This window comes from Pantoea sp. X-Soil-ISGK-355 (genome assembly GCF_059730805.1).
In genome coordinates, this window is the sequence record NZ_AP035971.1 from 345267 (window position 1) to 460095 (window position 114829).

Here is a 114829-nt window from a genome sequence, read left to right on the forward strand (position 1 = left end):
TCATTGCTGAAAAAATCGGTAATGAGTACCTGATCCCGCTGGTACACGAAACCACTGACCCGACCACGCTGAACAGCCTGCCTTGCTGGAGGGGAACGGTGATCAAGCCGAACCACGCCTCCAACATGGTAGAAATACTGCTGGAAGAGCCGGACGCGTTGCGCAAGCAGCAGATCATTCATGACTGCTATCGCTGGCTGAAGACCGATTTCGCCAATGAAGCGCGCGAGATTCACTACCGCTACATCAAGCCACGCATCCTGGTTGAGAAGTACATTGGTGATGGCAAAAGCGCGCCGATCGATTACAAATTCCATATGTTCAACAAGCGTGATGGCCGGTTCGAATATGTGCTGCAGGTAATCTACAACCGCTGCCAGCCGCTGCTGTCGATGAACTTCTACGTGAATAACCTCAATGAGGCCTATCACAAGATTCGCGATACCGGGCTGGATGTGTCACCGATTATGCCGTCACTGGAACATGCGCTCGAACTGAGCAAGAAGCTGGCCAGCGATTTCGACTACGTGCGTGTGGATTGGTATATCCATGACGAGCATATTTACTTTGGCGAACTGACCTTCACCCCAGGTGCAGGGCTGGTTACCGGATTAGATCGTGGTTTAAACCAGATGATGGGAGATATGTGGATTCAGGACCGCCGCGGAACGCAGAGCCCGGGCGTTACAGTGCAGGATGTTAATATTCCTGCCATGTTGAAGAAAATTTAAGTTCACACAGCAATATAAAAAACCCCGCTAAGCGGGGTTTTTTATGCGTAAAAATCAGGGCATCGGCCAGTCAGCAGGCGCCTGGCTCATCGCATCGATAAAGGCGTGCTTTGAGATTTCCACGAAGTTATGTACGTTTTCCATGCTCAGGGTAATGCCCATCAGACCGGTAACAAACCAGCAGGTCATGCCTAAACCAATCCCGCCACACATAAAGGCCATCACGTGACGGCTATCCTGACGAAGTTTGGTTTTCAGGGTGCTGGCAAAAAACATCATGATTGCGCTCAGCAGTTCCCAACGCATAACAAGAAAACTGGCGGTTAACGTAGCCATCGGCCGGACCTCACTATCAGTAAGTATTCCTGACAATCTGCGGACATCACCGGCGACAAAAAAGTGTGTCAGGTAGGACTTTTTTGCCGTCAACCCAGGTTCAAAGTGTGACTTGGGTCACATTATATCACCCGATTTTAAATTTTGAACAAAATTTGACTCTTGTATGGTAGTGGTGTGCAGAAAAAATGAGCAGTAGAAGAAGAACGGCGGGGAAATCAGACAGATGCGCCCGGAGCGGGCGCAGCGAAGAATTAACGGACCGGGCAGCACTCGCCGGTCGTGCGCTGGGTAAAGCTGTTGATCGGATCGTTACAACCGAAACTCAGCAGGCGAGGGCGCTGAATCGCCTGGCGTCGCATGGTGTGGCGGTAAGCGGTCGGGGTCTGTGAAAACTGACGACGAAACACCCGTGAAAAAGTTTGCTGCGAGTCATAGCCATACTGCATCGCGATATCAAACACCGGACGCTGTGTCTGCGATAGCGCTTCTGCGGCCAGCGTCAGGCGGCGCTCACGAATATAGCCACCCAGCGTCTGTTTCGTCACGGAACGGAACATACGCTGCAGGTGCCATTTCGAATAGCCTGATTTTGCCGCAACCTCATCAATCGACAGGCTCTTATCGAGGTTCTGGTCAATCCAGTCCGTCAGGGAATGAATGATCTCTTCTTGCATCATGGCCTCATCCTTCTGGTGCTTAATAAGGGGTAATGGGAGTTTAGGGGTTTCAACGGAGAAGAAGTATAATTCCTCAAGTTAACTTTAGGTAAAGGGTCTGATGAAAAAAGAACGTAACTATCCAAAACCGGTCTTAACACCCGGGGAAGTGGCGCGCCGCAGCGGTGTGGCGGTCTCGGCGCTGCACTTTTATGAAACCAAAGGCCTCATTTTCAGCACCCGCAACAGCGGCAATCAGCGCCGATACAGCCGCGATGTGCTGCGACGCGTGGCGATCATCAAGATTGCTCAGCGCATTGGCATCCCGCTGGCGACGGTCAGTGACAGTCTCGACCACATTCCGCCAGATAAGCGCATGTCGACGACGGAATGGGATGCGCTGACTCAGCACTGGCGCGAAGAGCTGGATAAACGCATTGAAACTCTTACCCGCCTGCGCAATGACCTGGATGGCTGTATCGGTTGCGGCTGCCTGTCGATGCGCGACTGTCCGCTGCGTAATCCCGGCGACCGGCTGGGTCAGCAGGGCTCAGGTGCGGTGCTGCTTGACCCGGAGCAGGATGATAAACATCCGGCTGTGGAGTGACGTCTATACTTGGTGAAGGTCAACACACAGGGAATCATGATGATCACCGTTCACCATCTTGAGAAATCGCGCTCGCATCGGGTGCTGTGGCTGCTGGAAGAGCTGGAAGTGCCGTACCAGATTAAACGCTATCAACGCGAACCGACCATGCTGGCCCCGGAGGCGCTAAAAAAAGTGCATCCACTGGGAAAATCGCCGGTCATTACTGACGGGAACCAGGTGGTAGCAGAATCGGGGGCCATTCTCGAATACCTTGAAGAGAAATATGATCACGAATTCAGGCTGAAAGTGAGTGATGAGGCGTCACGGTTACAGTGCCGCTACTGGCTGCACTACGCCGAAGGCTCGCTGATGCCGCTGCTGGTGATGAAACTGATCTTCGGTCAGATGGGCAAAGCGCCGGTGCCCTGGCTGCTGCGTCCGGTCGGCGCGGCATTTGGCAAAGGGGTGCAGAAGGCATTCCTGGATAAACAGCTAAAGCCGCACAGGCAGATGATCGAACAGCATCTGGCAGCCAATACGTGGTTTGCCGGTGAGCGTTTTACCATTGCGGATATCCAGATGAGCTTTCCGCTGCTGGCACTGGCGCGGCGTGGCGGACTGGATCGGATGCCTGCCACAGAGAAATGGTTGCAGACGGTGCAGCAGCGCGCCGCCTGGCAACGCGCGATTGCGCAGGGCGGCGAGCTTTCGTTGCCAGGTTAATCCTCTCTCCGCCGGCGCATCCTGTCTCATCCCGACTGCGCCGGTGCGAATCCTGCCTTTATATGACATTAACTTTATGGCCTCAGCGTTTCAGGCTGGCTTCCGTCGGGCGTCTGCCAGCCTCCTGCGCCCAATCTTTCTTTATGCCAAAGAATCTCCCTCTTAGAGTTGAAAACGTGGCGCTAAACGCCGGATAATCGCATGCCTTTTTATCTGGCTGCTTTTGACGGCTAATTATCTGCGGCAAGGTAAACGTTTGCCTGATGGGTTAATCCCGACAGTGACGCCGTCTACCCGCTTATTCCAGGGACAGCGATGGTCGCAGAGCGATCCACACAACAAAAATTTTTGAGGCTCAACTATGTCAACTGAATCACGCCCGGCCAGTGGAAAACTGGACGCATGGTTCTCGATCTCGGCGCGCGGCAGCAGCGTGCGCCAGGAAATTCTGGCCGGACTCACTACCTTCCTGGCGATGGTCTACTCCGTCATCGTGGTACCGGGAATGCTGGGCAAAGCCGGTTTTTCCCCCTCCGCCGTGTTTGTCGCCACCTGTCTGGTCGCCAGCTTTGGTTCCATCCTTATGGGGCTGTGGGCCAATCTGCCGATGGCCATTGGCTGCGCCATCTCCCTGACCGCCTTTACCGCTTTCAGCCTGGTGCTGGGTCAGCACATCAGCGTGCCGGTCGCGCTGGGCGCAGTGTTCCTGATGGGCCTGCTGTTTACCCTGATCTCCGTGACCGGCATTCGTGCCTGGATTTTGCGTAACCTGCCGATGGGCGTGGCGCACGGCACCGGCGTCGGGATTGGCCTGTTTCTGCTGCTCATCGCCGCTGACGGCGTGGGTCTGGTGGTAAAAAATCCGGCTCCGGGCCTGCCGGTGGCGCTGGGTCACTTCACCACTTTCCCGGTGATGATGACACTGCTGGGACTGGCCGCGATTATCGGACTGGAGAAGCGCAGGGTACCGGGCGGCATCCTGCTGACGATTATCGCTATTTCGCTGCTCGGCCTGATCTTTGACCCGTCGGTGACATATCAGGGACTGTTTGCCCTGCCGAGCCTGCGTGACGCCAGCGGTCAGTCGTTGCTGTTCAGCCTCGACATTATGGGGGCGCTACAGCCTGTAGTACTGCCCAGCGTGCTGGCACTGGTGATGACGGCGGTTTTTGACGCCACCGGTACCATTCGTGCGGTCGCAGGGCAGGCCAATCTGCTGGATAAACAGGGCCAGATTATCAATGGCGGTCGTGCGCTGACCAGTGACTCCGTCAGCAGCCTGTTCGCGGGTCTGGTGGGCGCGTCACCGGCTGCGGTCTATATTGAATCGGCGGCAGGGACAGCGGCGGGGGGCAAAACCGGCCTGACCGCAATTGTGGTGGGCCTGCTGTTTCTCGCTATCCTGTTTATGTCGCCGCTGGCTTATCTGGTTCCGGCTTACGCTACCGCACCTGCACTGATGTATGTGGGTCTGCTGATGCTCAGTAATGTGGCAAAAGTGGACTTCAGTGATTTTGTCGATGCGATGTCTGGGCTGCTCACGGCGGTGATTATCGTGCTCACCTGCAACATCGTCACCGGCATCATGATCGGTTTCGCCAGCCTCGTGGTGGGGCGTCTGTTCGCCGGTGAATGGCGTAAGCTCAACGTCGGTACCGTGATCATTGCCGTCGCGCTGGTGGCATTTTACGCCGGTGGCTGGGCAATCTGACTGTACAACCGGGCGTGCGGCTGCGCGTCCGGAATTTTTCACTTTTTTCCCGCCCGGCGCACGCGTAGCTGACAACCTTCAATGCAGTTTGTTTTACACTTTAGCGCTTAACCAATGATTGAAAGAAACGACGCCTAAGGAAAGCATGGAAATCTTTTTTACTATTCTCATCATGACGCTGGTCGTGTCGCTCTCTGGCGTCGCGGCCCGCATTCTCCCTTTTCAGATCCCGTTGCCGCTGGTGCAGATCGCCGTAGGTGCGATGCTGGCCTGGCCAACATTTGGTCTGCATGTCGACTTTGATCCGGAACTGTTTCTGGTGCTGTTCATCCCGCCGCTGCTGTTCGCAGATGGCTGGAAAACGCCGATCAGTGAGTTCCTGCATCATGGTCGAGAAATCATCGGCTTAGCGCTGGCGCTGGTGCTGATTACCGTGATCGGCATCGGCTATCTGATCTACTGGCTGGTGCCGGGGATCCCGCTAATCCCCGCCTTTGCGCTGGCGGCGGTGCTGTCGCCGACCGATGCCGTGGCACTCTCCGGCATTGTCGGTGAAGGTCGCATTCCCAAGAAGATTATGTCGATTGTGCAGGGTGAAGCCCTGATGAATGATGCTTCGGGCCTGGTATCACTGAAGTTTGCCGTCGCCGTCGCCATGGGCACCATGGTGTTTACCTGGGGCGGTGCCAGCGTTGAGTTCCTGAAAGTCGCGGTAGGCGGCCTGATTGCCGGTGTGGCGATCTGCTGGCTGTACGGTAAATCGCTGCGCCTGCTCAGCCGCTGGAGCGGGGATGACCCGGCGACGCAGACCGTGCTGCTGCTGCTGCTGCCATTCGCCTCTTATCTGATTGCCGAACATCTGGGCGTCTCAGGCATCCTGGCAGCGGTCGCGGCCGGTATGACCATCACCCGTTCCGGCATTATTCGTCAGGCTCCGCTGGCGATGCGGCTGCGTGCCAACAGTGTCTGGCAGATGCTGGAGTTCGTGTTCAACGGCATGGTCTTCCTGATGCTGGGCCTGCAGCTGCCGGACATTCTGCAGACCTCGATCGACCAGGCGCAGGCCGACCCGAATGTGGAACTCTGGATGCTGTTCGCCGATATCGGGCTGGTCTATGCCGCGCTGATGATCGTGCGCTTTGGCTGGCTGTGGATTATGCAGCGCTTCAGCAAACGCCTGCTGAAGAAGAAGCCGCTGGAGTTCTCAAACTACTCGCTGCGTGAACTGCTGATCGCCTCGTTTGCCGGGGTACGCGGTGCAATCACCCTGGCCGGTGTGCTCTCTATCCCGCTGTTCCTGACCAACGGCGAGCCTTTCCCGGCGCGTTATGAGCTGGTGTTTATCGCCACAGGCGTGATTCTGTTCTCGCTGCTGGTAGGGGTAGTGATCCTGCCAATTCTGCTGCGCGGCATTGATAGTATCGACAAAGGTGCACATCGCCGTGAGCTGCAGAATGCCCGTGCGGTGATGGCAGGTGCAGCGATTGAGAGCCTGCACAAGATGGAAGAGCGGCTGGAGAATGAGTCAGAAGAGAACATCGATCCGGAACTGCTGAAAGAGGTCAGTCTGCGCGTGATTGGCAACTTACGTCGCCGCGCCGAAGGCAAGAATGATCTTGAACATGCATTGTTTGCTGAGAACCTTGAGCGTCGTTTCCGCCTGACCGGGCTGCGTGCCGAACGTGCAGAGGTCTATCATCTGCGCGCCACCCAGCAGATCTCCAATGAGACGATGCAGAAGTTGCTGCACGACCTGGATCTTCTGGAAACACTGCTGATCGAAAAAGAAGAGTAAGCCCTGGCTGGCACGCCTGTGGATTCATGCGGGCGTGCCAGCTTTTCACACCGACAGGCGCGGCGGTTCATCCGGCCAGTGTTCGCGACAACAGTTGATCCACGCCTGCGCACTGCGTGACAGATAACTCCCTTCCCGCCAGATCAATCCCAGACTCCATTTCAGCTCCGACGCCAGCGGCAGCCACAATAGCGACTGCTTATCCAGCCGCTGACAGATCGGCTCCGGCAGAATCGCCAGCCCCATCTCCGCCTGCACCATTGCCGCCAGAAAATCCCACTGACCGCTGCGCACTGCCACCGTTGGCGTCAGGCTGAGCCGCTGAAACGCCTGCATCAGCTGACGATTCAGTGAAAACTCCTCATTGAAAATCAGCAACGGGTGCTCTGCCAGCTCTGCCAGTCCTATCTGCTGGCGGCTGAGCCACGCCGGGCGGCGCGGCAGCAGCACGCAGAGCGGATGATGCATCAGGGGCAGGGTATTCAGCGGCAGCTCGGCATCGACCGGCAGCGCGGTCAGAGCGATATCCAGACTGCCCGCCAGCACCGCCTGCTGTACGGTCAGACCGCCGAATTCAGAGATTTTCAGCTTCACACCGGGATAGCGGCGGCGAAACGCGGAAATCGATCCGGCGATCTGCATACCGACCATCGGCGGAATACCCAGTCGCAGCTCACCGGTTTTGAGCTGGTTGATGTCACCAATCTCCGCCTCAAGCTGATGAAACTCCTGCAGGATTGCCAGGCCGCGCTGATAAACCGCCTGCCCGCTGTCGGTGAGGTGCAGGCGACGGCCATCCCGCAGGATCAGCGTACAGCCCAGTTCCTCCTCCAGCTGACGCAGCATTTTGCTGATGGTCGGCTGCGTCACAAACAGCTTTTGCGCCGCACGGGTAAAGCTCTGCTGGCGGACCACTTCAGTAAAGTAACGCAGGGCGCGGACATCCATAACTATTCCTTTCAGGCATGATTGCGATAATTTTAATTCATTTTTTTCACCTTCTGTTGACGATTTATACTGTGACATCACTTTAATCGGGGAGACAAGGTGATGGCGTTAGCGCTCACTCCACGCAGTATCCGTGCAGTGCAATGGCTCAGCCTGCCGCTTCAGCTGGGTTTCTATATCGGCCTGTTTATCGCCTGCGACCGGCTGGTGAGCTGGCTGAAGCTGCCGCTGCCCGCCAATATCGTCGGGATGCTGCTGCTGCTGGCCTTAATCGTGACGCGGGTTGTGCCGCTGAACTGGGTAAAAGCCGGATCGCGCTGGCTGCTGGCCGAGATGCTGCTGTTCTTTATCCCGGCGGTGGTGGCGGTAGTAAATTATGGCGATCTGCTGCGCGTCGATGGCTGGCGTATCTGCGTAGTGATTGGCGTCAGTACGCTGCTGGTGCTGGCTTCCACCGCCTGGGTGGTGGACCGGCTCTATCAGTATGAAGTCGCGCGCGCCGCGCGTAAGCAGGATCCTCATGCGTGATTTTCTGCTCAGCCTGCTGTGTGTAGCGGTTACGCTGCTGGTGTATGCGCTGAATAAACGGCTTTACCGCCGCTGGCGTACGCTGCTGTTAATGCCGCTGGTGATGACGCCGCTGGTACTGGTGGCGCTGCTGCTGCTGACCCACATCAGCTGGCAGGATTACATTGCAGAAAACCACTGGCTGCTCTGGCTGCTGGGACCAGCGACGCTGGCGTTTGCGGTGCCGGTCTATGAGAACGTAGCGATTATAAAGCGCCACTGGCTCTCTCTGAGCGCGGGCGTTCTGACCGCCACGCTGGTCGCCGTCTGCAGTTCGGTCTGGCTGGCGCGGCTGCTAACCCTGCCGGAGTCAATCCAGCGCAGTCTGGCCGTGCGTTCCATTACTACGCCTTTTGCGCTGGCCGCAGCCGGGCCGATTGGCGGTCAGCCCGATCTGGTGGCGCTGTTTGTGGTCATCACTGGCGTGTTTGGCATGGCAGTGGGTGACGTGCTGTTTCTGCGCATCGCGATTAAGCAGGGGGTGGCGAAAGGAGCAGGCTTTGGTGCCGCGTCACACGGTGCCGGCACCGCTCGCGCTTATCAGCTTGGGCAGCAGGAGGGCGTCGTCGCCAGCCTGGTCATGATGCTCTCGGGGGTGGTGACCGTGATACTGGCCCCGGTGATTGGACACCTGATGTGGACAATATAGTCTACACTGCGTTGCGCAGAGACAGCTGCAATTCTGAACGCGACACGTATTTTTACGTAAAGTTTCCCGGATTTTGTTGTCTCCCCGTTTCAGGCTGTTAACCTTGCGGCCGAATTAATTGTCCTTCACGGAGTGGAATCATGTTTAAGCATCTTGTTACCGGGAGCGCCCTCGGGCTGGTTTTACTGAGCGGTGCCGCTCAGGCGATTGAAGGTAGTGTTGATGTCAGCGAACACAATACCAACCTGAATCTGGGTCTGGGCACCACTACACCCGGTCTGTTTCTGAAAGGTAACTGGCTGCGTAGCGACCATGATGGCAGCACCTACGGTGCCGGTCTGGGCTACAACGTTGACTTCGGGCCGCTGCGTCTGGCACCGACCGCAAAAGCGATCTTTACCCATCCGGAAGATGGAAAAGATGGATTTGCGGTGGCGGTGGGCGGTGCAGCACACTACAGCCTGAACAGCATGTGGGGCCTGTATGGTGAATATTATTATGCGCCAGAGTCGTTCACCGATCAGCTCGACAGCTATCAGGAAGCCGCTGGCGGCCTGAGCTTCACGCCGGTTTCACTGCTTAACCTGCGTGTGGGTTATCAGTACATCGAACTGAACAACAAAGATGGACGTAAAGATAACGTGCTGGTCGATGGCCCTTACGTGGGTGCATCACTGCGCTTCTGATTCTGTTGCGTGAAAGAAAAGGGCGACTCCCCAGGTAGTCGCCCTTTTTTATTGCCTGATCGTTATGAACGAAAAGCCACAATCAGTGCGCCTTGCCCTGTTCAATACCGGTGCCGGTCTGCGAGCGAATAAATTGCGCGCGGAAGCGGGAACGCTCTTCTGCGCCCTGCTGCGAATGGTCGGTAATGGAGAAAAGCCAGATGCCGACAAAAGCCACCACCATCGAGAACAGCGCCGGATACTCATACGGGAAAATCGCCGTGGCGTTGCCCAGCACCTGTACCCACACGGTCGGGCCGAGGATCATCAGGATAACGGCGGTCAGCAGACCGAGCCAGCCGCCTACCATCGCGCCGCGCGTGGTGAGTTTTGACCAGTACATCGACAGCAGGATGATCGGGAAGTTACAGCTGGCCGCAATCGAGAAGGCCAGCCCGACCATAAAGGCGATGTTCTGCTTCTCAAACAGAATACCCAGCGCAATCGCCACCACACCCAACGCCAGCACGGTGATTTTGGACACCCGCAGCTCATCTTTCTCGCTCGCCTGGCCTTTACGATAGACGCTGGCGTAGAGGTCATGCGACACCGCCGACGCGCCCGCCAGGGTTAAGCCCGCGACCACCGCCAGAATCGTGGCGAAGGCAACCGCAGAGATAAAGCCCAGGAAGGTGCTGCCGCCAACTGCGTTAGCCAGATGTACTGCCGCCATATTGGTGCCGCCAATCAGCGCGCCGCTGGCATCTTTAAAGGCCGGGTTCGCACCCACCAGCAGAATCGCACCGAAGCCGATAATAAAGGTCAGGAAGTAAAAGTAGCCCATAAAGCCGGTGGCCCAGAAGACGCTTTTACGCGCCTCTTTGGCATCCGCGACGGTGAAGAAGCGCATCAGAATATGCGGTAAACCTGCCGTACCAAACATCAACCCCAGCCCCAGCGACAGCGCCGAAATAGGATCTTTGACCAGCCCGCCAGGCTGCATAATCGCGATGCCTTTGGGATGAACCGCCATCGCCTCAGTGAACAGCGTGTTAAAGCTGAAGTTGGCCGCCTTCATCACCATTACTGCCATAAAGGAGGCACCAAATAGCAGCAGCACCGCTTTGATGATCTGCACCCAGGTGGTCGCCAGCATGCCGCCAAACAGCACATACATCACCATCAGAATGCCGACCAGAATCACCGCAACATGGTAGTTCAGGCCGAACAGCAGCTGGATAAGTTTACCGGCACCCACCATCTGCGCGATCAGGTAGAGCGCCACTACCACCAGCGAACCGCAGGCTGACAGGGTACGAATCGGCATCTGCTTCAAACGATAGGAGGCGACATCGGCAAAGGTGTAGCGGCCCAGGTTGCGCAGCCGCTCGGCGATTAAAAACAGAATCATCGGCCAGCCGACCAGGAAGCCGAGCGAGTAGATCAGTCCGTCATAGCCTGAGGTGTAAACCAGCGCTGAAATGCCCAGGAACGAAGCCGCTGACATGAAGTCACCCGCCATCGCCAGGCCATTCTGGAAGCCGGTGATATTGCCGCCAGCGGTGTAGTAGTCGTTACGCGATCGGGTTCGCTTTGACGCCCAGTAAGTAATTCCCAGCGTAGCGCCGACGAAAATCGTAAACATGATAATCGCCTGATAGTTGGTTGCCTGGCGCTGCACCGCACCGGTGATCGCATCAGCGGCCAGCGCTGAAAACGGCAACATTAAGGCCAGCAGCCATAAAGTGAGACGAGTCATGATTTCACCTCACTGAGGATCGCTTTGGTTAAACGGTCAAACTCACCGTTGGCGCGCCAGACATAGACGCCGGTCAGCACAAACGACATCACAATCAGCCCGACACCAATCGGGATACCGCGGGTGACGTTAGTGCCGGCATGCAGCGGCGTGCCGAGCCAGCCGGGAGCAAAGGCAATCAGCAGGATAAAGCCAACATAGAGCACCAGCATGATCAGCGACAGCAGCGTCGCGAACGTCTGGCGTTTACGGACTAACTCATGAAAACGGGGATTACGTTCAATCTGCTGATTGATTGCATCCTGATTCGAAAGGGCGTCATTCATCACATTTTCTCCAGAGGGCTTGCACGCGAGAATCTCACGACAGGGCGCGGATTCAGCTGGTTATAATAGTTGTGACTACCGAAACAGACTGCGTAGGGCGGGTGTGGCGGGAAGCGATCTTCCCGCCGGACAGCATGCGTTTAAGGCATTTTGATCGACTGTTTCTCCTCAAGCAGTTTTTCGACGACGCCAGGATCGGCAAGGGTCGAGGTATCACCCAGGTTACTGGTATCGCCGGTGGCAATTTTGCGCAGAATACGGCGCATGATTTTGCCGGACCGCGTTTTCGGCAGTGAGTCAGTCCAGTGCAGCACATCCGGTGTGGCTATCGGGCCAATCTCTTTACGGACCCACTGGCGCACTTCGGTGTACAACTCCGGCGACGGCTCTTCGCCATGATTCAGCGTGATATAGGCGTAAATCGCCTGGCCTTTAATGCTGTGCGGAATCCCGACCACGGCCGCTTCGGCAATTTTAGGATGCGACACCAGCGCCGATTCAATTTCGGCAGTGCCAAGACGGTGACCGGAGACGTTGAGCACGTCGTCGACACGTCCGGTGATCCAGTAGTAGCCATCTTCATCGCGACGGGCACCGTCACCACTGAAGTAGACGTTTTTAAAGGTAGAGAAGTAGGTCTGCTCGAAACGGTCATGGTCGCCAAAGAGGGTGCGCGCCTGTCCCGGCCACGACTCGGTGATCACCAGATTGCCTTCACAGGCACCTTCCTGTGGCTGACCTTCGTTATCTACCAGCGCGGGCTGCACGCCAAAGAACGGTCGGGTGGCGGAACCCGCTTTCAGCTCGGTCGCACCCGGCAACGGCGTGATCATGAAGCCGCCGGTTTCGGTCTGCCACCAGGTATCCACTATCGGGCAACGGCTGTTGCCGATTTTCTTGTAGTACCACTCCCAGGCTTCCGGGTTAATGGGCTCACCGACCGATCCCATAATGCGCAGGCTGCTGCGATCGGTACCTTCAATGGCCTTATCCCCTTCCGCCATCAGCGCACGGATGGCGGTGGGTGCGGTATAGAGCAGGGTGACTTTATGTTTATCGACCACTTCCGCCATGCGGCTCGGCGCTGGCCAGTTCGGCACCCCTTCAAACATCAGCGTGGTGGCACCACACGCCAGCGGGCCATAAACCAGATAGCTGTGTCCTGTTACCCAGCCGACATCGGCGGTGCACCAGTAGATGTCATCCTGATGGTAATCAAAGACGAACTTAAAGGTGGTGGCGGCATAGACCAGATAACCGCCTGTGGTATGCAGCACGCCTTTGGGTTTGCCGGTGGAGCCGGAGGTATAAAGGATAAACAGCGGATCTTCCGCGCCGACTTCGGCTGCAGAGTGATTGGTGCTGGCGTCCCGCATCAGGTCATGCCACCACCGATCGCGGCCTTCAACCCAGCCCACATCTTTACCGGTGCGCTGGAACACCACCACGTTTTTCACGCTGGTGACATTCGGGTTTTTTAACGCGTCATCGACATTTTTCTTCAGCGGAATGCTGCGACCGGCGCGGATCCCTTCATCGGCGGTAATGACCAGCGAGGCGCTGGAGTCGACGATGCGGCCAGCGACCGCTTCCGGTGAGAAGCCGCCAAAGATCACGGAGTGAACGGCACCGATACGGGCACAGGCCAGCATCGCCACCGCCGCTTCCGGCACCATCGGCATGTAGATTGCCACCACGTCGCCTTTTTTTACTTCCAGCAACTCAAGCACATTGGCGAAGCGACAGACTTCAGTATGCAGCTGGCGGAAGGTCAGAGTTTTGCTTTCGCTGGCGTCGTCGCCTTCCCAGATAATCGCCGGGTGATCGCCGCGCGTTGCTAAATGGCGGTCAAGGCAGTTTGCCGCCAGGTTGAGCGTGCCATCTTCGTACCAGCGAATGTTAATGTTACCTGGCGTAAACGAGCAATTTTTCACCTTGCTGTAAGGCTTAATCCAGTCAAGGATTTTGCCCTGTTCGCCCCAGAAACTGTCTGGATCGTCGACAGAATGCTGATACATCGCCTGGTACTGTTCAGCCGTAATCAGGGTGTTTGCTGCAATGTTCTCTGGAACGGGATGAATGTGATTTTGGCTCATAGCGGATCTCCTAGAAGATGTTAATGATATGTCAATCAATGGTTAATTGAAGCCTGTGCCATAGCTTTGTTTCTTTTTTGCGCCACAGATCACGAGATAAACCTCTTCGGGAGAAGCGTGAAGCCGTTCTGATATTTCCGGTTAACTCTCTGGCGGCGATGGGGAATTAAGAAGGGGTATCACTCGGGATTGGGCTGGATAAAAAGCAAGCAAACGCGCCTGACGCGTTTTTAACCCACTTTGCATAGCTATGCGGAAATTCATCTAAGTATTACTTTTCATAACAGCAGGTTAGGGATTTTTAACGCTGGCAGCACTTTATGCTACTTAGCTGGCTAACTTTTAATCGGATCTGCCAGGGGTTGCATTTACCACAGTGAAAATGGTACTTATCTCGCCCCTGTTCTGCAGGTATCAACTCAGACCGCGTCTGAAAATGGGTATGGGAATCATCAGATTTTCATACGAGGCGCTGTTTCTAAACACCCTCTAATTTACCGGGCTTTTTGCTCACTCCCTGTGTGTATTGTCTTCTGCACCTTCGCAGTAGAGAGAAACGGGTTTTGACTGAGGAAATTACGCGTTATGAAAGGTTTTAAAATCAGCCTGGCCTGGCAGATTCTGACAGCCCTGGTGCTCGGCATCGTTGTGGGTGCTGTGTTGCATAATCAGCCAGACAATCGTGAATGGTTAGTCACCAACATTCTCAGTCCTGCAGGCGATATCTTTATTCATCTTATCAAGATGATTGTGGTACCGATTGTGATTTCATCCCTGATTGTCGGCATCGCTGGCGTGGGTGATGCAAAGAAGCTGGGACGCATCGGCGTCAAAACAATTCTCTACTTTGAAGTGATCACCACCATTGCCATTGTAGTCGGTATTACGCTGGCCAACGTATTTCAACCCGGCACCGGCATTGATATGTCAACGCTGGCAACGGTGGACATCTCTAAATATGAAGCGACAACGGCAGAGGTACAGGGCGGTCCGCATAGCCTGGTGACCACCATTCTGTCGCTGATCCCGCAGAATATTTTCGCCTCTATGGCAAAAGGCGACATGCTGCCGATTATCTTTTTCTCGGTGCTGTTTGGCTTAGGCCTGTCGTCACTGCCGTCAGAACAGCGCGATCCGCTGGTGAACCTGTTCCGTGGTATCTCTGAAGCGATGTTTAAAGTAACGCACATGATCATGCGTTATGCGCCGGTCGGTGTGTTTGCGCTGATCGCGGTGACAATTGCTAACTTCGGTTTTGCCTCGCTGTGGCCACTGGCTAAGCTGGTGCTGCTGGTTTACGCCGCGATTCTGTTCTTCGCCTTTGTGGTGCTGGGCGGGGTAGCGCGCTTCTGTAAGCTGCGCATCACTACGTTGATGCGTATTCTGAAAGATGAGCTGATTCTCTCTTACTCCACGTCCAGCTCGGAAACCGTGTTGCCGCGCATCATGGAGAAGATGGAAGCCTACGGCGCGCCGAAAGCGATCACCAGTTTCGTGGTGCCGACCGGTTATTCATTTAACCTGGATGGTTCAACGCTGTATCAGAGTATCGCGGCGATCTTTATTGCGCAGCTGTACGGCATCGATCTGTCGCTGACCGATGAAATTGTGCTGGTCCTGACGCTGATGGTGACCTCGAAAGGTATCGCTGGCGTGCCAGGCGTTTCGTTTGTGGTGCTGCTGGCTACGCTGGGCAGCGTCGGCATTCCGCTGGAAGGTCTGGCGTTTATCGCCGGTGTTGACCGCATCATGGACATGGCGCGTACCGCGCTGAACGTGATCGGCAACGCGCTGGCGGTGCTGGTGATTGCCCGCTGGGAAAACCAGTTCGACGCCGAACAGGCGAAAGAGTACGAGCTGCAACTGCGGACGCAGACCGCAAGTTGAGAACAGCATTAGCGTAAAGAAGGGCTCAACGAAAGTTGGGCCCTTTTTGTTTGTGTGGCTTAGTTCTAAAGGGTCGATAATGCAGAAATCAAAGACCAGCATTTGTGCCGTTCAGTCGGACACAATGGCGGGCTGCGTAAACTCCTCCCTGGGCCCCCGGCCGCCGGTTTACTCGCCTCATAGATGACGAATGCGTCTTTACGATCAGGTGAACCTTTTCTGACCGGCTCCGATTTCCCGGCAACGCTACTCACAGACCCTGCGGCCAAACCGGAATGCGCAGCATTTAAACCCCGTATACCAGTTACCCTGCTTAAACTCAACGCTGTCACGCCCACTCCCCGCAACATGATTTACTCCACATCCATTGAAAAAAGATCTCACCCAATGAATTAATAATTCGTTATGATGTTTGGTAATTTGAATAATTTATTCCTTTGCGGAGCCCACTATGAAACTCGACCTCAGCCAGATGATCACCGAAGGCCGCAATCCGGCCAGCCAGAACATTGATGAACTCTCCACCGAAGCGATGCTGCGCGTCATTAATGATGAAGATAAAAAGGTGGCACTGGCGGTTGAGGCCATCGTGCCGCAGATCGCCACCGCCGTTGACGCCATCTGCACGGCATTTAAAGCTGGAGGACGGCTGATCTATTGCGGCGCAGGCACCTCCGGGCGACTCGGCATCCTGGATGCCAGCGAATGCCCACCCACCTTTGGTACACCCCGCGAGCAGGTTATTGGCCTGATTGCCGGCGGTCATACCGCTATATTGCAGGCGGTTGAAAATGCCGAAGATAACCGGGAGCAGGGTGCGCAGGATCTGAAGGATATCCACTTCAGCCGCCACGATGTGCTGGTCGGTATCGCCGCCAGCGGTCGCACACCTTATGTGCTGGGCGCGCTGGCTTACGCTAACGAGCTTGGCGCAACTACCGTGTCGCTCACCTGTAATCCGGGCAGCGCCATGTCGCAGGTTGCCGCGATTGCGCTCACGCCAGTGGTTGGCCCGGAAGTGGTCACTGGCTCCTCACGGATGAAAGCGGGTACGGCGCAAAAACTGGTGCTCAACATGCTCACCACCGGGTCAATGATCCGTAGCGGAAAAGTGTACGGCAACCTGATGGTTGATGTGGAAGCGACCAATCAGAAACTGGTGCAGCGCCAGGTCAACATCGTCATGCAGGCCACGGATTGTGATGATGCAACGGCCAGCGCCGCGCTCATCGCCTGCGGTGGACACTGCAAAACCGCAATCCTGATGGTGCTGGCTGACCTGGCCGCCGATGAGGCGAAAGCGCTGCTCAGTCAGCATCAGGGCTTTATCCGTCAGGCGCTGCAGGCAGCGGGAGCACGCTAATGGCGAAAATCACCGAGGCACTGTTGCGTGACATCCTGCAGGCGGTCGGTGGCGCGCAAAATATCGTGGCCTGTGCTCACTGCATGACGCGGCTTCGGCTGACGCTCAATCAGCCGGAACAGGTCGACCTGACTCAGCTAAAAAGTCTGCCGGGCGTATTAGGCGTTATCGATAGCGAGGCGCAGTTTCAGATTGTCCTGGGGCCGGGCAAAGCGCAAACCGCGGCCAAGGGAATGCAGAGCCTGCTGACAGAGGGCGATACCGCGCCGGAACCGCAGGGCGGAACGGCAGAACTTAGCCAGCTGGCAGCGCAACAGAAGCAGCAGCTCAAAGCGAAGCAGACCAGCGGCGTGCATCAGTTCCTGTCGCGCTTCGCCACCATCTTCACCCCGCTGATTCCGGGCTTCATCGGCGCGGGGCTGCTGCTGGGATTTGCCACGCTGATTGGGCAAAGCCTCCACCTTAATGTGCCCGGCGACCACGCGCCCTGGCTGCTGCACACCGTGGCGTACATGAAGGTCTTCGGCAAAGGGCTGTTTACCTTTCTCAGCATCCTGATTGGCTACAACGCGCAAAAAGCCTTTGGCGGCAGCGGCGTCAATGGTGCCATCATCGCTTCGCTGTTTGTGCTTGGCTATGTGCCCACGGCCACCACCGGCTACTACAGCGGCATGGAGAGTTTCTTTGGCCTGACGATCGACCCGCGCGGCAACATTATCGGCGTGCTGATGGCGGCAATTATCGGGGCGGGGATTGAGAAACAGCTGCGCAAAATCATTCCCGACAACCTCGATATGATCCTGACTTCACTGTTTACGCTGGTGATTACCGGGGCCATCACCTATCTGTTTATCATGCCGCTGGGTGGTGAACTGTTTAAGGGGATGTCGTGGCTGTTTATCCACCTCAATAACAATCCCTTTGGCTGTGCGCTGCTGGCCGGGCTGTTCCTGATCGCGGTGATGTTCGGCATTCATCAGGGCTTTATTCCGGTCTACTTTGCGCTGATGGAAACGCAGGGTTTTAACTCGCTGTTCCCGATTCTGGCGATGGCGGGCGCAGGTCAGGTCGGCGCATCAGTGGCGCTGTGGTGCAAAGCCGGAAAAGGGGCGCTGCTGCGGGCGCAGATCAAAGGTGCCATTGTGCCCGGCCTGCTGGGTGTCGGAGAACCACTGATCTACGGCGTCACGCTGCCGCGCCTCAAGCCCTTTATCACCGCCTGCGGTGGCGGCGCGCTGGGCGGTTTCTTTATCGGGCTGGTAGCGTGGCTGGGTTTGCCGGTTGGAATGAATACGGTATTCGGACCTTCCGGCCTGGTCACGCTGCCGCTGATGACCTCCAGCCAAGGGATTTTCGCCGGTATGGCGGTTTACCTGGCCGGACTGATCGTGGCCTGGGTCGGCGGATTCCTGCTGACCTGGTGGTTCGGCACCCGAAATGTTGACCTCAGCTGACTGGCTGCCGGAATTCTGAAATCCGGCTAACGGATGAATAATCACCTAAAAATGTGAAAGCCGCTGCAAAGCGGCTTTTTTATTGCCAGTAATTTAACTTAATCGCTAAAGAGTAGGCGGACGCATGCCGAAAACATAAAAAAAGGTAATCGTTATCTCTCAGCCCCTCGTTTTCACGCTGACACGCAGACTGTCACGTGCAGGACGTCGGGTCTTCAAGGACTTTTGATGCGTAACAACCAGCCTGTCTCTCAGCGTGAATATCAGTTTGACGATCATGCGACACTGATGTCGACCACCGATCTCAACAGCCACATCACCTATGCCAACGACGCCTTCATCGAAGCGAGTGGATTCTCTGCCGAAGAGATCAACGGCCAGCCGCATAACATGGTGCGTCATCCCGATATGCCACCAGAAGCGTTTGCTGACATGTGGGCGACGCTGAAACAGGGTGAACCCTGGACTGCGCTGGTCAAGAACCGCCGTAAAAATGGCGATCACTACTGGGTGCGGGCTAATGCCATTCCGGTGGTGCGCGACGGTAAAGTGCAGGGCTATATGTCAGTACGCACCAAACCCACGGCAGAGGAAATACGTCAGACCGAAACGCTCTATCAGGATTTTCGTGAAGGCCGGGCCAGAGGGCGACGTTTTTACAAAGGCCTGCTGGTTCGCAGTGGCTGGCGTCGTTCCGCCTCCATTCTGAAAACGCTGCCCCTGCGCTGGCGGATCCGCAGTACGCTGCTGGCGTTACTGCCCCTTTCGGTGGCAGGCGTCTGGGCGCTGGGCATGACGCACACAGCACTGGCTGGCTTTACCGCAGGCATGGCTGGGCTGCTTCTGCTCAGCAGCCTGTGGCTGGAGCAGCAGATTTCACGCCCTATCGAGCGGATGTGCAAACAGGCGCTGAGCGTGGCGACCGGTGCGAGTCACAAAGTTGAGCAGATGGATCGCGTTGATGAGGTCGGTGTCACACTGCGCGCTATCGGTCAGCTCGGATTGATGTTCCGCTGGCTGGTCGATGATGTCAGCGGTCAGGCGATCAACGTGCTGAGTGCCAGCGACGCCATCGCCCGCAGCAACAACGAACTCAGTCGCCGTACCGAGCAGGCAGCGGCCAACGTGCAGCAGACCGCGGCCACCATGAATGAAATGACCGCCACAGTGAAGAGCAATACCGAAACCGCGCACGAGGCGAATAGCCTCTCAGCCAGCACCAGCCACGCTGCCAGCAAAGGCGGCGAGGTGATGACCGAGATGATGGGCATGATGGGCGAAATTGCCGACAGTTCAAAGCGGATTGCCAATATTACCAGCGTTATCGATGGCATTGCTTTCCAGACTAACATACTGGCGCTGAACGCCGCAGTAGAAGCGGCGCGGGCTGGTGAGCAGGGCAAAGGCTTTGCGGTGGTGGCAGGCGAAGTCCGTAGCCTCGCACAGCGCAGCGCCAAAGCCGCCAGCGAAATTAAAATGCTGGTCGAAACCAGCGGCAGCCGGGTCCAGTCGGGCAATGAGCACGCCAGCGCAGCAGGCCGGACGATGCAGGATATCGTGTCACAGGTGCAGAATGTCACCTCACTGATCGCCCAGATCAGCGCCGCCACGGCCGAACAGGCGACCGCGCTCAGCGAAGTCAGTTCAGCGGTGGAAGATCTTGATGACATCACCCATCAGAACGCCGCTCGCGTGACAGAAAGCGCCGAGGCGTCAGGTCGCATGACCCATCAGGCTAACCGGCTGGTGGAAGCGATCAGCGTGTTTCGTTAAGAGAAAAAATTACGAGGCCAGCGCCTGCGTGCCTTCGCGTCCGGTACGCAGCGCCCCTGGCGATTGCCCGACAATCCGCTTAAAGGCACGACTGAATGCCGCAATTGAGCCGTAGCCGAGATGATAGGCCACGGCTTCCACCGCTTCGCCATTGTTTACGATCCGCTGCACCGCCAGCCGCATCCGCAACTCCGTCAGATATCGCAGCGGCGTCATGCCGGTAGCCGTGAGAAAACGTCCGGCGAACACCGAACGCGAACAGCCCGCCACGCTGGCGAGTCGCGCCACCGTCCAGTTTTCGCCCGGCTCCCGATGCATCGCGGCAATCGCCTGGCTCAGACGCGGATCGCGCATCGCCTGCACCAGCCCGCTACTCTGGCCGCAGCCATTCTCTACCCAGCCGCGAACTATCAGCGCGGCAACCACATCCGCCAGGCGCGACAGGATTCCGGCAAATCCCGCCTGGCGGGTGCGCGACTCCCGCTCCATCGCCGCCAGAATCGGCTGAATCTCCGGGTACTGCGACAGCAGGGTACTCACCAGCATCACATCCGGCATGGTAGTGATCAGTGGTTGCATACCGCCAAGCTCAAACGCCATGCAGGCGCTGAACAGCAGCACGCTGTGCTCGTCATCACAGGCATCTTCCGGTGCGGCAATCGCGCAGACGCTGTCGCAAATCGGCTTACTCGCCATGTTCTTAATACACTGGCAGTCCGCCTCCTCACTGGAGATCAGGCTGTGCGGCTTACCGTGCGGCACCAGCAGCGCATCGCCGCTGTTGAGCTGAAACAGTTCGCCAGAGGCGCTGCGCACCAGCAGTGAGCCGCGCCCGACAAAGTGAAACTGCGCCCGCCCCGGCGCATGCTCATAATGCAACCCGAACGGCGCGCTTACCGCGATACGCTGATAGTTCACGCCATACAGACGCATTCCCATCAGCAGCTCACTGGTCAGATCTCCATAGTGGCTCATACGATTCCGGACGAATTATCAAAAATGAAGGTGTAAGCATCATAGATCGTCCTGACGCTCCACTCTATGCTCACACTCACTTTTTTATCTTCCGGAGAAGCAGCATGAGTCTGACAACCGAAGTGGCTGATGAGGTTTCCTCGCCGACCCGTCCCGCCTGGGGCGCGGTATTTGCTATGGCGTTTGGGGTGTTCAGCCTGATTACCGCCGAATTTTTACCCGTGAGTCTGTTGACGCCAATGGCCCACAGTCTGGGCGTTTCAGAAGGGCAGGCGGGACAGACCGTCACCATCACCGCGCTGGTGGCGCTGTTTACCAGTCTGGTCACCGGCAGCGTTACGCGGCGTATCGATCGCCGCATTGTCATGCTGGTGTTTTCGCTATTGCTGATTGCTTCGGCGCTGATGGTGGCGTTTGCGGCTGACCTGACGGTGATCCTGCTGGCGCGGGTGCTGCTGGGAATGGCCATCGGCGGCTTCTGGACGCTCTCAACGGCCATCACCATGCGCCTGGTACCCACCGACCAGGTACCGCGTGCGCTCTCTATTGTCTTCAGCGGCATCTCACTGGCGACGATTATCGCCACGCCACTTGGCAGCTATCTCGGCGGAGTGGTGGGCTGGCGTAACATCTTTATGCTGACCGCCGGACTGGGTGCGGTGGCACTGCTGTGGCAGTTCTTTACCCTGCCCGCCATGCCGGCAGAGAACAAAGCCCGCAATGGCGGCGTGCTGGCGCTCCTGCGTATCGGCGTGATGCGCTGGGGCATGCTGGCGGTGATCATGATGTTTACCGGCCACTTCGCTTTCTTCACCTATCTGCGTCCGTTCCTGGAAGGCGTTGCACAGCTCAACCTTAATCAGCTGTCGCTGGCGCTGCTCGCCTTTGGCGTGGCGAACTTCTTTGGTACCTCGCTGGCGGGTTTTCTGGTCACCCGCAGCGTATCGCTGACGCTGAGCGGGATGGCGCTGTTAATGAGTGTCACGGCGCTGATGCTGGTGAGCTTTGGCGATGTCAGCTGGATGGTAGGCGCAGGTGTGGCAATCTGGGGGATGGCATTTGGTTCGATGCCAACCGGCTGGTCAACCTGGATTTCACGCGCGGTGCCGGATGACGCGGAATCGGGCGGCGGGTTACTGGTCGCCACCATTCAACTGGCGATTACCGTCGGCGCGGCAGCAGGCGGCTGGATGTTTGACCTGCGCGGAGCAGGCGGCGTGTTCGTTGCCAGTGGTGTGCTGATGCTGCTGGCCGCACTGACCATCTTCACTCGGGTGCGGCATCACGGTTAATCTTCTGAAGGTAGCGCATTATGCTGCCTTTTTTTATAGAGGAGGGTGATTAACCTTTTGAGCGATAACTGTGCGATACGTGCTTTTTATGTTCAATTTTACTGAAAGAGTTAAGCAAAACCCTCCGCTTTTTACTGATCAACTTCCGGACTAATATATCTATCAACAAGGCATCACGCCTTACCTGATAAAAATTAAACGAGGAATTGACCATGAAATCTATCAAAACTTTTGCAGCTGTTATCGCGCTTTCTGTTCTGCCATTCGCCAGCTTCGCCCAATCTGTGACCGCCATCGACTCTACGCTGGATGGTGCGGAAGCGAAAATTGCTGCCCAGGCGCAGGAAGCTGGTGCTTCATATAAAATCACTGAAGCTTACACCAACAACGGCGTTCACATGACCGCTGAACTGCTGAAATAAAACGTTCTACCCTCTTGTGCTGACAGGACGCCTCCGGGCGTCCTGGCTTCGTTTCTCCGCGAATAATCCTGTCCCTTTCCTTCATAAATAATTATCATTCTCAAAAAAAGTAAATCAGCCTGTGTGTCAGGCCTTTCTGGTTGCAATGTTGGGCTTTCTTATCACTGCGTCTGCAGTGAATTAACTCTGGAGAAGTTATGAAAGCGATTACCATTACGCGCCGGACCCTGCGTCCGCTGTTACTGGCTACGGCCCTGTTCTCTGCCTCTGGATGGCTGGCAGCGCAGGCGGCGGATCTTAATCAGTCAGTGGGTAAAGGTGTTTATGAACTGGCGGTCAGCCCGAAAGACAACGCGCTTTTCGTGGCGACAGCGCAGAACAGCAGCGGTAACGGCGGCACGGTTTTCCGTCTCGACCCGGCGACGCTGGGGGTGCAGCAGGCAATCCACACTGAGCTGAAATCGTTTGGTGCGGCGATCAACCCACAAACCAACGTGCTTTATATCGGTAACACCGTAAACGGTTCGGTGACCGCTATCGACGCCAGTAGCGGCAAGGTACTGAATACGCTGGTGCTGGATAGCCGTCCGCGCAGTGAGACCGTGCGTCCGCTGCAGCCGCGCCAGGTGGCGGTTGATGCGAAAACTAACCGGGTGTATATCACCGGACTGGGACCGCAGAGCGTGGTCTGGGTGGTGGATGGCAGCACGATGAAACTTGTCAGCACCATCCCGAATACCGGCAAAATGGGCACCGGTCTGGCTGTGGATGCCGACGCGCAAAAGATCTACGTCACTAATGCTGATGGCGAACTGGTAACCATTAATGCACGTACAAATGCGGTTGAGAAGAAGCAGAAGATTGACGGCGATAAAGAGCACTTCTTCCTGAACATTGCGCTGGATACGCATGGTCAACGCGCTTTCCTGACAGATTCAAAGCAGGCACAGGTGCTGGTAGTGGATCTGCGTAATCAGCAGGTGATGCAGCGGATTGATGTGCCGGAATCGCTGGCGGTTCTGTTCAATGCGAAGCGTGATGAGCTTTATGTTACCCATCGTAAAGCCGGTGAAGTCAGCATCATCGACGCCAGCAGCTATAAGGTGAAGCGCACGGTAAAAACCCCGGCGTTGCCTAACAGTCTGGCACTCTCGGCAGACGGCAAGGTGCTTTATGTCAGCGTGAAACAGCCTGGCTCGCGTAAGGCGCCGCCAAAAAATCCTGACAGCGTGATGCGTATTGCACTGTAAGGCGTGACGTCCCGGACACTGCTGTATTGAAGCTGTTTTACATCCGGTCTTTGTAAACGAGAAAGCCACTCTGACGAGTGGCTTTTTTATTTTCAAAGCCGGTTTGAGATCTGGAATATCCTTTTGCCCTGGCGGCCCGCGAGACACTTGCCTTTATAGCGAACAGGCTATAGCATCATTTATAGCTTATTCGCTATAAGGATGTTGCGATGTGGGATGTGGATACAACCAAAAGATTTGATGAGTGGTTTAAGGCCCAGAGTGAGGAACTGAAGGAGGATATGCTCGCCGCGATAGTTATCCTGTCTGAGTATGGGCCGCATTTAGCGAAGCCGTTTGCTGATACCGTAGACGGCTCTGATTTTCCGAATATGAAAGAATTAAGAGTACAGCATCAAGGCAAACCGATAAGGGCCTTCTTTGCTTTTGATCCTTCTCGCCGTGGCATTGTGTTGTGTGCAGGCGATAAAACCGGGGTTAAGGAAAAGAAATTCTATAAAGATATGATCAAATTGGCAGATGCTGAATTCCGCAAATATTTGAATGGAGGGGATAATGGCTAATTTAAAAGAGCTGATGGCAAATCAAAGTCCGGAGAGTCGCGAACGCATTGCCAAAAAAGTCGATGCAATGCGGCAGGCTATCGCGCTACACATGTTGCGCGAAGAACTTAACCTGTCACAGACAGAGATGGCGCAGGCAATGGGTGTGAAACAGCCAACTATCGCCAGAATGGAACAGGCTGATAATGATCCCCGCCTTTCTACGCTGAAGCGTTACGTTACGGCTCTGGGAGGCGAGATAAGTATCGATGTCAAATTGCCGACAGGCAAAAGAATAGCTTTTGATCTGTGATTAAATGAGAGAAGCCACATTAACGTGGCTTCTCTCTTTCCAACCCGTTACACCTCTTCCGATGCCTCGCGCTTCATCTCATCATGGGGTACATCATCCAGAATCTGCTCAAAGCTGCGCAGACGCTTGTAGATCGACATCAGTTCGATCAGCGTCGACCAGGAGGCGATCAGATACTGGAACGAGCCACGCACCTGATCAAACACGTTGGTAATCTGGTTAAGTAAGCCCAGCGTAATAGTGCCTGCCACAATCGACGGGAAAAGCAGGAACAGACCAAACACGTTATCGACCTGCAGATAGAGAATGCGGGTGATGTTGAAGTAGAGATAGTGGAAGTAGAGACGGAAGTAGTTAACCCGCACCCGGCTAAACAGTTCCTGTACGGTCTGCGGTTGTGCACGATCGGCATTGTCTTCGCCGTAGACCAGCTCTTTACGGTAGGCGGCTTCAACCCGCTGATTACGGAACTCCAGCCCTGGCAGCTTAATTCCGACCAGCGCCAGCAAGCCGGTGCCGAATACAGACCAGAGCACTGCGGCAATTACCAGCGCGTAAGGAATATTGCCGAGGAACGGGATATCTTTTACGTGATGTGACAGCGCCACCAGTACCGGCAAAAACGCCACCAGCGTCATAATCGCCTGAATAAAACTGACACCCCAGTTTTCCAGCGTCGTTGCAAACCGCATGGTGTCTTCCTGCACACGCTGTGCGGCACCTTCCACATGACGCAGCCGCTGCCAGTTGTGCATGTAGTAGTTATTCATGGCGGTACGCCAGCGGAAAACCCAGTGGCTGATAAAGAAGGAGTTGAGAACGCCAATCACCACCGCAATTAAGGCAATGCCGAGAAACGCGATAACCTGATGGTAAAACTCGGCAATCTGCACCGATCCCGCTTTGGTCAGCGCTTTCTGTATCAGATCATAGAACGGACCATACCAGGCATTAATAGCCACCCCCACCTGCACGCCAAACCAGGTGACAAAGATAATCAGCGCGGAACCCCACACTGACCAGCGTTGCCACGGATGGGCATCAATCAGCCGCCAGGCCAGGGCAAAAATGGCGACCATTATCCAGTAATAGAGATAAAACCAAATCTGACTCGCGGCGATAAAACGTGCCGCTGTGGTCGGTAAAGGTTCTTTCATTGCCGCTTCAAAAGTCGGCCACATGCCGGGCAGATGCGCGGCAAAGCCGAACCAGGCAAAAATCGCTACTAAGCTCCAGACAGCCGCAGAGCTGAAAAACAGCGCTGGCCGCGGAAAAAAAGACTTAAACATAGGCACTCCGCTGTTGTGTGTTGCCTGTTATAACGTTTTTGACGTGGCGCTGTCTGTAGTCTGTTGTTTCTGCTCATGACAGGACGGTGATAGATGTTAATGAAATTGTGCGGTTTTGTTTCGTGGAACTAAATCTTTGTGAATGGCAGTGTTACAATATGCTGGATTGTTACCGGTAACAAGCCAGATGCTACCCTGAATTTGCTGATAAAAACCATTACAACGCAACCATTTATTTTTCATACCGCCGGATAGGGCGGGAATGAGGCAATGTCATGTCAGAACAAAAAAAAGGTCATTCACGCAGGGATTTTTTGCTGAAGACGATTACCCTGGCGCCTGCAATGGCGGTAGGTTCCACGGCGATGGGCGCGCTCTCTCTGCCGCTCGCCGCACAGGCGGCTGAAACCCCGGCCGCGCCACAGCAGGCGCGTGATTACCAGCCGAACTGGTTCACCGCCGAAGAGTTCGCCTTTATCACGGCCGCCGTAGCGCGTCTGATCCCCAGTGATGAACGCGGGCCGGGTGCGCTGGAAGCCGGCGTGCCGGAGTTTATTGATCGTCAGATGAACACGCCGTATGCCACAGGCTCGAACTGGTATATGCAGGGGCCGTTTAATCCCGATCTGCCGAAAGAGCTGGGCTATCAGTTGCCGCTGGTGCCACAGCAGATCTACCGTCTCGGGCTGGCCGATGCCGACAACTACAGTAAAAAGCAGCACGGCAAGGTGTTCGCCGAGCTCAGCGGCGAGCAGCAGGATGCCTTACTGCAGGCGATGGAGAGTGGCAGTGCGGAATTCAGCCAGCTGCCAGCAAAAGTTTTCTTCAGCTTCCTGCTGCAGAACACACGCGAAGGCTTCTTCAGCGATCCCATCCACGGCGGGAATCAGGGCATGGTCGGCTGGAAGCTGATCAACTTCCCTGGCGCACGCGCCGACTTTATGGACTGGGTAGAGCGCGGCGAACGGTATCCGTTCCCGTCAGTGTCGATTCGCGGGGAGAGAAGCTAAGCATGGCTAACGAAATGAAAAAAGTGGATGCGGTGATTGTCGGCTTCGGCTGGGCAGGCGCGATTATGGCGAAAGAGCTGACCGAAGCGGGCCTTCACGTGCTGGCGCTGGAGCGCGGACCGCATCGCGATACCTATCCTGATGGCTCCTATCCGCAGTCCATTGATGAGCTGACCTATAACGTTCGCAAAAAGCTGTTCCAGGATCTCTCTAAAAGCACCGTAACCATTCGTCATGACGCCTCGCAGACGGCTGTTCCCTATCGCCAGCTGGCGGCGTTTCTGCCAGGCACCGGCACAGGTGGCGCAGGTCTGCACTGGTCCGGCGTTCATTTCCGTGTCGATCCGGTTGAACTGCGAATGCGCAGCCATTACGAAGAGCGCTATGGTAAGAACTTTATCCCGGAGGGCATGACGATTCAGGATTTCGGCGTCAGCTACGATGAGCTTGAGCCGTTCTTCGACAAGGCAGAAAAAGTCTTTGGCACCTCCGGCAGCGCCTGGAGCATTAAGGGGAAGGTGGTCGGCAAAGATAAAGGCGGCAACCCGTTTGCGCCGGATCGCTCCGATAACTTCCCGCTGCCCGCGCAGAAGCGTACTTATTCAGCGCAGCTGTTTGCTCAGGCCGCTGAGTCGGTCGGCTATCATCCTTACGATCTGCCGTCCGCCAACACATCGGGCCCTTATACCAACACCTATGGCGCGCAGATGGGGCCATGCAACTTCTGCGGTTACTGCAGCGGCTACGCCTGCTACATGTATTCCAAAGCGTCGCCTAATGTGAACATCCTGCCCGCGCTGCGTCAGGAGCCGAAGTTCGAGCTGCGCAATAACTCTTATGTGCTGCGGGTTAATCTCAGCGATGACAAAACGCGCGCGACCGGCGTGACCTATGTGGATGGGCAGGGTCGCGAGCAGGTCCAGCCCGCTGACCTGGTGATCCTCTCCGCCTTCCAGTTCCATAATGTGCATCTGATGCTGCTGTCGGGCATCGGTAAACCGTACAATCCGATCACTAACGAAGGCACCGTAGGCCGCAACTTCGCCTATCAGAACCTCTCCACGCTCAAGGCGCTGTTTGATAAAAACACCACCACCAATCCGTTCATCGGTGCGGGTGGCGCGGGCGTCGGCATTGATGATTTCAATGCGGATAACTTCGACCACGGGCCGCTGGGCTTTGTCGGCGGTTCGCCATTCTGGGTCAACCAGGCGGGTACCAAACCGATCTCCGGTCTGCCGGTGCCAGCGGGCACACCTAACTGGGGCAGCCAATGGAAAGCGGCGGTGGCGGATACCTACACCCACCATCTGTCGATGGATGCGCACGGCGCACACCAGTCCTATCGCGCTAACTACCTCGATCTCGATCCTCACTATAAAGATGCCTATGGACAGCCGCTGCTGCGCATGACCTTTGACTGGCAGGAGAACGACATCAAGATGGCGCAGTTTATGGTCGGTAAGATGCGCAACATCGCCGAAGCGATGAACCCGAAGATGATCATCGGCGGCGCGAAAAAGCCGGGCACCCATTTTGACTCCACGGTGTATCAGACCACCCACATCAGTGGCGGGGCGATCATGGGCGACGATCCCAAAACCAGTGCGGTGAACCGTTATCTGCAAAGCTGGGATGTGCCAAATGTGTTTGTACCGGGCGCATCCGCCTTCCCGCAGGGACTGGGTTATAACCCGACCGGCATGGTGGCGGCGCTGACCTACTGGTCAGCCAAAGCGATTCGCGAGCACTACCTGAAAAACCCTGGTCCACTGGTGCAGGCATAAGGAGATGGCGATGAAAAATGGCATTCTGGCTCTGATTCTTGGCTCCCTGTCGTTCGCCGTACTGGCGGATAGCAGCCAGGACGATCTGGTTAAACGCGGTGAGTATCTGGCGCGCGCCGGTGACTGTGTGGCCTGCCACACCAGCAAAGGCGGCGCAGCGTTTGCCGGTGGTCTGCCGATGGCAACACCGATTGGCACCATCTACTCCACCAACATCACGCCCGATGGCGACACCGGTATTGGTGAATACAGCTACGACGACTTTCAGAAAGCGGTGCGTCACGGCGTGGCGAAAAATGGCGATACGCTCTATCCGGCGATGCCATTTCCTTCCTACGCGGTGGTCAGCGATGAGGATATGAAGGCGCTTTATGCCTATTTCATGCATGGCGTTGCGGCGGTTAAGCAGCCAAACCGGGAGAGCGACATTCCCTGGCCGCTGTCGATGCGCTGGCCGCTGGCGATCTGGCGCGGCATTTTTGCGCCCGATGTAAAAGCGTTCCAGCCTGCCGCCCAGGAAGATCCGGTGCTGGCGCGGGGTCGCTATCTGGTTGAAGGACTGGGCCACTGTGGAGCCTGTCACACGCCGCGCAGCATCACCATGCAGGAGAAGGCGCTGACCAACGAGGAGGGCAGCGACTATCTGGCGGGTAGCAGCGCGCCGATTGATGGCTGGACCGCCAGCAACCTGCGCGGTGACAACCGTGACGGGCTGGGACGCTGGAGCGAAGAGGACCTGCGTCAGTTCCTGCGCTATGGCCGCAACGATCACACCGCTGCTTTCGGTGGCATGACCGACGTGGTGGAACACAGTCTGCAGCACCTGAGCGAGGCCGATATCACCGCCATTGCGCGCTATCTGAAGTCGCTGGGTGCAAAAGATCCGCATCAGGCAGCCTTCAGCGTCGATGATGCCACCGCCAAAGCGTTGTGGAAAGGTGATGACAGTGCGACGGGTGCAGCCACCTACGTCGACAGCTGTGCGGCGTGCCATAAAACCGATGGCAGCGGTTATAAACGTTTCTATCCGGCGCTGCGCGGTAATCCGGTGGTGCTGGCGGACGATCCGACCTCACTGATTCATATCGTGCTGGTGGGCGGACAGTTGCCTGGCGTCAATGGCGCGCCGTCGACGATTACCATGCCAGCATTCGGCTGGCGTCTTGACGATCAGCAGGTGGCAGACGTAGTGAACTTCGTGCGCAACAGCTGGGGCAATAAGGCGACAGAGCAGGTCAGCGCGAAACAGGTCGCGGCGCTGCGTAAAGATGAGAAAGACCGGCTGGGCAGTGCGGATATCAACGTACTCGAAGGCAAATAACCGGCAGTAATAGAGGCCGTCATCATCAGGATGACGGCCTTTTCTTTTAGATATTCTCCAGATCGATTCCGCGCGTTTTCGGCCCGTAAATCCCTACTGACAGCATCACCATCACCATGCTCAGCACGATAAAGGTAATTACACCTGGCGTTCCTGCGTACTGCAATATCATCCCGATGAGAATACTGCTGAAGACCGTTGAGAGGCGGCTGAAGGAGTAGCAGAAGCCGACTGCCCGCGCCCGAATGTGGGTGGGGAAAATCTCGGTCTGATAGGCGTGGAAGCTGAAGGTCAGCCAGGCGTTGGACCAGGTGATCAGGAAGCCGCACAGAATCAGCAATACCGGCTGCGTCTGGAAAGCAAAAAGCGTACCGAACACCACCGTCATCAGCGACGACAGGACGATCTGCCACTTATTTTCCATTTTGTCAGCGTAGCGGCTGCAAATCAGCGATCCCAGCGGATAGGCCAGGGTGATGAAGAAAGCATAGAGCAGGCTGTGCGTCACCGTGGCTCCACGGCCTGACAACAGCGCAGGCAGCCAGTTACCAAAGCCGAAAAAGCCGATTGCCTGAAAAAAATTCATCACCACCAGCATCAGAGTGCGCTTGCGGTAAGCAGGAGACCAGATCTCGCTGAAGCGTCCCTTTCTGGGCAGTTTTGCCGCTGCATCCTCAGCTGAAAACGCGGGTCCGGCCGGGATGCCGCAGCGTTGCTCCATCATTGACAGCACGTCATGTGCCTCCTGATGACGACCCTGCTGCGCCAGCCAGCGTGCTGACTCCGGCAGATTTCTGCGCACCAGCCAGATCACCAACGAACAGACCGCGCCCGCGATCACTACCCAGCGCCAGCCTTCCAGACTGAGCAGCGTTTGCGGAATCAGCCAGCAGGACATCAGCGCCACCGCAGGCACCGACAAAAACTGCACGAAAAAGGAGAAGGCAAAAGCGCGGCTTCGCAGATGGCTCGGCACCCATTCCGACAGGTAAGTATCAATAGTCACCAGCTCGACGCCCAGCCCGATCCCCACCAGAAAGCGGAACAGAATGATCATCTCCGCGCTCTGCTGGAACGCCATCAGCAGCGAAAACAGCCCATACCACAGCAGCGCACACATAAAGGTGAGACGGCGACCAAAGCGGTCAGCATAGGGCGCCAGCAGGCTGGCCCCGAAAAACAGACCGAGAAAAGTGGCTGAGGCGAAGGCCGCCTGATCGGAGAAGCCCAGCACGCCTGCCGCACCCGTGTGAAATACGCCCGCCGACAGCAGGCCGGTACTGATGTAGCCGGTTTCAAACAGATCATAAAGCTCAAAAAAGCCGCCCAGCGCCAGCAGCGTAATAAAGCGCCACAATCCGGCGGAGGAGGGCAGCGCATCAACGCGTGCGGCTAAGCTGTTACGGGCCGCCGATGAAGCGTGCATCGGCGGCAGGCTGGTGGAGGAGGTGGTCATGTCAGCGTGAACCTCAGGCAGTGTGGAGACGACTCGCAGCCGGTCGGAGGCTTATTAAAATAGTTAACCGTTAGCAAGCGAAGAAAGAGCAGAATAGTCAATTCATTCGCCAATGCCGAGAGCGTCGTTGCTGACGATTTAGCAACATACGTTGCAGGTTTTGCCATTCATCGCAGATCAACTCCGGCAGTTGTGATCAGGCCAGGATCTGTTTGCAAGCTCAGAGCTGTCTCTCAGCCCGGTAACGCGGTAGCAGGCCCGTATGGATGCAAATGACGTAACTGCGCTAGCATAGCCTTGCTTTGTTACCTCTTCTTCATGGATGCAGAAAAGCTGAGCTGAAGAAGCTGACACAATCAGGGAAAGATAAGGTGTAACGTGAGTTTTTTGACGAGCTGAAAGCATCGCTGAAAGAAGCTGTTGAGATCAAAAACGGTGCCAAAGAGCCAGGTCGTGTTACCCGCTATGCGGTGGCCGACGTGAAGACTATCCGGGCACTCAATCCATGCCCAGATATCCCGCCAGCCGGAAAAGCGAGAAAGCGCCACCGATAATGCCCGCATCGGTGGCACGGTGCCTTAAGGCAATTTCGGCCAGACGCCGGGTCCAATCGGCAGACCCAGCAGATACCACACCAGCAGCAGCGCTATCCAGCTGATAAAGAACACCAGCGGATAGGGGAAGATCAGCACGTAATAGGTCCCAAGCTGCGCATCTTTCTGGTAGCGCTGCAAAAAAGCCAGGAACAGCGGCAGAAACGGAGACATCGGTGCCAGCGGCAGCACGGCGGAGTCGGCGATGCGGAAAATCATCTGGGCAAAGGCGGGATGGAAGCCGAGCAGCATAAACATCGGCACAAAGACCGGCGCCAGAATCGACCAGATGGCTGAACCGCTGGCGATAAACATGCAGAGAAACGCCGACAGGAACATCAGGCCGAGAAAAGCGGGCGCGCCGCTGACGCCTGCGCTCTCCAGCACATCAGTCAGCCCGATCGCCATGAATTTGCCCATGTTGCTCCAGTTGAAGAACGCCACGAACTGCGACAGCGGAAACACCATCACGATAAAACCCGCCATGCCCTTCATCGGATCGACCAGCAGCTGCGGGATATCATCCGGACGGCGGATCTGTCGGGTGACCACGCCATAAGCAATCGCCACCACAAAGAAGAACAGAATGATGATTGGCACAATGCCCTGAATAAAAGGCGAGGGAATAATGGCGCCGGTGGCGGGATTGCGCAGCGGCGCATGTTCCGGCACCACCAGCAGCGCCATCAGGGCGATAAACAGCAGCGCGGCGATCCCGGCAGCCCGCAGACCGCGGTTTTCAAGCGGCGTCAGCGCCGCCAGCTTCTCGCCGTTGCCCTGCCACTTTGGCAGTCGCGGCTCGACAAATTTATCGGTCAGCAGCGCGCCCACAATCGTCAGCACAATCACCGACGTGGCCATAAAGAACCAGTTATCGATGACGCTGACATGCACCGTGTCGCTGACCGCTTTAGCCGCTTCAGTGCTGATGCCCGAGAGCAGCACATCGGTGGTGACAATCAGCAGGTTGGCGGTAAAGCCAGAGGCCACACCGGCAATCGCGGCCAGCAGGCCCGCCACCGGATGACGCCCTACCGCCAGGAAGATCAGCGCACCCAGCGGCGGCATCACTACCAGCGCGGCATCCGAGGAGATATGGCTGAAGAAAGCGATAAACAGCACCATGTAGCTGGCATAACGGCGGCTGACGCGTGACGCCATCTTCACCATCAGCGACTGGAGCAGGCCGACCTTTTCCGCCAGTCCGGCACCAATCACCAGCGCCAGAATCGATCCCAGCGGTGTAAAGCTGCTGAAGTTCTTAATGATATTGGGCAGGATCCACTGAATGCCTGCGACGCTCAGCAGGTTATTCACCCGCACGATTTCGCCGTTGCTCGGGTTCTTCACAGCCAGATCCAGCGCGCTGATAATGGCGGTCGCCACCATCAGCACCACGATCAGATAGACAAACAGTAAAAACGGGTTGGGGACTTTATTGCCCACACGCTCGATCCAGCTGAAAAGCCGGCCAGGGCTGCGGTTCCCGGATGTTGCTTCCATGGTATTGATTCTCGTCTTGTGTTCCCCTTATCGGTGGAGGCCCGGTCTGACGCCCGTCGTGATATACAACAGGCGGTGAGTTCAGAGTCGGCTCCGCTGAATCAGGGAAGTGTTTGCAATATTTTTTATAGTGGTCCGCGTCAGAGACACGGCCGTTGGCTCATTCGGCCAGTTTTGTGGGTATGATCCCCGCCGGGATAGGGCAGATATAAGGCTGCGCGGCGCGTACCCGTTCAAACTCGGCCCTGCAGCCAGCCAGTGCCTGCGGATCCGTTAACAGCGTTAACACCGTGGCCGCCATCACTTTACTCGCCAGAAACATCCCCTTATGCCCGATACTGGTGCGACCCTGCGCCACCAGTTGCCAGGTGTGCAGCGGCGTGCCGAAGGTAAAGCAGGGCGCAAAGCACTGTGCGGTCGGCGTTACCCAGCTGACATCGCCGACATCGGTGGAGCCATAAAGCAGCTCACGCGTGACCGCATAGGGCGCAACCTCATCCATAAACAGTTTGTCGCCCAGCTGTTCAGCCCAGGCATACCCGGCTTCGCCACCGGTGCGGGCGACATTGAGCCGGGCATTGCGCAGATCGTCATCGGTCAGGGTGGCACGCAGTTCGGCCGCAAACGCGCGCTCTTCGTCGCTGTAGTCGGGCAAACCAAACTGATGCAAATAACGCTCCATGACCGCTTCCAGCGCGCGATTCGGCACGTAATCCGAGCAGGCTTTGTCAAAACGTACGGTCAGCGTGGTGTCGGTCATCAGCGCTGCACCCCTGGCGATATTGATCACCCGTTCATAAATCGCCTGCGCCTGTGGCAGTTCCGGGGCGCGGATCAGGTAGAGCACCTCCGCATCGGCCTGCACCACGTTCGGCGATACACCGCCGCTGTTGGTGATGGCGTAGTGCAGACGTGCCTCCTGAACAATATGCTCGCGCAGAAAATTGGCCCCGGTATTCATCAGCGTGACGGCATCCAGGGCGCTTCGGCCCAGATGGGGAGAATTGGCCGCGTGCGCCGCAACCCCTTTGAAGCTGAACGCCGCCTGAATATTGGCGAGGGTACGCAGATTGAACATGCCGCTGAACCCCTCCGGATGCCAGGTCACGGCGGCATCAACGTCGTCAAACAGCCCTTCGCGCACCATAAAAGTCTTGCCCGAACCGCCCTCTTCGCCAGGGCAGCCGTAAAAGCGCACCGTGCCACCCGTGTGATGCTGTTCCATCCAGGCTTTCACGGCGCAGGCCGCCGCAACACCTGCCGTGCCGAGCAGGTTGTGACCGCAGCCATGGCCGTTGCCGTTGGCTTCCAGCGGTTGTGGCCGGGCGCAGCCCGCCTGCTGACTCAGGCCCGCCAGCGCATCGAACTCGCCAAGGATGGCAATCACCGGCTTGCCGCTGCCCGCACTGGCGATAAACGCCGTATCGATGCCACCCACGCCGCGTTCCACTCTGAATCCCTCTTCTGCCAGCGCATCAGAAAGCAGGGCTGACGAGCGGGTTTCGGCAAAGCGGGTCTCCGGTGTGTCCCAGATGGCGTCGCTGAGCGTGCTGAAACGAAGCTGATGACGATGGATATAGTCGGCAATAAAGTCTTCCATCATCGTGAGCCCCTATACTGCGCCTGGTTCAGCGCCAGGGTGGCCAGCAGTGTGATAGCGTCCGGCATGACCCGCTCGTCAAAGTCGAATTTCGCGTTGTGATGGCCCGCCGCCAGCGCGCAGCCAAAAATAACGTAAGAGGCCTGGCCGCCGCGCTCTTTGACTCGCTCCATCATGTAAGTCGCATCTTCTGACCCTGCCGCCTGCGCTTTACGATCGACCACCGAGTCGAAGATACCGAGCGCGTCTGCCTGCTGATGGATGAAATCGACCCACGGCTGCGTCGGCGTACAGCTGCGCGCGGCACCCATCAGTGAAACCTGCTGCTCAACGCCATACATCGCCGCTGCACCGGCAATCACCCGCAGCGCCTGCTGATAAATATCGTCGTTAACCTGATTGGTCACGCCACGGGTTTCGACTTTCAGCAGGGCGCAGTCGGCCACCACGTTACGGCCGGTTCCGGCCTGCAGCACGCCCACGTTGACCCGCGCCACGCCGCCGCTGTGCTGGGTTAAACCATGCAGCGCCAGCGTTGCCTGTGCGGCGGCCAGCAGGGCATTACGCCCCTCTTCAGGACGACCGCCCGCATGGGCACCGACGCCGGTAAAGTGAACATCCAGCTTGGTAGTGGCGAGGAAGCTGTCGCTGCCGCACACCACTTCGCCTGCCGGTACGCCGGTGCCGATATGAATCGCGGTGAAGCGATCAACGTCATCGACCACGCCCGCCGCCACCATCGCTTTTGCGCCGCGCACACCCTCTTCGGCGGGCTGGAAGATCAGTTTAATCGTACCGCTGAGCTGATCTTTCATCGCCATCAGCACCGAGGCGAGACCCAGCCCGATAGTGGTGTGGCCGTCATGCCCGCAGGCGTGCATCATGCCTGCGTTGCAGGAGGCGAACCCTTCACGTTGCGGCAGATGATCGTCAGCCTGGCTCTCGTTGAGATCCAGGGCATCCATATCGACGCGGAAGCCCATCACCGGGCCGGGACGGCCGGTCTCGAGCGTTGCCACGATGCCGCAGAATCCGCCGGAGAAGTGGCTGATCCACTGCGGCAGCGCGCCCTGTTGCAGCGCGCGCGCTTCCTGCTGCTTCAGCACCGCCTCGTCGGGCAAGCCCATCCGCGCGTCAGCGTCGATGACCTCACGGCCCAGCTTCAGTTGATAACCGAGCTTATGCAGCTCTTCAGCGACTAAGGTGGCGGTGCGGAACTCCAGCCAGCCCGATTCGGCATAGTGATGGAAGTCGCGACGCCACTGTTGCAGCTGTGGCAGCCGGGCGCTGACGTGGTCTGAAAGGGGTTTCATCGGCTCTCTCCTCGTTGTTGATTTTTTATGCACTGTTCCGAATCTACACAATGGTATTGACCGGCATAAGATGCGAATATCTTGTGACTGATAAACAACGGTTATCGCAAAATTATGTCTGCCAATCTCAAGCTCCATCAGCTGCGCGCCTTCACTGACGTGGCGCGACAGGGCAGTATCCGGGCGGCAAGCCGTCTTTCCGGGCTGTCACAACCGGCGTTAACTAAAGCGATTCAGGAACTGGAGCGCGAGCTGGGGGCAAAGCTGTTTATCCGCCGTCAGCAGGGCGTAGTGTTAACCGATATCGGTGATAACTTTTTTCGGCATGCCAGCCTGGTGCTGGCAGAGCTGCGGGTCGCCGAAGAGGATATTCAGCAGCGGCTGGGACTGGGTGGCGGTCAGGTGAATATCGGCGTTGGTGGCAGCGTGGCGCGCACCATTATGCCGCAGGTGATTAACCAGTTTCATCGCGAATACCCGCTGGTGAAGGTGCGCATCGTCGAAGGCCAGCTGGTGTCGATGGTGCATGAACTGCGTCAGGGGGCACTCGATTTCACCATTAATACCTACGATCAGAGCCATCTCGATCAGGAGCTGATGTATGAGCGGATGATGGAGCGCGAGTACAAGGTAGTGGTGCGCAAAGGCCATCCGCTGGAAAAGGCGCGTTCTCTGGCGGAGTTACAGCAGGCGGACTGGACGATGCCAACGCCGAAAGGCAGTTACTACCGCTTGTTGCACGATCTGTTTGGCGAGCGCGGCATGGCACCCAAAATCGTGGTGACCTGTGAAACCTTTATGGCCTGCACCAGCCTGGTGGCGCAAAGCGATTTCATCAGTATTCTGTCGGTCGACGTGATTGACGATCCCATTCTGGGGCGGTCGCTGGTGGCGCTGACGCTCGACGAGCCCTTACCGAAAGCGATCTTCTATCTGATCCAGCGCAAAGACACCGCGCTGACGCCGATGAGCAGTTATATGGCACAACTCTTTCGGCGTTATTGTCAATGAAATCAGTGGGTAAAGTCGATCGTCTACACTATAGAGGTACTGTAAAAATCCACCCGACAAATAGAGGTTACGATGCAAGTCAGTCCTTATCTGTTTCTCTATGGCCGTTGTGAAGAGGCTATCGACTTTTATCTGCAGGCGACCGGGGGAGAGCTGCTCTCTAAAATGAAATTTGGTGATATGCCGGATCAGGGTGAGCAGGTCGGCGATCAGTCTGCCGCGCCGCAGCCGCCAGAAAAGATCATGCATGCCCAGCTGCGTATCGGTGACGGTGAGCTGATGCTGAGCGACGGCAATACTGAGAAGCCGCCCGCGTCTGAACATGCCGGTTATGCGGTCAGCCTTTCCACCACTGATGTCGAAAAGGGTAAAGCCTGGTTTGAGAAACTGTCGGCAGGCGGCAAGGTGACAACTGAGTGGCAGGAGACATTCTGGTCGAATGGATTCGCGATGTTCATTGATAAGTTCAACATTCCGTGGCGCATCAATGTCGAGAAGCCGCAGGGATAAACGACGTTCAGATGCAGGACTGAGTGGCTAAACCTGCCTCTCAAAAGTTGGCCTGGAGGAGAGCTGGCCTGGAGGCGTTAATGCCCCAGGCCAGTTCTCCTGTGCAACGGGCGTTTTTTCAGCCGCCCGTCATCATTATCAGAAGTTATAACCCGCTACCAGGTAGTAACCCCAGCCAGTCGATTTCACTTCAAATGGCCCTTTGCCGAAGTTCAGCTCCTGACCATCCGCCCACTGTCCGCCGTTGTGGAAGTAACGCGCCACTGCAGAAATATGCCAGTGATCGTAACCCAGTGACAGAATGTGGCTGGAGGCGATAGAGTTGCTGGTGCGTGATGAACCGCCTTTCTCGTTGAGGTCAGAACCCCAGTCGAAGTTGGTGAAGCCCACATAGCCCAGATTACCGCCCCACAGCGTGGTGATTGGCACGAAGTATTTCACCTTGAAGCGATAGCCATCCCAGCTGTTTTCGTTTGCCGCGCCGTAATTTTCCCACTGATATTTGGCGTAGACGTTCAGCGACAGGCCGACATCGCTGTGCGTATCGATATCGGTGCCCAGACCCATATACCAGGTGTTCTGGCGGTTGTCGCTGTTGCGGCCCATATCGTAGATATAGTTATTGGCGAAATACCACTCTTTGAACGGGCCAAAGGCCAGGCTGGTGCCGGTTAGCTTATCGATAGAGAAGCGCGGTTCAATCTCCATAAACATCGGTGAACCGTGGTCGAACACGCCGTTGGCATTGCTGTTGCCCACGCCGAAGAAGTTAGGCACGTCCAGATAGCCGTAGAAATCGAACCACTCTTTCTTCGCAAACGCTTCATATTCCAGATAAACGTCGTTATTAAATTGCGGTCCGAAACGCGTGTGGTAGCTGCCTACCACGTTCACGCTCTGATGCCACCAGTCGGAGACATACTGTGGATCGCTTTCAGCGGCCTGCGCAGCACCACTCAATGAACATGCCAGCACGGCACCTGCTATCAACGTTTTATATTTCATTATTATCAGCCACATGCTTTTGACCGCCGCACACCAGACGCAGTCAGAGAGAAATCGGTCCCTTGATGGGAATGAGGGTTTCACAGCGAATAACAACCCGTTCTTCAGCCCGCGTAGCGTGCCTGTAACAGATCGATAGAAAATAGATTTTGCTCACGTTTGTCAAAAAGTGTTGCATTACAATTCAGCTAAAATGTGACGAACTTCACAATAACGATGTGGATCGAACGGAACCAGGCAACCGTTTACGTTGTCTGGTTCGTGATCAAACAGGCGGGATCAGGGAAGGGTGACGCGAACCTGCAAACCACAAACAGCACCCTGTGGTGTCAGGCAGTTGGTAAGGGCAACGTGGATCTGATGTTTCTGTGCGACGTTACGCACAATGGAGAGTCCCAGCCCGCTGCCCTGGGCTTTAACGTCAGGCGAACGGGTAAAACGGTCGAACGCGCGTTCGATAAAGGATTCCGGCATGCCCGGTCCGTTATCGACAATATCGACCACCGTTTTGCCCGCCACCCGATGCAGCAGCACATCGACCAGGCTGCCTTCCGGCGTGTGCAACATAGCGTTACCAATCAGGTTGTCGAACAGGCTGCGCAATTCAGAACGGCTGGCCTGCAGACGGTACTGCGTGGAGCCATTAAAGCCGATATCAATGCCGCGTTTGTCCGCCACCACCATCAGCTGCTCAATGCTCTCTTTCAGCAGATCGTCCAGTTCAATATGCTCCACGCTGGACACCACGCTCTGGTCATCCTGGCGTGAGACATTGAGTAACTGTGTGACCAGGTGACGGGTGCGCGTGACGCCCGCTTCCAGCTGGCTGAACTGACGGCTCGCTTCGCCTGGCTGAATATGCTGACGCAGGTTTTCCAGCTGTAACGTCACCGCTGTTACCGGCGTACGCAGCTCATGGGCAGCATCTTCCAGGAACTGACGCTGCGACGACCAGGCGTCACGCAGCTTACTCAGCAGCGAGTTGTAAGCGGCTACCAGCGGCAGGATCTCATCCGGTAAGCCCTCAGGTGAAACATTGTGCGGATGATGTGTCTCCTGCGCCGCAATCTGACGTGAAGCGACCTGCAGATCCCGGGTGATCTTGCGCACCACCAGCCAGATCACCAGCAGCGACAGCGGCATCATCAGGATCATCGGAATGATCGCCGACAGCGCCCGCTTAACCATCGAGGCTTTCATGTAGCTGAGGTTGTGCATCACCTGGATGGTTTTGATCTCGCTGCCGGGCATGCCGGGCCGGGTAAAAATACGCCATTCACAGTCGTCGCACTGACCCACATGCACATCGTGATATCCGCGCTGATTTTGCAGCGGAGCCTGTAACTCCGGCCATGAGCTGGCCCGCAACTGGCCCTGATCGTCCCAGAGCTGAACTACAAAGGCGCTTTTTGCTTTGTCCGGCGCAATGAGCATCGGCATCAGGGCGGGCATCTGTTTATTAGTGGACCAGGCATCAGCGATTTTTGCCAGCTGATCGTCCTTCATGGTACCGACCATATCGCCGTAACAGCTGAAGAAATACCATGTGACGCCGCCGATCATCAGCAGGTGAATAACCAGCAGCGTAGAGAGAAGTTTGTTGCGCAGTGAGCGCATAAAGCGGAAAGGTTTCATATTGCCGGAACCCGCCAACCCAGCCCGCGCACGTTACGGATCACGTCGTTGTCGAGCTTGCGACGCATGCCGTGGATCAGCACATCTACTGCATTGCTGCTGACCTCATCGCCCCAGCCGTAGATACGGTTTTCCAGCTGTTCGCGCGACAAGATCGCACCTGGCCGCTCCAGCAGCGCGTAGAGCAGGGCATATTCCCGCGCCGTCAGCTGCTCGCGCTGGCCTTTGTAGAGTACCTCGCGGGTCATCATATCCAGCTGGACATCGCCGCTGCCCAGCACCGAGTCTGCTGCGCCGTGGCTGCGTCGCGTAATGGCACGCATCCGGGCCATGACTTCCTGGAGATCGAACGGTTTAAGCAGGTAGTCGTCCGCACCGCTGTCGAGTCCCTGTATCCGCTGCGCCACGGTGTCGCGTGCGGTAAGAATCAGCACCGGCGTCGCGTCGCCGCGCCCGCGCGCCCGGCGCAGCACCTGCAGACCGTCATCGCGCGGTAAGCCGAGATCGAGCAGCACGCAGCTGTAGCCGCCTTCGCTCCAGGCATTCTGGGCATAAACGCCATCGCGCACCCAATCTACTGACCAGCCCGCGCCCTGCAGTGCCTGTTGCAGGTTCGCGCCGATCATTTCATCATCTTCAACCAGTAACACGCGCATGGCTGATCTCCTTCATAAAGATAAGAGAGAGTTTACTCACCAATTGTTAGGCCAGAATTATCCGCCGTCATACTTCGCACTGTCGCGACGTTGGCTGCGTTTGCTCACCCCAGTCACTGACCCATGTCAGCTCCTGGGGACTCGCGCATTTGCCGCCTTGCTACAGCACGAATTATTTCGCGGATCGCCGTCACCGGTATTTTATGGAGGAGTCAGGTGGCCTGATGTTCCCATCCATATCCATTGAGATACCAGCGATTGCAAGCGTAAATGGGGTGACGTCTATTTGAGCAACATATTAATGCCAGCCATTTCAGCGGTGAAGAGTATGTCAGCCCAGGAAGCAAAAATCAGACATCAGCGCGAGTATCAGAAGCGTGTTGAAGCCGTCCGAAATGGTCAGGCTCCGGGCCGCGTGCTTGAAAAACGTCCTCAGGGTATTGTGCCTGCAAAAAGTGGACGCAGCCTCGCCTTTTTCTGATGTCACGCCGTGCTGAAATCAGCCAGGTAGTAAAATAAGCTCATCATACAGGTGGGCTTTTTTTATGACATTGCACGCTATTCCTCCCGAAGAGCAGATCCATAAACTCAACCGTTTTCTTATTGATAACGCCGGACAACTTCCGTCACCGGTTATTACTGCAGGCGGTCAGGCTGTTATGTACTGGTATCTGACCTCTCTGCATCTTTATCCTGATCAGCCTGATGTAACATCCATAACCTCAATTGATGTTGATTATGTCACCCGAAAGGAAGGCGTTGATGTGATTGCGAAACTATTCAATGTGACAGCACAGGTTCAGGGAATTTTTAATGTGCCCTCCATTACAGTACTAAGTCTGATTGATAAAAATACGGGCAGGGTCAAAGAGGATGCTCAGGGACAGTTACTCAATGAGCAACTCAATGAGGCAAATATTGTCGATATTATTAATCGGCCCACAGGCTTTAATGTCGGGGACTTTCTCAATGATAAATTGACACTCAATACAGACCCCTTTCTGGTTATGCCCGATCGACACGGCGCTGCCATGAGTCATGAATTTGTTCGGGTTCTGAACCCTGTTGCCTGTATCTGCTCTCGCCTGTCGAATGCCACTGTGCCTGGGTAAGAACAGTCTGACTGAAGCTGAGCGAATTCGGGTACTGGCTCTGCCAGCCTTTAACTTTTTGCTGGTGAAGTTACAGACATTACCTTACCGGCAGGGAAGGCGTTACGTTGATTACTCTGTCTCGTTTATCTGGGATAGAGCATTCAGACGTTTTCAGGCACAACACAAAATCCCCTTGTACCGTATTGTTGAACAATTGGTGGCTGAGCTGGAACTGGAGACCGATGACGATGTGCCACCAGGATTCTGTCAGGAGGCGTTATCTCGGAGGGATGATTTTCTGGCTCAGGAATATCAGCGCTATCTCAAACATATTGACGCCTGACAGGGCTGAATGCCCCCGTCACTTATAATGCAGAAATAAATTTGTCTGACTCAGCGATTTTTATCTTCTGCCTTTTTTCAGCAGCAATCCCTTCACGAACTTTCACACTAAAGCCCCGCTGGCCGCGCCTTTCCGCTCCCGTTTCCGCCGTTGCTAATTCTGCGCTAATTTTCTGCTAATTAAGGGATAAATTTTAGCGGGTAGAGTGGCTCCACTGCACATCAGCATCAACAGGAGGAACCATGAATCAGCGCGAGTTTATTCGGAGTTTGCTGGACTGGATTGAGAACAACTTAGGACACGATCTGCATCTGGATGAGGTGGCACGCCGCTCGGGCTATTCGCGCTGGCATCTGCAACGCCTGTTTCGCCAGCATACCGGCTTTTCACTGGCAGAATATATCCGCCAGCGTCGCTTAACCGAGTCTGCACTCAGTCTGCTAAGCAGCAACGAAGCGATATTACAGGTGGCGATGAATTACGGCTTCGATACCCAGCAGGCCTATACCCGCACCTTTAAAAACTACTTTATGATGACGCCAGGCCAGTTGCGCCGTCAGCGTCGCGTCGAGCCGGATCGGTTGCTGTTCCCTCTGGCGATGGCCAGCTGATGCCTGATAAGGCCTTCCCGTCATCGCACACAGACGGGAAGGTCGGCCCGCGCTCTGCGCCGCTCTTCTCCTGAACTTCGCCTCGCTTTTTTTGCCGGTCAGCCACAGCGATCCCGCCCGAACATGTTAGTTTGTTGCCAGCCCCCCTTACTGCCGGAGTCGGGAAACATGGAAAATGGCGCGAACTTAACCGCCATGCTGGTATTTGCACGGGTTGTGGAATTACAGAGTTTCAGCGAGGCGGCACGCGCACTTGGCCTGTCCAAATCTCACGTCAGCCGGGAAATTGCCCGTCTGGAGCTGCGGCTCGGTATCCGGCTGCTGCAGCGTACTACCCGGCGGCTGGCACTGACTGAGCTGGGTCAGGCTTACTATCCTTACTGTGTGAGGATGCTGGCTGAAGTGCAGCGCGCCGAGGCGTTTGTGCAGCAGGTGCATCAGCAGCCCACTGGGCATGCCAGGCTACAGGCGCCCGTCACTTTTGGCTGCCAGTGCGTGGTTCCCGTTCTCAATCGTTTTCTGCGCCGCCATCTGCATATTAACGTCGATCTCGATCTGACCGATCGCAATCACGATCGGCTGGACGATCAGGTCGATCTGGCGATTGTGATCCGATCCCGATCGCCGCAGCAGGGCAATTTCCGGGTACTGAGCGATATCGAGTGGGGACTTTATGCCGCGCCCGCTTACCTGGCGCAGCGACCCGCCATCACGCATCCTGAGATGTTGCCGCGCCACGACCTGCTGCTGTTTCATGGTCCGGCGCACACCGCCGCACTGCCGTTCCGCCGCGATAAACAGCGGCTGGCACTGGACGTGCGCAGCCGCTTTCGCGCCAATAACAGCATGGCGCTGCTCAATGCCGCACTGGCGGCCAGCGGTATCGCCTATCTTCCGTCCTACATGGCACAGGAGGCGATGGCGCGTGGCGACATTCAGCAACTGCTGCCGGAGTGGCAGATGGATCGCCTGCAAAGCTATCTGCTGCTGCACAACACGCCTGAACCGGCGTCGCCGGTGACACTGCTGTGCGATGCCCTGATTACGGCGCTCAATCCGGGCTGACTGTTGCCTGCTGACAACAATGAGCGCCACAGAGTAACTATTCCGCCACGACTGTTGTTACTCTGCGACTCCGGTTAGCCTGTATCCCTGATCATTCAACGGATATCCCCATGCAACAGTCACCTGAAACGGCAGAGTTTCAGCACTGGCGACGTAACTTAGCGGTCTGCGTCGTCGGCTCTTTTACCACCATCGTGGCGATGACGCTGCTGCTGCCGTTTCTGCCGCTCTATGTGCAGCAACTCGGCGTTGAGCAACCCGCCGCTATTGCCCGCTGGTCCGGGCTGGCCTATGGCGCGACCTTTTTCAGTGCCGCGCTGACTGCGCCGCTGTGGGGCAGGCTGGCTGACCGCTATGGTCGTAAGCTGATGCTGATCCGGGCCAGCCTGGGAATGGCGATTGCGATGTCGCTGATTGGCATGGCGACCGCGCCGTGGCAGCTGGTGGCGCTGCGGTTGCTGGCCGGGCTGCTGGGTGGCTACGCATCGGGATCGACCATTCTGGTGGCGGCGCAGACGCCAAAAGCGCAGACCGGCTGGGCGCTGGGCATCCTGTCATCCGGCATTATGGCAGGCAACGTAGTGGGACCGCTGCTGGGTGGCGCTTTACCGCCGCTGATCGGCATTCGTCAGACATTCTGGCTGATCGGTGCGGTCATCTTTCTCGCCTTCCTCGCGACCACCTTTTTACTCAAAGAGCAGCCACGTGCTGCTGCGACGTCGCGTGCCAGCCAGCAACCGCATCCTGAAGCAGAACCGGTGAATCACACACTGGTGCGGCTGATGTGGCTCTCCGGCATGTTGCTGATCTTCGCCAGCATGTCGATTGAACCCATTATTACGCTCTACGTGGGCGAGTTCGTGCAGGGTGACCATCAAATCACGATGATCGCCGGCCTGGTGATGTCTGCGGCGGCGCTGGGTACGGTGCTGGCGGCACCCTGGCTGGGTCGTCTGGCCGATCGGGTAGGGCACTGGCATGTTCTGACCGGCGGATTAGTGGTCAGCGGACTGCTGCTGATTCCCCAGGCGTTTATCACAGCGGCCTGGCAACTGGTGCTGCTGCGTTTTCTGATGGGGATGGCGCTGGGCGGATTGATGCCGTGCATTACGGCGATAATCCGCCATAACGTGCCGGGTTCACAGGTCGGGCGGATGCTGGGGTATTCGACGTCGGCGCAGTATATCGGCCAGGTCAGCGGTCCGCTTTTTGGTGGACTGGTGGGTGGGACATTCGGGATGCGGCCAGTGTTTCTGGCGACCTGCGCAGTGATGCTGTTTTGCGCCTGGCTCAACTGGCGCGGGATGCGTAAATAACGCGATCAAAAAAGGCGGACCGGAGTCCGCCTTAGTTTATTCACAGCGTCGTGAATTACTTCTGGTCTGGCAGGGCGTAGGCAATCACATAATCGCCCAGCTTAGTACCAAACGAACCGTGACCGCCTGCTGCGATGACAACGTACTGCTTGCCATCTACTTCATAGGTCATTGGGGTCGCCTGGCCGCCTGCTGGCAGACGCGCCTGCCATAACAGCTCGCCGGTATCGGTGCTGAACGCACGCAGGTAGTTATCTGCTGTCGCACCAATGAAGAACACCTTACCGGCAGTGGTGACAGGACCACCCAGCATCGGCATACCCATTTTGAACGGCAGCGGAACCGGTGCGCTATCGCGAACGGTACCGATACGCTGTTTCCACACCACATCGTTGGTCTTCAGATCTACCGCGGAGATGTAACCCCAGGCAGGCTGTTTACATGGCAGACCAAACGGTGACAGGAACGGATTCAGCTCGACGCCATATGGCACGCCATACTGTGGCTGAATACCGGTTTCCGTACCTGAACCACCTTCTGCGCCTTTCGGCGGCTCAATCGGATTGCCCGGGCCACGTGGAATCAGCTTCGAGACAAACGGCAGCGCCATTGGGTTAGCAATCGCAATCTGACGATGTGGATCGACGGCAATACCGCCCCATTCGAACATACCGAGGTTACCCGGGAACACCAGCGTGCCCTGCTCTGATGGCGGGGTGAACGGACCTTCATAGCGCAGGCGCTTGAAGATCACGCGGCACACCAGCTGGTCGAACATCGTCGCGCCCCACATGTCCTTGTCCGTCAGGTTCTGTTTCGGACGGAAGGTCAGCTCAGAGTAGGGCTGAGTAGCGGCAACGTGGTCGCCTTTTGCAGCACCCTGTGGCACTGGCGTTTCTGGCGCAGGGACCACTGGCTTGCCGGTACGGCGATCCAGGACAAAGATGTTGCCGGTTTTCGCTGGCGCGTAAACCACCGGTACGGTGTTGCCATCTTTATCGGTGATGTCAGCCAGGGTCGGCTGCGACGGCAGATCCATATCCCACAGGTCGTGATGCACAGTCTGATAAGACCAGACCAGCTTACCGGTGGTGGCATTCAGAGCCAGCACGCTGCTCGCATAGCGCTCCTGCTCTGGAGTGCGGTTACCGCCCCAGATATCCGGTGTGGTCACGCCCATTGGCAGATAAACGGTATCCAGTTTCGGATCGTAAACTGCCGGTGCCCATGAATTCGGTGAGTTCATGGTGAAGGTGTGTTCATCAGCCGGAATGGCATTTGGGTCTTTCGCGCCTGGATCAAATACCCACAGCAGTTTGCCGGTATTCACATCAAAACCACGGATCACGCCTGACGGCTCGCGGGTTGAGAAGTTATCGGTTACTGCACCGGCCATTACGATGGTGGTATTGGTAATGATTGGCGGCGAGGTCGGCTCATACATACCCGCAGTCGTAACAGGCTGTTTGTGTTGCAGATCCAGCTCGCCATTGACGCCAAATGTCGGGCAACGTTCGCCGGTCTCTGCGTCCAGCGCAAACAGACGACCATCGTTGACAGGCAGATAGATACGACGAGAGCAGAGAGCAGGCTGCGTATTCGCTGCATCGGCTGCTGCCGGCACTTCGTGGTAAGAAACACCGCGACAGGTCACGTGCTGGAAGGTTGGATTCACCTTCATGCCCGGATCAAATTTCCACTTCTGCTTACCGGTGGCCGCATCCAGCGCAAACAGAATCTGGTGTGGCGAACAGAGGTAAAGCGTGTCGCGGATTTTAATCGGGGTGACTTCATCGGTGATTTCACCTGGGTCGTCAGGCCCTTTCATGTCGCCCGTCTGGAACTGCCAGGCAACCTGCAACTCTTTCACGTTCTGGTGGTTAATCTGCTTCAGCGGCGAGAAACGGGTTCCCTGCTGATCGCGCGCATAAGCGGGCCAGTCAGCATCAGGAATGTTACTCAGCGGCGCAGCCTGCGGGGCGTTGTCAGCGGTTTCTGGCACTGAACCGTTTATCACCTGCGGATCGTTAAACACCGCATAGGTCAGCACGATAGCACTGGCAACCAGCGCTACAGCCATGGTCCCCAGCGCGGCTTTACTGCCCGCGTTGAAGCTGCGATAAACAAACGGCAGGATCAGCCAGACACCAAAAATCACCAGCACATCGGTGCGCGGTGCCAGTGCCCAGAAGTCTGTACCCACTTCCCATACACCCCAGATCAGGGTGCCGATCAGCAGTAGCGCATAGAGAACCAGCGCGGTGCTTTTGCGACGGGAAAGCAGATAGGCGGTGATAAGCATCACCACACCGCCGAAAACGTAATACCAGGAACCACCAATGGCGGCTAACCAGCCACCGCCAATCAGCATAAACGCGCCCGTCAGTACTGCGAACAGCACTGTCAGGAAACGAATTACGCCAAAAGATGAGGAGTTTTTCCCCATAATATCGACCTCGTTTCGTTGCCATAAAACACACGAAAACAACCAGATAGGCTGTTTCCAGTTATCAAGTACAAATGATTAGGGTGTTCTGAAGTATCTCTTCCGTTAAGACAGACGGTCCCTTTGTGTTAAATGTTATAGCAAAATCAGATCAAGATTTGATTTTTTTAGCTTAAATCGCTTAACAACCGGAATAATACGACATTTTATGGGGGATTAAAGGACGTTAAGCGCACCGCCGTGTGCCCTTAACGCCGGAAGGCAGGATTTGTGAATCAGCAGCTAATAAGATCGCCATCCGAGCGTTGCTGTTGCCAGCCGCTGATATTTATCTCAGCAAACTGCTCAGCCGTTAAAGTCGGCGTATGACTTCGTACGATGACCTCTGCCCCTTTTTCACGAAATGTCGCCATAAAAAAGGGAAAGGTAAATTTTTCATAATTGTCATTAAAGAACGCTTCGTTTAAAACAATCCCTGAAAAAGGGAAAGATTCCAGCAGTCGCCAGTCTGCTCCCGGCGGCGCAAAATCATAAAGCCAGAAATCAAATTTCTTAGTTAATTCAAGTAGTGGCGCATAATGTGCCGCTAAACTGGAATAATTAATTCCAATCCGGATTCGCCCATTCTGTAAATGTGAATAAGCGTCCGGTACCGCAATCATTCCCCGTAATCGCATATCATCGATGGGAATAATCATTAATGCTGCTTCAGTGGCAATTTGATTGTGTAATGAAATAATGTTGTTTGTATTAAGTGTATTTCTGCTTTCCTGATTTTGCTGAAGATAAGGCACGCTATAGCAAATGCCAGAGACATTACGCTTAACGTGATGGATAGGTTCAGTAACATAGGGGTTATATAAACTGTTTTTCATTATCTCTATGAAATGCAATAAAAAAGGATTTGTTGATAATTGATCATATAAAAAGTCGCATTTTTTTAAACGCGTGAATAAATATAGATCATCTGCTTAATCCAAATCATCCTTTTGTTGCCTGCGAAAGTAAATAAACCCATTAGCAAAGAGAACATAATTCCTTTGGCGTCTGATGATGTGCTGGAATATATTCAATAGTCGGGACCAATAGGCTGGTAATAGTCAGGAGAGGTCGGATGCGCCTGTGCCGGACAGTATGCGTTTTGTTGTGCAGAGAGCCAGGGCTGGAGCCGCAGCCATTCAGGTCTCATCCGGTCTGTTAATTTAACATCATCAATAACCACACCAATAACACCGCGCAACGATGCGGGCTTCCTCACCTGATTTGGGATAAGACATGGGATTTATGGCATCAACAGCAGAAGAGTCGCTGTGGCGACATCGGACATTTGTCGCGTTCTGGCTGGCGCGCACCTGCTCATCATTTGGTTTTCAGATGTTCTCGGTGGCAATCAGCTGGCAGATCTATGCGCTGACCAACAGCGCAATGGCGTTGGGGATGATTGGCCTGATGCAGTTTCTGCCGTCGGTATTGCTGGCGCTACCTGCAGGTCATCTTGCGGATCAATATGACCGGCGGCGCATTGTGCTGCTGGGGCAGCTGGTGGAATTTGCTGCACTGGTGGCATTAGTGGTGCTTACCTTATTCCATACCGCTGACAAGACCGCGCTGTGGGGACTGGTGTTTATGATTGCGGTGGCGAAGGCGCTGGAGTGGCCTGCAATGTCCTCAATGCTGCCGTCGCTGGTGCCGCCTTCGATTCTGGCGCGCGCCATGGCGATGAACTCGGTAGGGGGCCAGGCGGCGGTGATTGTCGGGCCGACGATGGGCGGGCTGCTTTATGTTGCCGGGCCGCATGTCGTATATGGCGTTTCCGGACTGTTTTATCTGATTTCGCTGACGCTGGTGAGTCTGCTGCGCTATGAGCGTCCGGTGCAGGCTCGTCTGCCAATGAATATGAAGAATCTGTTTGCCGGGATTCACTTTATCCGTGAGCGCAAGGATGTGCTTGGGGTGATTTCGCTCGATCTGTTTGCGGTGCTGCTGGGTGGCGCGACGGCACTGTTGCCGATTTTTGCCAAAGATATTCTGCATACCGGGCCGTGGGGATTGGGAATGTTGCGCGGTGCGCCGTCGGTGGGCGCCTTGCTGGTCGGCATCTGGCTGAGCCGTCACAAGCTGGACAAGCATGTCGGGATGATTATGTTTGGCTCGGTGGCGGGATTTGGCGTTGCCACATTGGTGTTCGCGCTGTCCACGCAGCTGTGGCTGTCGCTGATTGCCCTCTGTGCGCTGGGGGGCTTTGATATGGTGAGTATGGTGATCCGGGGTGCGCTGGTGCAACTGGATACGCCGGATGCTATGCGGGGACGGGTGAATGCGGTTAACGCGATTTTTATCAATACGTCGAATCAGCTGGGCGAGTTTGAGTCTGGGTTGCTGGCAGCCTGGATGGGAGCGGCACCCGCGGCAGCGATTGGCGGCATCGGTACGCTGATTGTGGTGGCGTTGTGGATGACGTTGTTTCCGCATCTGCGGCGGCGTCAGAAGCTGGAGAATGAGGTGGATCCAGTTTAGGACTGGCGTCGGGGCTGGTTGGATTGGCTGAGGGGATTTGTGCGGTTATGGACTGCGGTGCACGCTCAGGGAACATACGCCTTTCGCAAAGACGCAAAAGACGCCATCCCTGGCCCGCTATGCTCTGCTACAGGCGTATGCTCCCATCGCTTTGAGTCTGATCGTCGCCTCAGGCTGTGGAGCAGGTAGGTGAAGATGATTGGGTCACTGGAGGGAATTGTGCGGTTGTTGAATTGCGCGCAGGCGTATGTCCCCATCGCTTTAAGAATGCAAGTAGCCTCAGGCTGGAGAGAAGGGAAAAGACGTTGGCTGAGCGTTGGGCAGAGTTATTACGGTGGCGCTCACCATCAATAATGTCACTGGCCCGAAGGCCAGTACAGGAAGTTACCAGTCATACTGCCATTCAAAACCCGGAGTCAGAGGGGGTGTCTGACCCGCAGGATGGGCCCATCAGGTCCCGGTTTTTCCCAGGTTGGCGTCAAATGTTAGCCAGCTTTCACGCATGTCCACAACGCTGCGGGTTTTGCGCGCCTCATCGATTTTTATGGCGGTGAGGCCCGCTTCCAGCGCGTCCACCACTGAAACTTTCAGCGGTGTTCCCTGTTTAATATGTTTAACAATCTCTTCTGCCATCAGCGCATCTGCGCCGTAGTGACCGTCATACGCATTGCCGCTGTAGGCGGTATCGACCTCTTTTTCACCGCTGCGCGCGTTATGTACGCGGAAGTAGTTTCGTACAAAGTCGCCTTCTGCCATGCCGTCCGTGCCCATCACACAGAAACGGCGGAACTCATCCGGAACGTTCAGGTTGGCATGGAAAGCCAGCGTCGCGCCGCCTTCGTACTCAATCAGGGCGGTCTGGTAGTCAACAATATCGGCGTCGCTGTCGAAGACCGCATCGGTGCTCGACCAGCCACTAGGCTTCACGTGATAAAGCTCTGACTCAGCGGTGATCGCTCCCTGTGGTGCATGCGCCGGGGTAAAGGATTTCCGGCCACCAAAGCTGGCGACGCGGATCGGGCGCTCCTGCAACAGGCCCTGATAGAGATCGATGTCGTGACAGCATTTTTCCAGAATGTACGGACCGGCATATTTCTCCAGACGCCGCCAGTCACGCTGGAAGAATGCGCCGTGGTAAGGCTTGATATGTTCTGTCGCCTCAATCGAGGTGATCTCACCCAACTGGCCCGCATCGCGTGCCGCCAGCAGATCGTGATAGAGCGGAGAGTAGCGCAGCACCAGGCCGACCAGAATGCGCGCTTCGCCATACTGACGCACCAGCTTCGCCATCTCCATGGTCTGCTCTTCATTGATCACCACCGGCTTTTCGGTAAACACCGTGTAACCCGCTGCCAGCGCCTGACCCACATGCTCCAGATGCAGAAAGTTGGGAGAGCCCACCAGCACCACATCCATTCCGCCGTGCTCCAGCAGCGCGTCGATGGACGCAAAGGCCTGGCCGGGCGCGATACCAAAGCTGTGCAGATTAGGCAGTCCGGCGGGTGCCGGATCGTAATAACCCACTACCGAGAAGGCGTCGTCGGCTTTGCTGAACTCTTTGATCACGTGGGACAGTCGAAAGCCGAGACCGATAATGCCTACTTTCATGTTAAACCCCTGCTCCTGAAATCGCATGATGCATAGCCCGCCTGTGATCGGGCGCGCCTGTTGATAATCTGATCACCAACTTATTACGACAGAAAAACTAATGTCAATAACGCACTGCGCGTTTTGCGAGGTGGTTTTTGTTATCGTTATGTAAATTAAGAATAAAATTCAGATATGATTTTGCTATATTTATTTGTTATTGCGATTTAAGTTTTTTTATCCTATCGTTCGCTCATTATGGCTATAACCCAAAATCGGGAAGGAAGCGCGTGCAACCACACTATCTTCTTGGCATTGATGGCGGCGGTACACAGTGTCGCGCGCGGTTAACCGACCTGCAGGGCCACGTGCTGGCGGAAGCCACTGGCGGGCCAGCCAACGTCTGGTCAGACTATGACGCGGCGCTGACCTGTGTCGGACAACTGATTGACCGGGTATTGTCACAGGCGGGATTAGCCCCGGAGGCGCTAACGCAGACCGCGCTGGTGGCCGGATTAGCGGGTGCGAATGTCGCCTCGGTGCAGGCGCGGCTCGCCAGCTGGCAGCCCGCCTGCGCGGCGTTACAGGTGGTCAGCGATGTGGAGATCGCCTGTGCGGGTGCGCATGGTGGCGCTCCTGGCGCTGTCTTTATCATCGGCACAGGTAGTCAGGGCGCGGCCTGGGATGGCGAACGCTTTACGCTGCTTGGCGGCTGGGGCTTTGCCCTGTCTGACCAGGGCTCGGGCGCAGAACTGGGCCGTCGTGCGCTGCGTCTGGCGCTGCTGGCCCATGAGTCAATTATTATGCCGACTGCCTTTACCCGGCAGTTGATGGCGCAATTCAGTGACAGCCCGGAAACGATGCTGCTCTGGACGCGCTCAGCGACGCCTGCTGACTGGGCACGCGTGGTGCCACAGGTTTTTGCGGCCGCCGACGCGGGCGATGGTCACGCTCAGGATCTGCTGCATCAGACCGCAGCAGATATCGGTCTGATGGTCTGCCGTCTGATTGCGTTGAGCAGCGGACGGGTGGCGCTGATGGGGGGCGTGGCGACGCCAATACAGCGCTGGCTGGATGACGATATTCAGGCCCGGCTGGTCACGCCGCAGGGCGATGCCCTGAGCGGGGCGCTGATACTGGCGCAGCAGCTGACGCCTGTCCGATACCCGATCTGAAACTGGCTGAACCTCTTCTGCCAGATAACCCGAGGAATTTATGACCGCTCCCAACGTAACCGCGCGCATTCTGCGGTTGATTGTTGAAAATGCGCCGATCAGCCAGTCAGACCTGAAAGTCCGTAGCGGACTGAGCATGTCGACCGTGTCGCAGGCGACTAATCGGCTGCTGGCACAGGAGATTGTGCAGGAGCTGGGGCTGCGTCGCGTGTCGATGGGGCGGCCAAAAACCCTGCTGGGACTCAATCCCGATCGTGCCAGCGTGATTGGCATTCAGCTCAACGCGGAACGCAATCTGATCGTCATGACCGATCTCAGCGGCAACCTGCTGGGCGAACAGCAGATGCCAAAAGGCACGCTGACACCGCGTCAGCTGGGCGATGCGCTGGCGAAGTTCCTGCGAGGTGTCGAGGAGAAGCGGGTCGGGGCGATTGGCCTGGCGCTGTCGGGCCTGGTTGATGCTGAAAACGGCTACTGCATCCGCTCCAAAGTGCTCGACTGGGATAATGTCCCGATTGCACGTCTGCTGGAAGAGCGTTTCTCGCTGCCGGTCTTTATCGAGAACGACGCCAACGCGATGGCGATGGCGGCGCTGGTGTTTGGGCAGCTCGGTAATGCCCAGTCAGCGGTAATCGCCACCTACGGCAAAGGGATCGGTGCAGGCATCATCCTGAATCGTCAGCTCTATCGCGGTCGTCATGGCAAGGCAGGCGAGATCGGCAACGGGCTGGTGGGTGATGGCTCGCTGCGTCTGCTGGAAGATGTCGCCTCATCGCGCGCCATTCTGCAGCGGCTGGCGGAGCAGGAACCGATGGAGGGCCTTACGTTGCAGGCGCTGGATCAGCGACCAACGCCCGAGGTGCTGGCGGTGCTGGAAGAGGCAGGGCGCGAGCTGGGGATTTCGCTGGCGAACCTGTCAGTGGCCTACGATCCGGACGTGGTTTATCTGGCGATGGAGCCGCACATGGCATCACGCATTCTGCTCGATCACATCACTCAGAGCTTCCAGGCATACCGGCTCAAACTGACGCCGCACATGACGCCGTTGCAGTTCCTGACGGAATCGAACCGGATGTGGGCGCTGGGCGCGGCGGGTTTTGCCGTCAACCGGCTGCTGGATCTGCTGGCGGCGCAGGCCGATGAAGAGCCGGTCACCTGAGTTATCCCTGGAATAAAAACGGGCGCTAAGCGCCCGCCAGACTGCTGACAAACCCAAGTCAGGGTGAGTCTGGCAGCCATGAATAAGCGCAATGCGCAGGGAGCACGGTCAGAGGAGGAAAGCGTCCCGCGGCAGGGACAAAAACGCCAGGCGTTTTTGAACAACGCAACGCGTTGGCCCGGTTACGGGCGCACCTCAGGGATGAGGTGCGTAATCGCGCGGGCCGGGCATGCCATGGATGGCGGTTTTTGCGTCTTTCCGATCTGACCGTGTTCCCTTCGCAGGCTCGGTCTTACCGCTATCGAGCTGGACTTTGTCAACAATCTCACGGGCGCTTCGGCGCCCGTTTTTATTTCCGCGTTTGCCTTAGCGCAGGCGCAATCCCTGCTCATCAAACAGCAGGCAATGCGCGGCAGAAAAGCCCAGTTCTACCTGTGTGCCCATATCGCGCGTGGTTGCTTCGCGCTCTTCCACCACCAGCATCTGCTCGCGCCCGATATCCAGGTAGAGATAGTTGGTGTGGCCCAGCATCTCGCCATAGGCCAGCTCGCCGTGGAAGCGCAGTGCGTCCGGCGTCTGCGCGGCGGGCTGGAAATGCTCAGGACGAATGCCCAGCGTCACGGTCTGGCCCTCACGACAGTCTGCGGCGATTTTCAGCACCAGGCCCTCAATTTTCAGTTCCGGCACCCGCAGTTGCACTTCACCCTCGCCGGTGGCGCTGATTTCCGCCCGCAGGAAGTTCATTTTCGGTGAGCCGATAAAGCCAGCGACAAACAGATTATCCGGATCGTGATAGAGCGTCAGCGGTGCGCCGACCTGCTCAATGCGGCCCTGACGCAGCACCACAATGCGGTCAGCCAGCGTCATCGCCTCCAGTTGATCGTGGGTCACATAAATCATCGTGTTACCGAGCGAGGCGTGCAGCCGGGCGATCTCAATGCGCATCTGCAGGCGCAGTTCAGCATCAAGGTTAGAGAGCGGTTCATCGAACAGGAAGATACGCGGATGACGAATAATCGCCCGGCCTATCGCCACGCGCTGCCGTTGTCCGCCAGAGAGCGCACGCGGCAGGCGATCAAGCAGTTCGGTGAGATGCAGACGGGCTGCCGTCTGAGTGATCGCCTCGTTGATCTCCGCTCTGGACTTTTTCATCACCTCCAGCGGATAGGCCAGATTGCCGCGCACCGTCATGTTGGGGTAGAGCGCATAAGACTGGAACACCATCGCGATGCCACGCTCGGTGGCGGGCTGCTGCGTCATGTCCTGCTCCTCAATCAGCAACTGTCCGCTGCTGATCTCCTCCAGCCCGGCGATCATCCGCAGCAGCGTCGATTTGCCGCAGCCGGATGGCCCGACAAACACCACAAATTCACCGCTGTTAATCGTCAGGTCGATGCCATGAATGACATTAACGTGTTCATACGACTTCTTCACATTCTGCAAGCGCAGGCTGGTCATCGGCTACCTCACTCAGAGTAACTGGCCCATGTAGATGGCATTGCTGCGCAGGATAGGGGTAAACCCCATGCGCGCATAGAAGGCACAGACCTGCTCGTTCTGCAGGCTGACGCCAAGATGGACACCGCTGACGCCCGCCGCCCGCAACGCCGCCAGCTCATGCTCAATCATCCGGCGACCCCAGCCGCCTTTCTGCGCCGCCGGCAGGAGGTTGATATGCAGATGCGCGGGCCACTGCGTCACCAGCGTGTCAGCAGCCTGGTCGGGATGACGTATTGCGTCGAGCACTTTGCTGTCGAGCGGGGCGCTGGCGCTGCGATCACGATACTTATCCTGCAGCTGCGGCCACCATTCGGCCTGAAGCTGTGCTTCAAACGCGCGGGTATCGGGCGCGGCGACGACATAACCCTGCACCTCACCGTCCCGCTCCAGCACAAAAGCAAAGTCAGGCGCGAAGCGCGCATAGGGCACGGCAAAACGCTGGCCGGGATAGTCGGGATCGGAGTAGAGCGCGCGGGCATCGCTGCCTGCATCGGCTGTTTCCAGGCAGATGCGGTAGAGCGCCGGGTAGTCCGCCGGCGTGGCCGGACGAATGACACTTTGATTCGCCATGGTGAATTCTCGTGAGTGAGGGAACTGGTCAGGGATTGAACAGATCCGCAGATGAAAGTTACGTTAATGAAAGTGGACTTAGTTTTCAAGATAGAATAATTACCTTATCGCACTAACGCAGGCGGTTCGGCAATGTTTAGCGGCGTCAGGATGCACAACTGTGATCGCCAACACGTCAGGAGCGCCGCGGCTGGCCAGCGTTTTAAGGCCGTCCGGAAGGGAAAAGTGTGAGCGTGATAGGATTTTCATATGTTTTATCAGGACGTTATTTTGCGATTATTGTACTGGTATCTCCTGCTATTGAAAACGTGACTGGCGACGTGCCGCCAGGGTTAATCGTCTGAAAGCCAGCGCGGTGTGCTGAATTTCACGCCATGTCGCTGTTTATTTGCGCGTGCTCACAGCGTTGCAATTCCCACTGCAGGCTGTTTGACTTTATTTTTCTATTAAAGTAAGTATGAGTGAGTGCGTTTGTGTGCGGCTGCAGCCTGCAGGATGTCAGGCGGTGAGATGAAAGGATGCCGATCCTGGTCTGAAGAAGGTGAGCATAATGTCTGTTTCCTCCGTTCGTTCGTTCCGAATTCGCAATGTGGGTCGGCTGCTGGCAGCAGGCCTGCTGGCGGGCAGCGTTTCTCATGCCGCTCACGCCGCTGTTACTCTGAATGAGTGGGATATCTACAACTACCCGGAGCAGACTGCCGCGGTGGATGAAGGGATTAAAGAGTTCTCACAGCAGAATCCCGGCATCGTGATTAACCGCTCAGTTCACTCTTTTGAAGATACCCGCATTCCGCTGAAGCTGGCACTGACTGCCGGTGATGGCCCACAGATCGCCCAGGTCAATCAGGGCGGCGGTGATATGGGGTCGCTGGTTAAAGATAAGCTGCTGCTGCCACTCGACGGCTATGCCGCCAGCTACGGCTGGACCACGCGCTTCCCGGACTCGATTCTGAAACGTAATCGCTGGTCAGACAGTGGCGAGTTCGGCAGCGGCAAGCTTTACGGCGTCGCCAGTCTGGGCGAAATGGTCGGTCTCTATTACAACAAAGCGCTGCTGGATAAAGCGGGCATTGCGGTACCGAAAACGCTGGCCGAGCTGGAAAGTGCCATGGCGAAGCTGAAACAGCAGGGCACCGCACCGATGATGCTGGGCCTGCTCGATGGCAACATGGGCCAGCAGCTGCTCAGCACCCTGTGGCAGGCGCAGATTGAGAGCCACGACCGCAAGACGCTGGATAATCTGATTTACGATGTGGGCGGTACCTTCAAAGACAGCAAGCTGGTCAATGCCGCCACCATGATGAAGAGCTGGACCGACAAAGGGTACTTCTTCCCTGGCTTCCAGGGCATTGGTCACGACGATGCGGCGACGCTATTCCAGAACGGCCAGGCCGCGTTCCTCGTCAGTGGCACCTGGTATCTCGGCCAGTTTAAAGACAACAAGGATATTCACTTTGCCGCAATGCCTGCCGGTGAAGGCGTGAAACAGCCGCTGATGGTGGGCGGGACCGATCTGGCGTTCTCGATTACCAGCACCGCCAAAGGCAAAGATCAGCAGGAGGGCGCGGCGAAGTTCATCAACTATATGGTCTCGGATGCTATGGCGAACCGCTGGCTGAAAGTGGGCTTCCTGCCGGCCAGTACTAACAAGGCGGCCAAAATGCCGGCGGACAATCCGCTGCTGGCGGAGGCGTATCAGGTCTGGCTGACGCTCAACGACTATGACGGTTTAGGCCACTATGTGGACTGGGCCACGCCGACCATGAATGCCGAGCTGAATCAGAACGTCCAGCTGCTGCTGGCGGGTCGTCAGACTGCCGATCAGATGGTGGCCAATTTTGATAATAACTATCAGCGTTACCTGAAAACCCTGAAGCATTAAGCCGGAGGCCCGGCGCACAGCCGGGCCTGAGCATCGTTCTGAACCACGAGTAGGGTTATGTTGAATTTAAGCGGCTGGCGTAATTTTCTCTATGTTCTGCCTGCGGTGCTGGTCTATGCGGTGTTTCTGCTGTTCCCGCTGCTGGCCTCACTGGGTATCAGTTTTACTGAATGGGACGGCACCTCGCTGCCGGTGTTTAGTGGCATCAGTAACTACCTGCGGATGTTCAGCGATCCGGTCTTCTGGATTGCGCTGGGCAACAACGCCATCCTGATGCTGTTCTATACCCTGTTGCCGATTGGCGTCGGCCTGCTGCTTTGCAGCTTTCTCTATGACACGCGCAACAACAACGAACGCAGCGTGCTGCGCATTCTCTTTTTCCTGCCCTACATTATGCCGATGGCGGTATTGGGCGTGGTGTGGCGCTGGCTTTATAATCCGGCCTTCGGGCCGATCGACCAGATATTACGCGCGATTGGGCTGCCACAGCTGGCGCTCTCCTGGCTGGGTGATTTTACCTGGGCGCTGCCCGCCGTGGGGCTGGTCGCCACCTGGTACTTTTTCGGCTTCTGTCTGGTGCTGTTTATGGCGGGCCTGCAGCGTATGGACCCATCACTGCTGGAAGCCGCCGATCTGGATGGCTCGTCACGTCGCCAGAAGTTTATGCGCATCACGCTGCCTGGCCTGCGGCCCGAACTGCGGATTGCCCTGCTGCTGACGGTGATCGCCAGCCTGAAAGCCTTTGACCTGGTCTATGTGATGACCCAGGGCGGGCCGGGCACCTCCACCATGGTGACCAACATCTTTATGTATAAGCAGGGCTTTGACCTGCACTACTTTGGCTACGCCTCGTCGGTCGCGGTGTTCAGCATGATCATTGTTTTAGGGATTAACTATCTGATCCACCTGGCCTTAAAGGAGCGTTACTGATGCGAAGCACGCCGGTGATTTCACGCGCGCTGATCTGGATCGTGGCGCTGATGACGATTCTGCCTTTTCTGATGGCGCTGATGACCTCGTTTAAAACCCAGATGGAGCTGTTTCAGGGTGTTTTCACGCTGCCCGCCTCGCTGAATTTCAAAAACTACCTGACCGCCTGGCAGCAGGGTCACTTTAACGTCTACTTCCTCAACTCAGTACTGGTGGTCATTCCGGTAGTGCTGTTCAGCGTGCTGCTCGGCATTCTGGCCGGGTTCGGTTTCGCCTGGCTGAAAATCCCCGGTAAAAAAGTCATCGGAGCGATGCTGGCGCTGGGGATGGTATTGCCGAGTGAAGCCTTTATCATTCCGCTCTATCACGAGCTGCGCTGGATGGGGCTGACCAACACCTATCTGGCGCTGATCCTGCCGCAAATTGCCCTGTCGCTGCCCTTTACCACGCTGATGATCGCCAGTGCTTTTCAGCAGGTGCCGAAAGAACTGGTGGAAGCGGCGGTGATGGATGGGGCATCGCGGGTCAAAATTCTGTGGGGCATTCTGGTGCCCGCTATCTGGCCGACCCTGTCAACGCTGGGGCTGCTGCTGTTTATCTGGACCTGGAATGAGTTCCTGATCCCGCTGATTCTGGTCAACAAGGATGAGCTGCGCACGCTGCCGATTGGCATGATGTTTTTCCAGAACAAAAACACCATCGACATTCCGGTGCTGATGGCGGGCGCGATGATTGTGATTATGCCGCTGATCGTGGTGTTCCTGATTTTCCAGCGCAAGTTCATCAGCGGCGTCACCGAAGGGGCCGTGAAGTAATTTGTGAAGTTCCGCACGAAACGGCGCACTGGCGGCCAGACAAAGGTTTGCCGCGCCGTATCGTGCTGCAATTCCTCCTCCTCAACCCTGCGGGAGACGCATGATGCACCTTTCCCTTGCTGATTTTCACCCTGTCGCCGATGGCGAAACCCCGGACACGGCCATGTTGCAACGCGCGATGGATCAGATTGCGGCGGCAGGCGGTGGCCGTCTGACGCTGCCAGCCGGACGTTATCGCAGCGGCTGCCTGAACCTGCCCTCTGATTTTGAGCTGCACCTTGAAGCGGGTGCGGTGCTGATCGCCAGTCCGCGGCTGGCTGACTACCAGGCGGTACAGGCGCTGAGCTGCGCGGAAAAGTCCCACAACGTGCTGCTCTATGCGCTGGGCCAGCGCAATATCACCATTAGCGGCACCGGCCGCATCGATGGCGAGGGTGAAGCCTGGTTTGCCGCTGAGCGGGATGAGCAGGGCTATCGTCTGCCGCGTGCCGACCGGCCGCGCATCATTGTGTTTGAAGATTGCGAACAGGTGACGCTGACCGCCTTTACCATAGTGCAGGCACCGATGTGGACAGTGCATCTGGTGAGCTGTCGCCATGTGCATATCGACCACCTCACCATCGACAACGCCATGACGATGCCAAATACCGATGCGCTCGACATCGACAGCTGCGAAGCCGTGTTTGTCAGCAACAGCTACCTCAGCGCCGCTGATGATGCCATCTGCATCAAAACCACCCATAAACCGGCCGCGCTACGGCGTCCGGCGCGACAGATCATGATCACCAACTGTCTGCTGCGCAGCTACAGCTGCGCCTTTAAGATCGGCACCGAAACCTGGGATGACGTCGAAGATGTCACGGTGACCGGCTGCACCATTTTTGATTCCAATCGTGGCATTGGCATTCTGTCGCGTGACGGCGGCGCGATGCGGCGTCTGCTGTTCAGTAATCTGACTTTTGCCTGTCACCACGCGCCGCCCTGTCACTGGGGAAAAGCCGATCCGCTGCATATTTCGGTACGCCGCCGCGATCCCGCCATCATGCCCGGCATCGTAGAGCAGGTGCAGTTCAGTAACGTTACGGGCGTGGCGGAAGGGGCGATTAACCTGCATGCGGCAGAACCGGGCTGGATACGCGATGTGGTCATCAGCCAGCTGCAGATGCGGCAGAGCGTGACACCGGTTGCACAGGGACACTATGATGTACGGCCGCCCTGTAACCCGGACTCCCCGACCGGCATGGGGCTGGATAACGCCTACAAACTTGACCCGAAAACCGGCGAAGCCTTTGGTGTCGAGCGCTATCCCGGCGGACTGCCGGGCCTGTTCGCGCGTGGGGTGGAGAACCTGCAACTGCACAGCCTGGTGATAACACGTCCGGAGCCGTTACCGTCAGGCTGGCACCCTGAGTGCGTGGTGCAGTTGCCGGATTGATTTACAGCGCGGCGGCGATGGCTGCACCGAGCTGTTCGGTGCTGGCGCTGCCGCCGAGATCGCGCGTCAGATGCTGTCCCGCCGCCAGCGTGCGTTCAATCGCATCTAACACCGCATCACCCGCCGCTTTGTAGCCGAGGTGCTCCAGCATCATCGCCCCGCACCAGATCTGCCCGATAGGATTGGCGACGCCTTTACCGGCGATATCGGGCGCAGAACCGTGAACCGGCTCAAACAGGCTAGGGAACAGGCCTTCCGGGTTGATATTGGCCGAAGGGGCGATGCCGATAGTGCCGGTACAGGCCGGGCCGAGATCGGAGAGGATATCGCCAAACAGGTTACTGGCGACCACCACATCAAACCAGTCCGGGTGCAGCACGAAGTTGGCGGTGAGAATATCAATGTGATACTTATCGACGCGAACCTCGGGGAACTGGCCGGACATCGCTTCGACGCGGCTATCCCAGTAAGGCATGGTGATGGCGATGCCGTTGGATTTGGTGGCGGAGGTCAGGTGTTTCTTCGGCCGGCTCTGGGCCAACTGATACGCAAACTTCAGGATGCGATCGACGCCAGTGCGCGTCATCACCGTCTCCTGAATCACCACTTCACGGTCAGTGCCGGGAAACAGGGTGCCGCCAACGCTGGAGTATTCACCCTCGGTGTTTTCGCGTACCACATAGAAGTCGATATCGCCGGGCTGACGATTCGCCAGAGGCGCTTTGACGCCAGGCATCAGCCGCACCGGGCGCAGATTGACATACTGATCAAACTCCCGCCGGAACTGCAGCAGCGAGCCCCACAGCGAAACGTGGTCGGGCACGACATCAGGCCAGCCGACCGCGCCAAAATAAATCGCATCAAAAGCTTTGAGCTGCAGGAACCAGTCGTCAGGCAGCATTTTGCCATGCTGCTGCCAGTAGTCGGCGCTGGCGTAATTGAACCACTCCCAGCGCAGCGGAATGTTAAATTTCTCTGCGGCCGCATTCATTACGCGGACGCCTTCCGGCATCACTTCTTTGCCGATGCCGTCGCCAGGGATAACGGCAATGCGGTGAATTTTGTCAGTCACAGGGCACCTTTCCGGTTGATGTTCGAATTGTGTACGCAGTATAACTGTCGATTCCGGGGAAATAATGAGCCTCAAAGGCAATCCATTGTTGAATCAAAGTAGAGAATCCCGCACCTCCACCGATGACTTAGCCTTCTTTGTTCGCCTGGCCGCGCTGGACAGTCTGACCGCGGCGGCGCGTGAACTGGGCCTGTCGCTGGCGGCGGTCAGCAAGCGTCTGAGCCAGCTGGAGCAACGGCTTGGCGTGCAGCTACTGCGCCGCACCACGCGACGGCTGGAGTTGACGCCGGAAGGCCGTCGTTATCTGGCAGGTGCGCGCCCGTTGCTGGATCAGCTGGTGGCGCTGGAAGAGGCGGTCAGCGGTGAAACGGCTCAGTTGCGCGGCACACTTAACATCAATGCCTCATTTGGTTTTGGTCGTCGGCACATTGCGCCCTGCGTCTCTGCCTTTGCCGCACTGCATCCGCAGCTCTCGCTATCGCTGTCGCTCAGCAGCCAGCCGCTTAATTTTCTGGATGCGCACATGGACATTGATATCCGCGTCGGTGAACCGCCCGACTCGCGGCTGGTAGCGCGTAAACTGCGCACCAATCCGCGCATCCTCTGCTGCTCACCCGCCTATGCTGCCCGTCACGGCCTGCCCGCTACGGTGCGCGATCTGGCGCAGCACAACTGCATTTTACTGCGTCAGCACGACAGCGATTTTACGTTATGGCGGCTGACCAGCGGCGAACAGAGCATCAGCCAGAAAGTGCGCGGCAGCCTGATTACCAACGATGGTGAAGTGGCGATGCGGCTGGCGATGGATGGGCATGGCATTCTGCTGCGCTCCTGGTGGGACGCGCAGCACAGTCTGGCGACAGGCGAACTGTTGCAGGTGCTACCCGACTGGCAGGCCCCTGATGGCGATATTTTTGCGGTCTGGCAGGCGCAGCGCCAGCTTCCGGCGCGCATCACCGCGTTTGTAGCGTTTCTGCAGAAAAATCTGCAATCTGTTGAAAAACAGTGATTTTATATGGATGGGCGGGCCTGAAAAAGCATCTGCGGACAAGTAGCATACCGCATTAAACTGATTCGGTCGTTTCAGACTGACGCTGCGTTTACAGTCTTTTTTCTGATGCGTATGATTTTCATTCATTTTTCTTCCCTGCCTGTCCTCTGCGTTGCGGCCAGCCGGGAGAGCAGGTCGATAGGGGAGTCAAGCATGAAAGCGTTGTTCAGCCCGCATAAAAAGGCACTCGCACTGGTGATGGTCACCACCTTCAGCCTGGCGGCGTGCCAGACCGCGGTGAAAAAAGTGGATGGTGGCGCCGTAGTGATGCAGCCCTCCAGCCCCGATAACCTGATTGAGCGCGAGCTGGGTGAAGGGTTGTATGAGATGGCGTACCTGCCCGCCAGGAATGCGCTCTATGTTGCCAGTGCGCCGGAAGGCAACGATATCAGTGGCGGCATGATCTACCGTCTTGATGGCACCACGCTGCAGAGCACCGGGACGGGGCATTTCGACCTGAAAAACTTTGGGCTGATTAGCGAGCCGGACGGCAGCGCACTCTACGCCACCAACTCACTGGATGGCGGCATCGCTAAGATCGATCCGAAGAACGGAAAGGTGCTGAAACGCCTGATGTTTGACGATAAAAACGAGAAAGGGTTACCGGTTGGCACGCGTGAAATCTTTCTGCATGACGGGCTGCTCTATGTCGGCGGCACAGGCGATCCGGGTGTAATCTGGGTGGTCGATGCCAAAACGCTGACCCTGAAAACCCGGATTAAAAATGCCGGCAAGTGGGTCACAGGCATTATCTTCTCGCCGGTCAGCGACCGGATTTACGCGGCGAACGGCAGCGGTGAAATCCTGGTAATCAATCCGCGTAATCACAAGATCGAACAGCGTCTGACAGCCGGTGACGGGCAGAATTATCTTTTCCTGAACATGGCCGAAGATCCGGCGACAGGACGCCTGTTTGTCACGGATAATTCCAAGGCGAAAATCACCCTGGTGTTTGATGAGCGCAGCGGCAAGGTGATTAAGCGTCTTGATGTGGGTGATTCGATGGGGATTAAGTTTAACGGCAAGCGCAATGAGATTTATATCAGCCAGCGCGAGTCGAAGAAGGTGCTGCAACTGGATGGCACGACCTATGAAGTGAAAAACAGCTGGTCATTTGATCGTCACCCTGACAGCCTGCTGGTCTCACCCGACGGGCAGACGCTCTATGTCACCACCAGGCCTGACTTTAATCAGCATTACAGCAGCAAAGAGCGGGACGGCGTAGCACGTATTCAGCTGAATTAAGTTAATAAATGGCGGCCGCAGGCCGTCTTAATGATTTTATCTGATTTTCAATTTCAATTTTTGCTTTTAATTATTAGTAAAAATGTTTCTTGTCTTTTTGCATAAACCTATTTCACGGGTTGGGGAACGGTTTTTGATATTCATTCTGGGGTTAATGTTGTCAAAAGATTAACTATATAACCAGGTGGCTGGATTTTTTATTATTATCATTCCAATGTTATTCCGGTTTTTTTGATTATTCCATAATATCTGGAAAGTGATTTTATTATATTTATATTTTTCCAGAAAATGGATTTTTTTACTATTTTTTTTAGCCTTCTGCTGCTGTATTGTTCCAGTAAATGAATTTTACATTTACTGAAATAAAAGGGCTTATAAATTAACATTAAATAGCCGGAGTGAAAATAATGAGAAAGCTAAAGGAATACGAGATTAGTGTCGTAAGCGGTGGCGCTCCAGCGACGGCCGATGAGGTTAACGCTTTTTTTGAAGGTATTGTCTGGGGTGCACTGGATGGATTAGCAACCGGTGTTACTGTCGGTGGAAGCGCAAGCCGTGATGCAGTATTCGGCATTATTGCACAGGGAGTCGGAGCGATATTAGGTGGCATTATTGGCCCAATAGCGGGCGCGATTATGGGCGCAATGGTTGGCAGAGACGCAGTCGCAGCGTATGCGGCTGACTTCAGAAAGCAATACGCCAGCTAACTGCAAGCGTTGCGTCATACCCTCTTCATTAAAAATATTTTTTTTAATGAAGTTTATTAACAGTGTTATTTTTAAATAAAAGGAACTTTATCATGCGTGAATTATCTTTGATCGAAATGGAAACCGTAAGCGGCGGTGCATTAGTGACTACTCTGGCTGACGCTGCGGAAGGTGCGGTCTGGGGTATCATTGAAGGTCTGGCTACAGGCGTAACAGTCGGCGGCAGTGCCAGCCGTAGCGCCGTGTTCGGTCCTATCGCTCAGGGCGTTGGTGCTATTCTGGGCGGCATTATCGGTCCGGTTGTAGGTGCCGTGATGGGTGCGCTGTGGGGTAAGGACACTGTGGCCGCCTACGCAGCTGACTTCCGTCAGAATTACGGCACCAACGGCAGCACAGCTATCGTTTAATATTTTCTGAACAAAACATGATCTGAGTTGTACGATAGCGCTATTATCTATCCATAATGTTAGCGATGGATTTTTACTAACGTTTTTGAAAATAAAATCAGGGACGATATTCGAATACTCAGAGAGTTTAATCAAATCCGTAACGTTTCGACGTTGCGGATTTTTTTGTGCAGTTATCTCAGTAACCTGTTGGCGAATGAGAATTTAAGCCGCACCTTAATGGCTACGGCTTACTGTTCTCACAGTCATGACATGCTATGACTGTTCTACACCCTGGACCAGCACCACACGGTATTCTGCACCTTTCAGGCGATGCTGTTTCGCTTCCTGATATTCCGGGCTGTCATACCAGCCGTGCGCTGCTTCAGCCGTCGGAAACTCCAGCACGACTACGCCGTCCGCTTCCGGTCCTTCCAGCGTCTCAAGCTGTCCATAAAACGCCAGCGGCGTAATGGGATGGTCGCCGCGCGCTTTGCCCGCTTTCTCGCCGTAAATAGCGAATTCCTCAGGGTTAGTAATTTTGTCGCGAATAAAGATGACATATGCGCTCATTGTGGGCTCCTTTACGCCTGGCGTTTATCTTCAGTGTTAATGTCAAAATCGGCTGCATCATGACGCTCATGCAGTTGATCGGCCGGGTCACCCATAACGCGGTTAACCTTGCGGCCGCGGATGACGGCAGGACGCTGTGCGATCTCTTTCGCCCAGCGCACCACGTTTTTATAGGACTGCACATCCAGGAATTCGGCAGCGCCATACTGATCGTTGAGCACCATGTTGCCGTACCATGGCCAGGTGGCGATGTCGGCGATAGTGTAGTCATCACCGGCCAGATAGCGGTTATCGGCCAGTCGACGATCCAGCACGTCAAACTGGCGCTTCGCTTCCAGGGTGAAGCGGTTGATGGCGTACTCAATTTTTTCTGGCGCGTAGTGATAGAAATGGCCGAAACCACCCCCAAGGTAAGGCGCTGAGCCCTGCAGCCAGAACAGCCAGTTCAGCGTTTCAGTGCGGCCAGCGATATCTTTCGGCAGGAAGTAACCATATTTCTCTGCCAGATAGAGCAGGATATTACCTGATTCAAATACCCGAATCGGCGGTGTTGCTGAGTGGTCGCTCAGCGCCGGGATTTTTGAGTTCGGGTTCACGTCGACAAAACCACTTGAGAACTGGTCGCCGTCGCCGATACGGATCAGCCAGGCATCATACTCGGCATCGTTGACGTTAAGCGCCAGCAGCTCTTCCAGCAAAATGGTGACTTTCTGGCCGTTAGGCGTGCCGAGCGAATAGAGCTGCAGAGGGTGTTTGCCGACCGGCAACGCTTTTTCATGGGTGGGACCAGCGAACGGACGATTAGTTTTAGCGCCGTTACCTTTGGCTTCAGGGTCCCAGGTCCAGACTTTTGCGGGCTGATATGCATTTTCCGACATAATGAAAGTTCGCCTTGTGATGTGATATTGGTCTGGAGTGTAGCAGGTGCTGCGAAGGCGGTTTAACTCTGCTGGCTGCGCGAGGGCGTGTTGTGACGGGCCGATGTCAGGCGGGGAGCGGCCCAGGGGAAAAGTGATCAAAAGTGTGTCAGACGGGGCGATGTTTGTCCTGCGCGGACATCACCGTGCAGCCAGCAACGACTGCACGGCAGGCAGGTTTACAGCAGTTCGCGCTCAATCAGTTCGCGGGTTTCAATCGCCTGCACCTTCATCTTTTCCGGGTAACCAAACAGTGACGCCGCGATAATCGGTTCACCACCGACTTTATGGCTGCGGGTAGCAAAACCGGTGTCGCGCAGGGTTTTAAACAGGGTATCGAAGTCGACTTCACCTTCGCCAACGCCAACGTGCTGGTGAATAGTGGCATCCACGCCTGGCGGGTTAACGATATAGCGACAGTGTTTCGTATGGTTCATGGTGTCGGCGATCAGCATGTGGGACAGATCGGCACCCGCATACTCCAGCATCGGTTTCACATCGCCTTTGCCTTTGTCATAGAAGAAGGTGTGCGGCGCGCTGTAGATATACTTCACGTTATCGCTGCGGAACGACTTCACGATATCCACGGTTTCATTGTTCTCTTCACAGAAATCCCACGGGTGGGCCTGAATTTCGATGCGGATACCTTCACGTTCGATAATCGGCAGCAACTCTTCCATTGAGCGATAGAACATCTCTTCACAGATTTCCGGCTCGTTAGGCGTGCCGGAGAGTTCGGTGTTAATGACCTGCACACCCATCTCAACCGCAATCTCAATCATCCGCTTCCAGTTCTTCACCGCCGCCTGACGGCGTAGCTCATCCGGGCCGGACCAACGATAGACCACGATAAAAGAAGAGATTTCCAGCCCGGTGGCGCTCAATGCATTCTTATACTCGGTGATAATTTCACGGCTGGCTTTGGGATGTTTATAAAACGGGTTGATCTGCGGATGCGGCGACTGTTCGATATATTTGTAGCCCCAGTCGGCCACCTGATGAACCATACGGGTGATACCTAAATCTTTAATCACATCCACATCAAAAGCGATTTTCATCTTTCTGCTCCAGGCACGTTAAGGTTGCTGTTCTTCATTGAAGGTCACGCCAATCTGCTGCCTGACGTTATCCATCGTGGCCAGGGTGATGATCGCCTGGTCAAGCGAATGGACAGGCGAATCGATCAGGCTCTGGCCGATACACCAGGCGAAGTGGTTAATCTCATGACAGAGTTGTTCATAGCGGTTAGTGGGTTCCTGCCATTGCAGGCGGTGACGCCGGTCGCTGGAGGTCAGGGTAAAGTCACCGGGCGCATAGAACTGGCCTGCCAGCTCCAGGGTGGCGTCACGACCGGCGATCACGGCGCCGCCCGGCGTATTGCTGAACAGGGTAGTATTCAGCACCGACTGCATGCCGTGCTGATGGGTAAACAGCATCGACGTCTGACCGTTGACGCGGCCATCCGGGACGGGCTGACCACGGGCGACGATCGTGTCAGGTGCACTGCCGCCAACAAATACGCTAAGCGCCACCAGATAACTGCCGAGATCGAGCATCGGACCGCCCGCCAGATCGGCATTGAAGATGCGGTGATCCGGGGTGAAAAACTCACCGTGATCGGCAATCAGGGTGTGGACGTCACCGAGTACGCCATCCGCCAGCAGCTGACGAATGACGTCATACTTCGGTGCAAAGTTGCACCACATCGCCTCCATACAGAGCCGGTTCGCGGCCGCAGCGGCCTGTTTAAGCTGAATCGCCTGCTGCGCATTCAGCGCCAGCGGTTTTTCGATCAGCAGATGCTTTCCGGCGGCAATCGCGCGCAGGCCATCGGGAAAATGGTGGTTGTGGGGTGTCGCGATATAAACCGCATCCACATCATCCCGTGCCAGCATCGCATTGAGGTCGCCTGTGGCATGGCCGATTGACCATTTGTCAGCAAAGGCCTGTGCTTTTGCCGGGTCGCGCGCAGCCACCGCCGTGATCTGCTGGTGGGTATGCTGGTGCAGCGCATGGGCAAAATGGTCGGCGATCCAACCTGGCCCGATAATGCCCCAGCGCAGTTGCGGAACCTGGCGGGCATCGGTTGTGCGTGGAGCCGGAAGCGTTGATGGGAACATTACTTTTCCTTTTTTACGTGCAGGCTGGGGGGCTCAGGTCTCCACTATAAAAAGCTCACCGTCACCGCTCTAACCTTTTAATGATGTGATCCCATCAACCGGATCGGTCGGATCGGTTCGGGATTTTTACCCTTTTTAGCAAATGAACGTTTTAAAGAGAATGCGAAAAGAAATGAATGTTTCATTTTGAGAGAAAGATCAAAGTTAGCTCTGATTTTCTATCAAATAAATGAGAGGAAATGGCCCTGTCGCGATAAGGTAGTGCTGTTTTAAACAACAGAACATAAAGACGTAGCCGTTAGTTAATGGGAACAGGAAAAGCAGGAGAAGGGTGATGTCAAAAGTGACGATGACGGCCATTGCGCAGGCGGCGGGCGTGGGTGTGGCGACGGTAGACAGGGTGCTGAACCGCCGAGCGCCGGTACGCAGTGTGACCGAGCAGAAGGTGCTGGCTGCGGCCCGTGAACTGGGCTATCGCCTGACCCAGGCGCACAGCCAGACCACCGCGCCACTGGCTGCAGCCGCACTCCGCGTGAGCTTTATCCTGCTGCCTGCCCGCTATTCGTTTTATCAGCAGCTGGGCGAGGCGCTGAAGCAGCAGCTCAGGGCGCAGCAGCCACAGGGTAGCGAACCTGAATTCTGCTGGCATGATATTCACGAGGTTGAAGCCGTCGCGCATTCCTTGCGTCAGCTGGCACAGCGCAGTGATGTGATTGCGCTGGTGGCGCTGGATCACCCGCTGATCCGTCACGCAATCCAGGATGTTTCACGGCTGGGCGTGCGGGTTTACGCGCTGTTCTCCGATTTCTCGCCCTGTGACCATGCCGGATTTATTGGCATCGATAATCAGAAAGCAGGACGCACTGCGGCCTGGATGGCACATCATCTGCTGCGTGAGCCGGGATGTGTCGGTGTGCTGCTGGGCGACCACCGTTTCACCTGCCAGGAGAGCAGCGAAATCAGTTTCCGCTCCTACCTGCGCGAGTCGGGCATCAGTCAGCGGGTACTGGAACCGTTAAAAACGCATGAGTCGGGTGAAGGAGGCTATCAGGCGACCCGGCAACTGCTGGAAGCCCACGACGATCTGGTCATGATTTATGCGCCCTGCGGCGGCATAGAGGGCGTGATACAGGCGCTGCGTGAGAGCGGTCGCACGCAGATTGATTTGCTGTGCCACGGCCCGCTGCCTGGCGATGAACTGGCGCTGATTGACGGCACCATCACGCTGATGGTGCGGCACCGTATTGATGCGATGGCGGAGGCGGTGATCGCTACCTGTCTCAGCAGCCGGAGGGATCAGCCTGACCATTTTGCACAGGTGACCGTACCATTTGAGATCGTAACGCTTGAAAACCTGTAGAAATAACAGGTTAGCTATTATTTGATAGTAATCTATCATTTAACGGGATTTTTAAACGCGATCTCTATCAAAAAATGAAACTTTCATTGTTGTCTGAGATGAAATTTTTATTTGATACTGCCAGCAGTTTTCACTGCACAGGCAGATATCATGACCTTTCATATTGCGAATGCCCCCTGTAGCTGGGGCGTGGATGATCCCGCTAATCCCTTTCTGCCGCCGTGGCAGAAAGTCCTGACCGAAGCCGCGCAGGCCGGCTATCCCAGTATTGAACTCGGTCCCTGGGGCTATCTGCCAACCGATGCCGCCGAATTGACCCGGCAGCTTAATGCACATCAGCTTTCTCTGGTGGCAGGCACGATTTTCGATGATTTAGTCAGTGAGGCACATTTTCCTGCGCTGGTAACGCTGACCCACGATCTGTGCCGCACGCTGTCCAGCGTACCAGTCGCGACTAAAACGCCCGGTGCCTGCGCGCCTTATCTGGTGATCATTGATTTCGGCAATCCGGAGCGGGCGAAATATGCCGGTCAGTCTGAAAAAGCACCACGGCTTTCCGCTGACGACTGGCAGCGCATGATGCAGCACATCACCATTCTTAGTGAGATCGCCTGGCAGGAGTATGGCGTGCGGCCAGTGATCCATCCGCATGCGGGTGGCTGCATTGAGTTTGCCGATGAGCTGGCACAGCTGGTCTCTGACATTCCGCATGAGGTTGCAGGTTTGTGCCTGGATACCGGCCATCTCTATTACGCCGGGATGGATCCGGTCGCGTCGCTGGAGCAGTACTGGTCGCGCATTGATTACCTCCACTTTAAAGACGTTAACCCACGGGTCTGGCGTGATGCACTCTCACGCGGACTCGACTTTTTCACTGCTTGCGCGCAGGGGGTGATGTGTCCGCTGGGGCAGGGCGCAATCGACTATCCGGCCGTGCGCAGCTTGCTGACTGAACGTCATTATCAGGGCTGGATCACCATCGAGCAGGAGCGCGATCCGCGTCATGCCGACACCAGCCTGCAGGATGTGAAAGCCAGCCTGGACTATCTCCGATCAACAGGATTCTGAGGACAACAGCATGATTAACGGTAAAAAAGCAGTTAACCGCTCGCTGCGCTGGGGCATGATCGGTGGCGGCGGCACCAGTCAGATTGGCTATATTCATCGTTCGGCGGCGCAGCGTGACGGCAATTTTGCATTGCTGGCGGGGGCATTTGATATCGACGTGGCGCGCGGCCGCGAGTTTGGTCAGGCACTGGGTGTGGCACCTGAACGCTGCTATTCCGACTACGCCAGCCTGTTCGCCGAAGAAGCTGGGCGTGAAGATGGCATTGAGGCGGTGTCGATCGCCACGCCTAACAATACCCATTTCGCCATCTGCCGTGCGGCGCTGAATGCCGGGCTGCATGTGGTGTGCGAGAAGCCGCTCTGTTTTACGGTCGAAGAGGCCGATGAGCTGGAGCAGCTTAGCCGGGAGAAGCAGAAGATTGTCGGCGTCACTTACGGCTATGCCGGGCATCAGCTGATTCATCAGGCCAGAGAGATGATCGCTGAAGGCATACTGGGTGAGATCCGCATTGTAAATATGCAGTTTGCTCACGGCTTCCATAATGAGGCGGTGGAGTTGCAGAGTGAAAGCACCCGCTGGCGGGTCGATCCGCGCTTTGTCGGCCCGAGCTACGTGTTAGGCGATCTGGCAACACATCCGCTGTTTATCGCCGAAACGATGTTGCCGAAGCTGAAGGTGACGCGTCTGCTCTGTTCGCGCCAGAGTTTTGTCGCCTCGCGTGCGCCGCTGGAGGATAACGCCTTTGTGATGATGGAGTATGATAACGGCGCGGTGGGTACGCTCTGGGCCTCGGCGGTGAATGCGGGTTCCATGCACGGACAGAAGATTCGCGTGGTCGGATCGAAAGCCAGTCTGGAGTGGTGGGATGAGCAGCCAAACCAGCTGCGTTACGAAGTGCAGGGCGAGCCGGTTCGCATTCTGGAGCGCGGCATGGGTTATCTCAGCCCGCGCGCGCTGGAAGAGGATCGCATTGGCGGAGGCCATACCGAAGGGTTATTTGAAGCCTGGTCGAATCTCTATCGCCGCTTCGCGCTGGCGATGGATGCCACCGATCGCCGTGACACCGCCTTCCTGGAGGATTTCTGGTATCCCGATGTGCATGCCGGATTAGCGGGCGTGCGCTGGGTGGCGCAGTGCGTGAAATCAGCGGATGCCGGGGCGGTGTGGGTGGAAGGGTAAGGGCGTGATAAACAAAACCTCAACCCGCCAGAGACGGGTTGAGGAAAGCGGCGTCATCTGTGAGTACACCGCACTGCCGCTGACATTTTAATTATCACCCGTTGAAAAGGGCCGTAACAGGCAGGACAAAAAACATCCTGACCAGATAATTGCATCCACACGACATTATCAACTTTTTATCCCGGATGCATCAGCCTGTAAAGCGGGACGCCAGGCAGACCTGCTCCTGATTACGTCAGGCAATACTGTGCGGGACTAAGCTATGCGTAGCGTTGAAGCGATAAAGCTAAGCGAGCTATGCTGAACAGACTGCAACACATTCTCAATGCTGCTGATCGTTCCGCCGGCAATCATATTTCGTGAGTCTTTTCCGTCTACCGTAATGATGTTGTCACGGTAAACTGTGACGTTATTGCCTTCGTCGCGAATAACAGAACTGATTTCATCTGCATATTTCCCGCCCAGTTGCAGAGCGGCTCCCTGACGACTTTGATAAGGAAGCGGTGCCTGCCATTGACCCGAAGAAATAAGGTACGTTGACTCAAATGAATTGACGCCGCTTGCTGCTGAGCTCAGGCAACTGATTCCGCTAATACGTGGGTTAATTTCCAGAAGATAAAGGCTGTTTTCCGTAACACTAAAATCGACGCAGCAGACACCATTGAACCCCAGGTGATTTAATAGGAGAATCAGTTTTGTCTGGACCTCACCGGTTAACTGTTTGCTGAAAAGACCAGGATGACAAACGCGTATCGTATCAAAATCAGAGCGAACTCCCAGTGAACTCTGGCCGGTATAACAGGGAGGCTGGAAAAAGTAATTCCCCGGCGTACCAGCAATTTCTATGCAACCAAGCGCACCATCAATAAAGGACTCAATTAAAATATTCTTGCGCTGATTCTGACTCAGCGTCTTGATCAGCTGGTCTTTGTTACTGATTATCTCAATACCATGCCCCATACAATCCCACAGAGGTTTCAGAATGACGGGAAAAGCAATATGGCTGACCAGTTCCTGCTCAAGTTTGTCTCTGCAGCCCGGTTTTAAAAGCTCGCCATGTGTAAATTCTCGGTCCAGAAGTTCCCAGCGCGGCGTAGGAAGGGCGAATTGCTCAAAAAGCATTTTGGTTGCTCTTTTATCGGCGAGCTTATATACAGCATTAATTGGGCCAGGGACCGCGCTGACGCCTTCTGACAAAGTGATGTCTTCAATGGTCCTTTCATTGGGAATAGACCAGGAAATAACATGGCTGACGTAAGCCGGTTGACGCTCACTTTGGGCATCGTCAATTGCGGCATCAGGCCCCATCGGAGACGAAAAGTGAGGCTGATCTTTGAGCAGCAGTCTTGAATCACTGTGCCTGCTTTTGATCGTTTCCCATGCCATTTCGAGAAAAGGTGATGCCTGGCTTATATCCAGCGAGCGGATGCAGAGTACGGGAAAATCACTCATACGATAGAGACCCTGGTGCTTTGTGAAAATTCATCCATAGCCAAAAGTATTGACTGCTCAGAATCAGCGGTAAAAATGGCCCATCCCAGACGTTCAATATTTGTTGAGCCCGGTTTTACCGGTGAATTTTCACTAACGGTAGAGCGGGTTTCAATGACGGATGCATTTTCCAGCCTGGAAGGAATTTCAAGCTGCTTTAAAACGCCTTCGGCGTCAGGCCGGACAAACTGAATGGCACAATAGCGTTTAGGCACGGCAGGTTTAAAGTCACTATCCAGCATACCGACGGCCTGGCGGGCATAGATTTCAAGCGGGTCCTGATCGGTGGAAAGGGCGACAAGGCGAGGAATATAGTCACCTGCTGGCCGTGAACAGCTCTCAATAACGCGTGGCTTTCCTTCTTTGTCTAATTTGATTTCGGTATGGCTTATGCCATTCGTGATGCCCAGGGCAATAACCGCCTGAGTGGCAACGTTCAGAATCTCATCGCGTAAGGCGTCAGGAACAGGCGCCGGGAAAATGTGTCCGGTTTCTGCACGAGCTTTGCCGGGCGTGGTGAACTTCATTGTCACACCCCAGGGCGCATATCGACCTGAGACGGAAAGGCCTTCAACACTAAACTCCTGTCCGGGAATATATTCCTGAACCAGAATTTCTTTGCTGAAAGGAATACCGTGTGGATATTCATGTGTCCATTGTGATGCGTCTTTACATGCCTGAGGAAACTCGTTGCACTCCATCAGCACTGAAACGCCAAAGGAGGCTGCATTTTCAGCCGGTTTGACCACCAGAGGAAACGCCAGCTCTTCCAGAGGAAGCTGATGCACATCATCCTTGTCGGTTAATACCGCCAGCAGTGCCGGTAACGGACACTCTGCCTTCGACAGCGTGCGGTACATGTCATATTTGTTTCTTCTGGCTCTGGAAAGCGAGGCATCCGGACCGCAAAGATCGAGCCTTTGTGCGACTTCTGCTGCGATATCTGTCAGGAACTCCCAGGCGACAACTACCCCGGAAACGCCTTTCTTCTTCGCTTCGCTGACCAGCGTCTCAATGGCCAGCTGGCGCACTGAAAAGTCCAGAAAAATGAGGTCATCAATCATGCCTGAGACTTCTTGCAGCATGGAGTCATAGACTTCTTCTGTTGTGGCGACGACTGAATGATAACCCAGTGCGCGTATTGCCTTAAGAAGCAGCTCTCCTCCCATACCGATCGGCTCAATAACCAGTATGCTTTTATTTCCATTAATAGTTGTATTCATTAACTCCTCCTTTTAAATTTTTGAATCCCAGACTAAAAGTGACTGCGGTCAGTAAGAGCAGTACTATCCAGGTGGAATGCGTATTCATATCCAGCAGCCAGCCAAAAATTGCCGGAGACAACGTCATTCCTGCCGACCAGGTCATCTGGAAGGCAGCCATGTAATTTCCATTATTTACTTCCGGGGCTAGTTTTATACTTAGCATGTTAACCGACGGCGTAGATAACATTTCTGCAAGGCTGTAAATAAGCATCGCAACAATTAACAGCCCACCAGTAACTATCTGGTTATTTAAAGTTATGCTGGCACACCAGAAAATAATGAATGAAAGAATATTCAGGTAATAAGCGTGTTTTATGTTCTGGACGGGATCGTTCTCTTTTGTCCATGATGCAATATGGGTGCTGATTAGCGCCACAATGGCCGTGTTTAAAATGACCAGTCCGCCTGAGAAAAAAGCAGGAAGGCCAAGTTGTTTGGTTGCATAAATAACAATTACGAGCGGAATAACCATTGCAGCAATGACTAAGCCAAAGTTGACAATCAGAAGCTGGCGATAGCTGGGATCGCTCAACACTTTTCTAATATTATGACTTTCTGCTTTTTTGTGGCTATTCTTTACCGTCTGCACGGCTACAGGATGCCACATCAAAAGTGCCAGGCAGGATAGAAAGTAAAGTGATGCCGACGCAATAATAATAAAATGCAGACTGCTGTCAGAATCAACAGAAAAAGCCAGTGAAGTAAAGATGGTGCCCAGTCCCAGACCAATATTCCTGATAGACGCAATAAGTCCGAACCAGGTTTGAGTCCCTTTCCCACCTGAAGCCAGTGAAACCAGCCCTCGGTTGCTCGTCCAGAAAATATGAGATCCTGCCTGGGTAAAAAACTGCGTCAGCATTATGGTAAAAGGGTCTCTGGCGAAAAGACACATGACAAAACCCGCGCCGCTGATAAAATCGCCCCATATCGACAGTTTTTTAGGACCGAGTCTGTCCAGTAACCTTCCTATCAGGACAGGTACTAAAGAGGAAAGGGCACGGCCTGTGGCAATAGCTACGCCTATTATTGAGAGCGTAAGCGTTGTCGTTCTGTCAAAGTAGATCATCATAAACGCCATGATCAATCCACCACCCGTTGCATTTAATATTGTCGATGCAACAAATAGTCTGGAACGTTTTATGTTTGGCACTGATATTTTTAATGTGGTTTTCACGCAGAGACCTTTAAAACTAAGTGATTAGACTGCTATTTACCGGGTTCTTCATCGAGGTAAATGCCTGATAAAATTCATCTGAAATCGTGCTGACTGCTGCCAATGTTTCCTGGGATTTCCATTTCCTGCTAAGATATTCAAGTGCGGCAATGTGGAAATCACTATTGCCCAGCTCTTTGAGGTAATTATTGATAATGTCCCGATCGACATTTAGCTGCAGCGCATTATAAATTTTCAACAAGGTCGCGGCCTTTCTGAAAAAAAGGATCGGCTATATTCTTCTCGATCTCAGACGAATTTTTAAAGTTGCCGTTTCGTGAAGCCTCTTCAGCCTGAAAAACCATTGCCAACACTTCATCAATATTTTCTGCACACGTGGTTATTTTGGTCGGGTTAACCTGGCATTCGTACATGCTTACCGGGTTCTTCATGCTGCTGATTTTCTCTGCAGTCGAGTAATGACGGTTATAGATATGGAATGTGCCTACATACCAGGATAACTTTCCGACTTTCCACCCAAGCGTATTAGCAATAATCTCGTGTAAAACGCTCCACTCAAAAAAATTAATGCCGCTGAATCCCCAGATGGCATCATTCGCGCGGACGGTAACATGTAAATCAAGATAACCGCCTCGCTGGATGAAGTGCAGCCAGTTATTACAGGGAACATCTTTTGTTTCCTGATAATCCGTTTCAGGATCAAAGATATTCATTACTGCACGTTTTGTCAGCGGATCTTCTCTAAGGCGATTCACTACTCCCTGCAACTGGTCTACTTTCCCTTTCCATTTGCGTAACCGGGGTCCGTAGGCTGCTCGCCAGGTCAGTGAGTCATCGGAATAGTCTTCTGCGCGAGGAAGATAATGTTTAAGGAAGTGCAGATCATCCCGTCCAGCGAGTACCCACATCGTTTCTGCAACCTGCGCAAAGACGTTATTATTTCTGTGGGGTAATACCAGGAATCGCTCTGTGGGATGGCTGATTTTGGTTAATGTAGAGAGAACTTCCCGTTGCTCCTGATCGCGTGAGCCAACATCGTTACCATTCATCATGATGTTATTTACGGTATTAACCAGCGCATGCGTAATATTACGATTCATGGGCGACCTCATAACCTAACTTCGCCATTTCACTTTCGATAATCTGAAAGGCATCTTCAACCTGCTGATAATCATAATGGCGACATCCATCACTGCCAGATATCATGGCTGAAACGTTTTTTTCATTTTTTCTGTAGAGCGTGATAACAGGAATACGCCAGCTGATTGCTGTCGCAATTTCATAACCTACTCCCAGACTTGGAGTTGTGACTTCAGCGACAACTACCTGGGAATGGCGCAGCCAGTGCAAATCACGGTCATGAATAAATTTGTCACCCAGGAAAGACTGACCACCATCAGATAAACTGTAATCACCCACGTGTTCGGTAATAACTTTACCGTAGCCCTTGAGCTTATTAATCAGTTTCGCGTAAACAGGAACATCATCCCGTCCGGCTCTGATTGAACCAGCAAAATAGATAACCAATCCATTGTCAATAACAGTTTCAGGCGAAAGGGTATGTACTAATTCACTCACGATGCTTCTCCATATAAGGGTTTCCTTTGACCAAAAAATAACAGTCAAGCTTTCAGTTTTTTGAAGCTTATAAAAAGAATTTCATCCGGTTTATTAACGGAATTAATAAAGCCGGGGAGGTACTCTTACTATTTTGAAAATTTGACAAGCAACAGTGCCTTTCAGGTAATTTAACAATTCATTTTCATCAAGACTAAAATGCAGTGACATCATTGTAAATATAAGTAAAGGTACTTACACTAAGGAAAAAAATTCCACAATTGGAGGGGGGGGGATGGAGAGTCTGCGAGGTCTCAGGGCGTTTGTTTATACGGCTGAACTGGGCAGCTATGTTGCAGCGGCAAGGGTGTCAGGCATCTCTTCTTCAGCGATTGCAAAGAGCGTGGCGAAACTTGAAGACGAACTCGGGGTAAGGCTTTTTCATCGGACAACGCGCAGCATCGGTCTGACTGAAGAAGGGAATGTCTTCTATGAACGGTGTAAGTTCATCCTGAATGAGATTCGCGATGCCAGAGCTCTGATTGCCGAAACGCGCATCACGCCCTGCGGCAGATTACATATCAGCGTGCCGCAAATTTTCGGGCATTCCCTTTTGATGCCCATACTTCCACGTTTTATTGAAAAGTACCCTGATATACAGCTTGATATCGATTTTGAAGATCGCGTGGTGGATCTGATTGCGGAAGGAATAGATGTCGCGGTGAGAAGTGGTGAGCTGGCAGATAACCGCCTTGTGAGCAGAAAGCTGGGAGAGCAGTATTTTGTCGTCTGTGCCAGCAGAGAGTATCTAAAAACGCATGGCGTCCCTTTGAACCCTGCTGATCTGGTCCACCATCGCTGCATACATTTCAAATATCCCTCAAGTGGTCGAATCGCCAGTTGGGCTTTCTCTGCCGATTTTGAAAACCTGGACCTTCCCAGGGATCTTATATTCAACAATACTCACGCTGGGTTGCGGGCAGCCATTGATGGATCAGGCGTAGCTCATCTGCCGGTCTATGTTGCTGAAGAAGCATTTGAAAAAGAATTACTCGTCCCTTTGCTGACTGAATACATGCTGCCATTAGGATCGATGTCGCTAATCTGGCCTTCTAACCGCCATTTATCCTCGAAGGTCAGAGCATTTGTGGATTTTGTCAGCAGCGAACTGGTTCAGGGGAACTATTTTACGAACATCGGCAGTCAGACGCTGAGTGGGCCTGACGAAGCGTGAATTGAAGGAGATGGGCGAGCCACTGGATGTGGCGAGTCTATTGAACCTTCGATAACGGGTTCGCTCCAGAACGCAAAAACCCGCCAGAGGCGGGTTCTTTAAATTTTGGTGCCCGAACCCGGAATCGAACCAGGGACACGGGGATTTTCAATCCCCTGCTCTACCGACTGAGCTATTCGGGCAACGGGGCGCATTAAACCGTAAAGGCCGCGGGTCGTCAACGGCTTTCACTAAAAAACCCCTGGAAACGTGACTGATTGCCTGATTTTCAGTCAAAACGGGCAAAACATCAGGCCAGCGCGCCATTTTTGCGGCACAGCGCGATGCTGTAGACATCCTCGGCCAGACGCTGGGCTGTGGCGACATCCTGCACATTGCGTTTCACCAGCAGCCTGCTCAGGCAGCCTTCAAGAATCAGCTCCATCTGATCGGCCACCATGCTGGGGTTGTCCAGCGCCTGCTCAACCAGAATGTCGTGGGTGAACTGCCATGAGCCGCGTTTCTGCTGTTCGGCCAGTTGATGGATGGGCTGATCGGGCTGCGGGTAGAAGCTGCAGGCGGCGATAAACAGGCAGCCCGGAAAGCGTCCTTTACTGACCTGCTCACTCAGGACTTCGTAGCGTGCCATCAGTTTCTGATCCGGTGACAGCGACGCATCCAGCAGGATCTGGCGTCGCCAGGTTTCGATCTGCTGGCCATGATAGCGCAGCGCATCATAGAGCAGAGCGTCACGATCGGGCCAGAACAGCTGAAGCTGCTCAAGGGTTAATTCAGTCTGTCCCGCCAGGGTTTCCAATGAGAGGGTGGCGGCGAGGCCGTTCTGTTCAAGCACATTCAATGCATGCTCGAGTATCTGTTCACGCTGCAAGTGACTCTCCTCTGGTATGCAGGCCCGGTCATTCACCGGGCAATGACCTGACTCCAGTGTTGTTTACGGGGTAAGTTTCTGCAAATGCGCTCTGAAGTCGGCGGCATTGAGAAATCCGGTGAGGCGCGAGTCGGGGATTTCACGGCCCTGCGCATCGAAGAACAAAATCGTCGGTAAACCAAGCACCTGAAGATGCTGCAACAGCGCGTTGTCGCTGGCGTTGTTGGCGGTGACGTTGGCCTGGAGCAGCTGTACCTGACTCAGGCTATCGCGCACGGCGCTGTCACTAAAGGTATATTTTTCAAACTCTTTGCAGGCGACGCACCAGTCAGCGTAGAGATCGACCATGGTGATGCGGCCGCGGGCCTGCTGCAGCGCGCTATCGAGCTGCTGCGGTGTCTGGATGGTATGAAACGGCAGCGGTGCCACAGCCTGCTGCGCCGCCGGGCCACCAAAGGCCCAGTCCTGCAACGGGCGTGCACTGATCAGCGCAGCGGCCAGCATGATAATCTGCACGACGCGCCACTTACCGCTGCTGGCGCGCAGGCTGACGCTGAACGCCCAGCCGAAGAACGCCACGCCGAGCAGGCTCCAGAGCCGCACTCCCCACGCGTCGCCCAGCACCCGTTCCAGCAGGAACACCGGCAGCGCCAGGATGACAAAACCAAAGCCCTCTTTAACGGTTTGCATCCACGGGCCGCTTTTCGGCAGCAACCGGTTACCAAACAGGGTCACGGCGATCAGCGGTAATCCCATTCCCACCGCATAGAGCCACAGCGTTCCGGCACCGGCCCACGGATTTCCGCTCTGCGCGATGTAAAGCAGAATGGCGCTGAGCGGGGCCGTGGTGCAGGGCGAGCAGATCAAACCCGCCAGTGCCCCCATCAGGAAGACGCCGGGCAGCGAGCCACCCTGCTGACGATTGCTCCACAGGGTCAGACGGGTTTGCAGGCTGGCGGGCAGTTGCAGCGTAAACAGGCCGAACATCGACAGCGCCAGCACGATAAACAGCAGTGAGAGCGAGAAAAGAACGTAAGGATGCTGTAATGCGGCCTGAAAACGCAGACCCGCTGCCGCAACCACCAGTCCCAATAGCGTATAAGTCAGCGCCATCCCCTGCACATAGACCATCGCCAGCGCGAACAGCCGGCCCAGCGAATAGTGGCGCTGTCCGCCAAGGATGATGCCGGAGATCAGTGGATACATCGGCAGTACGCAGGGGGTAAACGCCACGCCGATGCCGATTAATAACGCCCAGAGCGGAGAAAAGGGTAGCGGACTGGCGGGCGCGGGCTGAGCACTGACCGGTGCTGGCGCGCTGCTGGCTGCAATCTCACTTACCGGCACGCTGCGCGTCTCCGGCGGATAACAGAATCCAGCGGCGGCACAGCCCTGATAAGTGACGCTGAGCGTGGCATCAGGGCCTGCCTGTTGCAGCGTCACCGGCAGCGTCAGGTCCTGCGGATAGATCTCACTTTTGCCAAAGAACTCATCCTCATGCGGCTGACCGGCGGGCAGCGTCAGCGGCGTCATCGTCGCGTTCTGCGGCGTGATGTGGATCTGCTGGCGATAGAGGTAGTAACCCGATTTCACTTTCCAGTGCAGGTTGAGCTGCGCGCCCTGCTGATCGAAGTCAAACGTAAACGCCTGATCGACCGGCACAAAACGGCTGGTCGCCGGGTTTGAAAAAAGCGATGCGTGCGTCTGCAGGCAGATAAACAGCGTCAGCAGAAGCGTAATTAAGCGAGAGATGCGTGCAGCCATGACAAGTATTCACTGTCTCCATGTTGAACCGGCAGCGCCAGCAATTCGGGTACGTCGTAAGGGTGGGCCTCTTTAAGCAGATCACACAGTGCCTGCTGATGATCGCTGTCGCACTTCAGCAGCATCTGAATTTCGCTGCTCTGCGCCATTTTGCCCTGCCAGAGATACCATGAGGTGGCGCCCGCCAGCATGGTGACGCAGGCCGCCAGTCGGGCTTCCAGCGCTAAGCCAGCAAGGTGCTCTGCCGTGGCCTGATCGGGCGCAGTGCAGAGGATCACGACAGCGTTCATCCTGTGACTCCTGTTGAAAAGAGCGCCGATGATAGCACGCTCCATCCGTAACACGAGGAGTGCGCTATAGCAGCAATCCGCCAAAGACGAAGCCAGAGAGTACCGACAACGCAATGGCGATTACCCCGGGAATGATAAAGGCGTGGTTAAAGACAAACTTGCCAATCCGGGTTGAGCCGGTGTCATCCATCTCCACGGCGGCCAGCAGGGTCGGGTAGGTCGGCAGCACAAACAGCGCGGACACCGCCGCGAAGGAAGCGATGGCCGTCAGCGGCGTCACGCCCAGCAGCAGCGCGGCGGGCATCAATGCTTTGGTGGTGGCGGCTTGTGAGTAGAGCAGCATCGAGGCGAAGAACAGCACCAGCGCCAGCATCCACGGATAGGTTTTCAGTGTGTCGCCCGCCAGCATCTGAATATCTGCCAGATGCGCTTTGACAAAGGTATCGCCCAGCCAGGCGACGCCCATCACGCAGATACAGGCGCTCATGCCGGATTTAAAGGTACTGGCGCCGAGGATCTCGCTGGTGTCGAGCTTGCAGGTCAGGCTAATCAGTGTGGCGATGGTCAGCATAAACACTACAATCGCTTCGTTGCGTGGCAGCGGCGGATTGACGATCAGCCCGACACTGGCGCTGGTCGCGGTGGCATAGAGCACCACGGCCACAATACCAATCAGAAATAGCAGCACCGATTTTTTCGCGCCCGGTTTTGCCTGGAAGACGCTGGTACCGCGCAGCGTGACTTCGCCTTTGGCGAGACGCGCCTGATAGACCTCATCATCTTTCAGCTCTTTGCCCAGGAAGTTCGTCACCAGTGCCGCCAGGAAGAGACCCACCATGGTTGAGGGGATGGCAATCGCCAGCAGCGTGATATAGCTGACGCCATGCGGTTCAAGCAGCGTGGCGAAGAAGACCACCGCAGCGGAAATCGGTGACGCGGTAATCGCAATCTGCGAAGCCACCACCGCAATCGACAGCGGTCGGGAAGGGCGAACGCCTTGCTCTTTCGCGACTTCGGCAATCACCGGCAGCGTTGAGAACGCGGTGTGCCCGGTTCCGGCCAGCAGCGTCATCAGGTAGGTCACCAGCGGGGCCAGCAGCGTGACGTGGCGCGGATGACGGCGCAGCAGGCGTTCCGCCAGGCTCACCAGATAATCCATGCCGCCCGCTACCTGCATGGCGGCTATTGCGGCGATCACCGCCATAATGATTTCAATCACATCGAACGGGATAGCACCGGGCACCATGCCAAATCCCAGCGTCAGCACCAGCACGCCCATGCCGCCGGCGAACCCGATACCAATGCCGCCAAGACGGGCACCCAACCAGATCGCCATTAAGACGATAAGCAGCTCAACCACAAACATGAATCACTCCTGAAAAGTAAACCGGTAAAACCTGGGTGTGCTGTGTAACAAAAAAAAAGGCACACCGTGTTGATCGCGGTGTGCCTTTGGTTAACCAGCGTCGATTAAGCCTTACTGTTCATTTTCATCGGTATAACGTTTCGCTTTATAAACCGGGTACATCAGGTTCTGCACCGAGAAGATATCGTCCAGCTCACTTTCCGTCAGCAGGCCGCGCTCCAGCACCACCTCACGCACGCTTTTACCGGTCTCTGCGCAAATTTTGCCAACGATGTCGCCGTTGTGGTGGCCGATGTACGGGTTAAGGTAAGTGACGATACCAATCGAGTTGAAGACGTAGGCTTCGCACACCGCGCGGTTGGCGGTGATGCCGTTAACGCACTTCTCCAGCAGGTTGTAGCAGGCATTCGTCAGGATGCTGATTGACTCAAACAGCGCCTGGCCAATTACCGGCTCCATCACGTTGAGCTGCAACTGTCCCGCTTCAGAGGCCATCGTCACGGTAATGTCGTTGCCAATCACTTTGAAGCAGACCTGGTTAACGACCTCTGGCACGACCGGATTGACCTTGGCCGGCATGATAGAGGAACCCGCCTGCAGCTCTGGCAGGTTAATTTCGTTCAGGCCAGCGCGGGGACCGGAGGAGAGCAGGCGCAGGTCGTTACAGATTTTAGAAAGCTTCACCGCCAGACGTTTCAGCGATGAATGGACCATCACATAAGCACCGCAGTCAGAGGTCGCTTCAATCAAATCTTCCGCCGGCACCACCGGCAGGTTGCTGACCTCCGCCAGACGCTGAACCGCAAGATGCTGGTAGCCTTCCGGTGTATTGAGGCGGGTGCCGATGGCGGTCGCGCCCAGGTTCACTTCCAGCAGCAGTTCAGCGGTGCGCAGAATGCTTTTAGTCTCTTCATTCAGCAGCACGCTGAAGGCGTGAAACTCCTGGCCGAGGGTCATCGGCACGGCATCCTGCAACTGGGTGCGGCCCATTTTCAGGATGGTCTGGAATTCATCGGCTTTGCGCTGGAAGCCTTCGGCCAGCTGGCTGATGCCATCAAGCAGCTTCAGCAGCGAGCTGTAAACTGCGATACGAAAACCGGTCGGGTAGGCGTCGTTAGTGGACTGGCACTTGTTCACATGATCGTTAGGGTTAAGATACTGATATTCCCCTTTCTGATGGCCCATCAGCTCCAGGCCGATGTTTGCCAGCACCTCATTGGTGTTCATGTTGACCGAGGTCCCGGCACCGCCCTGATAAACATCCACGGGGAACTGGTCCATACAGCGGCCGTTGTTCAGCACTTCGTCGCAGGCCTTAATGATGGTATCGGCAATATTACGCGGAATGGTCTGCAGCTCTTTATTGGCCATCGCCGCCGCTTTTTTTACCATAACCATACCGCGGACAAATTCAGGTATGTCGCTGATTTTGCTGTTGCTGATATAAAAATTTTCAATCGCACGCAGAGTATGAACGCCATAATAGGCATCCGCCGGAACTTCGCGCATACCTAACAGGTCTTCTTCGATACGAATGTTGTTCGCCATGATAACCTTCTTGTTGTTGCCGCTAACCATCACAAAGGATGTGTTTATTTTGTTGTGGTGTGCCCGTGCCGACATATTATCCGTCTTCACAGTGGCATGTGCGATCATATTCTGATGCATAAGAAAAGCACGCATGCAGATCACTTAATGCTGCCGTCTGGTTAACGATATGTGAAGTTGGTTACAAAATTAACCCTGCAGGATAAATTTGACAGGATCGGTTGAAAATGGCGGCGCAGGTGCCCATCTCTTTTCTTATCATCCTCAGGATGAACGCTTTCTGCTGACCGGCACGCTGCCGTTCAGCCCCTACTTACAGGAGAGTACGGTGCGCTGGATACCGTTATTAGTCTTTTTTATTCTGGCCTGGATCGAGATTTCACTCTTCATTCAGGTTGCACACGTCATGGGCGTGCTGCTGACCATGCTGCTGGTGGTCTTTACCTCGTGCATCGGCGTCTCGCTGGTTAAAAATCAGGGCATGAAGAACTTCATGCTGATGCAGGAGAAGCTGGCGCGTAACGAAAGCCCGGCCAATGAGATGATCAAAAGCGTATCACTGATCATCGCGGGCTTCCTGCTGCTGTTGCCTGGTTTCTTTACTGACTTGCTGGGCCTGCTGTTGCTGCTGCCACCGGTGCAGAAGCATCTGACGCTGAAACTGATGCCTCATCTGCGCGTCTGGCGCGGGCCGGGAGCCGGGCCTGACAGCGGCTACACTATGGATGGCGAGTTCGAGCGTAAAGACAGCAATCGCCTTGAGCATCATGACGATCACAAGGATCGTTAACTGCAGCCCCAGCTTCTGAAAGCGCAACCTTCGGGTTGCGTTTTTTATTTGCCTCATCCTCTGTTCAAAAAGCCATCACTTATTACTCGCGGGTAAAAAATTTATTGTCCGTCCCCTTGAAAGTGGATGGCAGCGGCCCTATCTCTCTGGTCACGAGGCCGGAAGCCATGCAGCCCGGTGTTCAACCCCAAAACTGAATGATTGGACTTCTCAAAGGAGAGCTATCAAATGAAAATTCGTCCATTGCACGATCGCGTCATCGTCAAACGTAAAGAAGTTGAAGCTAAATCAGCTGGCGGCATCGTGCTGACCGGTTCTGCAGCCGGTAAATCCACCCGTGGTGAAGTTCTGGCTGTCGGCAATGGCCGCATCCTTGAGAGTGGCGACGTTAAGCCGCTGGACGTGAAGGTTGGTGACGTCGTGATCTTCAATGAAGGTTACGGTGCTAAAACCGAAAAGATCGACAACGAAGAAGTGCTGATCATCTCTGAAAGCGACATTCTGGCGATTGTTGAAGCGTAATTTTTTCGCGTAACTCACTGAACGAAACGAATTTAAGGGACAATTGAAATGGCAGCTAAAGACGTAAAATTCGGTAATGACGCTCGCGTAAAAATGCTGCGTGGCGTGAACGTACTGGCAGATGCAGTAAAAGTTACCCTGGGCCCTAAAGGCCGTAACGTGGTTCTGGATAAATCTTTTGGTGCACCGACCATCACTAAAGATGGTGTTTCTGTCGCACGTGAAATCGAGCTGGAAGACAAGTTCGAGAACATGGGCGCGCAGATGGTGAAAGAAGTGGCCTCTAAAGCGAACGACGCTGCGGGCGACGGTACCACCACGGCAACCGTACTGGCACAGTCAATCATCACTGAAGGCCTGAAAGCGGTCGCAGCGGGTATGAACCCGATGGACCTGAAGCGCGGTATCGACCAGGCAGTTATCGCTGCGGTTGAGAAACTGAAAGCGCTGTCTGTACCTTGCTCAGACTCTAAAGCAATTGCGCAGGTTGGTACTATCTCTGCTAACTCCGATGAAACCGTAGGCCAGCTGATTGCTCAGGCGATGGAAAAAGTCGGTAAAGAAGGCGTGATCACCGTTGAAGAAGGCACCGGCCTGCAGGACGAGCTGGATGTGGTTGAAGGTATGCAGTTTGATCGTGGCTACCTGTCTCCTTACTTCATCAACAAGCCAGAAACTGGTGCGATTGAACTGGAATCGCCGTTCATCCTGCTGGCTGACAAGAAAATTTCTAACATCCGTGAAATGCTGCCAGTGCTGGAAGCCGTTGCGAAAGCGGGCAAACCACTGCTGATCATCGCGGAAGATGTTGAAGGCGAAGCGCTGGCAACACTGGTGGTTAACACCATGCGCGGCATCGTGAAAGTGGCCGCGGTTAAAGCACCAGGCTTCGGCGACCGTCGTAAAGCTATGCTGCAGGATATCGCTATCCTGACCGGTGGTACCGTGATCTCTGAAGAGATCGGTATGGAGCTGGAAAAAGCGGCGCTGGAAGATCTGGGTCAGGCTAAACGCGTTGTGATCAACAAAGACACCACCACCATCATCGACGGTGTGGGTGAAGAGGCGACAATCCAGGGCCGTGTCACCCAGATTCGTCAGCAGATTGAAGAAGCAACCTCTGACTACGACAAAGAAAAACTGCAGGAGCGCGTAGCGAAACTGGCAGGCGGCGTAGCCGTTCTGAAAGTTGGCGCAGCCACTGAAGTTGAAATGAAAGAGAAGAAAGCCCGCGTTGAAGATGCGCTGCACGCAACCCGTGCTGCTGTCGAAGAAGGCGTGGTTGCTGGTGGTGGTGTGGCGCTGGTTCGCGTTGCCGCACAGCTGGCCGATCTGCGTGGTCAGAACGAAGATCAGAACGTCGGTATCAAAGTTGCGCTGCGCGCAATGGAATCTCCACTGCGTCAGATCGTCTCTAACGCCGGTGAAGAGCCATCCGTTGTTGCTAACAACGTGAAAGCGGGCGACGGTAACTACGGTTACAATGCGCAGACTGAAGAGTACGGCAACATGATCGACTTCGGTATCCTGGACCCAACCAAAGTGACCCGTTCTGCTCTGCAGTACGCGGCCTCTGTTGCGGGTCTGATGATCACCACCGAATGTATGGTCACTGACCTGCCAAAAGGCGACGCACCTGATTTAGGCGGCGGCGCTGGCGGTATGGGTGGCATGGGCGGTATGGGCGGCATGATGTAATTGCCGTTGACTGCTTAAGTCATCACAGAAACCCCCGATCGGAAACGGTCGGGGGTTTTTCTTTTGGGCAGGAAAATAGTATAAGTAGTGGCGCAATCGTTCGTCTTTCCTCTTGATATCTCCCGCTGTCTGCTCGCTGACTGTTACCGCCCTGCCAGATTGACTTACGGCCGTAAGCTCATCGGAAAGCGCAAAGCTGTCAGCCTGAACACAGTATGAAATATTGAGGTGATATAACGGGATTAAGGCAATGAATGTTCAGAAAAAAGCGATCTTTTTCTGCTACGCTGCCACCCGACTCTGATGATAATAAATGGGGATTACAATGCGGATTAACCTCTTGCTCGGACTGACGGCTGGCGCGTTATTGCTGGCGGGCTGCAGCAGCTCTACGCAACTCTCTTCAGCAGGACAGCGCGTGACGTTTACCGATCAGCAGCCTGGCAATAACTGCCAGCTTCTGGGCAATATCACCGGCTCACAGAGCAACTGGCTGAGCGGGGCTGGCGGCGAAACCAGCGCGCTGCGTGGTGCAGCCAATGACCTGCGCAATCGCGCAGCGGAGATGGGCGGCAACGTCATTTACGGTGCAACCAGCCCGACGCAGAATCTGTTGTCCGCGTTCGCGCCACTCGACAGCAAAATGACCGGCCAGGTATATAAGTGCCCATAATGTGACTCGGGCGCCTGCTTTGTTGAATCGGCCAGCTTTTCGCTGGCCGTTTTTATTCCTGACGTAACTGTAAATCCAGCGGTGTTTTACTTGGCTCCCCACCAATTTCTCGCGCCAGCTTTGGCACCAGATAACCCGAGACCTGTGACAGCAGCGCACGCACCAACTGACGGGCTTCCTCATCAGACACAAAGAAGTGCGCGGCACCCTGTACCTTATCCAGTACGTGCAGATAATAAGGCAGGATACCCGTATCAAACAGCGCATTGCTCAGCGTGGCCAGCGTCCGGGCATTATCATTGACGCCACGCAACAGTACACTCTGATTCAACAGGGTGACACCGGCACGCTTCAGGCTGCTCATCGCCTCACGCAGCTCATCATCAATCTCCTGCGCATGGTTGATGTGCGTCACCATCAGCACCTGCAGGCGGGTTTCGCTGAGCATCTGACAGAGCTGATCGGTGATGCGCGCCGGTATCACTACCGGTAAACGACTGTGGATGCGCAGACGCTTCACGTGCGGGATCGGTTCCAGCGCCGCGAGCAGCCAGGCAAGCTCATGATCTTTCGCCATCAACGGATCGCCGCCGGAAAAAATGATCTCATCCAGCTCAGGATGATCGGCGATATAGTCCAGCGCAGCCTGCCAGCTACGCTTGTTGCCGGGATTGTCCTGATAGGGAAAATGACGACGGAAGCAGTAGCGACAGTTGACGGCGCAGCCGCCTTTTACCAGTAATAATGCCCGGTTTCGGTATTTATGCAGCAATCCAGGTACAACGTTGCTTTGTTCATCGAGCGGATCGGTGCTATAACCTGGCGCATCGATGAATTCCTGGCGGCGGGTCAGCACCTGAAGCAGCAGCGGGTCGTGCGCATCGCCTTTTTTCATCCGGCGGATGAACGCATGCGGAACACGCAGGGCGAAAAGACGCCGCGCATCCGCGCCCTCAGCCAGCTCAGTGTGCTGATCAAGGGCTAAAATCCGCAGTAATTCATCAGGTTCAGTGACAACATCCGCAAGTTGCTGCAACCAATCTTCTCTGGAAGGTGTTTTTAGGGTTACAATGTGTGCCATTTTTTTGGCTTAGTACCAGTGTCAATTTTCGTAGAGGGCCTTCATGGCGACTTATTCTAGCAACGATTTCCGTCCCGGTCTTAAAATCATGTTCGAAGGCGAGCCGTATGCCATCGAATCCAGTGAGTTCGTTAAACCGGGTAAAGGTCAGGCATTCGCACGCGTTAAAATGCGTCGCCTGCTGACGGGTTCTCGCGTTGAGAAAACTTTTAAATCTACCGACTCCGCCGAAGGCGCAGATGTAGTAGATACCAACCTGAACTACCTGTACAACGACGGTGAGTTCTACCACTTCATGCACCCGGAAAGCTTTGAGCAGTTCCAGGTTGAAGAGAAGACGGTAAGCGATGCAGCAAAATGGCTGCAGGATAACGCTGAATGTATCGTTACGCTGTGGAACGGTCGTCCAATTGCCGTTCAGCCGCCGAACTTTATCGAAGCCGAAGTTATCGAAACCGATCCAGGCCTGAAAGGTGATACGGCGGGTACTGGCGGCAAGCCAGCCAAGCTGTCTACCGGCGCCGTGGTGAAAGTGCCATTGTTCGTTCAGGAAGGCGAAGTGGTCAAAGTTGACACCCGCTCTGGCGAATACGTGTCACGCGTAAAATAAGATTCGCAGGCGCATCTTCTGATGCGCCTTTTTCTTGTCTGAGAGAAAAAAATGATCAAGCTGGCAAAATTAATCGCATTCGCGTTGCTGGTCTCTTCTGCGCTTAGCGCCTGCAACACATTCCACGGTTTTGGCGAAGATGTCTCCCACTTAGGCGGTGCCATTTCGCGTGCGGCAAAATGACCTTAACTGATTGTCCTTTTTAGAGTCCCGCTAGCAGCAACTGCCTGAAATCCGGCTATGCTTAAAGCGCTGTACTTTACATCCATCAAAAAGGACATTGTTATGTTAAAGAAAAGTATTGCCGCAATCTTCTCTGTACTGGTGCTCTCTTCTCTGCTGACGGCGTGTAATACCACGCGTGGCGTCGGTGAAGATGTTGAAGCGGGTGGCCAGGCGATTCAGAACAGCACGAAGTAACCTGTTATTCCAACCGGTACGAAAGACTTTTCGTACCGGCTTGTCATATTCTGCACTATTTCTGTTTTACCCAGATTAACTCTTCGACCGGGAAACCATCCCGACGCGCCTGTTCAACCAGTTTCTCTTTCACGCCCGGCTCCAGTTGGGGTGTCCGTGACAGTATCCAGAGATAGTGGCGATTCGGGCCGCACACCAGCGCATAGCGATAGTCGGGATCCAGTGCGATAACGTTATAGCCGCCGTAGAAGGGGCCAAAGAAAGAGACTTTCAGTGACGCACGCTGGGGTTCACCAGTGAAGTAGGCTTTACCGACGCTCTCCTGCCAGCGCTGCTTTTTGACGTTATAGCCACGATTGATCACTTTCAGACCGCCATCTTCACGCGGGCTGTAGTTTGCCGTCACCTGCTCAAGGCCACGCTCAAAGGGGTGGTTAAGGCGGGCAATCTCATACCACTGACCGAGGTAGCGCTGGCTGTCAAAGTTATCAACGACCGTGACGTTCTTTGGCGGCGTGGTGCTACAGGCAACAGAGAGAAAAGCACTCAGGCTGGCAACAACTGTTTTCCATGGAGACATAGTGGGATTCCTTTGTGATTTAACCGCTTAAGTATAGAAGCCGAAACGCTGTTTTTGGCAGCACGGGCACGAGATTGTTTGCCGCAGGCATTGCAGGTAGACTTCCCCCCCTAATTTGTATCAGGAGTCATCACCATGAGCGAAACGGCAAGCTGGCAACCAAGCGCACCCATCGCCAATTTGTTAAAACGCGCCGCTATTTTAGCCGAAGTGCGTCGTTTCTTTGCCGATCGCGGCGTGCTGGAAGTCGATACGCCGGCGATGAGCCAGGCAACGATTACCGATATCCATCTGGTGCCGTTCCAGACGCGTTTTGTCGGGCCTGGTGCAGCGCAGGGTCGCGATCTCTGGCTGATGACCAGCCCGGAATATCATATGAAACGCCTGCTGGCGGCGGGCAGTGGCCCGATCTACCAGATGGCGCGCAGCTTCCGCAATGAAGAGGCGGGGCGTCACCACAACCCCGAATTTACCATGCTGGAGTGGTACCGGCCGCATTACGATATGTACCGTCTGATGAACGAAGTCGATGATCTGATGCAGCAGGTGCTGGAGTGTGACAGCGCCGAGTCGCTCTCTTATCAGCAGGCATTTATCCGCCATCTGGAGCTGGATCCGCTGTCAGCGGATAAAGCGCAGTTGCGAGAAGCTGCTGAAAAGCTGGGTGAAGGCGAGCTGGCGCGCGCAGAAGAGGATCGCGATACCTTGCTGATGCTGCTGTTTATGCTGGGTGTGGAACCAAAGATTGGTCAGGATAAACCCTGCTTCGTTTATCACTTCCCGGCCAGCCAGGCGGCACTGGCGGAGATCAGTACGGAAGATCACCGTGTGGCTGAACGTTTCGAGGTCTATTACAAGGGCATTGAGCTGGCGAACGGTTTCCGTGAACTGACCGACAGCCGTGAGCAGCGTCAGCGCTTTGAGCAGGATAACCGCCGCCGTGCGGCGCGCGGCCTGCCTGTGCATCCTATTGATACTTATCTGCTGGATGCGCTGGCGCATGGTATGCCAGCCTGTTCCGGGGTCGCGCTGGGTATTGATCGCCTGATCATGCTGGCGTTGAAAGCGGAGTCATTGAGTGAAGTGATCGCGTTTCCGGTGGATCGTTGCTAAAAGTCCGGATGAAAAGGGCAGGGATGGCCCATCTGACCGCAAAGGAATCCTGCATCCCTGCAGGGCGGCCTCGCCATCCTGACTCGGACGCTTTGCTCTTCAGATGGGCCACCCCTGCCCGTCAGGCTAAGGCATTGCTGATAGTCTAAAACCCCGCCAATCAGCTGCTGCTGTCAGGAAACTCCTGAATGGTGACCGGCAGCGTCAGCTTCTGATCGTTTCGCAGCACCTGCACATCAATTACTGAACCCGGACGAATTTCTGCCACCTGATCCATGGTCTCCTGCGCGGAGATGGCCGGCTTGCCATTAACGCTGAGCAGCACATCGTTGGCCTGAATCCCGGCTTTATCCGCTGGCCCATCTGGCGTGACCACGCTGACAATAATGCCCTGAACCCGATCCAGATTGCTGCCCTGTCCATGCAGCGGCGGTAACTCACGCCCGGTAATGCCGATATAGCCGCGGATCACCCGGCCATCACGAATCAGCTTGTCCATGATTTTTGAGGCTAAGACGGTTGGAATGGCGAAGCCAATCCCTTCCGGGGTTTCACCATCATTGCTCTTATCAAACGTCAGGGTGTTAATGCCCATCAGCTCGCCGAGTGAGTTAATCAGCGCACCGCCGGAGTTACCCTGATTGATTGAGGCATCGGTCTGCAGGAAGTTCTGCCGGCCTGACGAACTCAGGCCTACGCGGCCTGTGGCGCTGATAATGCCCTGCGTTACCGTCTGACCGAGGTTATAGGGGTTACCGATTGCCATTACCACATCGCCGATATGCGGCTGCCGGTTGGGATTAATCGGGATAACAGGCAGGCCAGAAGCCGTAATCTTCAGTACGGCCAGATCGGTCATGCCATCGGAACCCACCAGCGTCGCTTCAAAGAAGCGGCCATCCTGCAATGCCACGATAATCTGATCGGCATTGTTGATCACATGCTTGTTGGTAAGGATGTAGCCTTTTGTATTCATGATCACCCCTGAGCCCAGGGTGGTGATGCCACGATTGTTGTTGCCGTGGGCGCTGCGGTTGTAAACGTTCACAACGGCAGGCACGGCGCGGCGCACCCCCTGATTGAAGCTAAAGGGCGTTTCGTCGGTAATATTGTCGTGGTTATAGAGGGCGTCGCTGCCCATACGCAGTGCAGGCAATGCTGCGAGCAAAATACCCGCCACAATCAGGCCCAGCACCACGGCACGCAAAAGTTTAAGAAACATGGTGTTAAATCACGCCAGGGGAGATCGCAGGGGAGAATAACATGAGAGCGGCGGACACACACGCGCTTGTGTCCGCCGTAATGCGAGGTTTATCTCAACAACAGATAGATACTTTCATCGCCGCGCACCACATTCAGTGCCAGTACCGGCGGTTTTCCTTCCAGAATTTTACGCATTTCTGCAATCGTCTGAACACGATTGCGGTTAACGCCGATAATCACATCATCTTTCTGCAGGCCAACCTGTTCGGCTGGCGTACCTTTTTCGATGGTATCGACCTTCACGCCTTTATCACCGGTTTTGGTCTGTCCATCACTCAGGGTTGCGCCCTGAAGTGCAGGTGACATCAGCTGAGCGCTGGCAGTACTCTGGGCGCTCTGTTCCAGCGTGACGGTAACGGTTAGCGGCTTACCTTCGCGCAGCAGGCCAAGTTTAACCTGCTCGCCTGGCGGCGTGGTGCCCACTTTGACGCGTAACTCAGCGAAGCTGGTAATCGGCTTATCGTTGATCGACGTAATGATATCGCCTGACTTCACGCCCGCTTTCTGCGCGGCAGATTGCGGTAAGACTTCAGAGACAAAGGCGCCGCGCTGTGCATCGACATTGAATGCTTTAGCCATATCGGCTGTCATTTCAGTGCCTTTGATGCCGAGCTGACCGCGCTTCACTTCACCAAATTTAATCAGCTGCTGCGCGAGGTTCATCGCCATATCACTCGGGATAGCAAAGCCGATACCGATGTTACCGCCGCTGGAGGCCAGAATCGCAGTGTTGATACCGATCAGCTCACCGTTAAGGTTGACCAGCGCACCGCCTGAGTTGCCACGGTTGATCGCAGCATCGGTCTGAATAAAGTTTTCCAGCCCTTCCAGGTTCAGGCCGCTGCGGCCCAGCGCAGAAATAATCCCGGAGGTGGCGGTCTGCCCCAGACCAAACGGGTTACCGATCGCCACGGCGAAATCACCCACTTTCAGCTGGTCAGAGTCCGCGACTTTCACCTGCGTGAGGTTTTTAGCGCCCTGAATCTGAATCAGCGCGATATCGGTCTGCTCATCATGGCCGATTAGTTTGGCTTCATATTCGCTGCCGTCGCCAAGCTGTACGTTGATCTTATCCGCACCGTTGACCACGTGATTGTTGGTCAGCACGTAACCTTTCGCGGCATCAATGATGACGCCAGAACCTAAGCCTTCAAACGGCTGTGGCTGACTATTTCCGCCAGGCATCTGGCCGAAAAAACGCTTCAGGGGTTCAGGAATATCCTGAGCCTGTGCACCCGAATCAGTGCCTTCAACGTGAACACTGACCACGGCAGGTAACACTTTTTCCAGCATCGGTGCCAGACTTGGCAGCGGCTGGCCCGCAATTTGTGCTGGTAGCGTTGCCATCGCGTCTGGTGCGGCGGCAAGGCTCATCCCAATACTCAGGGCTAATGCGCTAAACAGGCGTGCTTGTTTTTTCATTGCTACAACGCTCTCGCTGCAAAAGGTGGGAAGAATTAATGAGTGTGACAGTCGTTTGCGGTCAGGGTTCGCAAAAACAGCGGGCGCAGACAGGCTGCGCCCCAAAAAGATTAGTCGCGGGCAGGGCGCTCGCCACGCAGTAAACCGGATGCGCCTTCAGAGTAGTCGCGCGGCATCTGCACCGGCACCTGATCGTTGTCCGCTTCAGCTTCAGTCAGCTGATAGGCAAACGGATTTTTCTGGCCAGGCAGATTTGGCAGCAGGTCATTCGAGCCTTTTGCCATATGCTGATAGAGCTGTCGATAGTCACGCGCCATGTTGTCCAGCAGCTCCGCACTCTGTGCGAAGTGGTTGGTCAGCTCTTCGCGATAATCAGCCAGCTCCGCTTTCGATTTTTCCAGCTCGTACTGCATGCTGCGTTGCTCACGCAGCTTTTTGTTGCCAAAACGCATGGCGACTGCGCCGACAATAATACCTACCACTAAACCAATTAGCCCGTATTCCCAGGTCATAATGACTCCCGTGTTTTTTCCATTGTTCCGTAGGGCGTTGCACCATTTCAATAATAGTCACTATACCCGTTAATCTTATGGATGTGGAACTCCGGAGCAGCATGGCTTAGTGTAGAACGGCCTTTTTTTCAGCAACCGTGGTATCAATCAGACACCATTCAGGGACTTTGAAACAATAATGCAAACCTCAACTCCGCTTGCACGCTATGAGCAGGCGCTGTCGCAGGGCGAATTCAGGCCCGATGACGTACAACGTGAAGCGATTACCCGTTTAGACGCGCTGCAGCAGGCGCTGGTTGCCCGGCAACAATCCGCCGCGCCTTCCTCATCCGGCCTGTTGGGGCGCCTCTCTAAATTGATTGGCAAAGAGAAAAACGAAACGGTACAACCGGTACGTGGGCTCTATATGTGGGGCGGTGTCGGTCGCGGTAAGACCTGGGTTATGGATCTCTTTTTTCAGTCTATTCCTGGCGATCGCAAACTGCGCCTGCACTTCCACCGCTTTATGCTGCGGGTGCACGAAGAACTGACACAGCTTCAGGGCCAGAGCGATCCGTTGCTGATCGTGGCGGACAAATTCAAAGCCGAAACCGACATCCTCTGTTTTGATGAGTTTTTTGTCTCCGATATCACCGATGCAATGCTGCTGGGCACGCTGATGGAAGCGCTGTTTGAACGCGGTATTGCGCTGGTCGCCACCTCGAACATTCCGCCGGACGATCTTTATCGCAATGGTTTGCAGCGTGCGCGCTTCCTGCCTGCTATTGAGCAGATAAAACGGCACTGTGATGTGATGAATGTGGATGCGGGTATCGACTACCGGTTACGCACGCTGACCTCCGCACATCTGTGGAACTTCCCGCTCAACGCAGAGACGCATGCCGAGATGGGCCGGATGTTCAAAGCACTGTCAGGCAGTCAGCCTGAAGCGGCACCGGTTCTGGAAATTAATCATCGCCAGATGCCGACGCTGGGCGTTAGCGAAGGCGTACTGGCGATTAATTTCACGACCCTGTGTGGAGAGGGCCGCAGCCAGCATGACTACATTGCGCTGTCGCGCCGTTTTCACAGCGTGCTGCTGTATGACGTGCCAGTGATGATTTATAAAACCGAAGATCAGGCGCGCCGTTTCCTGGCGCTGGTCGATGAGTTCTATGAACGTCATGTGAAGCTGGTGGTCGCGGCAGAAACGTCCCTGACCGAGATTTATCAGGGCACGCGACTGAAATTTGAATACCAGCGCTGTTTATCGCGACTTCAGGAGATGCAGAGCGAAGAGTATCTGCGTTTGCCACACCTGCCGTGAGAATAAACAGGATAAATACCGAAATAGGGTTCGATTTTTGTAACCGACTTCTCTATAATCTTGCGACCCCACGTTACAGCAAAGGATTTTTTTCCCAAATCCTCTGTGTTCCAGTAACTCTATCCGAAGGGGTGGCTTGCTGGTCAAAATGGTCGTGTGAGCCTCATTCGTTTACTTAAGCGTTTGGGATTTCACCAACGTGTAACTTAATTTGGGTAAGCTTTTCGATGAAAACTTTTACAGCTAAACCAGAAACCGTCCAACGTGACTGGTTTGTAGTTGACGCAACGGGCAAAACTTTGGGTCGCCTGGCGACTGAACTGGCGCGCCGTCTGCGTGGTAAGCATAAAGCGGAATATACTCCGCACGTTGATACGGGTGATTACATCATCGTTCTGAACGCAGAAAAAGTTGCTGTAACCGGCAACAAGCGTACTGACAAGATCTACTATCACCACACTGGTCACATCGGTGGTATCAAACAGGCGACCTTTGAAGAGATGATTGCTCGCCGTCCTGAGCGTGTGATTGAGATCGCGGTTAAAGGCATGCTGCCGAAGGGCCCGCTGGGTCGTGCTATGTACCGTAAACTGAAAGTTTACGCAGGCAACGAGCACACCCATGCGGCACAGCAACCGCAAGTTCTTGACATTTAATCGGGATTAAAGGCAATGGCTGAAACTCAAAACTACGGCACTGGTCGCCGCAAAAGCTCTACCGCTCGCGTATTCATTAAGCCGGGTAGCGGTAACATCGTAATTAACCAACGTTCTCTGGAACAGTACTTCGGTCGCGAAACTGCCCGCATGGTAGTTCGTCAGCCGCTTGAGCTGCTGGACCTGGTTGGTAAATTCGATCTCTATGTCACTGTTAAAGGTGGCGGTATTTCTGGTCAGGCTGGTGCGATCCGTCACGGTATCACCCGCGCTCTGATGGAATACGACGAATCACTGCGTGGCGAACTGCGTAAAGCAGGCTTCGTTACTCGTGATGCGCGTCAGGTTGAACGTAAGAAAGTCGGCCTGCGTAAAGCACGTCGTCGTCCTCAGTTCTCCAAGCGTTAATTGTTTGCAGCTCCGGCTGTGGCAATTGGCTCAAAAAACCCGCTTCGGCGGGTTTTTTATTTTCTGCCTTCCCACGACTTCCCGCGAAAACCGTAACGTCGCGCTCAATTTACCTGCAAAGATTCATTACTCGCCCACAAGCAGCCTAAAATCTGGTAAACTCTGTGTCACTTTGCGCCCGCAGGCCGGTGCGTTATGCGCCTTCCCACTGTCGGGGCGTCAGTATCTGTGACGCGGCTAACCAGGTTGCGTGCGAGTTCGATAAGCTGGTGAATCGCCGTGTGGTTGGCTATTCGCAGTATCTTTTTGTGAACAAACTTGGAGGTTTTCATGGCTGTCGCTGCCAACAAACGTTCGGTAATGACGCTGTTTTCTGGTCCTACTGACATTTTCAGCCATCAGGTACGTATTGTCCTGGCGGAGAAGGGTGTCAGCGTAGAGATCGAGCAGGTCGAAATGGATAACCTGCCGCAGGATCTGATTGACCTCAATCCGTATCGCACGGTACCAACGCTGGTAGATCGTGAGCTGACGCTGTATGAATCACGCATCATCATGGAATATCTGGATGAGCGCTTCCCGCATCCGCCACTGATGCCGGTTTATCCGGTTGCCCGTGGTGACAGCCGACTGATGATGCATCGCATCGAGCAGGACTGGTACAGCCTGATGCGGAAAGTCGAGAACAGCACGGGTCAGGAAGCCGAAGCCGCACGCAAGCAACTGCGTGAAGAGCTGCTGGCCATCGCGCCACTGTTTGGCCGTACGCCTTACTTCATGAGCGAAGAGTTCAGTCTGGTCGATTGCTACCTGGCGCCGCTGTTATGGCGTCTGCCGTCAATGGGCATCGATCTGATCGGCTCGGGTTCAAAAGAGCTGAAAGGTTACATGAACCGTGTATTTGAGCGTGACTCTTTCCTTGCTTCATTGACTGAAGCTGAACGTGAAATGCGCCTGCAAACCCGGGCTTAACGTATGGAAATGTCGCAACTTACTGCACGTCGTCCCTATCTGCTGCGCGCCTTCTATGACTGGTTGCTCGACAACCAGCTGACGCCGCATCTGGTGGTCGACATTAATCTGCCGGGTGTGCAGGTGCCGCTGGAGTATGCGCGTGATGGTCAGATTGTCCTGAACATTGCGCCACGTGCTGTCGGTAACCTCGACCTGGCCAATGATCAGGTGTCGTTCAACGCCCGCTTTGGTGGCGTTCCTCGCCAGGTTAACGTGCCGATGGCGGCGATTCTGGCGATCTATGCACGTGAAAACGGTGCCGGAACGATGTTTGAACCGGAACCAGCCTATGAGCTGGGAATGCAGGAAGCGTCAGAGGGTCAGGAAGAGACTATGATGTCCGTGATTGATGGCGACCGTCCTGACGATGCCAGCGATGACGAGACGCCGCCTGATGACGATCCACCACCACGTGGCGGACGGCCTTCACTGCGCGTCGTGAAATAGCCGTGACATAATCGTGAATACCCGTCCATGCGACGGGTATTTTTTTGCCTGTCAGCCATAAAAAAATCCGGCTGCCTGCGCAAGCCGGATTTTTATCAGCAGACCTTCGCGATCAGTAAACGTCGCGCAGGTAGCGTTTCTCTTTCTTCAGCTGATCGACATAGTCCGCAGCACGCTCGGTAGAGAGACCACCAAACTGACGAACCACTTCATACAGCGCATTATCCACATCCTTCGCCATACGTGAGGCATCACCACAGACGTAGAAGTACGCTCCTTCCTGCAGCCATGCATAAAGCTCTGCGCCCTGTTCCAGCATCCGGCTCTGTACGTAGATCTTCTTCTCCTGATCACGCGAGAACGCCAGATCCAGACGGGTCAGCAAGCCGTTATCCCGCCAGGCCAGCAGCTCATCCTGATAGATAAAATCATGTTCCTGATGCTGATCGCCGAAGAACAGCCAGTTTTTGCCCTGCGCGCCGGTTGCCTGGCGCTCCTGCAGGAAGGCACGGAATGGGGCGATACCAGTACCCGGTCCCACCATGATCAACGGTGCGCTGTTATTGGCAGGGACGCGGAATGCTTTATTGGGTGAGATAAAGATGGCGGGCTTCTCACCACGACGCACGCGCTCGGCCAGATAGGTCGAGCAGACGCCACCGCGATTACGGCCGCCACTGTGATAACGCACCGAGGCAACGGTCAGATGTACCTGGTTAGGGTGTGCTTTAGAACTGGATGAAATAGAGTAAGCACGATGCTGCAGCGGGCGCAGCAGGGCAACAAACTCAGGCACCGCCAGCGTGCGTGTCAGCTCAAGCTGCAGCAGGTCGAGGGTATCTTTGCCCCACAGCCAGACGCCCAGTGCATCTTTATCATCATGCTGTAAGACATGACGCAGTTCCTGATTGGTCGTGTTCTGCCCAACCCATTCGATTAACTTGCGTGACGGCTCAGAGATTTCAAACTGATAGGTCAGCAGGTCGCCGAGGCTGCGGTCAAAGCCAGGTACTGGTGTCTGGTAATCAGCATTAAGCTGCGTCAGCAGCAGGCTGACCAGTGACGGCTCGTTGACCGGAATCACGCCCAGCGCATCGCCCGCTTCATACTTCAGGCCGCTGTCCGACAGGTCGAATTCGAAATGACGAATATCTTTGGCTGACTGCTCGCCTGACAAACGCTTGTTGGTGATCAGCGCGGCGGCATACGGATTCGATTTGTTACTGCCTGGGATGACTGGCGCTTCAGGCGCGCTCTCCAGCACAGTGCCGCTGCTGCCTGCGCTGGCGGCAAACTGTGGCATTGAGCTGTTCAGCCACTCGCTGGAAGGTTCTTCGTAGTCGATATCACAATCGATACGATCAACCACGCGTTTCGCACCCAACTGCTCAAGGCGCATATCAATGAACTTGCCTGCCTGACAGAAGCCATCGTAGCCGGTATCGCCAATCGCCAGTACGGCGAAATGCATCTGCTCCAGACGCGGTGCGGTACTGGCAGAGATCGCATCCCAGAACAGCTGTGCGTTGTCCGGCATCTCACCTTCACCATAGGTCGAGGTGACGATCAGCACATGACGCATGGTGGCAAACACGTCGAGATCGACATCGCCCAGCGCCTGCACCACCGGCACCAGGCCTTTCGCACGGGCAGATTTTGCAGCAGTCTGCGCCAGCGCTTCGGCATTGCCGGTCTGGGAGCCGTAAAGAATATGCAATTGCGTGGTCGCGGCTGCGCCTGTACCCGCGGCAGGTTGCTGCTTGTCTTCTAATACCAGCAAACGGGAGTGAAGCCCCGCGAGAAAGCCAGCCAGCCAGTACTTCTGATCGCCATTAAAAGGTGCATCTTCTGGAATATAAGGAATTTTCATGGGTACTTTTACTCAATCCCGTTCTCGCCCGATATCAGTGGCGTTCTCCGGTCTGAAAGCGGTTCCGCCTCCCCGCGCCGCAGCGTGTGCAGCATGGGAAAGCGGTTCAGCCTCTGTCCGGTACAACGATTAATCCGGGCAATGATCAATTAATAATATTCAGTTCAGCCTGATCAGTTTCACTGTCAGGAGAGTTTACCCACCGCAGCGGCGATTTCCGGCAATGCCGCACGTGCAAACAGCTCTTCAAAGTCAGGCAGGTGGCCCAGCACTTCCCGGTTACAGGCATCCTGATACATGATCCAGCCGTAGGTCGCCAGACTGTCCATGGAGCGGATGTTACGTTGCGTCAGCGCCGCTTTGTAATCTGACATGCGTTTGGTACCGATCAGACTCGCCAGTTCGTCATCGCTGTAACTCTCGATGGCCGAACGGGCATGACGCTGCAGCTTGCTCACCAGCGAAAAGTCTTCAGTCATCAGCAGATTACGCACCGCTTTTTCCACCGCCGCATCTTCAACAGGTGTACCTTTCGGCAACTTTGCCAGTGCCAGCTGCTGGGCAAAACTCAGCACGGTGTAGTTGTTCAGCAGGACAAACATCTCCTGCGTATCGGTTGCGCCATAAGCCGGGACGGCACCGTTGGCGATGGTTTTACCCTGACGCCACGCGGCTTTGAATTTCGCTACCTGATGGCCTGCCAGTGCTGTCGACAGCTCTTCGAGCAGATCTTTACGGCTCTTGGCTTTGAGGATCTCGCCGCCATCCTGATAGAGCAGCAGCGAGCGCGGCATCACGTAAACAAAATGGTGACACTCGGTTTCCCAGTTCTCCAGCAGCCAGGCGGCACGCGGCGATTTGGTCGCTTCCAGATGCCAGTTCAGCATGGTCAGCACTGCCTGCTTGTGCACCTGCGCCATCTCATCCTGATCGGCAATCGAGCCGAACCGCACTGAATCACCGGCAGCGTGACTGGCCAGCGATCCATACGGATCGTACTGGTAAGCAAAGCCGCCGCTCATGCCGTTGCCAAATCCTTTACCAAAGGTGCCCAGGTTAAGAATGGCACCGTTAGTCATGTATTCGCAGCAGAAGTCACCGACGCCTTCAACCACGGCCGTTGCGCCTGAGTTACGCACCGCGAAGCGATCACCAGCCTGACCCTGCACGAATAGACGTCCGCCAGTTGCGCCGAACAGCGCAAAGTTACCAATCAGCACGTTGCCGTCGCCATCCTGCGCGCCGCCGCCCGGTGACATGACAATCAGCTCACCGCCACACTGTCCCTTGCCGACGCCATCATTACAGGTGCCGTAGTGGGCCAGCTGCATGCCATCGTTGCAGAACGCGCCAAATGACTGACCAGCAGAACCGGTGGTGGAAATTTTTACGCTCTCAGGGGCCAGATAACGGCGGCCGCGATCGTCGGTCATCACCGCAGGCATCGCCTGCAACTGCGCCGCACTCAGTTCATGGTTCAGCATGCGTTCAATGTCGATCGCTAACTGGCCGCCCACACTTTTGTTGCGGTTGTTCAGCACGATGCCGTTGCCCAGTGCGACGTCGGTATTGCCCTGATCGACCAGTGCTGATTTCAGCTGCTCAACCCAGCCGTCATCCAGCTCAAAATCTTTTTCCAGATAAACCGGCTTGTCGATTTTCAGCTCAGGTACCACGGTCAGCATGGCGCGTAAGTCGAGTTTGCCGACTTCCAGTGGATGATCCATCAGGTGCAGCAGGTCAGAGCGACCTCGAGCCTCACGCAGGGAACGCAGGCCCATGCGAGCCAGAATCTCACGCACTTCATGTGCCACATTGAGGAAGTACTGTGCCAGCTGACGCGGATCGCCATCAAAGGCTTCGGCATTAGTGGTTAAACCAGCAGGGCACTTAACGTTGCAGTTTTTCGCCATCACGCATTTCAGCATCATCAGCGCCGTCGTACCGAACTCAAAACTGTCACCGCCCAGCAGAGCAGATTTCACCACGTCGCTGCCGGTCTGCTGCGCGCCAGAGCAGCGCAGCTGCACTTTATCGCGCAGGCCGTTGGCGCATAGCGCCTGATGGACTTCAGCGATGCCGATTTCCGCCACGCGTCCGGTATATTTCAGGCTGGTCACCGAGGCAGCACCGGTACCGCCGGTGTTTCCCGCGACGTTAATCACGTCTGCACCGGCTTTGGCTACGCCAACCGCGATGGTGCCGATCCCTTCAGAGGAGACCAGTTTGACGATAACGCGTACCCGCGCCGCTTTGCAGTCGTGGATCAGCTGCGCCAGATCTTCGATGGAGTAGGTATCGTGATGCGGCGGCGGCGAGACCAGTTCAACGCCAGGCGTACCGCCACGGGCCGCAGCAATCTCGACGGTCACTTTGGCCGCCGGTAACTGACCACCTTCGCCAGGTTTCGCACCCTGACCAATTTTAATCTCCAGCTCTTCCAGCATCGGATCCGCCAGATAGGCAGCCCAGACGCCGAAACGCCCCGAAGCCAGCTGTTTGATACGGGAGGCACGGATGGTACCGTGACGGGAATAATGCTCGCCGCCTTCACCGCAGTTACTCATGCCGCCGACCATGTTGGTGCCGTGTGCGACCGCTTCATGAGCCGGAGCGACCAGTGCACCATGGCTCATTGCCCCGGAAGCAAAGGTACGGGTAATTTCGCAGGCTGGCTGCACTTCACTTAGCGGCAGTGAGGGCAGGGTAGTAAAAATACGTGACAGATAATCTGCCGCTTTACCGTACGCCGTCACTTTCAGACCGCCAGTGACCACGTCGCTGCTCTCGATATCGTCGCCGAAGCGGGATTTCAGGGCGCGGGACAGGTTCTGCAAACGTTCACTCTCTGGCTTCAGCCCCTCAATCGCATCGGTCAGACGCAGCATAAAGTGATTCAGGCTGCCATCTACCGCTTCACACTCCATGCCGCGAATAGCAAAGCCGTTGTTGGTCAGTGAGTAGCGCCCAAGCTTACGGCGGAACTCCGCTTCGCTGTCGATGTGGGTCAGGTCAGCCGGGAAGGTCAGGATGTCGCGCAGGGCCGCCGGGCGACGTTTACGCTCTTCATACATCAGACTTGAGAACTGGCGATAATCGGCCGTAATCGCAAAGTTGTTGATCACGTCATCCGGAATGCGCTCGAAGCTGCTGTCCTTAAACGTCTCTGGCTTGATGCCAAAGGCGTTATCCAGTTTTGCCAGCGTCATCAGTCGGATGAAGTTGTCCTCTTCGCGCGCTTTGTCGGCAAAGCGAATCGGCTCTTCAGTCATGTCGATGAAGGTGCGCACGGCGATGGTACCGTAGGAGTGACCGGCGCCTTCGGCACGCTCTTTGAACAGGCCCAGCAACGGCACTTCAGACTCGCCCTGAATCTTCAGCGCGCTCTGATGCCAGTCAACGGCCATTGCCGCGATGGCTGCAAAGCCTGCGCCACCCACCGGGGTTTTGATATTCGGGAAATACTTTTTCAGCACCGGATCATCAGTGTTGAGGAAGTTAGGCTCAAAGAATTCACCGCTGCTGTAACTCTCAACGGTACAGAGACCGACTTTGCCCATGGTTTTCATCAGGGCTTTTTCAGCGGCTTTGGCATAGCGCTTAAAGGCTTTGTTACCTTCTTCACCTTCACCAAATTTCTCCTCTGCACGCATCTGTACACCCAGTGGATAGATAGCGGAAGCTCCGAAGCCGAGGGTGGCAGCTATGTGATGCGAGGAGATGCTCTGGCCGCTTTCCACTACCAGAGAAACATCCAGACGCAGACCTTCCTGCACCAGGCGCTGGTTGATGGCAGAAACCACCAGCAGCATCGGGATTGCGGCGTGCGTTGACGAGATGTGACGATCGGTAAGCACGGCGATGCCACCCTGTGCACGGGCAAAATCCACTACCTGTTGCGCCAGGTCATCAATCGCTTTTTCCAGCGCATTGGCGTTCGCGGTGGTGCTCAGCAGATCTTTGCCGATTACCGGCTCATAGAGCATTTCAAAGCGCGCATAAGGGGCGATGGTCTGCTCGCGCAAACGCAGCATATCAAGATGGCTGAGGATGGGGGTCGGTACCACAATCTGACGCCCCTTGCTGCGGCCCAGATGGGGTTTCGCACCCAGCGCGACACGCAGCGTCATGCCATCCACTTCGCGGATTGAGTCCAGCGGTGGGTTGGTAACCTGAGCAAAGCGCTGAGAGAAGTAGTGCGCCATGCCGCCTTCATGATCGGATAAACCGTTAATGGCGTTACCGTAACCCATCGCGGAGATTTTCTCTGCGCCGGTATTCAGCATCGGGTCCATCATGAACTTGAAGCTTTCCTGATTGTAGTAGTAAGCCACAAAGCGCTGATAGGTTTTCAGATCGCCGCGATAACGAAGTGGTGAACCCTGCTGTTCAGCCGGGATCTCAGGCAGATCGTCAAGACCGACGCGGGCTTCACGCAGCAGCGCCGAATAATCTTTCTCTGCAGCCAGTTTTTCCAGCGCCTGCAGCGTGGTGTAGCTGCGTTTTTCACGATGATCGAAATAGAGCATGCCGCCTGCTTCGATACGGCCACGACGCAACACGCTTTCCGGTGGGAAGGCGATCTGGCCGGCTTCTGACATCGCCCCAATATACTCCGCCGTTTCAACTGAACGCAGTGGACGCAGGCCAAGACGGTCAAGGCGGGCACCAATTACTTCGCCGTTGCCGAAGATCAATGCCGCCGGCCCGTCGTTTTTCTCTTCATAAAGAGAGAAATACTCCAGCATGTCACGCACTTCTGCTGGCAGTGAACTGTCGTTTTCCCAGGCGGGCGGCATCATTGAAACCACGGCGGTGATGAGATCGAGATTATCTTCCATCAGACGGCTGTGGATACTCTGATCCAGACGTGAGCTGTCGGACTGACCTTTCGGCCGCACGATTTTCTTGCCACGGGCCAGTGCCAGTGCGGACTCAGCGATGCGGTTTTTACGGTCCGTGTTCAGCTCACCGTTATGTGCCATCAGGCGAAACGGCTGGGCCATCGTGGTATGCGGATCGGTGTTGGTGGAGAAGCGGGTATGGAAAAACAGCCCGCGCACCTGATGATCAGGATCGGTCAGATCTTTGAAGTAGGGGATCACTTCATTGGAGTTCAGACGAGCTTTAAACACCTGGGTACGCGACGACAGCGACAGCGGATAGAGGCCACCAAATTCACTTTCGGTAAACGCGCGGGCTTCAATCGTTAACAGGGCGCGGTAGATGCGTTGTTCGAAGTCGTTCTGGTCAACCACGTCCTGTGGCGCAGTGAAAATCCACTGCAGAATCGGTAACTGAAACTGTACGGCGGCCGGACGGGTCACGCTGCTGTCGAGCGGCATGTCACGCTTCATGATCACCGGCAGGCCAAAGCTACTGAGTGTCTCATCTACCAGACGTTCAGCATTCGCGCGCAGCGCAGCATCTTTCGGCACAAAGAAGTTGCCGACGCCAAAGCGGCCTGCTTCCAGCGGCTGGCCGGTAATCTTGCGGAAGAAGTGCAGGGAAAGGTCAACGTTGACCCCCGCGCCGTCGCCAACGCCTTCCGCTGACATACCGCCGCGGTGAGGTACCGTGCACAGGGCGCTATGCGCCATCTGCAGAATTTCGTGGGTCTGCTCGCCGTCCTTGCGCGTAATGAAACCTACACCACAGCTGTCACTGCCTGCTGTCGGATCATACAAGCCATAGGATTGAGGTTTTTTAGTGGACATTGAGGGTCTCCTTAACTGCTTTGACATTACCTGCACTGTTTCAGGGTCTGAGCGCAACGAGCGCTATCATTTTCATCGCCATGCTCTGTCGAGCGCGCGTCATAGCCCTGAGCATTTCTCTCCAGACATCGATAAAACGTCCTTAATTGAGCTGCTCTCTGATTTCCGGTCTCTTAAAGGAGATGACTTAAACCGCGCGGGAGTCTTCTTGTTGCATAGATATGCCGAGACAATGGCCCGTCTGGAAAGCTTTCAGCGGATTTCCAACTTATCGGGAAAGCGTAATCAGGTCAAATAGGGCGGTCAGACAAGGTAAATAGGTGTTTTATGTGATTAAGTTTATGAATTAATGGGTTTTTAAGGTTTAAAATGTATCACTCTGTAGCCTGGCGATCGGCCCATAAATGTGAACTGACTCACTGTAGTGCAGGCGTCAGATCTCTGCACCATGCTGGTGACGGGGTGTTAGACAGCATTAAATGCTGTTCAGAACCGTTGATGCATAGCATGTATCTGTTTTTCTTATGTCCGTCTATTTGAATGAAACAGCGGTTGGTTATAAGAAAAATTAATCAACACGGGCGTGCTTAAAACAGCATTTAAGTTGAATGGGTATGCATGTAAACAAGGTGTGCCTGCGCAACAGGACATTGCCAGGATATTGAAAACAGGCCATACGGCGAAATCACGGATTCGATGGCGGCATTACAGATTATTCATTTGGCACAATCAGTCAAGGGTTTTAAGCCCTTTGTCCTTAACGTCGCCGATCGGCTATGCGAATGCACCATAAAAGCGCATTTGATCCCGTATCTCCACGCGACGTGCCGGGACGCCAGCAGGCTAACTACGCTATTATGAGGCTGTTTCTCTTCCAGGGAGTTGTTATGAAACAAATTCGTCTGTTGGCGCAGTACTACGTTGATTTAATGGTCAAGCTTGGGCTGGTGAGGTTCTCACTGTTGCTGGCATCTGCGCTGGTGGTGCTGGCGATGATTGTCCAGATGGCGGTTACGATGGTACTGCGGGGTCATGTCGAGAGCATTGACGTGGTGCGTTCGGTCTTCTTCGGGTTGCTGATTACGCCCTGGGCGGTCTATTTTCTGTCGGTGGTGGTCGATCAGCTGGAGGAGTCGCGTCAACGGCTGGCACGGCTGGTGGATAAGCTGGAAGAGATGCGAACCCGCGACCTGGAACTGAACCAGCAGATGAAAGAGACCATCACGCAGCTGAATCAGGAGATCAGCGATCGTAAGAAGGCGGAGCTGGCTCGCGAACAGGTGATGGACAAGTTGCGTGAAGAGGTGACGCGTCGCGAGCAGGCACAGATTGAGCTGGAGCAGCAATCCTCCTTCCTGCGCTCCTTCCTGGATGCTTCGCCTGACCTGGTTTTCTATCGCAACATTGATAAGCAGTTCTCCGGCTGTAATCGCGCGATGGAACTGCTGACCGGTAAAAGCGAAAAACAGCTGATTGGCCTGACGCCACGCGATATCTACGACGATGAAGCGGCAACGAAGGTGCTGGAAACGGACGAGAAAGTGTTCCGTCATAACGTCTCGCTGACCTATGAACAGTGGCTGCAATATCCCGACGGGCGCAAAGCCTGTTTCGAGATCCGTAAAGTGCCTTATTACGACCGCGTCGGTAAGCGCAGCGGACTGATGGGTTTTGGTCGCGATATAACGGAGCGTAAGCGCTATCAGGACGCGCTAGAGAACGCCAGCCGGGAGAAGACCACCTTTATCTCTACGATCAGCCACGAGCTTCGTACGCCGCTTAATGGCATTGTCGGCCTGAGTCGCATTCTGCTGGATACCGACCTTAACCAGGAACAGCTGAAATATCTGAAGACCATCCACGTCTCTGCCATCACGCTGGGCAACATCTTTAATGATGTGATTGAGGTGGACAAAATCGAGCGCCGCAAAGTGCAGCTGGATAATCAGCCCCTCGACTTTACCGGTTTCCTCGCCGATCTGGAAAATCTTTCCGGCCTGCTGGCCCAGCCAAAAGGACTGAAGTTTGTGCTTGCGCCGCAACTGCCGCTGCCGCATATGATTTCGACGGACGGAACGCGTCTGCGTCAGATTCTGTGGAACCTGATTGGTAACGCCGTGAAGTTCACTCAGCAGGGCGAAATCGTGGTGCGGGTAGTCTATGAGCAGGACGAAACGCTGCGCTTTGAGGTGCAGGACTCCGGTATGGGTATTCGTCAGGAGGAGCAGGATAAGATCTTTGCGATGTACTATCAGGTCAAAGATCAGCATGGCGGTAAACCGGCGACCGGCACCGGTATCGGGCTGGCGGTTTCACGTCGTCTGGCGCAGGCGATGGGCGGTGACATCCGCGTACACAGCGCACCAGGACAGGGATCATGCTTCACGGTTGAGATCAAAGCGCCACGCATTGCTGAAGAGGTGGAAGATGAAGGCCTGGACGACAGCCTGCCACTCCCGGCGCTGCACGTGCTGCTGGTGGAAGATATTGAGCTGAATGTGATTGTGGCGCGCTCGGTGCTTGAGAAGCTGGGTTGCAGCGTCGAAGTCGCCATGACCGGTAGCGAAGCGCTGGCGATGTTCGACCCACTGGAGTTTGATCTGGTGCTGCTGGATATTCAACTGCCCGATATGACCGGACTGGATGTCTCGCGTGCGATTCGCCAGCAGTATCAGGGAACGCATCTGCCACCGCTGGTTGCGCTGACCGCCAACGTGCTTAAAGACAAAAAAGAGTATTTCGATGCGGGAATGGATGATGTCCTGAGCAAACCGCTGGCAGTGCCGGCCCTGACCGCAATGATCAAAAAATACTGGGATTATCAGGCAGATTCGGAAGAGGAAACCGCAGATGCCAGCGACGACAAAACCCGGATGCTGCTGGATGTGGCGATGCTCGAACAGTATATCGAGCTGGTTGGTCCGGGCCTGATTACCCAAAGCCTGACGATGTTTGAAAAGATGATGCCGGACTATCTTGCTGTGCTGGAATCGAATCTGATGGCGCGCGATCAGAAAGGCATTGCTGAAGAGGGGCACAAGATTAAAGGGGCGGCGGGTTCGGTCGGGCTGCAGCGTTTGCAGATGCTGGCGAAACAGATTCAGAGTCCTGAATTACCGGCGTGGTGGGACAACGTTGTTGAATGGATTGACGAGCTGAAGCATGAGTGGCGACACGATGTGCAGGTATTGCGCGACTGGGTGGCAGAGCAGGGTCAGTCATATCCCGGAAAAAAATGACCCCAGCCGAGGCCGGGGTGCGCGAATACTGCGCCAACACCAGGGAAAGCATTGCGGCCGCTATGATTTGAATAATTAATGCAGCCGCAGGGTATTGGTTAACACTGACATCACCTTAGCAAATTCATCTTCTCATGCGACAAGATTCATTAAAATTTGTGATATTGAGCAGCGTTTAAATACAGAAAACATTAATTTGGCAACACAGTCAAGCAAGGAATCATTTTCTCTGCTGCGTTGCTTATATTTTAATCAAATTTGCGGTTTTTTGTGTGGTTTTGACGCGGCTCAGCTCCAAAGCAAAGGCTGAGCCGCAGTAAATTAAGCTGGCATTAACATCTGCCTCCTGAGGCAGGCTAACGCGCTGATATTGCAAGTGACCGCCCTGAAATGACACGAATTATCCAAAACGATTTGGAATGATAAAAAAGAATCTAAAACTTTGCCCTTTCATTGCGCTGACATCATTGTGCTTGCTGAAAGTCACCAGGGCCATAGCAACGTTGAGTGATGCTGTTAAGCGCTGTTTATTTATACGTTATAAGCATGATTCTGTTTAAGCTTTGGGCGGCTCATCATTCATAAAATAATAACAGTTAAGCATAATGAATGATTTGAACCGGTGCTTATTATCCATTATTAAGTGTTTATCTGGAAAGATGCTAAGCAGTAGCCATAAATGGAACCGATTCCTTTTTTCTGGAAGTCCTTGAACTATTTCGAACTGTTGCAGCATTTTGATGCAAAATGATTGAATAAAGTCTGGAAACCGTTGTGAGGTTTTCAGCGATATTTGTGGAAAAGCTGCTTTTCTGGCAGTGATTACATGAGTGATTGATTAACGTCTGAAACAAGTGTGGGAAGATTGCATGAACAAGCATAAAGGAAGCGTCGGACAGCGTATCAGACGTATTATTGGTCGTATCCTGCTGGTGTGGCTGGGCGTATGGCTGGCGGGAATATTACTCTTTTCGTTCTTACCGGTACCGTTTTCAGCGGTGATGGCTGAACGCCAAATTAGTGCCTGGTTACACGGTGACTTTAGTTATGTCGCCCATTCTGACTGGGTCGGACATGATGAGATTTCGCCGTGGATGGGGCTGGCCGTTATCGCCTCCGAAGATCAAAAGTTTCCGGACCACTGGGGGTTCGATGTCGCGGCGATTGAATCTGTACTGGATAACAGCGATAGCCGGATGCGCGGGGCGTCCACATTGTCACAACAGACAGCCAAGAATCTGTTTCTGTGGGATGGCCGCAGCTGGGTGCGTAAAGGTCTGGAAGCGGGGCTGACAGTAGGGATTGAGACAGTCTGGACGAAGCGACGTATTCTGACCGTCTATCTTAATATTGCAGAGTTCGGGCCGGGTATCTTTGGCGTTGAGGCAGCTTCACAGCGTTATTTCCACAAGCCAGCCAGCCGGCTTACTGCAGCCGATGCTGCTTTACTGGCGGCGGTTCTGCCTAATCCTATCCGTTATCGTGCTGCTGCACCTTCAGGCTACGTCAGAGAGCGACAGCAGTGGATAATGCGTCAGATGCGCCAGCTTGGCGGTGAGGGCTTCCTGCAGCGTAATAAGCTCGACTAAGCCTTAGTCTTCATCAAAACCCGCTTCAAACAGCTCAATGACTGCTGCCAGCGCCGGGATCTCCTCCGGGCCGCTGGCTTCAATCTCTATGTGTCCGCCTTTAGCCGAGTCGAGCATCAGCAGCGCAATCACGCTGCTGGCTTCGGCTTCTGTGCCCGCTTCGTTGCGCAGCAATACTTCGGCATCGAAGCTCTGCACCAGCTCAAACAACTTCATCGCCGGACGGGCGTGCATGCCTAGCTTATTTTTGATTTCTACAGTTTGTCTGACGGTCATGATTTGCGCTTTTCCAGCGTGCGATGGCGTGACTGTACATTCTTACCGCGCGAACGGAAGTAATCCGCCAGCTGTTCTGCAATATACACTGAGCGGTGTTTGCCACCAGTACAGCCAATTGCCACGGTAAGATAGCTACGGTTATTGGTCTCCAGCATCGGCAGCCAGAGTTCAAGATAGCTGCGTGTCTGGTAGATAAAGTTGTGCACTTCAGTGTGGCGGTCAAGGAATGCCGCGACCGGACGATCGAGGCCGGTCATCGGGCGCAGCTTAGGATCCCAGTGGGGATTGGGCAGAAAGCGCACGTCAAAGACATAGTCAGCGTCAATCGGAATGCCATGCTTGAAGCCAAACGACTCAAACACCATAGTCAGCTCACGTTCACGCTTGCCCAGCAGGCGGGTACGCAGCATCTCTGCCAGCTCATGCACTGACATCTCTGAGGTGTCGATGATCAGGTCGGCACGTGAACGCAGCGGCTCCAGCAGGTCGCTCTCTTCATCAATCGCGCTCTCTAGTGACAGGTTTTTGCTGGAGAGGGGATGCAGACGGCGCGTATCGCTGTAACGACGAATCAGGGTATTGCGATCGGCGTCGAGAAACAGCAACTGAGGTGAAAATGTGTCAGGCAGATTATTCAGCGCGGTTTCAAAAATTTCCGGGGATTCAGGCATGTTACGGACGTCGATGCTGACCGCCGCCGAAATATTGCGTTCCGCCAGCGAGTTGGCTAACTCAGGCAGCAACACGACCGGCAGGTTATCAACGCAGTAGAACCCCATATCTTCCAGCGCACGGAGCGCCACTGACTTCCCCGAGCCTGAACGACCGCTAACGATCATCAGCACCATGACCTTCTCTCCCGTTTTAAAACCGGCACCGGGCCGGTAAAGACGCGTTACTGCTCTGTCTGGACTTCCGTAATAATGGCATAGAGTTCTTCATCACTCTGCGCAGCACGCAGACGACGACAAACCGTTTTATCTGCCAGACGTTTTGCCACCAGTGAAAGGGTGTGCAGGTGTGTTTTGCACTGGTCAGCCGGAACCAGCAATGCAAACAACAGATCGACCGGCTGGTTGTCGACGGCATCAAACGCAATCGGCTGCTCGAGGCTGATAAATACCCCTACCGCACGCAGTGTATCCTCTTCCAGCTTGCCGTGAGGAATGGCTATTCCGTTACCAATACCGGTACTGCCCATACGTTCGCGGGTCAGAATCGCTTCGAAAAGCGTCTGGTGCGGCAGGTTGAGCTGCTTAGCGGCCAGTTCGCTGATGATTTCCAGCGCACGTTTTTTGCTCTGGCAGTGTACGCCGCTGCGGGTGCAGTCTGGCGAAAGCACTGTGCTCAATTCCAGTGTAAGATCGTTGTTCATTATCGTTTCACTTGCGTGTTCACCAGGCCATTCACCGCCAGCGCCCTGAT

Annotated in this window: 103 protein-coding genes, 1 tRNA gene and 1 pseudogene (1 of these 105 running past the window's edge); 59 read left to right on the top strand and 46 right to left on the bottom strand. The window is 55.2% G+C overall.

The window, feature by feature from the left end; genetic code table 11:
- Nucleotides 1–731 carry the 3' portion of an ATP-grasp fold amidoligase family protein gene (locus AC6I8J_RS01485; protein ID WP_440829828.1) on the top strand. The gene continues 220 nt to the left of window position 1, outside the view, so 731 of the gene's 951 nt are visible here — the last part of the coding sequence; the start codon falls outside the window, past its left edge; its stop codon occupies nucleotides 729–731.
- A gap of 54 nt (nucleotides 732–785) precedes the next feature.
- On the opposite strand, the gene AC6I8J_RS01490 is transcribed toward AC6I8J_RS01485, so the two are convergent.
- Nucleotides 786–1067 carry a YjcB family protein gene (locus AC6I8J_RS01490; protein ID WP_013359796.1) on the bottom strand — a complete coding sequence of 94 codons (282 nt, stop codon included), beginning with the start codon at nucleotides 1065–1067 and terminating at the stop codon, nucleotides 786–788.
- 254 nt (nucleotides 1068–1321) lie between these two features.
- A complete protein-coding gene (soxS, locus tag AC6I8J_RS01495) occupies nucleotides 1322–1747 on the bottom strand; it encodes a superoxide response transcriptional regulator SoxS (protein ID WP_150012009.1) in 426 nt (141 codons plus the stop codon).
- A gap of 100 nt (nucleotides 1748–1847) precedes the next feature.
- Between soxS and soxR the strand changes: the two genes are divergently transcribed.
- The 4 genes from soxR (at nucleotide 1848) to AC6I8J_RS01515 (ending at nucleotide 6544) form a co-directional block, all read left to right on the top strand.
- Nucleotides 1848–2333 (top strand): redox-sensitive transcriptional activator SoxR, encoded by a 486-nt coding sequence (soxR, locus tag AC6I8J_RS01500; RefSeq protein WP_161733550.1) that lies wholly within the window; start codon nucleotides 1848–1850, stop codon nucleotides 2331–2333.
- A 39-nt stretch (nucleotides 2334–2372) separates the two neighbouring features.
- Nucleotides 2373–3038, top strand: coding sequence for a glutathione S-transferase family protein (locus AC6I8J_RS01505; protein WP_161733618.1), 666 nt, complete (start codon nucleotides 2373–2375; stop codon nucleotides 3036–3038).
- Nucleotides 3039–3399: 361 nt separating this feature from the next.
- Entirely contained in the window at nucleotides 3400–4749 is a 1350-nt protein-coding gene (locus tag AC6I8J_RS01510) for an NCS2 family permease (RefSeq protein ID WP_161733552.1), read from the top strand.
- Nucleotides 4750–4894: 145 nt separating this feature from the next.
- Nucleotides 4895–6544 (top strand): Na+/H+ antiporter, encoded by a 1650-nt coding sequence (locus AC6I8J_RS01515; RefSeq protein WP_161733554.1) that lies wholly within the window; start codon nucleotides 4895–4897, stop codon nucleotides 6542–6544.
- A gap of 45 nt (nucleotides 6545–6589) precedes the next feature.
- Here AC6I8J_RS01515 and AC6I8J_RS01520 read toward each other — a convergent pair whose 3' ends face one another.
- Nucleotides 6590–7492: a LysR family transcriptional regulator gene (locus AC6I8J_RS01520; protein ID WP_161733556.1), complete on the bottom strand. Its 903-nt coding sequence runs from the start codon at nucleotides 7490–7492 to the stop codon at nucleotides 6590–6592.
- Between the two features lie 102 nt (nucleotides 7493–7594).
- Here AC6I8J_RS01520 and AC6I8J_RS01525 point away from each other — a divergent pair, with 102 nt between their 5' ends.
- From AC6I8J_RS01525 to AC6I8J_RS01535, 3 genes are all read left to right on the top strand, one after another.
- Nucleotides 7595–8020 carry a CidA/LrgA family protein gene (locus tag AC6I8J_RS01525; RefSeq protein ID WP_161733558.1) on the top strand — a complete coding sequence of 142 codons (426 nt, stop codon included), beginning with the start codon at nucleotides 7595–7597 and terminating at the stop codon, nucleotides 8018–8020.
- The gene (locus AC6I8J_RS01530; RefSeq protein ID WP_150038354.1) at nucleotides 8013–8708 is read left to right on the top strand and encodes an LrgB family protein; all 696 of its coding nucleotides are present in this window, start codon (nucleotides 8013–8015) and stop codon (nucleotides 8706–8708) included. Before AC6I8J_RS01525 ends, AC6I8J_RS01530 begins: the two co-directional genes overlap by 8 nt.
- A 140-nt stretch (nucleotides 8709–8848) precedes the next feature.
- Nucleotides 8849–9394, top strand: coding sequence for a YfaZ family outer membrane protein (locus AC6I8J_RS01535; protein ID WP_150011995.1), 546 nt, complete (start codon nucleotides 8849–8851; stop codon nucleotides 9392–9394).
- An 82-nt stretch (nucleotides 9395–9476) separates the two neighbouring features.
- Here the strand turns inward: AC6I8J_RS01535 and AC6I8J_RS01540 are convergent, their stop codons facing one another.
- The 3 genes from AC6I8J_RS01540 to acs form a co-directional block, all read right to left on the bottom strand.
- On the bottom strand, nucleotides 9477–11132 hold the full coding sequence (locus AC6I8J_RS01540) for a cation acetate symporter (protein ID WP_161733560.1): 1656 nt from the start codon (nucleotides 11130–11132) through the stop codon (nucleotides 9477–9479).
- On the bottom strand, nucleotides 11129–11458 hold the full coding sequence (locus AC6I8J_RS01545) for a DUF485 domain-containing protein (RefSeq protein ID WP_222924719.1): 330 nt from the start codon (nucleotides 11456–11458) through the stop codon (nucleotides 11129–11131). Before AC6I8J_RS01545 ends, AC6I8J_RS01540 begins: the two co-directional genes overlap by 4 nt.
- Before the next feature lie 140 nt (nucleotides 11459–11598).
- On the bottom strand, nucleotides 11599–13554 hold the full coding sequence (gene acs, locus AC6I8J_RS01550; RefSeq protein WP_260059101.1) for an acetate--CoA ligase: 1956 nt from the start codon (nucleotides 13552–13554) through the stop codon (nucleotides 11599–11601).
- A 585-nt stretch (nucleotides 13555–14139) separates the two neighbouring features.
- On the opposite strand from acs, the gene gltP reads away from it, so the two are divergent.
- The 4 genes from gltP to AC6I8J_RS01570 all read left to right on the top strand — a co-directional run bounded on the left by gltP (nucleotide 14140) and on the right by AC6I8J_RS01570 (nucleotide 20031).
- Complete coding sequence (gene gltP / locus AC6I8J_RS01555; RefSeq protein WP_440829827.1) at nucleotides 14140–15441, top strand: glutamate/aspartate:proton symporter GltP; 1302 nt, start codon at nucleotides 14140–14142, stop codon at nucleotides 15439–15441.
- 451 nt (nucleotides 15442–15892) lie between these two features.
- Entirely contained in the window at nucleotides 15893–16804 is a 912-nt protein-coding gene (gene murQ / locus AC6I8J_RS01560) for an N-acetylmuramic acid 6-phosphate etherase (RefSeq protein WP_285086685.1), read from the top strand.
- Nucleotides 16804–18258 (top strand): PTS N-acetylmuramic acid transporter subunit IIBC, encoded by a 1455-nt coding sequence (murP, locus tag AC6I8J_RS01565; RefSeq protein WP_497825014.1) that lies wholly within the window; start codon nucleotides 16804–16806, stop codon nucleotides 18256–18258. The genes murQ and murP overlap by 1 nt, the downstream gene beginning before the upstream one ends.
- 228 nt (nucleotides 18259–18486) lie before the next feature.
- On the top strand, nucleotides 18487–20031 hold the full coding sequence (locus AC6I8J_RS01570) for a methyl-accepting chemotaxis protein (RefSeq protein WP_161733572.1): 1545 nt from the start codon (nucleotides 18487–18489) through the stop codon (nucleotides 20029–20031).
- Between the two features lie 9 nt (nucleotides 20032–20040).
- Here AC6I8J_RS01570 and AC6I8J_RS01575 read toward each other — a convergent pair whose 3' ends face one another.
- On the bottom strand, nucleotides 20041–21006 hold the full coding sequence (locus AC6I8J_RS01575) for an AraC family transcriptional regulator (RefSeq protein WP_161733574.1): 966 nt from the start codon (nucleotides 21004–21006) through the stop codon (nucleotides 20041–20043).
- 104 nt (nucleotides 21007–21110) lie between these two features.
- On the opposite strand from AC6I8J_RS01575, the gene AC6I8J_RS01580 reads away from it, so the two are divergent.
- From AC6I8J_RS01580 to AC6I8J_RS01600, 5 genes are all read left to right on the top strand, one after another.
- Entirely contained in the window at nucleotides 21111–22298 is a 1188-nt protein-coding gene (locus AC6I8J_RS01580; protein ID WP_253420753.1) for an MFS transporter, read from the top strand.
- A gap of 212 nt (nucleotides 22299–22510) precedes the next feature.
- On the top strand, nucleotides 22511–22720 hold the full coding sequence (locus AC6I8J_RS01585; protein ID WP_009092571.1) for a YdgH/BhsA/McbA family protein: 210 nt from the start codon (nucleotides 22511–22513) through the stop codon (nucleotides 22718–22720).
- A 197-nt stretch (nucleotides 22721–22917) separates the two neighbouring features.
- On the top strand, nucleotides 22918–23970 hold the full coding sequence (gene yncE / locus AC6I8J_RS01590; protein ID WP_497825015.1) for a 7-bladed beta-propeller protein YncE: 1053 nt from the start codon (nucleotides 22918–22920) through the stop codon (nucleotides 23968–23970).
- Between the two features lie 209 nt (nucleotides 23971–24179).
- Nucleotides 24180–24533 carry a type II toxin-antitoxin system RelE/ParE family toxin gene (locus AC6I8J_RS01595; RefSeq protein ID WP_285086677.1) on the top strand — a complete coding sequence of 118 codons (354 nt, stop codon included), beginning with the start codon at nucleotides 24180–24182 and terminating at the stop codon, nucleotides 24531–24533.
- Nucleotides 24526–24825, top strand: a complete 300-nt coding sequence (locus tag AC6I8J_RS01600; RefSeq protein ID WP_161733580.1) for a helix-turn-helix domain-containing protein — start codon at nucleotides 24526–24528, stop codon at nucleotides 24823–24825. Before AC6I8J_RS01595 ends, AC6I8J_RS01600 begins: the two co-directional genes overlap by 8 nt.
- 47 nt (nucleotides 24826–24872) lie before the next feature.
- Here the strand turns inward: AC6I8J_RS01600 and sbmA are convergent, their stop codons facing one another.
- Nucleotides 24873–26114, bottom strand: coding sequence for a peptide antibiotic transporter SbmA (gene sbmA / locus AC6I8J_RS01605; protein WP_161733582.1), 1242 nt, complete (start codon nucleotides 26112–26114; stop codon nucleotides 24873–24875).
- A gap of 275 nt (nucleotides 26115–26389) precedes the next feature.
- Here sbmA and AC6I8J_RS01610 point away from each other — a divergent pair, with 275 nt between their 5' ends.
- Genes AC6I8J_RS01610 through AC6I8J_RS01620 form a run of 3 tightly spaced genes read left to right on the top strand, consistent with a single transcriptional unit; the run spans nucleotide 26390 to nucleotide 30232 of the window.
- Nucleotides 26390–27124, top strand: coding sequence for a gluconate 2-dehydrogenase subunit 3 family protein (locus AC6I8J_RS01610; RefSeq protein ID WP_161733584.1), 735 nt, complete (start codon nucleotides 26390–26392; stop codon nucleotides 27122–27124).
- Between the two features lie 2 nt (nucleotides 27125–27126).
- Nucleotides 27127–28911, top strand: coding sequence for a GMC family oxidoreductase (locus AC6I8J_RS01615; RefSeq protein WP_253420768.1), 1785 nt, complete (start codon nucleotides 27127–27129; stop codon nucleotides 28909–28911).
- 10 nt (nucleotides 28912–28921) lie between these two features.
- On the top strand, nucleotides 28922–30232 hold the full coding sequence (locus tag AC6I8J_RS01620) for a c-type cytochrome (RefSeq protein ID WP_480343484.1): 1311 nt from the start codon (nucleotides 28922–28924) through the stop codon (nucleotides 30230–30232).
- A gap of 46 nt (nucleotides 30233–30278) precedes the next feature.
- Here AC6I8J_RS01620 and AC6I8J_RS01625 read toward each other — a convergent pair whose 3' ends face one another.
- A complete protein-coding gene (locus tag AC6I8J_RS01625) occupies nucleotides 30279–31688 on the bottom strand; it encodes an MFS transporter (RefSeq protein WP_497825016.1) in 1410 nt (469 codons plus the stop codon).
- 395 nt (nucleotides 31689–32083) lie between these two features.
- Here AC6I8J_RS01625 and AC6I8J_RS01630 point away from each other — a divergent pair.
- Nucleotides 32084–32185: pseudogene (locus AC6I8J_RS01630) on the top strand (NadS family protein); the annotation flags it as partial.
- Nucleotides 32186–32266: 81 nt separating this feature from the next.
- On the opposite strand, the gene abgT reads toward AC6I8J_RS01630, so the two are convergent.
- The 3 genes from abgT to AC6I8J_RS01645 all read right to left on the bottom strand — a co-directional run bounded on the left by abgT (nucleotide 32267) and on the right by AC6I8J_RS01645 (nucleotide 36697).
- Nucleotides 32267–33784, bottom strand: coding sequence for a p-aminobenzoyl-glutamate transporter (gene abgT, locus AC6I8J_RS01635; RefSeq protein WP_497825017.1), 1518 nt, complete (start codon nucleotides 33782–33784; stop codon nucleotides 32267–32269).
- 160 nt (nucleotides 33785–33944) lie between these two features.
- On the bottom strand, nucleotides 33945–35387 hold the full coding sequence (locus tag AC6I8J_RS01640; protein ID WP_222924716.1) for a M20 family metallopeptidase: 1443 nt from the start codon (nucleotides 35385–35387) through the stop codon (nucleotides 33945–33947).
- Nucleotides 35384–36697, bottom strand: coding sequence for an amidohydrolase (locus AC6I8J_RS01645; protein WP_222924715.1), 1314 nt, complete (start codon nucleotides 36695–36697; stop codon nucleotides 35384–35386). Before AC6I8J_RS01645 ends, AC6I8J_RS01640 begins: the two co-directional genes overlap by 4 nt.
- Before the next feature lie 114 nt (nucleotides 36698–36811).
- Here AC6I8J_RS01645 and AC6I8J_RS01650 point away from each other — a divergent pair, with 114 nt between their 5' ends.
- Together AC6I8J_RS01650 and yjdN are read left to right on the top strand one after the other, a co-directional pair.
- Nucleotides 36812–37708, top strand: a complete 897-nt coding sequence (locus AC6I8J_RS01650) for a LysR family transcriptional regulator (RefSeq protein WP_161733598.1) — start codon at nucleotides 36812–36814, stop codon at nucleotides 37706–37708.
- Nucleotides 37709–37780: 72 nt separating this feature from the next.
- Nucleotides 37781–38218, top strand: coding sequence for a VOC family metalloprotein YjdN (gene yjdN, locus AC6I8J_RS01655; protein WP_161733600.1), 438 nt, complete (start codon nucleotides 37781–37783; stop codon nucleotides 38216–38218).
- A gap of 138 nt (nucleotides 38219–38356) precedes the next feature.
- Here yjdN and AC6I8J_RS01660 read toward each other — a convergent pair whose 3' ends face one another.
- The 3 genes from AC6I8J_RS01660 to AC6I8J_RS01670 form a co-directional block, all read right to left on the bottom strand.
- Nucleotides 38357–39223 (bottom strand): nucleoside-specific channel-forming protein Tsx, encoded by an 867-nt coding sequence (locus tag AC6I8J_RS01660; protein ID WP_161733602.1) that lies wholly within the window; start codon nucleotides 39221–39223, stop codon nucleotides 38357–38359.
- 279 nt (nucleotides 39224–39502) lie between these two features.
- Nucleotides 39503–40858 (bottom strand): sensor histidine kinase, encoded by a 1356-nt coding sequence (locus AC6I8J_RS01665; RefSeq protein ID WP_161733604.1) that lies wholly within the window; start codon nucleotides 40856–40858, stop codon nucleotides 39503–39505.
- Complete coding sequence (locus AC6I8J_RS01670; protein ID WP_003855687.1) at nucleotides 40855–41514, bottom strand: response regulator; 660 nt, start codon at nucleotides 41512–41514, stop codon at nucleotides 40855–40857. The genes AC6I8J_RS01665 and AC6I8J_RS01670 overlap by 4 nt, the downstream gene beginning before the upstream one ends.
- Nucleotides 41515–41842: 328 nt before the next feature.
- On the opposite strand from AC6I8J_RS01670, the gene AC6I8J_RS01675 reads away from it, so the two are divergent.
- From AC6I8J_RS01675 to AC6I8J_RS01700, 6 genes are all read left to right on the top strand, one after another.
- On the top strand, nucleotides 41843–41995 hold the full coding sequence (locus tag AC6I8J_RS01675; RefSeq protein ID WP_497825018.1) for a hypothetical protein: 153 nt from the start codon (nucleotides 41843–41845) through the stop codon (nucleotides 41993–41995).
- 64 nt (nucleotides 41996–42059) lie between these two features.
- The gene (locus AC6I8J_RS01680) at nucleotides 42060–42626 is read left to right on the top strand and encodes a hypothetical protein (RefSeq protein WP_497825019.1); all 567 of its coding nucleotides are present in this window, start codon (nucleotides 42060–42062) and stop codon (nucleotides 42624–42626) included.
- Nucleotides 42607–42951, top strand: coding sequence for a hypothetical protein (locus AC6I8J_RS01685; RefSeq protein WP_497825020.1), 345 nt, complete (start codon nucleotides 42607–42609; stop codon nucleotides 42949–42951). The genes AC6I8J_RS01680 and AC6I8J_RS01685 overlap by 20 nt, the downstream gene beginning before the upstream one ends.
- Nucleotides 42952–43193: 242 nt before the next feature.
- A complete protein-coding gene (locus AC6I8J_RS01690) occupies nucleotides 43194–43562 on the top strand; it encodes a helix-turn-helix domain-containing protein (RefSeq protein WP_013359828.1) in 369 nt (122 codons plus the stop codon).
- A gap of 168 nt (nucleotides 43563–43730) precedes the next feature.
- On the top strand, nucleotides 43731–44627 hold the full coding sequence (locus AC6I8J_RS01695) for a LysR family transcriptional regulator (RefSeq protein ID WP_497825021.1): 897 nt from the start codon (nucleotides 43731–43733) through the stop codon (nucleotides 44625–44627).
- Between the two features lie 110 nt (nucleotides 44628–44737).
- Nucleotides 44738–45943 carry an MFS transporter gene (locus tag AC6I8J_RS01700; protein ID WP_497825022.1) on the top strand — a complete coding sequence of 402 codons (1206 nt, stop codon included), beginning with the start codon at nucleotides 44738–44740 and terminating at the stop codon, nucleotides 45941–45943.
- Between the two features lie 55 nt (nucleotides 45944–45998).
- Here AC6I8J_RS01700 and AC6I8J_RS01705 read toward each other — a convergent pair whose 3' ends face one another.
- Both AC6I8J_RS01705 and AC6I8J_RS01710 read right to left on the bottom strand, forming a co-directional pair.
- Nucleotides 45999–48389, bottom strand: a complete 2391-nt coding sequence (locus AC6I8J_RS01705) for a glucose/quinate/shikimate family membrane-bound PQQ-dependent dehydrogenase (protein WP_161736361.1) — start codon at nucleotides 48387–48389, stop codon at nucleotides 45999–46001.
- A gap of 275 nt (nucleotides 48390–48664) precedes the next feature.
- Nucleotides 48665–49264, bottom strand: a complete 600-nt coding sequence (locus AC6I8J_RS01710) for a hypothetical protein (RefSeq protein ID WP_033781586.1) — start codon at nucleotides 49262–49264, stop codon at nucleotides 48665–48667.
- A 400-nt stretch (nucleotides 49265–49664) separates the two neighbouring features.
- On the opposite strand from AC6I8J_RS01710, the gene AC6I8J_RS01715 reads away from it, so the two are divergent.
- On the top strand, nucleotides 49665–50906 hold the full coding sequence (locus AC6I8J_RS01715; protein WP_222924710.1) for an MFS transporter: 1242 nt from the start codon (nucleotides 49665–49667) through the stop codon (nucleotides 50904–50906).
- A gap of 450 nt (nucleotides 50907–51356) precedes the next feature.
- On the opposite strand, the gene AC6I8J_RS01720 is transcribed toward AC6I8J_RS01715, so the two are convergent.
- A complete protein-coding gene (locus AC6I8J_RS01720) occupies nucleotides 51357–52514 on the bottom strand; it encodes a Gfo/Idh/MocA family protein (protein WP_161736363.1) in 1158 nt (385 codons plus the stop codon).
- A 269-nt stretch (nucleotides 52515–52783) separates the two neighbouring features.
- Between AC6I8J_RS01720 and AC6I8J_RS01725 the strand changes: the two genes are divergently transcribed.
- Together AC6I8J_RS01725 and AC6I8J_RS01730 are read left to right on the top strand one after the other, a co-directional pair.
- Nucleotides 52784–53668, top strand: a complete 885-nt coding sequence (locus tag AC6I8J_RS01725) for a glucosamine kinase nucleotide-binding domain-containing protein (RefSeq protein ID WP_222924709.1) — start codon at nucleotides 52784–52786, stop codon at nucleotides 53666–53668.
- Nucleotides 53669–53708: 40 nt separating this feature from the next.
- A complete protein-coding gene (locus AC6I8J_RS01730) occupies nucleotides 53709–54827 on the top strand; it encodes an ROK family transcriptional regulator (RefSeq protein ID WP_161736365.1) in 1119 nt (372 codons plus the stop codon).
- A gap of 366 nt (nucleotides 54828–55193) precedes the next feature.
- Here AC6I8J_RS01730 and AC6I8J_RS01735 read toward each other — a convergent pair whose 3' ends face one another.
- Together AC6I8J_RS01735 and AC6I8J_RS01740 are read right to left on the bottom strand one after the other, a co-directional pair.
- Nucleotides 55194–56285, bottom strand: a complete 1092-nt coding sequence (locus AC6I8J_RS01735; RefSeq protein WP_161736366.1) for an ABC transporter ATP-binding protein — start codon at nucleotides 56283–56285, stop codon at nucleotides 55194–55196.
- Nucleotides 56286–56297: 12 nt separating this feature from the next.
- The gene (locus AC6I8J_RS01740; protein ID WP_161736367.1) at nucleotides 56298–56897 is read right to left on the bottom strand and encodes a GNAT family N-acetyltransferase; all 600 of its coding nucleotides are present in this window, start codon (nucleotides 56895–56897) and stop codon (nucleotides 56298–56300) included.
- A 550-nt stretch (nucleotides 56898–57447) separates the two neighbouring features.
- On the opposite strand from AC6I8J_RS01740, the gene AC6I8J_RS01745 reads away from it, so the two are divergent.
- The 4 genes from AC6I8J_RS01745 to AC6I8J_RS01760 all read left to right on the top strand — a co-directional run bounded on the left by AC6I8J_RS01745 (nucleotide 57448) and on the right by AC6I8J_RS01760 (nucleotide 61959).
- Entirely contained in the window at nucleotides 57448–58779 is a 1332-nt protein-coding gene (locus tag AC6I8J_RS01745; RefSeq protein WP_222924707.1) for an extracellular solute-binding protein, read from the top strand.
- A gap of 57 nt (nucleotides 58780–58836) precedes the next feature.
- Nucleotides 58837–59709: a carbohydrate ABC transporter permease gene (locus tag AC6I8J_RS01750; protein WP_161736369.1), complete on the top strand. Its 873-nt coding sequence runs from the start codon at nucleotides 58837–58839 to the stop codon at nucleotides 59707–59709.
- Nucleotides 59709–60524, top strand: coding sequence for a carbohydrate ABC transporter permease (locus AC6I8J_RS01755; protein ID WP_010252038.1), 816 nt, complete (start codon nucleotides 59709–59711; stop codon nucleotides 60522–60524). Before AC6I8J_RS01750 ends, AC6I8J_RS01755 begins: the two co-directional genes overlap by 1 nt.
- Before the next feature lie 103 nt (nucleotides 60525–60627).
- Nucleotides 60628–61959: a glycoside hydrolase family 28 protein gene (locus AC6I8J_RS01760; protein ID WP_497825628.1), complete on the top strand. Its 1332-nt coding sequence runs from the start codon at nucleotides 60628–60630 to the stop codon at nucleotides 61957–61959.
- A 1-nt stretch (nucleotide 61960) separates the two neighbouring features.
- On the opposite strand, the gene AC6I8J_RS01765 is transcribed toward AC6I8J_RS01760, so the two are convergent.
- Entirely contained in the window at nucleotides 61961–63031 is a 1071-nt protein-coding gene (locus AC6I8J_RS01765; RefSeq protein WP_260059076.1) for a tartrate dehydrogenase, read from the bottom strand.
- A gap of 64 nt (nucleotides 63032–63095) precedes the next feature.
- On the opposite strand from AC6I8J_RS01765, the gene AC6I8J_RS01770 reads away from it, so the two are divergent.
- The 4 genes from AC6I8J_RS01770 to AC6I8J_RS01785 all read left to right on the top strand — a co-directional run bounded on the left by AC6I8J_RS01770 (nucleotide 63096) and on the right by AC6I8J_RS01785 (nucleotide 66441).
- The gene (locus AC6I8J_RS01770; protein ID WP_161736371.1) at nucleotides 63096–64040 is read left to right on the top strand and encodes a LysR family transcriptional regulator; all 945 of its coding nucleotides are present in this window, start codon (nucleotides 63096–63098) and stop codon (nucleotides 64038–64040) included.
- A gap of 195 nt (nucleotides 64041–64235) precedes the next feature.
- Nucleotides 64236–65327, top strand: coding sequence for a YncE family protein (locus tag AC6I8J_RS01775; protein ID WP_260059074.1), 1092 nt, complete (start codon nucleotides 64236–64238; stop codon nucleotides 65325–65327).
- Between the two features lie 407 nt (nucleotides 65328–65734).
- Complete coding sequence (locus AC6I8J_RS01780; RefSeq protein WP_161736373.1) at nucleotides 65735–66034, top strand: DUF5862 family protein; 300 nt, start codon at nucleotides 65735–65737, stop codon at nucleotides 66032–66034.
- A 92-nt stretch (nucleotides 66035–66126) separates the two neighbouring features.
- Nucleotides 66127–66441 (top strand): DUF5862 family protein, encoded by a 315-nt coding sequence (locus AC6I8J_RS01785; RefSeq protein ID WP_161736374.1) that lies wholly within the window; start codon nucleotides 66127–66129, stop codon nucleotides 66439–66441.
- 255 nt (nucleotides 66442–66696) lie between these two features.
- On the opposite strand, the gene AC6I8J_RS01790 is transcribed toward AC6I8J_RS01785, so the two are convergent.
- The 4 genes from AC6I8J_RS01790 to AC6I8J_RS01805 all read right to left on the bottom strand — a co-directional run bounded on the left by AC6I8J_RS01790 (nucleotide 66697) and on the right by AC6I8J_RS01805 (nucleotide 70030).
- Complete coding sequence (locus AC6I8J_RS01790) at nucleotides 66697–66993, bottom strand: DUF1330 domain-containing protein (protein WP_161736375.1); 297 nt, start codon at nucleotides 66991–66993, stop codon at nucleotides 66697–66699.
- Between the two features lie 11 nt (nucleotides 66994–67004).
- Nucleotides 67005–67871: a glutathione-dependent disulfide-bond oxidoreductase gene (yghU, locus tag AC6I8J_RS01795; protein WP_260059071.1), complete on the bottom strand. Its 867-nt coding sequence runs from the start codon at nucleotides 67869–67871 to the stop codon at nucleotides 67005–67007.
- 218 nt (nucleotides 67872–68089) lie between these two features.
- A complete protein-coding gene (locus tag AC6I8J_RS01800) occupies nucleotides 68090–68968 on the bottom strand; it encodes a sugar phosphate isomerase/epimerase family protein (RefSeq protein WP_497825023.1) in 879 nt (292 codons plus the stop codon).
- A gap of 18 nt (nucleotides 68969–68986) precedes the next feature.
- The gene (locus tag AC6I8J_RS01805) at nucleotides 68987–70030 is read right to left on the bottom strand and encodes a Gfo/Idh/MocA family protein (protein ID WP_497825024.1); all 1044 of its coding nucleotides are present in this window, start codon (nucleotides 70028–70030) and stop codon (nucleotides 68987–68989) included.
- A gap of 334 nt (nucleotides 70031–70364) precedes the next feature.
- Here AC6I8J_RS01805 and AC6I8J_RS01810 point away from each other — a divergent pair, with 334 nt between their 5' ends.
- From AC6I8J_RS01810 to AC6I8J_RS01820, 3 genes are all read left to right on the top strand, one after another.
- A complete protein-coding gene (locus AC6I8J_RS01810; protein ID WP_253420807.1) occupies nucleotides 70365–71390 on the top strand; it encodes a LacI family DNA-binding transcriptional regulator in 1026 nt (341 codons plus the stop codon).
- A 150-nt stretch (nucleotides 71391–71540) separates the two neighbouring features.
- The gene (locus AC6I8J_RS01815) at nucleotides 71541–72458 is read left to right on the top strand and encodes a TIM barrel protein (protein WP_497825025.1); all 918 of its coding nucleotides are present in this window, start codon (nucleotides 71541–71543) and stop codon (nucleotides 72456–72458) included.
- A gap of 10 nt (nucleotides 72459–72468) precedes the next feature.
- Nucleotides 72469–73638, top strand: coding sequence for a Gfo/Idh/MocA family protein (locus AC6I8J_RS01820; protein ID WP_497825026.1), 1170 nt, complete (start codon nucleotides 72469–72471; stop codon nucleotides 73636–73638).
- A gap of 255 nt (nucleotides 73639–73893) precedes the next feature.
- Here AC6I8J_RS01820 and AC6I8J_RS01825 read toward each other — a convergent pair whose 3' ends face one another.
- From AC6I8J_RS01825 to AC6I8J_RS01845, 5 genes are all read right to left on the bottom strand, one after another.
- Nucleotides 73894–75090: an ATP-binding protein gene (locus AC6I8J_RS01825; RefSeq protein WP_497825027.1), complete on the bottom strand. Its 1197-nt coding sequence runs from the start codon at nucleotides 75088–75090 to the stop codon at nucleotides 73894–73896.
- Nucleotides 75087–76352, bottom strand: a complete 1266-nt coding sequence (locus AC6I8J_RS01830; protein WP_140922733.1) for an ATP-grasp domain-containing protein — start codon at nucleotides 76350–76352, stop codon at nucleotides 75087–75089. The genes AC6I8J_RS01825 and AC6I8J_RS01830 overlap by 4 nt, the downstream gene beginning before the upstream one ends.
- The gene (locus tag AC6I8J_RS01835) at nucleotides 76336–77568 is read right to left on the bottom strand and encodes an MFS transporter (protein WP_161731755.1); all 1233 of its coding nucleotides are present in this window, start codon (nucleotides 77566–77568) and stop codon (nucleotides 76336–76338) included. Before AC6I8J_RS01835 ends, AC6I8J_RS01830 begins: the two co-directional genes overlap by 17 nt.
- Nucleotides 77569–77792: 224 nt before the next feature.
- Nucleotides 77793–78668, bottom strand: a complete 876-nt coding sequence (locus tag AC6I8J_RS01840) for a thymidylate synthase (protein ID WP_497825028.1) — start codon at nucleotides 78666–78668, stop codon at nucleotides 77793–77795.
- Complete coding sequence (locus AC6I8J_RS01845; protein ID WP_161731759.1) at nucleotides 78658–79146, bottom strand: nucleoside 2-deoxyribosyltransferase; 489 nt, start codon at nucleotides 79144–79146, stop codon at nucleotides 78658–78660. Before AC6I8J_RS01845 ends, AC6I8J_RS01840 begins: the two co-directional genes overlap by 11 nt.
- Before the next feature lie 274 nt (nucleotides 79147–79420).
- Between AC6I8J_RS01845 and AC6I8J_RS01850 the strand changes: the two genes are divergently transcribed.
- A complete protein-coding gene (locus AC6I8J_RS01850; protein ID WP_150011895.1) occupies nucleotides 79421–80359 on the top strand; it encodes a LysR family transcriptional regulator in 939 nt (312 codons plus the stop codon).
- Between the two features lie 106 nt (nucleotides 80360–80465).
- On the opposite strand, the gene AC6I8J_RS01855 is transcribed toward AC6I8J_RS01850, so the two are convergent.
- The 6 genes from AC6I8J_RS01855 to aspA form a co-directional block, all read right to left on the bottom strand.
- Nucleotides 80466–80541 (bottom strand) — tRNA-Phe (locus AC6I8J_RS01855).
- A 107-nt stretch (nucleotides 80542–80648) separates the two neighbouring features.
- Complete coding sequence (gene dicD, locus AC6I8J_RS01860) at nucleotides 80649–81227, bottom strand: division control transcriptional repressor DicD (RefSeq protein WP_161731761.1); 579 nt, start codon at nucleotides 81225–81227, stop codon at nucleotides 80649–80651.
- A 63-nt stretch (nucleotides 81228–81290) separates the two neighbouring features.
- Complete coding sequence (locus AC6I8J_RS01865; protein ID WP_222924701.1) at nucleotides 81291–82991, bottom strand: protein-disulfide reductase DsbD; 1701 nt, start codon at nucleotides 82989–82991, stop codon at nucleotides 81291–81293.
- Complete coding sequence (gene cutA, locus AC6I8J_RS01870; protein ID WP_161731765.1) at nucleotides 82967–83281, bottom strand: divalent cation tolerance protein CutA; 315 nt, start codon at nucleotides 83279–83281, stop codon at nucleotides 82967–82969. Before cutA ends, AC6I8J_RS01865 begins: the two co-directional genes overlap by 25 nt.
- A gap of 64 nt (nucleotides 83282–83345) precedes the next feature.
- The gene (locus AC6I8J_RS01875; protein WP_161731767.1) at nucleotides 83346–84647 is read right to left on the bottom strand and encodes an anaerobic C4-dicarboxylate transporter; all 1302 of its coding nucleotides are present in this window, start codon (nucleotides 84645–84647) and stop codon (nucleotides 83346–83348) included.
- A gap of 111 nt (nucleotides 84648–84758) precedes the next feature.
- Nucleotides 84759–86195 carry an aspartate ammonia-lyase gene (gene aspA, locus AC6I8J_RS01880; protein ID WP_150011885.1) on the bottom strand — a complete coding sequence of 479 codons (1437 nt, stop codon included), beginning with the start codon at nucleotides 86193–86195 and terminating at the stop codon, nucleotides 84759–84761.
- 328 nt (nucleotides 86196–86523) lie between these two features.
- Here aspA and AC6I8J_RS01885 point away from each other — a divergent pair, with 328 nt between their 5' ends.
- The 4 genes from AC6I8J_RS01885 to AC6I8J_RS01900 all read left to right on the top strand — a co-directional run bounded on the left by AC6I8J_RS01885 (nucleotide 86524) and on the right by AC6I8J_RS01900 (nucleotide 89878).
- The gene (locus AC6I8J_RS01885; RefSeq protein WP_222925504.1) at nucleotides 86524–86985 is read left to right on the top strand and encodes an FxsA family protein; all 462 of its coding nucleotides are present in this window, start codon (nucleotides 86524–86526) and stop codon (nucleotides 86983–86985) included.
- Between the two features lie 228 nt (nucleotides 86986–87213).
- A complete protein-coding gene (locus AC6I8J_RS01890) occupies nucleotides 87214–87507 on the top strand; it encodes a co-chaperone GroES (protein WP_009092502.1) in 294 nt (97 codons plus the stop codon).
- A gap of 48 nt (nucleotides 87508–87555) precedes the next feature.
- Nucleotides 87556–89205, top strand: a complete 1650-nt coding sequence (gene groL, locus AC6I8J_RS01895) for a chaperonin GroEL (RefSeq protein ID WP_003848314.1) — start codon at nucleotides 87556–87558, stop codon at nucleotides 89203–89205.
- 325 nt (nucleotides 89206–89530) lie between these two features.
- Nucleotides 89531–89878, top strand: coding sequence for a DUF4156 domain-containing protein (locus tag AC6I8J_RS01900; protein ID WP_008925394.1), 348 nt, complete (start codon nucleotides 89531–89533; stop codon nucleotides 89876–89878).
- A gap of 52 nt (nucleotides 89879–89930) precedes the next feature.
- Here AC6I8J_RS01900 and epmB read toward each other — a convergent pair whose 3' ends face one another.
- A complete protein-coding gene (gene epmB, locus AC6I8J_RS01905) occupies nucleotides 89931–90959 on the bottom strand; it encodes an EF-P beta-lysylation protein EpmB (RefSeq protein WP_222924700.1) in 1029 nt (342 codons plus the stop codon).
- 43 nt (nucleotides 90960–91002) lie between these two features.
- On the opposite strand from epmB, the gene efp reads away from it, so the two are divergent.
- The 3 genes from efp to AC6I8J_RS01920 all read left to right on the top strand — a co-directional run bounded on the left by efp (nucleotide 91003) and on the right by AC6I8J_RS01920 (nucleotide 91989).
- Nucleotides 91003–91569 (top strand): elongation factor P, encoded by a 567-nt coding sequence (efp, locus tag AC6I8J_RS01910; RefSeq protein WP_010251979.1) that lies wholly within the window; start codon nucleotides 91003–91005, stop codon nucleotides 91567–91569.
- A gap of 51 nt (nucleotides 91570–91620) precedes the next feature.
- Nucleotides 91621–91752, top strand: coding sequence for an entericidin A/B family lipoprotein (locus AC6I8J_RS01915; RefSeq protein WP_003848306.1), 132 nt, complete (start codon nucleotides 91621–91623; stop codon nucleotides 91750–91752).
- Between the two features lie 102 nt (nucleotides 91753–91854).
- The gene (locus AC6I8J_RS01920; RefSeq protein WP_003848302.1) at nucleotides 91855–91989 is read left to right on the top strand and encodes an entericidin A/B family lipoprotein; all 135 of its coding nucleotides are present in this window, start codon (nucleotides 91855–91857) and stop codon (nucleotides 91987–91989) included.
- Nucleotides 91990–92044: 55 nt separating this feature from the next.
- On the opposite strand, the gene AC6I8J_RS01925 is transcribed toward AC6I8J_RS01920, so the two are convergent.
- Nucleotides 92045–92569, bottom strand: a complete 525-nt coding sequence (locus AC6I8J_RS01925; RefSeq protein ID WP_061061424.1) for a lipocalin family protein — start codon at nucleotides 92567–92569, stop codon at nucleotides 92045–92047.
- A gap of 135 nt (nucleotides 92570–92704) precedes the next feature.
- Between AC6I8J_RS01925 and epmA the strand changes: the two genes are divergently transcribed.
- Complete coding sequence (gene epmA, locus AC6I8J_RS01930; protein WP_161731772.1) at nucleotides 92705–93682, top strand: elongation factor P--(R)-beta-lysine ligase; 978 nt, start codon at nucleotides 92705–92707, stop codon at nucleotides 93680–93682.
- A gap of 160 nt (nucleotides 93683–93842) precedes the next feature.
- Here epmA and degS read toward each other — a convergent pair whose 3' ends face one another.
- The 3 genes from degS to zapG form a co-directional block, all read right to left on the bottom strand.
- Nucleotides 93843–94904, bottom strand: a complete 1062-nt coding sequence (gene degS / locus AC6I8J_RS01935) for an outer membrane-stress sensor serine endopeptidase DegS (protein ID WP_161731774.1) — start codon at nucleotides 94902–94904, stop codon at nucleotides 93843–93845.
- Nucleotides 94905–94993: 89 nt separating this feature from the next.
- Nucleotides 94994–96367: a serine endoprotease DegQ gene (gene degQ / locus AC6I8J_RS01940; RefSeq protein ID WP_010251960.1), complete on the bottom strand. Its 1374-nt coding sequence runs from the start codon at nucleotides 96365–96367 to the stop codon at nucleotides 94994–94996.
- A 110-nt stretch (nucleotides 96368–96477) separates the two neighbouring features.
- Entirely contained in the window at nucleotides 96478–96879 is a 402-nt protein-coding gene (zapG, locus tag AC6I8J_RS01945; protein ID WP_003848291.1) for a Z-ring associated protein ZapG, read from the bottom strand.
- A 178-nt stretch (nucleotides 96880–97057) separates the two neighbouring features.
- Between zapG and zapE the strand changes: the two genes are divergently transcribed.
- The 5 genes from zapE (at nucleotide 97058) to sspB (ending at nucleotide 100710) form a co-directional block, all read left to right on the top strand.
- The gene (gene zapE, locus AC6I8J_RS01950) at nucleotides 97058–98185 is read left to right on the top strand and encodes a cell division protein ZapE (protein WP_161731776.1); all 1128 of its coding nucleotides are present in this window, start codon (nucleotides 97058–97060) and stop codon (nucleotides 98183–98185) included.
- Between the two features lie 227 nt (nucleotides 98186–98412).
- Nucleotides 98413–98841 carry a 50S ribosomal protein L13 gene (gene rplM / locus AC6I8J_RS01955; RefSeq protein ID WP_008925400.1) on the top strand — a complete coding sequence of 143 codons (429 nt, stop codon included), beginning with the start codon at nucleotides 98413–98415 and terminating at the stop codon, nucleotides 98839–98841.
- 15 nt (nucleotides 98842–98856) lie between these two features.
- The gene (gene rpsI / locus AC6I8J_RS01960) at nucleotides 98857–99249 is read left to right on the top strand and encodes a 30S ribosomal protein S9 (protein ID WP_008925401.1); all 393 of its coding nucleotides are present in this window, start codon (nucleotides 98857–98859) and stop codon (nucleotides 99247–99249) included.
- Between the two features lie 330 nt (nucleotides 99250–99579).
- Nucleotides 99580–100221, top strand: a complete 642-nt coding sequence (sspA, locus tag AC6I8J_RS01965) for a stringent starvation protein SspA (protein ID WP_497825029.1) — start codon at nucleotides 99580–99582, stop codon at nucleotides 100219–100221.
- Nucleotides 100222–100224: 3 nt separating this feature from the next.
- On the top strand, nucleotides 100225–100710 hold the full coding sequence (sspB, locus tag AC6I8J_RS01970; protein WP_013359871.1) for a ClpXP protease specificity-enhancing factor: 486 nt from the start codon (nucleotides 100225–100227) through the stop codon (nucleotides 100708–100710).
- A 112-nt stretch (nucleotides 100711–100822) separates the two neighbouring features.
- Here sspB and AC6I8J_RS01975 read toward each other — a convergent pair whose 3' ends face one another.
- Both AC6I8J_RS01975 and AC6I8J_RS01980 read right to left on the bottom strand, forming a co-directional pair.
- Entirely contained in the window at nucleotides 100823–102580 is a 1758-nt protein-coding gene (locus AC6I8J_RS01975; RefSeq protein ID WP_222924699.1) for a sulfite reductase subunit alpha, read from the bottom strand.
- A 185-nt stretch (nucleotides 102581–102765) separates the two neighbouring features.
- On the bottom strand, nucleotides 102766–108297 hold the full coding sequence (locus tag AC6I8J_RS01980; RefSeq protein WP_253420820.1) for a glutamate synthase-related protein: 5532 nt from the start codon (nucleotides 108295–108297) through the stop codon (nucleotides 102766–102768).
- An 887-nt stretch (nucleotides 108298–109184) separates the two neighbouring features.
- Here AC6I8J_RS01980 and arcB point away from each other — a divergent pair.
- Together arcB and mtgA are read left to right on the top strand one after the other, a co-directional pair.
- A complete protein-coding gene (arcB, locus tag AC6I8J_RS01985) occupies nucleotides 109185–111536 on the top strand; it encodes an aerobic respiration two-component sensor histidine kinase ArcB (RefSeq protein ID WP_161731782.1) in 2352 nt (783 codons plus the stop codon).
- Nucleotides 111537–112405: 869 nt separating this feature from the next.
- Nucleotides 112406–113125, top strand: a complete 720-nt coding sequence (mtgA, locus tag AC6I8J_RS01990; RefSeq protein ID WP_161731784.1) for a monofunctional biosynthetic peptidoglycan transglycosylase — start codon at nucleotides 112406–112408, stop codon at nucleotides 113123–113125.
- 3 nt (nucleotides 113126–113128) lie between these two features.
- Here mtgA and npr read toward each other — a convergent pair whose 3' ends face one another.
- Genes npr through ptsN form a run of 3 tightly spaced genes read right to left on the bottom strand, consistent with a single transcriptional unit; the run spans nucleotide 113129 to nucleotide 114779 of the window.
- On the bottom strand, nucleotides 113129–113401 hold the full coding sequence (gene npr, locus AC6I8J_RS01995) for a PTS phosphocarrier protein NPr (protein WP_010251923.1): 273 nt from the start codon (nucleotides 113399–113401) through the stop codon (nucleotides 113129–113131).
- The gene (rapZ, locus tag AC6I8J_RS02000) at nucleotides 113398–114252 is read right to left on the bottom strand and encodes an RNase adapter RapZ (protein ID WP_010251920.1); all 855 of its coding nucleotides are present in this window, start codon (nucleotides 114250–114252) and stop codon (nucleotides 113398–113400) included. Before rapZ ends, npr begins: the two co-directional genes overlap by 4 nt.
- Before the next feature lie 47 nt (nucleotides 114253–114299).
- Nucleotides 114300–114779 (bottom strand): PTS IIA-like nitrogen regulatory protein PtsN, encoded by a 480-nt coding sequence (gene ptsN / locus AC6I8J_RS02005; RefSeq protein ID WP_013359876.1) that lies wholly within the window; start codon nucleotides 114777–114779, stop codon nucleotides 114300–114302.
- Nucleotides 114780–114829 lie beyond the last annotated feature (50 nt).

Bases quoted from the DNA above. Each gene is read 5' to 3' on its own strand.
- AC6I8J_RS01735 (WP_161736366.1), bottom strand. From the start codon at position 56,285: ATGACCAGCCTGCGCTTGCAGAATGTGAAGAAGTCGTATGAACACGTT.
- AC6I8J_RS01510 (WP_161733552.1), top strand. From the start codon at position 3,400: ATGTCAACTGAATCACGCCCGGCCAGTGGAAAACTGGACGCATGGTTC.
- AC6I8J_RS01705 (WP_161736361.1), bottom strand. From the start codon at position 48,389: ATGGGGAAAAACTCCTCATCTTTTGGCGTAATTCGTTTCCTGACAGTG.
- AC6I8J_RS01810 (WP_253420807.1), top strand. From the start codon at position 70,365: ATGTCAAAAGTGACGATGACGGCCATTGCGCAGGCGGCGGGCGTGGGT.
- AC6I8J_RS01755 (WP_010252038.1), top strand. From the start codon at position 59,709: ATGCGAAGCACGCCGGTGATTTCACGCGCGCTGATCTGGATCGTGGCG.
- AC6I8J_RS01525 (WP_161733558.1), top strand. From the start codon at position 7,595: ATGGCGTTAGCGCTCACTCCACGCAGTATCCGTGCAGTGCAATGGCTC.
- AC6I8J_RS01915 (WP_003848306.1), top strand. From the start codon at position 91,621: ATGATCAAGCTGGCAAAATTAATCGCATTCGCGTTGCTGGTCTCTTCT.
- AC6I8J_RS01615 (WP_253420768.1), top strand. From the start codon at position 27,127: ATGGCTAACGAAATGAAAAAAGTGGATGCGGTGATTGTCGGCTTCGGC.
- rpsI (WP_008925401.1), top strand. From the start codon at position 98,857: ATGGCTGAAACTCAAAACTACGGCACTGGTCGCCGCAAAAGCTCTACC.
- AC6I8J_RS01640 (WP_222924716.1), bottom strand. From the start codon at position 35,387: ATGATGGAAGACTTTATTGCCGACTATATCCATCGTCATCAGCTTCGT.
- epmB (WP_222924700.1), bottom strand. From the start codon at position 90,959: ATGGCACACATTGTAACCCTAAAAACACCTTCCAGAGAAGATTGGTTG.
- AC6I8J_RS01490 (WP_013359796.1), bottom strand. From the start codon at position 1,067: ATGGCTACGTTAACCGCCAGTTTTCTTGTTATGCGTTGGGAACTGCTG.
- AC6I8J_RS01715 (WP_222924710.1), top strand. From the start codon at position 49,665: ATGGGATTTATGGCATCAACAGCAGAAGAGTCGCTGTGGCGACATCGG.
- AC6I8J_RS01610 (WP_161733584.1), top strand. From the start codon at position 26,390: ATGTCAGAACAAAAAAAAGGTCATTCACGCAGGGATTTTTTGCTGAAG.
- AC6I8J_RS01650 (WP_161733598.1), top strand. From the start codon at position 36,812: ATGTCTGCCAATCTCAAGCTCCATCAGCTGCGCGCCTTCACTGACGTG.
- mtgA (WP_161731784.1), top strand. From the start codon at position 112,406: ATGAACAAGCATAAAGGAAGCGTCGGACAGCGTATCAGACGTATTATT.
- AC6I8J_RS01750 (WP_161736369.1), top strand. From the start codon at position 58,837: ATGTTGAATTTAAGCGGCTGGCGTAATTTTCTCTATGTTCTGCCTGCG.
- AC6I8J_RS01760 (WP_497825628.1), top strand. From the start codon at position 60,628: ATGCACCTTTCCCTTGCTGATTTTCACCCTGTCGCCGATGGCGAAACC.
- AC6I8J_RS01515 (WP_161733554.1), top strand. From the start codon at position 4,895: ATGGAAATCTTTTTTACTATTCTCATCATGACGCTGGTCGTGTCGCTC.
- AC6I8J_RS01600 (WP_161733580.1), top strand. From the start codon at position 24,526: ATGGCTAATTTAAAAGAGCTGATGGCAAATCAAAGTCCGGAGAGTCGC.
- AC6I8J_RS01575 (WP_161733574.1), bottom strand. From the start codon at position 21,006: ATGAGCCACTATGGAGATCTGACCAGTGAGCTGCTGATGGGAATGCGT.
- AC6I8J_RS01775 (WP_260059074.1), top strand. From the start codon at position 64,236: ATGAAAGCGTTGTTCAGCCCGCATAAAAAGGCACTCGCACTGGTGATG.
- AC6I8J_RS01830 (WP_140922733.1), bottom strand. From the start codon at position 76,352: ATGAATACAACTATTAATGGAAATAAAAGCATACTGGTTATTGAGCCG.
- zapG (WP_003848291.1), bottom strand. From the start codon at position 96,879: ATGACCTGGGAATACGGGCTAATTGGTTTAGTGGTAGGTATTATTGTC.
- efp (WP_010251979.1), top strand. From the start codon at position 91,003: ATGGCGACTTATTCTAGCAACGATTTCCGTCCCGGTCTTAAAATCATG.
- AC6I8J_RS01505 (WP_161733618.1), top strand. From the start codon at position 2,373: ATGATCACCGTTCACCATCTTGAGAAATCGCGCTCGCATCGGGTGCTG.
- AC6I8J_RS01840 (WP_497825028.1), bottom strand. From the start codon at position 78,668: ATGAATCGTAATATTACGCATGCGCTGGTTAATACCGTAAATAACATC.
- yjdN (WP_161733600.1), top strand. From the start codon at position 37,781: ATGCAAGTCAGTCCTTATCTGTTTCTCTATGGCCGTTGTGAAGAGGCT.
- AC6I8J_RS01540 (WP_161733560.1), bottom strand. From the start codon at position 11,132: ATGACTCGTCTCACTTTATGGCTGCTGGCCTTAATGTTGCCGTTTTCA.
- aspA (WP_150011885.1), bottom strand. From the start codon at position 86,195: ATGGCGAACAACATTCGTATCGAAGAAGACCTGTTAGGTATGCGCGAA.
- soxS (WP_150012009.1), bottom strand. From the start codon at position 1,747: ATGATGCAAGAAGAGATCATTCATTCCCTGACGGACTGGATTGACCAG.
- groL (WP_003848314.1), top strand. From the start codon at position 87,556: ATGGCAGCTAAAGACGTAAAATTCGGTAATGACGCTCGCGTAAAAATG.
- AC6I8J_RS01580 (WP_253420753.1), top strand. From the start codon at position 21,111: ATGAGTCTGACAACCGAAGTGGCTGATGAGGTTTCCTCGCCGACCCGT.
- AC6I8J_RS01660 (WP_161733602.1), bottom strand. From the start codon at position 39,223: ATGAAATATAAAACGTTGATAGCAGGTGCCGTGCTGGCATGTTCATTG.
- yncE (WP_497825015.1), top strand. From the start codon at position 22,918: ATGAAAGCGATTACCATTACGCGCCGGACCCTGCGTCCGCTGTTACTG.
- AC6I8J_RS01805 (WP_497825024.1), bottom strand. From the start codon at position 70,030: ATGTTCCCATCAACGCTTCCGGCTCCACGCACAACCGATGCCCGCCAG.
- AC6I8J_RS01545 (WP_222924719.1), bottom strand. From the start codon at position 11,458: ATGAATGACGCCCTTTCGAATCAGGATGCAATCAATCAGCAGATTGAA.
- murQ (WP_285086685.1), top strand. From the start codon at position 15,893: ATGAAACTCGACCTCAGCCAGATGATCACCGAAGGCCGCAATCCGGCC.
- npr (WP_010251923.1), bottom strand. From the start codon at position 113,401: ATGACCGTCAGACAAACTGTAGAAATCAAAAATAAGCTAGGCATGCAC.
- AC6I8J_RS01925 (WP_061061424.1), bottom strand. From the start codon at position 92,569: ATGTCTCCATGGAAAACAGTTGTTGCCAGCCTGAGTGCTTTTCTCTCT.
- AC6I8J_RS01675 (WP_497825018.1), top strand. From the start codon at position 41,843: ATGTCAGCCCAGGAAGCAAAAATCAGACATCAGCGCGAGTATCAGAAG.
- AC6I8J_RS01815 (WP_497825025.1), top strand. From the start codon at position 71,541: ATGACCTTTCATATTGCGAATGCCCCCTGTAGCTGGGGCGTGGATGAT.
- AC6I8J_RS01530 (WP_150038354.1), top strand. From the start codon at position 8,013: ATGCGTGATTTTCTGCTCAGCCTGCTGTGTGTAGCGGTTACGCTGCTG.
- AC6I8J_RS01785 (WP_161736374.1), top strand. From the start codon at position 66,127: ATGCGTGAATTATCTTTGATCGAAATGGAAACCGTAAGCGGCGGTGCA.
- AC6I8J_RS01570 (WP_161733572.1), top strand. From the start codon at position 18,487: ATGCGTAACAACCAGCCTGTCTCTCAGCGTGAATATCAGTTTGACGAT.
- AC6I8J_RS01980 (WP_253420820.1), bottom strand. From the start codon at position 108,297: ATGTCCACTAAAAAACCTCAATCCTATGGCTTGTATGATCCGACAGCA.
- AC6I8J_RS01975 (WP_222924699.1), bottom strand. From the start codon at position 102,580: ATGAAAATTCCTTATATTCCAGAAGATGCACCTTTTAATGGCGATCAG.
- sspB (WP_013359871.1), top strand. From the start codon at position 100,225: ATGGAAATGTCGCAACTTACTGCACGTCGTCCCTATCTGCTGCGCGCC.
- AC6I8J_RS01900 (WP_008925394.1), top strand. From the start codon at position 89,531: ATGCGGATTAACCTCTTGCTCGGACTGACGGCTGGCGCGTTATTGCTG.
- AC6I8J_RS01670 (WP_003855687.1), bottom strand. From the start codon at position 41,514: ATGCGCGTGTTACTGGTTGAAGATGATGAAATGATCGGCGCGAACCTG.
- degQ (WP_010251960.1), bottom strand. From the start codon at position 96,367: ATGAAAAAACAAGCACGCCTGTTTAGCGCATTAGCCCTGAGTATTGGG.
- yghU (WP_260059071.1), bottom strand. From the start codon at position 67,871: ATGTCGGAAAATGCATATCAGCCCGCAAAAGTCTGGACCTGGGACCCT.
- AC6I8J_RS01850 (WP_150011895.1), top strand. From the start codon at position 79,421: ATGGAGAGTCTGCGAGGTCTCAGGGCGTTTGTTTATACGGCTGAACTG.
- murP (WP_497825014.1), top strand. From the start codon at position 16,804: ATGGCGAAAATCACCGAGGCACTGTTGCGTGACATCCTGCAGGCGGTC.
- AC6I8J_RS01685 (WP_497825020.1), top strand. From the start codon at position 42,607: ATGCCACTGTGCCTGGGTAAGAACAGTCTGACTGAAGCTGAGCGAATT.
- AC6I8J_RS01820 (WP_497825026.1), top strand. From the start codon at position 72,469: ATGATTAACGGTAAAAAAGCAGTTAACCGCTCGCTGCGCTGGGGCATG.
- AC6I8J_RS01710 (WP_033781586.1), bottom strand. From the start codon at position 49,264: ATGAAAAACAGTTTATATAACCCCTATGTTACTGAACCTATCCATCAC.
- arcB (WP_161731782.1), top strand. From the start codon at position 109,185: ATGAAACAAATTCGTCTGTTGGCGCAGTACTACGTTGATTTAATGGTC.
- AC6I8J_RS01625 (WP_497825016.1), bottom strand. From the start codon at position 31,688: ATGACCACCTCCTCCACCAGCCTGCCGCCGATGCACGCTTCATCGGCG.
- AC6I8J_RS01680 (WP_497825019.1), top strand. From the start codon at position 42,060: ATGACATTGCACGCTATTCCTCCCGAAGAGCAGATCCATAAACTCAAC.
- AC6I8J_RS01535 (WP_150011995.1), top strand. From the start codon at position 8,849: ATGTTTAAGCATCTTGTTACCGGGAGCGCCCTCGGGCTGGTTTTACTG.
- AC6I8J_RS01800 (WP_497825023.1), bottom strand. From the start codon at position 68,968: ATGAAAATCGCTTTTGATGTGGATGTGATTAAAGATTTAGGTATCACC.
- epmA (WP_161731772.1), top strand. From the start codon at position 92,705: ATGAGCGAAACGGCAAGCTGGCAACCAAGCGCACCCATCGCCAATTTG.
- AC6I8J_RS01740 (WP_161736367.1), bottom strand. From the start codon at position 56,897: ATGGCGAATCAAAGTGTCATTCGTCCGGCCACGCCGGCGGACTACCCG.
- AC6I8J_RS01720 (WP_161736363.1), bottom strand. From the start codon at position 52,514: ATGAAAGTAGGCATTATCGGTCTCGGCTTTCGACTGTCCCACGTGATC.
- AC6I8J_RS01875 (WP_161731767.1), bottom strand. From the start codon at position 84,647: ATGTTTGTGGTTGAGCTGCTTATCGTCTTAATGGCGATCTGGTTGGGT.
- AC6I8J_RS01790 (WP_161736375.1), bottom strand. From the start codon at position 66,993: ATGAGCGCATATGTCATCTTTATTCGCGACAAAATTACTAACCCTGAG.
- AC6I8J_RS01665 (WP_161733604.1), bottom strand. From the start codon at position 40,858: ATGAAACCTTTCCGCTTTATGCGCTCACTGCGCAACAAACTTCTCTCT.
- soxR (WP_161733550.1), top strand. From the start codon at position 1,848: ATGAAAAAAGAACGTAACTATCCAAAACCGGTCTTAACACCCGGGGAA.
- AC6I8J_RS01825 (WP_497825027.1), bottom strand. From the start codon at position 75,090: ATGAGTGATTTTCCCGTACTCTGCATCCGCTCGCTGGATATAAGCCAG.
- AC6I8J_RS01520 (WP_161733556.1), bottom strand. From the start codon at position 7,492: ATGGATGTCCGCGCCCTGCGTTACTTTACTGAAGTGGTCCGCCAGCAG.
- abgT (WP_497825017.1), bottom strand. From the start codon at position 33,784: ATGGAAGCAACATCCGGGAACCGCAGCCCTGGCCGGCTTTTCAGCTGG.
- AC6I8J_RS01770 (WP_161736371.1), top strand. From the start codon at position 63,096: ATGAGCCTCAAAGGCAATCCATTGTTGAATCAAAGTAGAGAATCCCGC.
- AC6I8J_RS01890 (WP_009092502.1), top strand. From the start codon at position 87,214: ATGAAAATTCGTCCATTGCACGATCGCGTCATCGTCAAACGTAAAGAA.
- sbmA (WP_161733582.1), bottom strand. From the start codon at position 26,114: ATGTTTAAGTCTTTTTTTCCGCGGCCAGCGCTGTTTTTCAGCTCTGCG.
- AC6I8J_RS01700 (WP_497825022.1), top strand. From the start codon at position 44,738: ATGCAACAGTCACCTGAAACGGCAGAGTTTCAGCACTGGCGACGTAAC.
- AC6I8J_RS01690 (WP_013359828.1), top strand. From the start codon at position 43,194: ATGAATCAGCGCGAGTTTATTCGGAGTTTGCTGGACTGGATTGAGAAC.
- acs (WP_260059101.1), bottom strand. From the start codon at position 13,554: ATGAGCCAAAATCACATTCATCCCGTTCCAGAGAACATTGCAGCAAAC.
- AC6I8J_RS01920 (WP_003848302.1), top strand. From the start codon at position 91,855: ATGTTAAAGAAAAGTATTGCCGCAATCTTCTCTGTACTGGTGCTCTCT.
- ptsN (WP_013359876.1), bottom strand. From the start codon at position 114,779: ATGAACAACGATCTTACACTGGAATTGAGCACAGTGCTTTCGCCAGAC.
- sspA (WP_497825029.1), top strand. From the start codon at position 99,580: ATGGCTGTCGCTGCCAACAAACGTTCGGTAATGACGCTGTTTTCTGGT.
- gltP (WP_440829827.1), top strand. From the start codon at position 14,140: ATGAAAGGTTTTAAAATCAGCCTGGCCTGGCAGATTCTGACAGCCCTG.
- rplM (WP_008925400.1), top strand. From the start codon at position 98,413: ATGAAAACTTTTACAGCTAAACCAGAAACCGTCCAACGTGACTGGTTT.
- AC6I8J_RS01865 (WP_222924701.1), bottom strand. From the start codon at position 82,991: ATGGCTGCACGCATCTCTCGCTTAATTACGCTTCTGCTGACGCTGTTT.
- AC6I8J_RS01620 (WP_480343484.1), top strand. From the start codon at position 28,922: ATGAAAAATGGCATTCTGGCTCTGATTCTTGGCTCCCTGTCGTTCGCC.
- AC6I8J_RS01645 (WP_222924715.1), bottom strand. From the start codon at position 36,697: ATGAAACCCCTTTCAGACCACGTCAGCGCCCGGCTGCCACAGCTGCAA.
- cutA (WP_161731765.1), bottom strand. From the start codon at position 83,281: ATGAACGCTGTCGTGATCCTCTGCACTGCGCCCGATCAGGCCACGGCA.
- AC6I8J_RS01745 (WP_222924707.1), top strand. From the start codon at position 57,448: ATGTCTGTTTCCTCCGTTCGTTCGTTCCGAATTCGCAATGTGGGTCGG.
- zapE (WP_161731776.1), top strand. From the start codon at position 97,058: ATGCAAACCTCAACTCCGCTTGCACGCTATGAGCAGGCGCTGTCGCAG.
- AC6I8J_RS01585 (WP_009092571.1), top strand. From the start codon at position 22,511: ATGAAATCTATCAAAACTTTTGCAGCTGTTATCGCGCTTTCTGTTCTG.
- AC6I8J_RS01780 (WP_161736373.1), top strand. From the start codon at position 65,735: ATGAGAAAGCTAAAGGAATACGAGATTAGTGTCGTAAGCGGTGGCGCT.
- degS (WP_161731774.1), bottom strand. From the start codon at position 94,904: ATGTTTCTTAAACTTTTGCGTGCCGTGGTGCTGGGCCTGATTGTGGCG.
- AC6I8J_RS01595 (WP_285086677.1), top strand. From the start codon at position 24,180: ATGTGGGATGTGGATACAACCAAAAGATTTGATGAGTGGTTTAAGGCC.
- rapZ (WP_010251920.1), bottom strand. From the start codon at position 114,252: ATGGTGCTGATGATCGTTAGCGGTCGTTCAGGCTCGGGGAAGTCAGTG.
- AC6I8J_RS01695 (WP_497825021.1), top strand. From the start codon at position 43,731: ATGGAAAATGGCGCGAACTTAACCGCCATGCTGGTATTTGCACGGGTT.
- AC6I8J_RS01730 (WP_161736365.1), top strand. From the start codon at position 53,709: ATGACCGCTCCCAACGTAACCGCGCGCATTCTGCGGTTGATTGTTGAA.